This window comes from Vallitaleaceae bacterium 9-2 (genome assembly GCA_038396585.1).
Lineage (GTDB): Bacteria > Bacillota > Clostridia > Lachnospirales > Vallitaleaceae > UBA1351.
Window position 1 is genome coordinate 2,940,147 of record CP121691.1, and the last position, 115,343, is coordinate 3,055,489.

Consider the following 115,343-nt stretch of genomic DNA (forward strand, 5'->3'; position numbering starts at 1 on the left):
GACTTAATTGATAATAATCATCTGTCGCTGCTTGAATCGATTCTTCTCTTGCAATCTGTTCAAAGCGCGCATGAAGTTCTGACGGTCTTGGCATCAATAATCCCATGATTTTTGCATCCATTAAGTCACGCTCTGTCACTGTATTGCCAATCATGCCCTTCATAACGGCATCATCTAGTAATGGCTCTAGAACATCTAGCGGAGACTTAGCGACGAATTGTTCCCATATCTTTGTCTTTGTCTCCATATCTACTGGTTTTTTTAAATCATACAACGCTAATAATTGATTACGAACCAATGGTTCATCTAGTGTGGTCATCATCTTGCGTTTGACGCCATAGCAAAGCAACGCTTCAATATGTTGCCCAATCTGTTCTTCCATATTTATTTTTATCTTTGCATCACCTGCTACATCTTCTGCCACATAGCCATTTGGATGCGCCTGATGCCACTTCCAAGCACTGGAGATAATCACGCGGATATCTTCGTACTGTGGATTCCAACCCAGTTCTTTACGTGCCTTATCTGATGAAGCAATGAGTGTTGCCGGATCTCCCGGACGTCGTTCAGCTATTTTAGCCGGAATCGGATGCTTTGTCACTTCACGTGCCATTTCTACGATTTCCTTAACAGAAAATCCGTTGCCACTTCCTAAGTTATAAGTTCCGCTTTGACCGCCTTGTTGTAATTTCTGCATTGCCAAAATATGCGCTTGTGCCAAATCCATTACATGAATATAGTCTCTGACACAGGTTCCATCGGGTGTATCATAATCATCGCCAAACATCATAATCGATTCTCGCTGACCAAGGGCTACTTGCAAGACAATAGGAATCAGATGGCTTTCAGGCTGATGATCCTCGCCAATCTGACCGCTATCATGCGCCCCTGCTGCGTTAAAATAGCGTAAAACGGTATATTTCATCCCATAGGCCGCATCCGCCCATTTCAGCATTTTTTCAACGGATAATTTCGTCTCTCCATAAGGATTTGTTGGTTCTGTTTTATCTTCTTCAGAAATCGGAATAATTTCTGGTTCTCCATAGGTTGCTGCTGTCGATGAAAAAACGATATGCTTAACGTGAAACTCTTGCATTACTTCAAGAAGAGACAGAGTCCCATATACATTGTTGTTATAGTACTTTAGTGGTTCTGTGACACTTTCCCCTACCAAAGAATCTGCTGCAAAATCTATAACACCCTCAATTGTGTTTTCCAAAAAGACTTTGCGCAATGCTTCTTTATCTCGAAGATCTCCTTGATAAAAAGGAATCTCCACATCCACTGCTTGTCGATGTCCTTTATATAAATTATCATAAACTACTACTTCTATTTGCTGCTCTCTTAAGGCTCTGACTGTATGACTTCCTATATATCCAGCGCCACCACATACTAATATTGCCATGTTAAACTCCCTTCACTTCGTATGCACCTTGTCCTACATTAGCCACGTAAAACTCAGGTTCTAAATTTATTCGTTTTTTATAATTATCTCCAACTTCTTTTATAAAGGTTTCTACATATTCTTCTTGTACTAACGATACCGTACAGCCACCAAATCCTGCCCCGGTCATGCGTGATCCTAAGACGCCAGAGACTTTTGTCGCTTCTTCCACCATTGCATCTAACTCTACTCCTGTGACTTCATACAAATCACGTAATGAGTTGTGTGATGCATAGAGTAACTCCCCAGCTGTTTTCAAATCATTGTGTTTTAATGCTTCAACACATTTAAGTACCCGTTGATTTTCATATACTGCATGTTCAGCCCGTTGGCGCGCCGTTGGATTTTTTATTTGTCCTGCATGCTGATCAAATGTCTCTTCATCCATATCACATAAGTGGGAAATATCTAAAACTTCTTGTAAATCTTTAAGCGCTTCTTCACATTCACTGCGACGTTCATTGTATTTGGAATCTGCCAATCCGCGTCGCTTCTTCGTATTTCCAATAACAATTTTTACACCATCAAGTTTAAACGGTACATGCTGGTATTCTAAAGTGTTACAATCCAATAGCATGGCATGATCTTTTTTTCCCATACCTACAGCAAATTGGTCCATAATGCCACAATTAACTCCCACAAATTCATTTTCTGCCTTTTGACTTATTTTTACTAAATCAAGTGGCTCAACGTTTCCTTGTGCTAACGCATTAATAAATGTTGCTGTTAACACCTCAAGGGATGCCGATGAACTTAAGCCTGAGCCGTTGGGAATATCGCCATAATATAGGACATCAAATCCTGGAACTTTGGGTCCCAGTTCCTCATACATCTTAATCACCCCTTTGGGATAGTTTACCCAATCATGGGCCACATCATATTCGATTTGATCTAAATCTAGGGTAACTTCAAGGTCAAAATTCATTGTTGCAAATCTAGCTTGTCGATCCGTTCGTTCTCTTACGACAGCATATGTCCCAAAATCAAGGGCACATGGAAAGACAAATCCACCATTATAATCAATGTGTTCACCGATGATATTCACACGCCCTGGGGTAAAAAAGGTACGTATGTCTCCAGCGGATGAATACCGTTTTACAAATTCATTTTTTACGTTTTCCATAATGTGTTTTTGCATGTTTTCTTCTCCTTTACGTTTGTCGGATGACTAAATTCGTAGCAACCATTATTTTTGTATAAGGTAACGCTTCATCTTGTTTTTCATTTTCTATTAGCTGAATCATCTGCCTTGCCGCTGTCATTCCCAATTGACTCATATGATGGTCAACTGTTGTTAATGGGGGATCCGTAATCTGACTTACAATTGTGTTATCAAAACCAACAATCGCTAGCTGCTCGGGTATTACCACCTTATTGATGCGTGCAGCATTTAGAACACCTACTGCCATAAAATCATTACAACATAATATTGCATCCATTGTCATAGACAATTCCTGTTTTTCAAAAAAAGGCAGGGCACATTCTTTTGCTTGATTAACTGTCTCTAATCCATTGCCCTCTTCGATTAATAACACCTGCGGCTCACAATCCATCTCTTTTTTACAAAAGGATTTATATAAGGCTTCTTTTATATCGTATGAATGGCTTTTTTTCCCGCGCATAAAAGCTATACGCTTTGCCCCTTTATCTTTTAAGTACATCAAGGCTTCTTTTGTGCCTGCATAATCATCATTAAGAACAAAGTGGCATTGTATACCTTCATGATACCCATTAATAATCACAAGGGGAATGCGCTTGGATATCCCTTCGTAGTAACCGCTTTTTATATTTTCATTACGTGGATTGATAACAATTATTCCATCGACACTTCGATTCAACAGTGAATCGATCATCTCACGTTCATTATCCGGTTGTCCTTTGGTATTACATAAAAAACTTCGATATTCTTTACTTCCCATAAAATTGTCAATCCCTTTAATGACTTCTGAAAAGAAAAGGTTTTCTATGCTAGGCGTCAAAACACCAATGGTTTGCGTTTTGTCCTGTATTAAACTACGGGCTAATAAATTCGGTCGAAACCCCAATTCTTCAATAGCTTTATTCACCCGTTTTGCGGTTTTTTCACTTACTGGATAGTTTTTATTGATGACTCTTGATACGGTTGTTATCGATACATTAGCAAGTTTTGCAACATCTGTAATTGTCGACCTTTTATTCTCCATGTATTCACCACCATTCTAAATAGAAAAGGTTTTCTATTCTTATTATATATTCCTTTTTATATGAATACAAGATAGAAAATTATTTTCTTTCTTTAAAAACCTCTTGTTTTCTTATATAAGATGCTATACTATAATGTATATTATACATTTTTCTAGGAGGTTCTATGGCAAAAATCATTTTAACAGGCGGTGGGACAGCAGGACATGTCATTCCTCACTTTGCTCTATTACCCTATTTTCAAAAAGATAACATTGACCTTATATATATTGGCTCTAAAAACGGTATTGAAAACAAATTGGTTCGCGAAAAATCTATTCCATATATCTCAATATCCAGCGGCAAACTTCGGCGTTACTTTGACATCAAAAATTTTACTGACCCTTTTCGAATTGTTGCTGGTTTTTTTCAATCCCTTTTTCATTTAGCCAAACATCGACCGGACTTAGTATTTAGCAAAGGAGGATTTGTAAGCGTACCTGTCATTGCTGCTGCCTGGGTTTTACGTATTCCTGTGATTGCCCATGAGTCAGATATGACACCAGGACTTGCAAATAAACTCGCTACCCCTTTGTCCAAAAAAATTCTGACGACATTTGAAGAAACTTTAGCGTATCTGCCTAAAAATAAAAGCGTCTTTACCGGCTCACCTGTTCGACAATCCCTTAAAACTGGAGATAAGCATATCGGTTATGCTTTTACAAAGCTGAACTTGCATAAGCCTATTATAATGGTTATGGGCGGAAGCCTTGGTGCGCAAAAAATTAACCGCATCTTGCGTGAAGCCCTCCCATTACTCCTTGAAGATTTCCAAGTGATTCACTTATGCGGATCTGGCAACCTTGACTTAACTCTTGAGGATAAAGAAGGTTATGTTCAATATGAGTATATTGGTAAAGAACTTCCACATTTATTTGCTATTACGGATTTTATGGTTTCTCGCGCAGGCTCAAATGCTATTAACGAGTTTGCATTTTTACAGTTACCAAGCCTTCTTATTCCATTATCAAAAAGTGCTAGTCGTGGCGACCAAATTCTAAACGCCAATGCCTTCGCATCAAAAGGCTATGCTCAGGTACTTTTTGAAGAGCGTTTAACTGTATCTACATTCGTTCAAGAAGTCCGTGGTTTTTATGAAAATCTTGACCACTATCGTATACATTTATCAACGGCCAAAGAATCTAGTGGAACTGAAAATGTATACTCCGAAATAGTATCCGCGTTAAAAAAAGAGGTGTAAATCATGTTAAAACTGACCAAAATATCAAAATTTATGATTCTTCTGGGTATTGTTTCCATTATTATATCTATTTTCTTCAATTTTTATTTTTTTAATCATGAGCAGCAGCTTATGGCAAAATCAACCGAAATTGTTGAAAATATGAATAATGAAAGCATCCAGCTTGATCTCTCCCTACGCGTACTTAACAATATATTACAGCAACTTCCAACACCTGCTACACCTTCTGATTTACCTGAATCTCTAGCTGTAGCCTATCATAAGAACCTTGGATACTTAATGGGACAGCTAAACTATATCAGTGAAAATCTCACCACCTTTGAAGAACTAATTGACCAGTCACACCTTAATGTATTTTTAAGTTACAATGCATCCAATCAGCGCTTGCACGATTATGCCTCTGAAATCGAATTATCCCTTCATTGGCTAGACAAATATTCTCAAGAAACGATTGCATCCCAACAGTCAAAATCCGCTGATTCTGCACAAAAAGAGTACCATGCTTTACGTGAAAATATTGACACACTTTCAACGATTCATAAAGACCTGTACAATCAATCGATTAACCATGCCAAAATAATGATTAACGGTGCTTTTACTCTTTTAGTTATATTTATCCTATTACTAAGTACCATTATTTTAAAATTACTCAACACAAACATACGCTATCTTACCGAAAGTATTCAGCTTGTTGAACAAAATGATTTTGATCGAAAAAAACTTCCAAGCTATTCCCCGTTATTTGCTGAAGATGCTCATGTTATTCGCTTAGTCACCAAAATAATGGATGAAAATGCTGTCTCAAATCATATCAAAAACATTGTCATAAACACCTATGATATGGATGATATGCTGCACGAGCTCTTTCGGATTTTTAATGAATTTCTTCGTATTGATCGAATTGGTATTTGCTTTTATGACTCCATTAATAAAACCCTCATTGCCGAAAGTGGTTTTTCCAAATATTCAAATATACTTCTTGGCCCTGGATTTTCAATACAAGCCGAAAAAAGTAGTTTGCTCTCCATCATCAAAACAAAAAAAGGTCGTATTACTAACGATTTAGAAGCGGCTTATAAGCATAAACCACAGAGCAAACCCTTAGAATTGATTACCCGTGAAGGTCTAAAATCAAATATGAGTATTCCGTTATTAATTAACAATGAAGTCTTTGGAATCTTGTTTTTTAGCTCGACATATAAGAATCATTTTACAAAAGATCATCTTAGACAGGCGTCTAAAATTGTTAATGAAATTTCCGGATTTTTTAATCGTTCCTATCTCCTAAAAATGGTCTTTAGCCGATTTACATATAGCTTCTCAGCTCTTGTCAACGAACGGGATTATGAAACCGGCGGACACCTAGATCGAATGACCAACTACTCGACACTCATTGCAGACAAACTGCGGGAAAAAGAACTGCCTAGCCATGAAATTCGTCGCAATATGATTTTAGATATACAAAGATATGCGGCACTACACGATATCGGAAAAGTTGCAATTCCTGATCATATTTTGAAAAAACCCGGAAAGTTTGATGAAGATGAATGGGAGATTATGAAAACCCATGTCACTGTGGGTCAAAATATCTTTAAGGACTTACGAACAGAGCTTCAAATGTTTAATAAAGATTTTTTCAAAGTTGCAGAAAATATCATTGCCTATCATCACGAGCGATGGGATGGTACTGGGTACCCTCATGGATTAAAAGCCTTTGAAATTCCTCTAGAAGCAAGAATTGTCGCCCTTGGCGATGTGTTTGACGCACTTACGTCAAAAAGAGTATACAAAAAAGCCTTCACCATAGATGAGGCTCTTAAGATTATTCAAGAATCCAAGGGGACGCACTTTGACCCTGTACTCGTTGATATATTAATGGAAAATCTAGATTCTATTTTGCATATCTATCATACGCAAGATGAATCTGAAGGGTGAACAACTCCAACAAACTCAATATACTAAATCTGCTTTGATATTGCTTCACCAATAGTTTGTAAAGTGGTATCATCAACCTCTTGGGTAACCCATGAAATATTGACTTGATCGTCTTCAAATCTTGGAATCAAATGCAAGTGAAAGTGATTGACGGTTTGCCCGGCTACAGCGCCATTGTTTTGTAATATATTTAAACCATCAAATCCAAGAACTTCTCGCATTGCCTTAGCTACAATCGTTGCTAAGGCAAAAATTTTACCTGCAGTTTCAGCATCTAATTCATAAATATCTTCAACATGCTCCTTTGGAAGAATAAGCACATGCCCTTTTGCTGACGGAAATTTATCTAAAATCACTCGAAACTCTACATTTTCAAAGAGTGTCACCGAATCCATCATTCCATGTGCAATGTTGCAAAATATACATCCTTGTTTCATAATTAACTCCTTTCGTCTATCTCTTCTCTATATTTAGACTTCTTCATAAATTATACCATTAGTTTTGGTATCGTTACAATGAAAAAAGCTCTTCAAATTTGTAAAGTAGTGTAAAGTCGCCTTTGGCTTTTATCTCTCCTGTCATAAAAGCTCGTTGCATAGTCAACTTTCCATCAATAATACGCTTAAGGACACTTTTTCGTCCCATAACTACAACATCGCTCTCACCAATCTGTCCATAATACGAACGAATATGCTGATTGCTTAGTTCCAGAACCGTATTCTCACGCGGGTCATCCTCAACGATGATTTGTATTTTGGCCGTCAGCGCTTCTTGATTTATATAGCTTTCTTTAAATCGTTCCGGCCAAGATTTTTCACTTTTTATGGAGGCTGCAGATAGTTTCTTTTTGAACAAGCTTCCTAATTGGTGTATATCTTCTTGCTGCTTTTCAATATACGAATCATAATTTTCAATAATTCCTGTGTTCTTTTGCTTTGTTGTTTTATCACTTTCTATTTCCACATTGGGATGGATATTTTGAATATCTTCAACAGGTATTTCAACAAAAACTTTTTCTATCTTATCGCTTCTTGGAAGCTCACCTTTTTTTTGCTGTACGCGTCTAAAAAAAGCCTCTGCTTTTTTATCAATACCAAATAGCCACTCAAAGTTCGTTTCCAAAGATGCTGCTGATTCTATGGACGCTAATATATTGCCACCTTCAACTCCACCTAAATATTCCCATGATTTTAATAAATGGGTATAGGCTTCAAACTCATATGCCCTTCTGGATATAACGATTCCCAGCATCGGACATTTATCAAAAACGCTGTTTTCTCCACGATAAAAGCACTGATCTAAAAATGCCTGCATCCGATGTCCGATTCCATACCATTCGACATTAACCGCTAGAACAACACCTATGGCTTTGCTTATATAACCTAAAATCGTTTCCATAGAATCATTGGATTTATATAAATCAATGCGGTGAATCGTCACTCCCAGTTCTGTTAAAACATGACTCACTCGTTCTAGAGCAACTAGAACCGGATCATCCACATATCCTTCTCCCCCATATATCACGGTAATACATTTTTGTTTTTCTTGAAGATCGGCTTCACTGCTTTTTAAACGTATTTTTTGAAAAATCCTTTTTTTACTCTTTTCCTTCGTTTCTTCTTTTCCTTCGCTTACAAGATTATCTGTCACTTTCTCCTTAAAGTCAAAACGTTCTTGCGCTTTTTCTCCCATTAACAATTGTCTTATTCGTTCCATTTCTCGCTGCATAACTCTATCTAAATCAGGTACAAACTGTTTTTGTGATGGATGTGGCAAAGGCAGAACTTTGTAACTTTTTCCGTGGATTCCCACAACAAATAGCTGATCTTGTTCACTGTTGACCATCAATGTTTCATCTCCAATTAATTGTTGGAGCATTTTGTTGCCAAGCGTAATAATCAGCTTTGGATTGACTAATGCAATTTCTTTTTGTAAATAGGGCATGCTTAGAGCATATTCTTCTCGTGTTGCCGCTCGCGAAACCTTGACTCCATCTTTATTTAATTGATAGGGTCGATATTTGAGTAAATGGGTCAAATACACTTGTTCATAGGAATACTCGATTGCATCTAAAAACTTGGATAATTTCTCTCTTTCGCCTTCTAATAAGTTCTGACGATACAGTTGTTCCTTTTCACTTGTAAATTCAGCAATAATCATAATATCGCCATCTGTATCCCCTTCACCTAATAACAGTGAATTCCCTTCACCTATTTTTTCCTCCATCTCCAAAGCACATGCATCATACATCTCACGAATTTTATCTTGTTTCATCTTTGCTGCCTCCTATTTCTTTTCGTCTTCGTCGTACGATTGGAACACTAATACATATGCCACCAATAAATCCTCCAACATGTGCATATAAATCAACATTGGGACTAATGACACTATACACAATTCCATATATGAAAAACAACCAAATAATATAATGATTAATTCCATCCATGGAATTATTCATAGCACGCGATAAGACAAGCGCTGCACCAATAATCCCATAAATCGCTCCACTAGCTCCTGCTGCAATAATATATGGTCCAGTAAAATAATGATATGCAAAGCTAAAAATGCTTCCAACAATTCCAGCACCTAAGTATATCATGAGAAACTGCTTCGCTGATATATATTTTTCCAAACGTGATCCAAAGATATAGAGTCCAAACATATTAAAAAACAGGTGCATGATGCCAATATGTACAAACATTGCGCTAAGAAGCCTCCAATATTGCTGTGTTCTGACAATAAAATCAACTTGAATCGCACCAAAGCGCATCAAAACATTGGGATCTGTGGAGCCCCCATTGATTTCCATAAATATCCATACAATAACATTGATAATCCCTATCGCAAGGGTAGTATAATGGGCTTCTGTTTCTTTTTCTATCGCATAATAGTTTTGCTTTTTTTCTTTCAATAATATACGTAAGTCTTTTTCAATACCCATAATCGAATTAAGTTGATGCTCAGGAATCACAAGCTTTCGTTGGAGGGAGTCAATAAACCAGGCCACCTCAATCGTTGTTGCTTCAATATTTGGCATCTTATTATAATACGCATATATTTGGGGTTCCCACTCGCCCACAAACAAGTTCAATATAATCACACGGTCTGTATGAAATTGTTGGAATTGACTCGAAAGATTTTGCATATAGAATGCATATCGATTTATATCCAGCTTATTGGCTTTAGTCCCATGAAGTATACTTACAATATAATAACTGCTTTTTTGATATAGGCTATATAGTGCATGCTCCTTTGAATCTGTTGCTATCTGTTGATAATTCTTCGCCTCAAAATAATCTTTAAGTAACTGATAGTCTTTTAAACTCTCTTCAGACATAGGCGCCTCCTAAACTATAGTATTCAAATCTATAGTTATATTCTAAAGGAGTTCATTCATAAGTCAATAGCTAAATCCATCTTCATTATTCCTGAAGGGATAATTCTATATGTCTCAATCCCATCTAAATAGGCATAGGACTTCGGATCATAAAATATAATTATGCCTACATCGTCAAAGACATAGGTTGATGACTCCCCTTCAAATTCCGGCAAATTAAATCGCATCCTTTGTTTTTCTTGACTGTTTTGCTGATAAGTATTTAACTCTTGTTCAATCGTTTGCATGATTATTGAATTCTTATGGTTTATTTCTGCACTTTCTTGCGTCACTAAACCTGTCGAATAATTATATACCCACTTTTTATCAGAAAGCGTATAATACTCACAGTGTGTCGTCTCTTGCTGTGTATAAAATGTTTTTTCCCCTAACGTGTTTTCCTGTGGATTATATAAGACAATCCCATCATATTCAACAAATGCTATGAGTGGAAAATCTTGACGTGTATATCTAAAATTGCGCATTGTCAAGCTATCAAAAAAATTACGAATCACTTCTTGATATGCAATTTGGATATGATATGCGTTGTGACTATCATATGCATAAGTCGAATATGTTTTTAATGCAAATCCCGCATCATAACTTGCTTCATCAATACTTTGCTCTATCCATGTCCTTTGGCGTTCCATATATTTATGTTGCGTATTTTGAATAGAGCTTTGCATAAAAAAGGGCAACATGATTAATAACGCTAATACACTGTACTTAACCATTCCCATATCGGACAATTCCTCCACTTACAATATATATTTCATTACTCTTTACGCCACCAATATCCAAGATGTCACGAAAACTTTGACTTTTGGTTACCGATGTGTTGCGAACACGCACATAAAAAAAGTCTCCTGAGGATAGACGATAGGTTCCGTTCGCTTGAATCCATGCATATATATCCTGTGTATAGACCCCTTCATAATAGACCTCCATACGTCCATCCTCTTCAGAAAATCTCTTTTGTTGATGCTCTAATTCCACTTCATAAGTTAATCCCGACGTTCTTAATATATGGTTTAATTCATCCAACATTGGTTGATTGACTTTCCCGGATTCTCGAATCTTTTGACTTAGTTCATTTGTCTTTGCCATCACCAGATTATATACAATGTCATCTTGACGCTGATAACTATATATCGTTGGTGCAACAAAAATAAGAACAACGCCTAAAATCAAACCAAAAATCTTCCACAAACTTTCCTCAATCATTTCTCTACTCCTTAACCTCAATAATTTCAAGGACCATTTTTTCACGCAGATGTTCAGCCTCAGATGTCACATTCAAATAATACTTTTTGTCTGCTTCTAATGTGTGCATAAACTCTTGAAATCCTTCCAAAGATTGATTTTTTTCAAAGGTTTTATCCACTGCCTGTATAATAAGCTCCTCACTAAAGCAATAATATCCCCCCACTTCAATGCGTAGCTCCTCATATGTCAACAGCTTTGAATGTTCTATCTCTTCGACCCACACCGTGTCAATAAGCCAGTTATTTTTTTCTTCTTGACTTTTTTGAACCGATTGATAATACCGTGTATATTGACTATGTTGTTCAAAAAAACTAAACAGCCCCATGAGCATAATCATAAATCCCGCTATAATATATAATAGTTTAAATATATTGTGTGTCATTATTGCTGTTTGGCCACTATGCCTTTGACAACATCATTCTTATCATAGACAAGCTGTGTCATAAAGCTTCCTTGGGGATTAATATATTCGGATGCATCCACATCTTTGGATTGTTGTAAATCCTCGTCCATAGCTGCTTTTGTCTTTTCAGATAACGATCCGCTAAGGACATTCGACGAAATAGTTCCACTACTAATATATTGTGTTGAGGATGGATGATTGGTGTGTACCTCAATAATAAATGATCCACTTTTGGGTTTATGCTGTTTAATCGCATTAAGTACGTCGCCTCCGGTAACCACCATATTATCAAATTTTTCATACTGTATACTCGCTAATTGCTCTGACATGGAATCCAAGTGCTCCCCTGATGCATCTGCCAAATTTTTTCCTTTGTTAAATAAAAAGAGCCCCGTACTGACAATCGCTATAAACATCATGACACCAACACCTAACCACAACGCTTTTTGAATATTTTGATCCATAATTTTCTCTCCTTTTTTCCTTTATATTTTTTATTATCCCATTAATTGATAAAAAAACTTTTCAAGTTCAGAAATACTGGACATAATCATTGGTATAATCATATATAAAATAATTAGACTATACGCAGGTAAAAATCCAATATTTTGCCCAATTACAATTTTCCGATTAATGATTTGATCATTTAACCATTGCCGACGCTCAATATAATAGCTCTTATCCTGAACTAATTCGTCAAAAGCCTCCTGGATACTAATATCTTCACTCGCAATGGCTAGTTGGTACATTATCTTTTTCATCTCCGGATGTTCCACGCCTTCGCGCATGTTCATAAAAATTTTGTAGGCACCCATACTCATATCCAGCTGGCATCGACTTAGTGTTTCTTTATAGTAAGTGGAGTATGCTGCCATCCAATCACATATTTCTTCTGTATTCATCCTTGGATGATACATTAGCATTAAAATAATGCTATAATACCCTGCAATCTCATCCTCGACCTCCATTCGTTTAATATATTTCACCATCTTTTCATTGATTTGCGGCAAATGATATCCCACTACCCCCACCATCAGACATAAAATAATTTGCCACCAGGCAAAATAGATATTGTTATATGCAATAATTTTTTCTTGAATATGCTGGCGACGTTCTGCCAACTGCTCTACGCTCAGTTGCTCCTCTTCTTCTAGTGTTGAACTAATCCAATCATCCACCGTAGCATCCGAAGCCTTGCCATCACTTTTTTGTATAAATGCATAATCTCTTAATGATTCCTGACGTCGCTTATGTTGTATCTCCATTGGGAGTGTGGCACCTAAAAAATGATCCTGGTAATATATCTGTGTTGATAAATTCTGCCTTTCACTAATCAATATGGAGATTACAATCAGAAAACTAATCCCCGTCGCAATGATTCCATATAACCATTTTCTCTTTTGTTGTTCACTTAACGGAAGTTGTATTTTAGCAATCCAGCGCTTCATTTGATTCGCTTCAGGGAAAAAATCATCTAATCGTTGAATCCTATTTAGAATAATCATCGCCAAAAACATAATACCAATGGTTAAAATCTCAATATATTTTCCCGCCATACTATTGTAAAACAACCCTAATGGTGCAAAATTCCCTATCGCCCAATTTTTAAGCATTGTAATTAAAAACAGAGGGATAATCGCAATAATATTCATACTTTTTAATGCGTAGTTCAGTTTTTTTCTTTTAATAAGTTCCAGCTGAACGTTCTTTGTTAAAAAGCTCAAGTTGGTTAGATAGACACTTTTTCCATCTTCCTGCTGATCGCCATATTCATAGGTTAAATGTGAAAGGTTAACAAACATTTTTAAATACGGGTTAGGCGCAATCTCAAAATATCTGGTCATCGCATATAGTGGGTCCACATCTGAAAAGATCTCATAAATATGCTCTGCCTGTACGGTCATTTCGCGTTGATGGATCTCCATTTGTTCTAACGCAGAATATATTCCATCATCAATCGTTCGATATTCATAAAAACCTTGTCGTACATATCCCATAAAAACTATAAACTGCTCTAAGAGCCGATAGTGACTCCTTCCAATAAAATAATCAAAATAACTTTCTGAAATATACCACAAAAAAAACAAAAATATTGCTGTATACAGTGGATTTTGAGTCATACTCCAAAACGCAGCTAAAGCAACAACATATACACTTAGCAGTCCTAAAACAACAAAAACAGATTTTTTTGATAAATAGTATACATCTTTTTCTCCAATAAATTGATATCCTGTCTTTATTCGTGATAAAAACCCTCTTATAATAGGTATGCGCATTAAGAAGCGATCTATTCCCACATACATTTTATACGATTGTGCATTAGATATTTTGGAATGTTGCCTCCGTTTTTGTACTTCTTTCGCTATCGACTCCATCTTTCACCTCACCCCACTGCTGTTTTATAAACTTCACAAATTCTAAACGGTCTTTTTCTTCCATATTTTTATGCATAAGTTCCACTTGCCCTTGCGTTATCGGATTGATAAATATATAACTTCCTTTTTCATAGCGTACAATCACATTTTCATAGTAAATTTCATTTGCTTTTTCCCTAGTTTTTTCTCCATCTTCATATAACACAAGTTCAGAAATACGTTCAATGTAACGTTGTCCATTTGAATTTTTATCCATGTGGATTTCAAAGTCCAGCACACGAACCACTTGCTCTTCAGCAACTTTCTCATCTCTAAACACGTCACACTTTAGCAAACTGTTTCTCAAGGACAAAACAAGGTCTTTAAGCGTTTTGGCATGATGTGTAAAGAGCGTAAAAAGCGATGCCACTTGAGCCATCTGCAACATCAATACACTAATTTCGTCTGTTGCGATTTCACCTAATATATTCACCGTTCCATCGGTCTTTTTTTGCAAATCTAGCCCTGCCTGACCTGAGACGGTTTCTGTTTCTTTAAACGTCAAAATATTTCGATACGGATATAACTTTCTTAAGTGCAGTTCAAAGGCCATCTCTTGAACTCTTAATGTCAATGTTGGATAAATATGCTGAACCAAAGACATTAGTAGCGTTGTTTTACCTGATCCTTGCGAACCTGTGATTGCTGTTATTCGAGCACCACGCATTAAAAAAATCATTAGGCGAACAAGTTCTTTTGCCCCTTCCCCTTGAAAAAGCTGCTCCAAGGCAATATTTTTCAAATGGAATTTTCTTACGAAAAATGCCCAACTCTCACTAAAGGGGGGTCTTACAACAACAACTCGTGAGCCATCTTGCATTTCATTGACTTTGTATCCAATATTTTCTGAAAGCTGCCCTGCCTTATTGTAACGATATATATTTTGACAAATACGTTTCAACTCTTTTGGATTACCAAAGGACAAAAAAGATAAATGGATCGATTTCCCCTTATAAAAAATCCATACACTATCAAAATTTCTTGGCAGTGATTTTGTTGCTTTTAAACGGTTTGGCAGTACTTCCCAAGATGTATCAATCACACCTGACACACCGCCGGATATTCCATCAATAGCCATATCACGGATTTGATCGATAACTCCAAATCCCTTATAATTTTCATATATTCTTTGTGCGATAATCGTAATTTTATCTTCAAAGGAAAGGGCAACATGCCTTTTTCTATATGCTTCAACCACTTGCTCTCTAGTGACTCTATACACTGGAAGTTCCTCATGTTCGCTATATTGAAGTTCATCCCATTTTTCCTCTTCAATCAATTGACTTAAAGCTTGTGTTCGATATTGTCTCCAATAATCAAATATCAAAATATCAAACATGTCTTTTTCCGAAAGAAACTGCGGTTGATCAAAATAAATAACACGATTGACTTCATCTTTTTTAATCAAATACTTAATCAGCAAGTCACTAATCAAGTCCACAATATAGCTTTTATCATCGATACTTCCATTCGTACATCCTTTGAGTGCTTTTTTTAACTCTGTTCGTTTGTTGATTTCTCGTTCATAGGTTTCTTTTGAACCAAAAATATTCTCAAACTGCTGGGTTGTCAATTGATACATAAGCTGTCGAATCTCTTCTTGGAGATAGTCTAATTCAAGATGATCCCGATTTCTGGATTGAATCAGCTCTGTCTCTTTATCTAATTGCTTCTTCATGATTAATCCTATGCCAAGCAGCGATCCCATAAGAAGCAGTATGCTAAAGATGAAGTTCAGTTGTGGTCCCATATGTAATCTTCTCCTCCCCAAATGCCAATATACGTTCCACTACTTTTTCTATCGTCTTTAGAAAAAAATGTGCTTCATAGTTTTTTCGAGCATAGCTTAACCTTAAGACATAGTCCACTAAATTATTTTGATTGGATTGCTCAATAATCGCCGGATAATACGGAACATAAATCGGGTCTAGCGCAAGTAGCTTTTTCTTAAAGGGCTTCACAACGCTTTTCTCCCACTTATTAATCACAAGGACTTTTGGAATTTTACTTATTAATTCTTTTTTTTCTTCACAAATACTACTCAGTTTTTCAAATTGATATCGATTAGCTTCACCTACAATAACAATGACATCTGTTGTTTTTAAAAGCTGTTGTGCCAGTGGGTGTTCCAAGCTTAAATCACAATCAATTACAGAAATATTATAGTAAGAATTCACTAATGACAGTAAGTACTCAAATTGCCGATGGTAATCCGGGTGATCTGAGAGTACCTTTCCACTTTGGAGTAAATCTAAATTCGAATGGGCTAACAGTGAAAAACAATAATCCTTTATCATATCTTTTGTTAGCTTTCCATTTTTAATTCCCCGAATTAATCCTTCAATATTTGACTCCCCAATAAATTGATCCAGTTCCCGTTCAAACGGTTTTAGACTGTAATGTTCAAGGCTTTCATCCCTTAAAAGCGAGGAGGTCAGAAATGTTTTATACCCTTTTTTACATGCAATTAATGTTGCAATTAAAGTGGCTAATGTTGTTTGTCCTGTTGCATAATTTGGATCAGACCATATAACGACTTGCATAATACTCCTCCAATACTTCTTCTTCCATCAAACTTAACTTTGTCAGTGCTATGTGCTGTATTTTTTTTCTATAATAGCGTGATAAGCTTTTATAAGAAAATGATTGATTGTATTCATCTTCAAGTTGAACAATATAATCATGCTCTCTAAACTCTACGCTTATGATTTCGACACTTTTTTTAGTACTTTTCCCTCGTTCTAAGTAAGCTTTGATATATTCAGATGTAATGGAACTATCTTTAAAGTATTCTAAGACAATAATTGTAATTTTCTTTTCTTGTGGCATTGTCCCAATATGGTTTTTTAGCCATTCTAAAGAAGCTTTTCGCGTTGTAATCGCATAAAAAACTTGTTCTTCTAATTGCTTTTCTTTTTTTTCTCGTATTTTTCGAAGTTGTTTGATTAGACGTTGTTTTTTTGGCAATACATTTTCTTCAAAATACGCTAGCCCCTGAAGAAAGTATTGCACTGCTTGAACCTGTTCTCCAATAATCTGCCCCTGCATTGTATCCTCCCTAAAAACCAATTGACTGTGCTGGCGACGCTTCATTTGTCTGTGCTGGCGACGTTCCATTTGTTTGCACATTGATGACTTCTTGACCTATTGTATCTTCTGTATTTGTTCGTTCCATATCTATAGATTCCTCAGACACTTGAGAATCACTCCCCTCATCTACACCATCAAGTACTTCTTGATTTTCCTTTGCATCTTGAATGGTTTTTTCAATATGTGTAAATGAATATGCCTTTGATTCTTGATCAAAGAAAGTATTAAGTGTCTCATCAAGTAAAACTCTTTCTTTATATACCTCTTCGTCATTATAACTTGATGTTAAGAAACCTATTGTATTTGGATTTACCGGGTATTGATTACGAAGTTGCTCTCCGATGTATTCTCGCGTATACCTTTGTGTATCTTTTGTGTAATATAGACGTGTTCCCGGATAAATATTGACATCTTCTTTTGCACTTGACAAGCTAACGATTTCGTTATGGTTTAATTGTAGTGTCGCTCCTTGGCGCTCTTCATAGATCTTAGTCAGTAGCACATTTTCTAAGACTAAGAAATCCTGTCCCGTAGGATAATGAATCCTTAAATTGATTTGCTCTGCATCTTGAATAAATTCAGGAACTTGAATATCAAGCATTTCTATGGATTCTTTTACCTCTTCTCGCCGCTTTTCTTCATAAACCATTGTTTTTGTCGCAATCATATTAAGGGAACTATCACACTTTATTTTTTTTCCTATAAGCTCCTCCGGATTAAGAATACGTTGGTCAGGAAGCAATGTTTGGTCCATCATTGTTTCCGAAAAATCTTCTGCTACTACAATATCATTTTCCTTTAATGCTTTAGTGAACACATAAGCTTTTTCTAAAATAATTTGTGGCGCTTCTTCTTCTTGATTTTCTTCTGCACTATACTCCGTTTGTCCCTTCACTAACCATTGAATTGCTTTTGGGTTGTTTAAAAATCCAAAAATATACACCAACACAACACACACCAAAGCAAATAAAAAACCTATCACTCCCGCTATAATCATATTCTTGTGACGCTGCCGCAATACTGTCATACGCTCCTCCTATACCCCTAATATTATTTCTATTTCTTGTTTCATTTTCTCACCCCATGCAAACGGATCTTTATGAAATGACACCGTTTCTATACGTCCTTTAACTTTTTGCTGTAAGTGCCTTTTTTCTTCTTTTGTTCCACAGGTTAAAATGAGTATGAGATCTTTATATTTTTGTATATTAACATGGGCAATCTTTTGATAGTATTCTTCAATTTTATGGTATTTCCAGTCATTGCCTCTGCCAACGACTAGCTGCATATCCATTTGATTAAACATATCTTCCTTCTTTTTTTCATGCTCCCCAAAATCTACAATAACGACTTGATAACCACTTCTTCGAACGAAAGCAATCCGTTCATCGTTTCCTTGTTCATAATAATGGACTCGACGAAAGACATAAGGTTCATTGAAATCATGGCTGCTTTTTGATACTCCCTCCTGCCCTTCATATGTTCTGCGTATCATCGCTATTGCGTCTTGATCGCCCCATTCAACAACAGCCACTTTACCCCGCTGTTTTGAAAAATAGCGCGCCAAAAGTAGTGATGTATGTGTAACACCAGCACCTTTTTCCGTACCAATCAAACCAATCATTATGACTTTATGCTTTTCTGAAATTTTATTTTGAATTTTTCGATGTCGAAAAAAGTTTCTGCCGTGACGGATGCTAAGCATTGCTCTCCCCTCCCCCAATCATTAAAGACTTCATTATAAAACTGTTGATATCTTACATCCTCAAGTGCCTCCATTTTGTCGTATGGATAATCATATACATAGATATGCTCTAGAGAATGGTTAAGCTCATCAACTTGGTTTTTATTGCTATGATTAATGAAATAGACAGTCCGTTTAGTCGTGTTTTCCATGAAAAACTCTTCTAGTCTGCTCATCTCCCATGGTGCAATTCCAGCAACTATAATATTATATGCCCCAATAAAATCTTGTTTGCTTTGATTATCGTGCGTTCCAAAATCCACGACTATCCAGTCACACGCTTCGAAAATATCTTTGAATAATACACCAGTCCCTCGACGTTGCCCAGTACATGAAAGTATCGTCATTGCATTCCATTTTAATAGCCCCTCTTCTATTGTCGCGTCATGTGTATATTCCAAAGACATCAAGTCCTGGTTTTCACTCATATCGACAACAACACATTTTTTTTTGCATGCTAATAGATACTTTGTCAATGTTGTTGAAACATGGGTTGCTCCTATACCTGATTTAACTCCAGATACGCATATGACCTTATCTTTATAGGCAGATAAAAAAGTATCAATAGATTCTTGAGTCTGGATTTTTAATGTTTTTTCTAAAGCACTCTTTAATTGGGTAATGGATGCATACCGTTGTTCAATATTAAATTGACTCGCTTTTTGTATGATTTGCTCAACCTCTTCACCGACATCATCTCGAATAAATCGAATAGGTTCTAGGCGCGAAGAAACTTCCTCAAGATTTTTACGCGTCAACATAAAATAGAGCAAAATTCCAACTCCAAAAACGTCTGTACGCACATCTGTCTGACCCATACCGTATTGCTCCGGTGCTGCAAATCCTCGCGTACCCAAGTACTCTGTATCTGCATCTTTATTGCTTTGATAAAATCTGGCAATGCCAAAGTCAATAAGGTGTACTTTGTTTTGATTAGACAAGATAATATTATCTGGCTTAATATCTCGATAAATTAATGGATTGTCAAAATGTGTATGTAAATATTCAAGGACACAACAAATATCGATAGCAATTTTAACTGCCATGACTTCTGACATGACACCTTTTTCTCGAATGATTTCTCCAAGTGTCTTGCCTTCAATATATTCTCGAATAACATATGTTGTCTCCGCGTCAATAAAGACATCCGTAATTAAAGGGATATTTTCATGATTCAGTGATTTTAAAATTTGGATTTCATTTGTATAGATTGGATTCCTTGAACATATTTTTTTTATGATCCAAGATGAATGTAAATAGATATGTTTTGCTTCATAAACCGAAACCGCCTCCGATTCTTTGATTACTCGGATGATTTCGTATTTATCAAATACAACCTCTCCCACTCGCATAATTTCTCCTTAAAAATATTCTTCCCTCTTGTCGTGAAATAATTAACAGGTAATTATTTCCATAACATGTCACGCTTATGTTCTCATGGTGCCCTCATCTTTAAACATTATATGATGTCTTTATATAAACATCAAGCCTATTAATATGGTACTTATTAACTATATTTATTAGGACTATATTACTATTCACGCCGTCAATCTACCTATTTTTCTTAGGTCTTAAGCCCCTGTATTAAATCGATTGAACGTACTCTTATCAAAAAAAATTCCTAAAAAATCGCCTACGACGATATTTCATCATAGGCGATACTATTCTATATTAACAACATGGTTTAACTGTCAAGACTTTGTTTCTTAAGCCTTACATTAATTTGTCAAATAATTTGCTGACAGATTCATTATTGTGGATTGCTTTAATCACATTTGCAAAAATGTCGCAAACACTCAATTGTTTGATCTTATCAATTTTCTTATCACTTGATAATTGAATCGTATCTAATACAACTAACTCTTCAATGGCGGATTTTTGAATACGTTCAATAGCAGGTCCTGAAAGAACTGGATGTGTACAACATGCAAAAATACGTTTTGCACCTTTTTCATGCATTGCTTGAGCCGCATTGCAAATTGTACCTGCTGTATCAATCATATCATCAACCATGATGACATTTTTACCTTTTACATCACCAATAACGCTCATAACTTCGCTAACATTAGCTTCTGGACGGCGTTTATCGATAATTGCCAGTGGAATATCTATCTCTTCTGCAAATGATCGGCTACGTTTTACACTACCGATATCTGGTGCAACAACGACAAAGTCGCCTTCAATTTCTTTAATCTTGTTGGTATAGTAATCAACCAACATAGGATTACCTAACATATGGTCAACAGGCATTGAGAAAAATCCTTGAATCTGAGATGAATGTAAGTCCATTGTTAACACACGATCTGCTCCTGCTGCTTGGAATAAATCTGCAACCAATCTTGCACTAATTGGGTCTCTTGCTCGCGCTTTACGGTCTTGTCGTGCATACCCATAATATGGGATAACTGCTGTTATACGTCCCGCAGAAGCTCGGCGTAACGCATCAATCGTAATTAATAATTCCATCAAGTTGTCGTTAACCGGATTTGATGTTGATTGAATAACAAAGCAATCAATTCCACGAACGATTTCTCCGATTTTAACAAAACTTTCACCATCACTAAATTGTCCTGCTTCACATATTGCCAATTCTCCACCTAGTGAACGTGCAATTTTTTGAGCCAAAGGCTTGTTTGAATTCCCAGAAAAGATTTTGATACCATCCACTGTTTTTACCGTACTGGTCATTAAATTTCCTCCTAATAAATCTTTGTCAGACAGCTGACTAATGTCGTTTCTTTTTTACCCAATTGATTTTGTTCTCTTGCCTACTTCTTGCGATGCCTAATGCATCTTGAGGTACATCTTTTGTAATTGTTGATCCTGCTGCAGTATATGCGTTTTCTTCTACTGTCACTGGAGAGACTAAGTTTGTGTTACAACCGATAAATGCATGATCTTTAATTATTGTTCGGTGTTTTTTAACACCATCATAGTTAACGGTTACTGTACCACAACCAAAATTAACCTCACGTCCAACATCTGCGTCTCCCACATACGTTAGATGTGATATTTTTGTCCCATCACCAATTGTGGAATTTTTAATTTCCACAAAATCGCCTACTTTTACATTTCGACCAATACTACTGTTTGGTCGAATATATGCATAAGGACCTACTGTTGAACCTTCTTCAACTTTACTTTCCAATATTGTAGAGTTTTCAACCGTTACGTTTGACTCAATAATTGAATTAACAATTTTGCTATTGGCGCCTATATGTGCTCCGGTTTTTATAATACTTTTCCCTTCAATAGTTGTTCCTGGATATAAAATTGCATCGGCTTCAACAACAACATCTTTGCCTATGTATACTTGGTTAGCATCAATCATTGTTACGCCGGCTTCCATCAGTCTATGATTAATCCGGTTACGCATAATGGTTGTTGCTTCAAAAAGCTGAACTTTGTTGTTAACGCCTAAAATCTCTGTCACATTCTCTATCGCCATTGCGTCAACTAATTCACCTTCTTTTTGGATGATACTTAAGGTGTCCGGAAGATAATATTCTCCTTGAGCATTATGATTGGTAAGCTGGCCAAGAGCTTTTGATAAAGCCTCTGCTTTAAACATATACATACCACTATTAATCTCATTGACTTTAAGTTCATCTTGCGTTGCATCTTTATGCTCAACGCTTTTAAGGAATTGTCCTTGTTCATCACGAATAATTCGTCCATACCCCGTCGGATCTGTAACATGTGTTGTCAAAACGGTTACGCCATGATTATATTGCTCATGAACTGTTTTAAGCTTAGATAAGCTTTCTCCAGTAATTAAAGGCGTATCTCCAAATAAAACGAGTATATTGCCTTCACCTTGAATAAATTCTTTGGCTTGCATAACTGCATGACCAGTTCCAAGCTGTTCATGTTGTATTGCATAAGACACCGGATGTTTTATGGTTTCCATAACTTCATCACGTCCATGACCAACAATGACACAGACTTCTTGTGCTCCTGCTTCATACGCTGCTTCAATTGCATAATCCAACATGGTTCGATCCAATATTTTATGAATGACTTTCGGCTTATCGGATTTCATTCGAGTTCCTGCGCCTGCTGCCAAAATTACCGCTTTCATAACGGACATTGTATACACGCTCCTTTTCCACAACACATTGTACAACAGAAAGCAACCTACCGCAAGTACAAATTTGAAATTTGTATCTTTTCAAGCAAAGACTAGGAAATTGCTTTCTGTCAATATTTTTCTAGTTAAATTTATACGAAGAAATTTTTTAATAACAGAACAAATCGACTCTGTCGCGTTATCTCGAAGAGATATTGTTCGCGGCGGGAAAGGCCCTTGACCCTTTCTGCTAAGTTTTAAAGCAAAAAGCTAAAGTAGGACTTTCCTAGAGATTAAAAAAAGAAACACCTCTATCCTTTGGATAGAAGTGTTTGCATATTACTCATAAACTTCTGACATATCGTTCATATCTTCGTTTTGTTCAGCAAGAGAAATTGTTTCATATTTTTCTAGTATTGATTTTTGCAATTTTTCTCGCGTCTCTGAGTTAATTGGATGGGCAATATCCCGAAATTCACCATCAAGTGCCTTTCGGCTTGGCATTGCAATAAATAACCCTTTTTCACCTTCAATTACTTTAATATCATGAACAACAAATTCATTATCAAATGTAATTGACACTACAGCTTTCATTTTTCCCTCTTTTGCTACTTTTCTTACTCTTACATCAGTAATCTCCATAAAAATGTACCCCTTTCTGTAACATGCTGTAAGTGGTATACCCCCACTTCCTTTATTAAATACTAATTCTATTATATCTTATATAAAATATGTTTTCAACTAAAAAAATATTTGTTCCTTATTCACAACAATCTTAGGTTCATGGGCTTCTCCAACATAGTGACTTCCATCGGCAATGGTACTTTTGCTATCCACAATACAGTTTTCTATTCGACAATGGTCACCTATATATGTCCCATTAAGAATAATTGAATTTTTAATCACTGTATTTTTACCTACAAAGACCTTGCGAAACAATAGCGAATTTTCTAAAGTTCCGTTGACGATACATCCTGAAGAACATAAACTATTGGACACCTTTGTTCCTTGGTTGAATTTTGCCGGTGGTTCATCCTCAACTTTAGATAAAATACTTGGACGCTCCTTGAAAAAATATGCCCGTAAATCATGATTTAAAAAGTCCATATTCACTTGATAGTATGACTCCAATGCAGCGATAGACATCCAGTATCCGTCATGAACATACGCCATAATTTTCTTTTGCTTTCTATAACGTACAATAATGTCTGTCACAAAGTCATATCGTCCTTCTTTTGCTGCTGCTTCAATCAAATCAATAAGTAAACGGCGTCGGATAATATATACTCCTGCTGAGACAAGATTACCTTGTGGATCAATCGGCTTTTCTTCAAACTCTATGATTCGGTTTTCTTCATTCAATACGACATGACCGAATCTTGATAAGTCTTGTGCCCTTTGTATCTTTTTACAGACAATGGTAATATCTGCATGGGAGTTGATATGATATTGTAATACATCATTATAGTCAATCTTACTGATTCCATCTCCTTGGGCAATAATCGCGTAAGGTTCATGGCTATTTTTTAAATAAGAAAGATTTTGATATATTGCATCTGCGGTTCCGCGATACCAAAGACTATTATCATGGGTGATATATGGGGTCAATAAATACAGTCCACCATGCTTACGACCAAAATCCCACCATTTTGCTGAACTTAAGTGTTCAACTAAAGACCGTGCATTATATTGGGTTACTACCGCCACTTTTTTTATGTTTGAGTTGGTCATGTTGCTAAGTGCAAAGTCGATGGCGCGATAACTACCTGCAATGGGCATAGCCGCTAAGGCTCGCATATGCGTCAGCTCTTTTAGTCGTTCATTTTTCCCTCCGGCAAGAATAATTCCTAATGCCCTCATATGTCCACCTCCTCCAATAAAATACTGTTGCCGCTTTCTAGCCGTTGCTGTCTATAATCATTTATTGTGGTTTTGCCGCTAATTGTACAATTTTTTCCAATCCATACATTATCGGGAATAGTGGCATCCTCTCCAACAACCGTTATCCCTGAATAATATATTTGAGGATCTAATGCATTGACTGTATTTTCCCCTTCCCCTATCGTAACGTTTTTGCCGATGATTACATCTTCGGAAATGACGCCTCGCTCTATTCTAGTATTTTCTCGAATCGTCGTATTTGACATGATGATCGAGTCCTTAATCATACATCCCTTTTCAATGGTCACATTGGATCCGATGACACAGTTAAATATACTGCCGTATATTTCTGTACCTTCTCCTAAAATACACCGGTCTACATTTGCAGTGTCGGCAATATATTGGGGCGGTTGAATTTCATTATTGGTATATATTTTCCAATACGCTTCATACAAATTAAACTCTGGAACCAGACTAATCAGTTCCATATTCGTCTTCCAGTATGACTCTAGTGTTCCTACATCTCTCCAAAAACCTTCAAATTCATATGCAACCACTTGATACTCCTGCTTTAAACAAAAAGGAATAATATGCTTGCCAAAATCACTGTTGTTATGATTTTTTTCTGCGCGTTTTAGGGCATTACGCAATACTTTCCAATTAAAAATATAGATTCCCATGGAAGCTAAATTATTTTTTGGATTTTCCGGTTTTTCTTCAAACTCAATAATGCGATGCTGGTCATCTGTGTTCATAATCCCAAATTGATGCGCTTGCTCATATGGAACTGGCAATACGGCAATGGATATATCTGCGCCGGTCAGTTTATGATTATTTAACATCATCTCATAGTCCATCTTATAAATATGGTCTCCTGATAAGACTAAAACATATTCAGGGTCATAATAGTCAATAAAAGGAATATTTTGAAAAATAGCATTGGCTGTTCCTGAATACCATGCTTCATTTTCACGACTTAGATATGGTGATAAAACGGTTATACCGCCAATGCTTTTATCTAAGTCCCAAGGAATTCCGATTCCTATATGTCGATTTAATTGTAGTGGTTGGTATTGTGTTAAGACACCAACTGTATCAATCCCCGAGTTAATACAGTTGCTTAAAGTAAAATCAATAATTCGATACTTTCCTCCAAAAGAGACTGCCGGTTTTGCTGTCTTATCTGTCAGTATCCCTAATCGGCTCCCACGCCCTCCGGCAAGTACCATTGCAACAACTTCTTTTTTATGCATTCGTCCGCCTCCTTTACCTTGTTGTTACGCTGGGTTGATTTTAATCTCTCTCTTATCTTCATCAACGCCATCATATTCAACGAGTGTATAATAATTCTTAATCAGTTTTTCTTTAGGTTCCTTAGTTGCTAAAACCACGGCAACTCCAATAATGTTAGCTTCAAATTCAGACATTAAGTCTGCCATTCCTTTTGCTGTCCCTCCTGCTTTCATAAAATCATCGACTAAAAGGATATTCGATTTTCTCTGAATCGAGCGAATCGGCATCGCCATTGTTTTTATGTTTCGTGACGATCCTGTCACATAATTCATTTGCATCGTCGTACCTTCGGATAATCTCGCAGATTTTCGAACAACTGCCACCGGGATATTAAGTTCATTGGCAATTGCCATCGCTAGTGGTATCCCTTTTGTTTCAATTGTCACGACATAATCAATTTGATGCTCTCTATATTTTGTGATAATGCATCTTGCCATTTTCTTTAACATTTTTGAATCAAAAAAAAGATCATTCATATAAACAAATCCTCCAGGAATGACACGTTTATAATCATTTAATTTATGGCAAATTAATTGCTTGACCTTTTCAATTTTCTCCTGTTTCATATATGCAGCGTAATATATTCCACCAGCCGCCCCTGAAACCGAGATAATCTCGCCTTCATCGTTTTTTCTAAAAACTTCTTCAATGAGATTAATATCTTCACTGAGTGTCGATTTTGCACATTGAAACTTTTCAGAAAAGTATTGTAGCGTATACATATGAAACGGATGATCTACAAGAATCTTGGTTATTAAACTAATACGTTGCGCTTTTGATAATCTATTCATTCTTTCCTCACTTAGGTCGTTTTCTTCATTATACACTAAGTTTTCTCATATGATAACCTTTTTTTCTGATTCATGCAGTTGCCCTTCGCTTAAGAATCGTTTACAATAGGAGATATTCTTATTTCATTTGATTGGAGTTAATTATGAAAAAAAATAATCTTGCATCATATCGACATGTATTTTTTATCGGTATCGGTGGTATAAGTATGAGCGGTCTTGCCGAAGTATTATTTAATCGCGGATTGACTATCAGCGGTTCTGACCAAAGCGCCTCTGACATTACAAACCACCTTAAATCTCTTGGTGCCAACATATATATCGGCCACGATAGCGACCACATCCATAAAGATATTGATTTAGTCGTATATACAGCTGCTGTTAAGGCAGATAATCCTGAGCTGATAAAAGCTAAAGCTTTAAACATTGACATCATGGAACGGGCTACATTACTTGGTTATATTATGGCTGATTATGCCCAGTCTATTGCTGTTGCCGGAACTCATGGAAAGACAACAACAACATCCATGCTTGCCCATATCCTCATGGCCGGACATCTTGATCCAACGATTTCTGTTGGTGCTATCCTCAAAGGTATTCATGGTAATTTTAAAATTGGACATTCCGATTATTTTGTTACTGAAGCATGTGAATATAATAATAGCTTTCACAAATTTTTTCCGACCATCGGGCTTGTATTAAATATTGAAGAAGATCATTTGGATTTTTTCAAAGATATCCATGCCATTCGAGATTCTTTTTATCAATTTATGCAAAACATTGATTCCGACGGTTATCTAATTATTAATGACGCAATTGACGATATTCAACAATTGACAGCGAATCTGACATGTGAGGTTATATCTGTTGGTTCCTTATCCAGTTCTACATATTCTTATGATAATGTCTCCTATAATAAATTGGGGCATCCAACATTTGATTTATATGAACAGGGTAAGTTTGTCGATTCCATTCATCTACATGTTACCGGTTCACATAATATTGAAAACGCCCTTGCCGCTATTGCTACCGGAAGGTGTTTAAATATTGGACTTGAACAAATCAAACAAGGTCTATTGGATTTTTCCGGAGCCAATCGACGCTTTGAGTATATTGGCACCTATAATGGAATCACTATTATTGATGACTACGCCCATCATCCTACAGAAATACGAAAAACTATTGAAGCAGCTAGGCATATTGACATTAATCGTTTATATATTGTTTTTCAACCCCATACTTACTCTCGGACAAAGTCTCTCTACAACGACTTTGTTGAAGCTCTAAAACTTGCTGATGGAGTAATCATCACGGATATCTATGCCGCTAGGGAAAAAGACCCAGGAGATATCCACGCTTCTATGATTGTTGAATCTTTATCAAATTTTGATGTAGATATTGTGTATATTGACGATTTTGATGAAATTTGCACTTTTATCCAAAAAAATTGTGTGCCCAACGATATGTTAATAACTATGGGGGCCGGAAACGTGAATATAATAGGACATATGCTTCTTAATAAATAGATTTCCACACTATCCACAATTTTTATTAAAAACTTGACAAAGAGTTTGTACAGAGAAAAGGTCATTCAACTTTTCTCTGTTTTTCTTTTTTTTCAAATTTTCTAGTGCTATTTCTAGCGCAATAAAAAAAAATTAAAATTGTCAAGGAGAATTTTTCTCTCGCTTATCCACATTATCCACAATGTTATACACTTATTTGCGTTTTTCATGCATTTAGATAACATATGACACCCTTGTCCCTTCTTTATAACATTTGCGCGCCATATTCACCTATTAAAAAGGCGGCATAAATATGCTATAATGAGTTTATCTTAAAAGGCTGGGGCGGTTGTTATCGCCTTCTTAAATTGCAAAGAAATAAATATAAAGTAGGTAATGATCGTGAATACAAATTATGTAAAATTAAAACCACACAACTTCGTGCCTTATACATTTGTTCCTAATTTTTTTATAGATCAATGTATAGCGAAAGCAAATGGCGAATTCATAAAGGTATATCTCATTTTATTGCGATATATGACTTGCGGAAACTTAAATTTAAACTTAACACAGATTGCTGACATTCTTTTAATGACAGAATCTGATGTCCTTCGTGCCCTGAATTATTTTCAAAGTGAACGTATCATAACGTTAACCTTTGAAAATCATCAATTGACAGAAATACATTTTAATCATCTTGAGCCTACAGAGCCAAATGATCCACAAAATGATCCTGACCGCGGAACACCCAATGCACTCCATCGTGAATCCCCCATGCCCGATTATAATATGTCTATACAACACGATGAAGTTAAACCGCAACCTCAAACACGTCCATCCAATCACTTGCGTGTTATCCATACTAAACCGGACTATACGAATCAAGAGATTGCCAACTTTGCTTCACAAGATGAATTCACCCAATTATTCTATATCATTCAAAAATACTTGGGTAAAACCTTATCCAGCGAGGAAGTAAAAACGGTTATAGGCTTTCATGATTGGTTAGGGCTTCCAATTGACGTGATTGAACTTATGATTGAATATTGTGTCGATAACGACCATCGAAATATGCGTTACATTGAAAAAGTTGCTATTGATTGGGCAGACAACGCCATCAATACTATTGAAAAAGCAAAGGTTCGAACAGAAACCTATAAACGCTCGTATTTTACTATTTTAAAGGCGTATGGAATTACTGACCGTTCACCTACACCGCAACAAATTAAGCTTATGGACCGTTGGCTAAATTCTTATCAGATGGATATCAGCGTTATTGAAGAAGCGTGTATGCGAACCATTAATCAAATCAATAAAGCAGAAATGCGCTATACGGACAGTATTTTAGCAAGTTGGTCTAATCAAGGTGTCAAAACCCTTGCCGATCTTAAGAACATTGATGAAGACAACAAAAAGACCTATGCGTCACCAAAAGCAAACCCTTCATCTCATACTAAATCTTCTGCAAAACGTCCAAATGCTTTTAATGATTACGATCAACGCCAATATGATTATGAGGCATTGGAGAAAAAAGCAATGGAACTGCGCATGCAAGAGTTTAATGGAAAGAGGTTTTCTTCATGAGTATGACCAAAAGTGATTATAATAAAATTATGCGTGCTTATGACCAACGTAAGGCCACCAATAGTCAATTACAGAATAAGCGCATGGAAGAAGTCTTTTCAAACATCCCTCAGCTTGAGACGATCCATAAGAAGATTTCATCTCTGGGATTAACCGCCATTCAAAAAACCATAGCCAATCCTGAACATAAAGCAACTTATGCTCAAGAATTAACACTGAATTTGGATAAGCTTAAACAGCAAAAAGCTACCTTACTAAAAAACAACGGATACCCCGCTGATTATTTAGAACCGATTTATACGTGTAGTGATTGTAAAGATAGCGGTTATATTCAAAATCAAAAATGTCATTGTCTTAAGCAGGCTATTATAGATTATGCCTATGAGCAATCCAACTTAAAACAGATTTTGGAAAAAGAAAATTTTTCTACATTTTCATTTGATTATTATTCAAAAGAAAAGGATCCAAAGACTGGAATGTCTTCTTTTGAAAATATGCGTTCAGTGCATCAAGCATGCTTAAATTTTGTTGAAGATTTTAATACAACATTTAACAATCTAATATTATATGGACGCTCAGGATTGGGGAAAACGTTTTTGTGCAATAGCATTGCCAAAGAGTTGTTAGATCAAGGAAAAACAGTTATTTATCTCTCCTCATTCCAATTATTTAGATTATTTGAAAACTATCGTTTTCATAAAGAAGAAGAAATTGTCACCAATGATGATATCGAAACCATTTTTCAATGTGATCTTCTCATCATTGATGACCTTGGCACTGAATTTAACAATGCGCTAACCAGTGCAGAATTGTTCAATTGCTTAAATTCAAGATTAATGAACCGCCGAGCAACTGTTATCTCAACAAACCTAAATCCAAATGAGTGGGTAAATAAATATTCAGAGCGTATTGTTTCTCGAATATTTGGCTATTATACCCAGCTCAAATTATTTGGATCTGATATTCGCTTAATGCGATACCAATAAGTGTTTTGCCTTATCCGATGTTTCTTTCATAACATCGGATATTTCTTTGTTATTTTCAGTAATAATGGTATTGCTTGCGCTGATTTCTTCCATACTTGCTGTTGTATTTTCAATCATTGAAACTAAACGTGTGGCCGCTTGGTCCACATCATCCGTATTGTCTTTGATAGAATGCGATATATTTTCAAGTGTATCAAAAGCAAGTTTTATTTCATTGACAATTGTCTTTAACTCATTAAAGTTTTCATTAACTAAATGTGTAGAGTTCAAACTATCCTGAAGCTTTTTACTACTATCTTCCATACTCTCTTTTGCAAGGTTGTTGGTTGCAGTTACACTTGTCAGATTATCTGTAATTTTGACGGTCGCAGTCTTTGTCGTTTCAGCAAGTTTTCGTATTTCATCCGCTACCACCGCAAAACCTTTGCCTGCTTCTCCTGCACGTGCTGCTTCAATTGACGCATTCAGTGCAAGCAAGTTGGTCTGTTCTGTGATTTCTTGAATATTTGCTGTAAAGCTAGTTGTTTCTTCAATCTTATCTGATAGTGTTACAAAATTACCCGCTAACTCTTTTATCACTTCATTGAGTTCTCCCATATGCATCTCAAGTGTTTTCATATCATTAACACCCGATGTTGAAAGATTATAGACATTATTCGTACTGTCTGCTAAAGCACTGGCAAGCTCTGTTAATTCTGTAATCTTTACATTGTTTTCCGAAGCATTTTGAGCAATTTGATGAATCTGTTCTTGTTCATCTTGGCTGGCATTTGAGACTTCTTTCATAGTTCCTAACACATTTGTCTGCTCATTTACACTTTCAATGAGACGTTGATTTACTTTTTCAATATTATCTAAAATATTACTAATGGCATCTTGAGCTCTTGATGATACGTCTTCTTTTTCTCGACTTTGATCTTCTAGTTGTGAAAACATTTGCTGCAAGTGTACAAATTGTTTATTACATAGGAATACGACAACGCCTAAGAGAAATGCTGTTAACAAAAAAGTCAATATAATCCCACCTATATTTTCGGTAAGATAAGTCGCATCGTGTTGGGGATTTATTGTGTTAATAACCAAGGATACAAGGCTAATCACCGTTCCAAGACCAAATAGGCGTACATTGAGTTGTACAACGCCAAACACAAGGATAAAAAAGCATATAAGCAATGCCATCAGTGTTCCACCATGAACTAACCCAATACCAATGCTTGCGCCTCCAAGAATGATAACACTTGCATATCCAAATACATGTGCCTTCTGAAGGATTTTAGTTGTAATAAAATATGATGCGATGACGAATAATAACTCCACTCCATAATAATAGGCAATCCTATCTGTTCCCGGTCCAAATAGCGAATAACTCATCCCTATAACCATAGAGATACTCGTCGCAAGCAACATAAAATTATTCTTTTTTTGAACATCGGCCCTTACAATATTATTCATAAAAAATTCCTCCTATTTTTTACACTTTTATATCATTTTACCATCCTCTAGCCATAACGTCAAAACGAAAAAGACCAATTTTAACAAATTCTTTGTTAAAATTGGTCTTTTTATCTACGCAGGCAGTAGGACTTGAACCCACAACCCTCTGATCCGAAGTCAGATGCTCTATCCAGTTGAGCCATGCCTGCACTTGTTGGTGCTTATGCATTATACAATATTTATTCAGAGAATGCAAGGATAAAATAGAAGTTTTTATTATAAATGTATAATGTGCATTGATTTATTTTCAGCCAATATTTTTTCACGCTCTTGGCAGGTAAATAAAATTACCTGGGCATTAAACTCGGTTAATGCATCCATTGCATCGTTCAGTCTAGCATCATCAAAATACGCAAAAACTTCATCCAACACAAAAGGAATCTGCTGATCATGCTGACTCCATTTTGCAATAGCATATCTAAAGGCAATATAAAATAGATCCATCGTTCCTCGGCTTAATGTTGAAACCCCTTGCATTCGTTTTGAGATAGGGTCCTTAAACATAATCTCCATATCCGATGTAATCTTTACCTCTGTATATTTCCCAGAGGTTATTTTTGTGAGTAAGTGTGAAAGTGTTTGGTTCATCGAAGGGGCAAACTCATATTTAAGCTCCTTGGTTATTTTTTCCAACGTTGTATCTATAATCTTATAGACTTTTAATTCATGTTCATAACCTTGTTTTCTTTTTTGCGTTTCCTCTATTTCTTCATCTATAGATGTAAGTGTTTTATATGCTTTTCGACTTTCCTGCAACTGGGTCGATATCTTGATTTGCTCATATCTGATTTGCTGCTGTTTGTCCAGAAGCATTTCTTTGGAATCTTTCCATGCATTTAACTGTTCCTGATTCCATTTTTGCATTATACGTTCATTTTTTGCGAAATCATAGGCTTGCACTTGTTTTTCAAGGCTTGCATAATCATTGGCTCCCAGAAGATTTTTTTCCTGTTCTTCCAATCGAATACGTTCTAATTCATAGCCCTTGATTTTTTGATATTCAGCTATACGTTCTTCAAAGTCATGTATGTTTTGCATTGCCAACAAGTTCATGATCGGCATTAATTCTTCATTGATCTTTACTAATTGTTGATGTACTTGTCGAATACTCCCTTGAATAGTATCCCCTTGTTCTTTTACTTTTTCCAATTGTTCATAATATTGTTGCTTTTGCTGGGCTAACATGGCTTTATCTGCTCTTTGCTTGGCTATATGTCTCTGTCTGAATACGCCCAAGATACTTTGCACGCCCATCGCCACTCCCATAAGTACAGCTAGTCCCCATAGATGTTGGATGAGGCTAAATATACCTATAAGCCCCATGAAAAAAAGCAGTCCCCAAAAGCCATAGTTCTTCCATTGTTGGGGTTGTGGTTTAAACGTTTTTTCTTGCTCTTCACAACTTTTTAATTGGTCTAATAGATCGTCTTGTATTTTGTGATCTTCTTGATATTTTTGTTCTAAGGTTGACAACGTACTTTCCAGTCGAAACTTTTCTGCATATTTTTCCTTGGCATCATAAATTTCTTCAAGACTATAAGGTGTATTACGCTTAATGGTGGTAATCTTTTCTTGGATATTGTATTGTTCCTGATTGAGGGCTTTAATATGGTCTAAACGTTCACTTAATTGTTTTTTTTGTATATATTGTTCATAGACTTGAACATAGTATAATTGTTCCTGAACTGTTGCTAAGTCATGTTCAAGCGTCTTTTGATATTGGATATCTTCAAAAAGCTTCTGCTCATTATTAAGGACATGTTGGCGTTCTATTTGAAGGCTTTCAAGTTTTTCGATGGATTTTGCATATACCGATGTTTTTTTGTTTTTTGAGCCGATGCGTCCTATTTCATTATCAAGCTTTTGTTGTAATTTGTGCATCGACACATTTAAGGTTTTACTGGATAATGCATTAACAACGGCTTGTTTAAGCTCAATCAGCAAATTATCATCTGTTGCATGACCTAATTGAGATATGGCGCCCATATTCGTATAACCAAAATACGAAAGCTTTAGATGCATTTTTGCAATGTCTGGTAAACGAAAAACAGGATGCATCTCATATAAACCTGTAATATCTTCCCCCGTATCTACATCATGAACCGTAACCGCTTCTTCCCCTTGACGAAAGTTTCTATAGATTCGCAGTGTACGTTTTAGGCCTTCATCATAAATGGTCATACTTCCACAATATTGAGAGCTTTCCCATGGTTGGTACTTTCCATGGACCTCTAGGTAACGCCGGGTTTTAATATATGGTTTAAAAAAACCAAAAAACATACCTACAATAAAGTGCCATAGAGTGGTCTTACCTGATTCATTTAATCCATATATAAGATTGACCTGGTCATTCAATACTATTTTTTTGTCGTGAAACTTTCCAAAATGTAATAGTTCAAGTTCTTTTATGATCATGATGTCTCCTATTTCACCTCATCTAGCAGCATCTTTACGCCAAGTTCTAGGGCTTGTTGGTATGCTACATCTTTTTCTCCTTCTTGTCGCAACGCTTCTATGTAATATCCGATAATATCCTCTTTATGCTCTGAATAAATCTGTTCTAAATCCAATGTCCCTATTGTTTTGTCTACAACTTCCAAATAGCTGATTAAAGAACCTATCCATAGGTTCCAATCATCATTTACCGTTGCCTTTAAGAGAGAAAATGGTTCATCCATTTCTCCGATGAGCACCAAGCGTAGCATATCCTCTCGCTGATATCCTTCTACCGCTTTTTTGATTGCATCTAATATTTCCATCATGGACGTAAGTCCTGATATATCTAATTCATGAATTTTCATTGGATGAATCATTTGTGTTACCGCTTGCAAGTTAAGCCCTGTCGCCTCCAAGGTTCCATAGATAAAGCCATGATTACCTGTTTCTCCAAAGTCAAGAGGTTCTAAGCTTCCAGGATATGCCAACTTGTTTGCGATAATATCCATTTTATGAATATGCCCTAAAGCAATATAATCAAGCTCCGAGTTTAAAAGCCATTTTCGATCTAAGGGCATATATCCATCACCGTTGTAGATATCTCCATGAAATATACCGATATTGTTCGTTGTTGTGGTTGCATTCAACCTCTCTTTAAGGTATTCATAATCAAAGCTTGCTCCATTTTTTGCTTGCCATGAGGTGCAGAAAAAAGTAACATCTTCTTGTTCGAATCGAAGCTGCTCATAAGCTTTTTCTACTATTTTCACATTATCCGGCCACTGAATCGATTGAACAGCTTTTTGTGTCAGCGTCGTCGGATCATGATTACCTGCTATCATAATGACGCGCGTTTTATCCAGCTGTTCAAATAAATAGCGCATGTCAAGCCAATCCCCTATTTGAGCATAATCCGCCTCAATGCAGTCTCCGGCCATCAACAAAAAGTCAACGGTCTGCTGATTACAAAACTCAATAACTTTTCGTAGATTTTCTTTAATGGCCTGACGCTTTATTGTTCCAAATTGACCTCCAAAAGAGGCACTTTGAAACGTTTGTCCCACATGTAAGTCTGCTATATGTACAAATTTCATGTCAAATATTCATCTCCAAAATTAATGCCAATCAATTTTCCCGTCAAAATCAAATTATCATCTTTGGGAACGATTTTTAGCCTTCCTGCAACTTCTTCCAGAGGCGTAGCCCGAATAGTATTATTATCTATCGACACTGTCATACCGTAGTTTTCTTCATGAATAAGCTTTGCCGCATACGCTCCTAATTGTGAGGCCAACACTCGGTCATATGGCGATGGTGAACCCCCACGTTGTTGATGTCCCGGAACTGTCACACGCGTCTCGATATCCGTTTTGTTTTGAATGTATTCAGCTAAACGATAGGATACTGTTGGGTATTTCATGGATTTACGATGATTTTTCAAATCTTTTTTACTCATTTTGTCTTCTTCTTTCGTCATTGCCCCTTCGGCGATGGCAATAATTGAAAAATTCTTGCCATTACGTTGACGCTTTTTAAGCGCTTCAATGACAATATCGGGATCATATGGAATCTCCGGAATTAAGATAACATCGGCTCCACCAGCAACACCCGAATGCAGGGTCAACCATCCCGCTTTATTGCCCATAAGCTCCACTAGCATGACACGGTCATGGGAATCTGCTGTTGTATGAATCCGATCAATCACTTCTGTGGCAATATCTACCGCACTATGAAAGCCAAAAGTAACATCTGTGCCCCAGATATCATTGTCAATTGTTTTAGGAAGTCCAATGACATTAAGGCCTTCCTCACGTAACAAATTTGCATTTTTGTGTGTTCCTGCGCCACCCAAGCATACTAAGCAATCAAGATTAAGCGCATTGTATGTCTCCAGCATATTTTTAACTTTATCAACACCGTCTTCTTCTATTTTACGCATTTTTTTAAAAGGTGTCCGAGCCGTTCCTAAAATTGTCCCTCCCCGAGTTAAAATACCTGAAAAGTCCTTAGGCTCCATTATTACAGCATTATTTTCTATTAATCCTTTAAATCCATCTTTAATTCCAATAATTTCACAATCCATCATGCCATATGCCGCTTTTGCAACACCACGAATTGTTGCATTTAAGCCTGGACAGTCTCCACCACTTGTCAATAATCCAATTCTTTTTTTCACTATAAAACCTCCTTGGAATTTGAACCGAAATATTTTCTTTATACTTTTCTTCTCTAGTATACCATATTCTTTGTCATAGATATCTATGAAATACTTGTTTTTTTTGATAATATGTGTAAAATAATATGTAGTACACATAATACAAACGCTTCGTATGTAATTCTATCATTATATTAATGACACAATATAAGAAATGAGGAAAAAACATGACTACAAAGGAACTATTTAAAGAATATTCAATTGACAAGTCCATTCCGATTCCCCTTTACTACCAATTTAAAAATATTCTCATTGAAATGATGCGAAAAGGAATATTAAGCCCTGGCGATATCATTCCAACAGAATTTGAATTATGTGAAATGTTTGATATCAGCCGAACCACTGTGCGTCAGGCTTTGGCTGAACTGGTTAATGAGAATAAGTTTTATCGTGTTAAGGGGCGAGGAACATTTGTAGCTCAAGACAAAATTAATCAAGACTTTATTAAACGCATCGAAAGTTTTAAATCTGAAATGGAACGTAAGGGATATACACCTAGCTCAAAAATATTAGAATTTGAGGTAATTAAACCTTCTACAGAAATAGCCGTCGCACTGAACATCTCTGCATCCAGTGATGTTATTTCACTAAAAAGGTTACGCTATGCAGACCAAGAACCGATTGTCGTTGCCAACACTTATCTCCCTTATATTTCGTGTAAAAATGTGCTGGACTATGATATGGAGGTAAATTCCTTATATAAAATACTCTCCAAAAATATTAACACGAAAATCAACAAAGTTATTCGAAATGTTGAAGCTGTCATTCCTACAAAAGAGGACTGCGATCTCTTGCATATTACTAAAAACACTGCGGTTCAACTTTTTCATTATATCGGCTACAACCAATTTGATTCTCCCATCGAATATACTATCTCACGCTATCGTGGAGATAAAAGTGTATTCACCATTGAGCAGTATCTGCATTAATTTTATCTAAACACATAAAAATAGCGTAACAGTTTCGACTGTTACGCTATAAAATCTAATTTCTTAGGGTTACATCCTTTATTCTATCGGTCTTTTTTGTATAAATAGAATTGGATTAATATCATCAAAAATATCTAAGGCATCATCCAAACGATATACACGCTCTAAAAATGTGTCTTTATAGATCGTATATATAAATTGCTCACCGCTATCTGTCATCACTGCAATGTATTTGTTTCCATCATAGGATACATAGACAACGGCATCTTCTTCACTCATATATCCATACTCTACCAAACCTTCTTTAATTGCTTGGCGCGTTGTTGTATTAATAATTTCAACTTGCGTGGTTTCAATTTTTCGAGTAATTAAGTTCAAGTTAAACTCCGGATACAGTTGATTAATCTCTTCAATCGATCGCACGCGATTATCAAGTAATTCAAAACCGCGTCCTTCGTCTTTTAAAAGCGCTATCGCGTAGTCTTGAAAATTCAGTCGAGAAGAATAAACCACAAAGGCATCGGTGCCATCATCTTTCATATATCGAATATATATTTCTTCCCCAAGCGCATCTTCAATCGCTTTATATATGGCATCATAAGTTTTGGCATCTTTTGTATAATGTCCTTTTGCCGGACGTTCGTAGGAATACTTTTGTTGATATTCCTCTTCTGAAATCAGTGAATGTGTTTTTTCGCTGATTAAAAAATACCGTTCTTCTTGTGTATCATATAAGACATATGGCATGCCATCGAGCATAATTAAGCGCATCTTCTTAAAATCGTCATAAGGTATTTTTAGTCCATACAAATCAACAATCAATTCAATCGTTACCGGTTCCATATGATTAAGATCAAAAAAATAACCATAATGTGACACTATATTTTCTGATGCTTTTAACGCATCAAATTTTTTTAATATAGTACGTCCATATTTTATCGTTGCCTGATTTAACAACTCTGCACGTTGATCTAATATCGTCTCGCGATCAATATATTCATCTAGCATAGGGTATGTTTGCATAATCTCATTAAACAGCTGTGTATTGGCTAAGATTAATAGTTGCTCAATAATTGAAGCTCCATTATAAAAATCCTCATATATTAGTCCCATAATATTTTCCGGGAACGTATGATGCTCACGTAAAAATCTAAGCGCTTCCTGCTGTTCTTTTGTTCCTGTCTCATAGATATTGATTAATCCTGAATTAGCTGATTGACTAATTTCTGATAAAATCGTTGAAATATCTTCCACATAAAACACATAATTCAAATAAAGCCCTTCATCTGTGAGCGCACTGGACGTGTATTCAAAATAGTCGTCGGGTTTATATGTATCGTAATTTATTTTTACTTTTATGGGTTCTTCAATGAGAAAGCCAAAAATCCACTGTCTAATAAAACTCGGAAGTTTGATTTGCTTTTTTCCAAAGGCTTTGGGAACGAGTTCAACCAATAAACCTTCTTGCTTTTTAAAAACATTCAACTCATGATATACTGGAACCGTCATATGTTTTCGGTAATTGATTTTTGCCCATTTTTGCTCAACATCAACCAAGATGCCTTCCGTTAAAACCCCTTGTGATTGACTCACTTTTTCAACTTGACACCTTAGCTCATCGTTAATAACTGAAATCGGAATAAATCCAGTAAACCGATTATCCTGTGTACGTTTTACAAATCCTGATTCCAATGAACTCAAGTAATTTTCTATCGGCTTTTCATTGACATCGTAAGATTCAAATAGATTGATTTGCATATACCCCCAAAAAGTTAAGCATAAAGCCAATATAATAATTAAAATTCCTATAACGACAAAAAATAAACGTCTCTTTACAATGTCCGTCATACTGCCTCCTATATGTTACCCATCTTCCACCTCAAAACACTTCTTGTGCCAATCACTCAAAAAATTTAAGGACGGCTCGTGATCTTCAATACGAATAAATGGGGCATTCCCTCTTCTATACTTAGTTACTGTACTATTGGCATACTTACACTTATACTCTGAAAATTGTGTTGTTTTTCTATTGTCACAATTATTCCAATCATCCCATCCTTCAGGATGAATATGTTGTGCAATTGAGCACCCAATAAGCATAACCTGGGCAAATTTTCGCCAAGGTCTACCTAAAAACACGCTCCCAGGCCGGATACCTTCTTCTGCAAGAAAGTCACATCCATAAAACACAAATCCATATGGCTGCGACGCATCCGTTGATGGCGCAGATACATATCCATTGATAGTTTCATGACGGTTCTTTGATAAAAGTTGACATCCATGAAAAAAAGCTTGTCCTCCACCAAAAATGAAATCCACATCACCTTCAATATAACAATGGTCAAAATAAGACTCCAAGTGTCGATAAGCTTTGTGTTCACTTGGACCGACAAAAGACCCTTCAATACGAGGTCGTTTAGGTAACGGCGCTAAAAAAACTGTATCTTGGCAACCCAAAAGTCGACAGTTTTTAACTTGAGCAAAATGTGCATCTACATATAATGCTATCGCTTGTCCGACTTGACGCCCATCACCCGAACTATTTTCGATGCTTAGGTTCTCTAAAACTATATTATCACCTTCAACGAGACATGTATATGAGCGAAATGTCCCAAATCGCTTCCCATCTTTATGATCTTTTAGTGCAAAATCATTATATGTGATTTTAACTTCACCTGTCCCCATACCAATAATATGTAAATTATTCGTGGCAATATTCAGCTTTTCTTTGTAGGTCCCTGGCTCAATATATATTACATCTCCGTCGTTAGCTTGATTGATAACATCTTGTATTTTTTGATTTGTCTTAACAATATGCTTCATGGGGTTTCCTTTCTATTATGCACACAATATCTGTATTCTTGAAGAAGGGGTAAGTTAAATGCCTGTATGAGCTCTTGGTGGTTTTTCGAAAATAATGTCTCTTGAATTGAACACCATTTATCTGCCATGCTGACGATAATACTTTCTCTATACAAAGGCGGTGATAAGGTCAAAGGAAACATATGACTTAAAATAATATTTTCTTCAATGGCATTGGTTTTATATATTTTTCTTAGATTTTTAATAGCAAATCGGCTGTGCTTTATTCCATGAAATTGATGATATTTTTCCGGAACATGCCAGTCATATAAATAATAATCATGAAATAATGCGCCTATAATCATACTCTCGCTACGAATTTTAATACGAAGTATCGATGCAATGCACAAGCTATAATATGCCACTGCAATACAATGCAACATCGTTGTCACCTCTTGATGATGCTTATATTGCTCCATCTTATATAAATGTGCAGACAGCTTTTCGCGTCGAATAACCCGTTGAATTTTGTTAACTGCACATCGATTCATCTCTATCCATCCTTCTACACTGGTTTAATGTCTACGCAATTCTTTTAACAACTCACTAAATCGTTTTGACGTCATATCTGGAAAAGCTCTAAACAATCGAGAATAGCGTACTTTTCTTATCAGTTGTTCATATTTTTTTTGATTATTCAAAATGTTGAATTTTGTCCGTACATTTATAAGCTTGTCATGATCTATAAGATCATTAACGATATCTTTAATCTCTGCACTATAATAATTTTGTAATGCATCCAGTTTTTCTATTGGTTTTTTAAATACTTCAAAAGAATCCCGCATCTCATTAATAAGCTTTCTTTTTGACTGACGTAAATTATTGGCTTCATTTTCAAGCTCAAAAAGCAAACGTCGAAAATCGACCAGCGAACGCATAGTCAAGCTTCCATCAATAACAAAATAAATCAAAGAAATCAAGATAACTATTTCTTTGACTAGAACAGGCAAGCTTTGAATAATATGTGTACTCACAGGCAATATAAAGTAAATAACCAATGTTCCAACAATTCCCCAATATATGGAGAACCTAAGACAAATATAGCCTTTTAGATTAAACTTTTGTGCTGAATAATCCCACCAGCGCGTCTTAAAAAAATAAAATAATAAAGCTCCAACAATCCACTCAATCAACGTTGTTATTACTGCTGAGAAGAAGAAAACGACAAGAATATAATACGGGTTTTTCATAGCATCTTGATTTAGTATATTATGTACTGCGATGTAAAGCATCACAACACCGAATCCGTAAATCGGGCAAAATGGCCCTGCCAAAAAGCCACGATTTACAAATTTGTGGTGTTTATAGTAGGCATATATGACTTCCATGAGCCACCCTAAAAAGGAATAGCCTACAAATAATAAAAATATGTCATCCATTAAATATGACAATTATGCACCGTTCTAGGGAAGGATACTACATCGCGAATGTTTGTCATTCCAGTCATATACATAATCATACGCTCAAACCCTAAACCAAATCCCGCATGTCTTGTTCCTCCATATTTTCGAAGATCCAAGTACCACCAATATTCTTCTTCATTTAATCCCATCTCTGCCATACGTTTTCTAATAAGTTCCAAATCATCTTCACGCTGACTTCCACCAATGATCTCACCAACTCCTGGAACGAGTAAATCCATAGCGGCCACTGTTTTTCCATCATCATTCAACTTCATATAAAAAGCCTTGATATCTTTAGGATAATCCGTTACAAAAACCGGTTTTTTATAAATGACTTCTGTTAAATATCGTTCGTGTTCTGTCTGAAGGTCACAACCCCATTCAACCGGATAATCAAAGTTTTCATTGTTTTTCTTAAGTAATTCAATGGCATCTGTATATGTGATACGTTCAAAACGATTGTTCACAACATTGCTTAGACGTTCATTCAGTCCTTTATCAATAAACTGGCTAAAGAACTTCATCTCTTCCGGTGCATGTTCTTGAACATATGTAATGATGTATTTGATCATATCCTCAGCCACATCCATATCATCAATCAAATCAGCAAAAGCCATCTCAGGTTCAATCATCCAAAACTCTGCTGCATGGCGTGGTGTGTTTGAATTTTCCGCACGAAATGTCGGTCCAAATGTGTAGACATTTCTAAATGCCATCGCATACGTTTCTACGTTTAATTGACCACTTACTGTCAGATTGGCTTCTTTTCCAAAGAAGTCCTGGCTATAGTCAACAGCTCCCTCTACCATAGGTACGTTTGACGGATCCATTGTTGAGACTCTAAACATCTCTCCCGCACCTTCACAGTCACTTGCTGTGATAATGGGTGTATGTACATAGACAAAGCCTCGTTCGTTAAAAAACTGATGAATGGCAAAAGCAGTTAATGAACGCACACGAAAAACTGCTGCAAAGGTATTGGTTCGAGGGCGCAAATGCTCAATAGTTCGTAAGTATTCAAACGAATGACGTTTTTTTTGTAATGGATAGTCCGGCTGTGAATGTCCTTCTATTTGAACGTCTGCTGCTTGGAGCTCAAACGCTTGCTTCGCCTCAGGTGTTGCTACCAGCTTTCCTTTAACAATAATTGCTGAACCGACATTAAGTTTTGTATATTCCTTATATCCTTCAAGCGTATCATCCATAACAATCTGTAGTGTGTTAAAATGCGTTCCGTCATTAATCACGATAAATCCAAACTTACTCGATGCACGCACACTGCGAACCCAGCCCGATACCGTGATTTCTTTGTCCAAGAATTGGGTATGGTCATTGAACAAGTCTTTAATCAATGTTGCTTTCATAATCTACCTTCCTTTTCATATAGTATTTGAATCCTATGTGTTTTATGCTATAATACACTTAGTATATTAGATGACCATCAAATATAAAACTCATCTATATAGAATCAATAATATCATATATTAAAGATGAAGGAAAGGTGAAACTATGGATCAAAGAGTACAAAAATTAGCTCAAAATCTCGTACAATACTCGTTAAAAGTACAAAAAGGCGAAAAAGTATTAATTGAGCATATGGATGAAGATACAAAAGAGCTTGCAAGAGCCCTTGTCAAAGAAGTGTTTAATGTTGGAGCTATTCCATTTGTCCAATCAACAGACATGCGTTTACTTCGTGAACAAATCCTTGAAGCACCCGATGAATACTTTACATTACGGGCTCAATGGGAAATGGATCGTATGCGCAATATGGATTGCTATATTGGTGTGCGCGGCAGTGAAAATGTTAGCGAACTTTCTGATGTTTCTTCTACACAAATGTCAAAATATCAAAAGTTACTTCAACAAAAAGTACACAGTGAAATCCGTGTTCCTCATACACGTTGGGTCGTGTTACGTTATCCAACACCATCTATGGCACAATTAAGCAACACAAGCACATCTGCTTTTGAAGATTTTTATTTTAATGTGTGTAATCTGGATTACAGCAAAATGGATGAAGCGATGAATCCATTAAAAGCATTAATGGAAAAAACTGACAAAGTACATATTGTTGGACCAGGTACTGATTTAACTTTCTCAATTAAGGATATACCGGTTATCAAGTGTGCTGGAGAAATGAACATTCCTGATGGAGAAATCTATACAGCACCTGTCAAGGATTCTGTCAACGGAACCCTACAATACAATACACCTGCTGTTTATCAAGGATTTACTTATGAGAATATTCAATTAACATTCAAAGACGGTAAAATCGTTGAGGCAACAGCCAATGACAACGAACGTATTAACGATGTCTTTGATACAGATGACGGTGCACGATTCATCGGAGAATTTGCTATTGGGATTAATCCATACATTTTAACCCCAATGAAGGATACACTATTTGATGAAAAGATTATGGGAAGCTTCCACTTTACACCTGGTAATGCTTATGAAGATGCAGATAACACCAATCGTTCAGCCGTTCACTGGGACCTTGTTTGCATTCAAACTCCAGAGTTTGGTGGCGGTAAAATCTATTTTGACGATGTTCTTATCAGAGAAAACGGTCGATTCGTCTTACCAGAACTTGACTGCTTAAACCCAGAAAATTTGAAGTAGTAATATAGTCTCTACATCTTAATATCGAAATACACATATCAAAAAACAGGTATATATCGATTCATGGACATGACAGTCACTAGAGCGCTTGCACTTTTTGTGTCTGTCGCGTCCACTTCGATATATACCTGTTTTACACTAACCTTTTAATCCTGATGTAGAGATTCCTTCAACAAGATATTTTTGGAAGATTAAGAAAATGAGTACAATAGGTACAATGGATAATGTTGCCATGGAGAGCATCTCCCCCCAAGGTACTGTACTTCCCGGATCAGCAAACAATCTCAAAGCTAAGGTTGCCGTATATTTTTCCGGTTTGTTCAAGTAAAGTAGTGGCCCTAAGAAGTCATCCCACTTCCAGTAGAATTGGAAGATGGTCGCAGTCACTAGTGCCGGCTTCATTAGTGGCAAAATAATCTTATAGAAAATCGCATACTTGCTACATCCATCGATTTTAGCCGCTTCATCCAAATCTCTTGGAACCCCCTGAATAAACTGCATCATCAGAAAGATAAAGAATGGGACTCCGAAAAAGTGTGGAAGAACCACGGGTAAAATTGTTCCAACCATATTAAGCTTATGGAAAATAATAAACTGTGGAACCATGATGATTTGGATTGGCAGCATCATGGTAGAAATCATAACTGCAAACCAAAACTTTTGAAATTTAAACTTCACACGTGCAAATCCATAAGCTATAATCGCTGATGAAAAGACCGTTGCAGCCGTTGATATTACTGAAATAACTGCTGAGTTTTTAAAGAACGTTCCAAAGGTATATCCACTAAATCCTGCCCATCCTCGCGCATAATTTCCAAAGTCAAAGTGTTCAGGCCAAAGTTTACTTGCATCTGCAAATATTTCCATATTATCTTTAAATGAAGCAAAGAACATCCATAAAATCGGATAAATCATAACATATGCAAAGCCCATGATAACAACATGATATACAATGCGTCCTATTAGTTGTTTACGTTTCATATTAGTCCTCCTTCGCCTCATAGAATACCCATTGATTTGATGTCTTAAAGATGATACCTGTCATAATACTTACCACAATCAACATGAACCATGCCATAGCAGAACCATATCCCATTTGATAGAATTCAAATGTTTTTCTATACATATACATCGAGTATACTAATAGACTATTTAACGGTCCACCGGTTCCATTGGTTAAGACAAAGGCTTGTGTAAACATCATAAACCCATTAATTACTTGCATAATCAAGTTAAATAAAATGATTGGTGTTAACATTGGTATTGTTATTTTAAAGAATTGCTGTAGTTTATTTGCACCGTCAATTTTTGCCGATTCATATAAGCTAATTGGTATTTGCTTTAGGCCTGCTAAGAATATAAGCATCGCCGATCCAAACTGCCATACATATAAAAGGACTAAAACAACCATCGTTGTCTTTGGATTTCCTAACCAGTAAAGTGGTTCTTTTAAAATCCCTAGACTCATTAAAATCGTGTTCACCGCACCTTCTGCATCAAAAATTCGGCTCCACATAACTGCAATCGCAACACTTCCTCCAACAATTGAAGGTATATAGTAAACAGCCCTATAAAATCCTGTTAATTTCGTAGGTTTATTAAAGACCATTGCCAATAATAGCGCAAAGATCAGTCGTAACGGTACGGATATCGCTACAAAAGTAAAGGTGATTTTTACTGATTTGATAAAGAGTGCATCTCCAGTAAACATGGTAATATAGTTTTTGAGCCCAATAAATGTAGGCGGAGATAACAAATCGTATTTTGTAAATGAAAGTACGAGAGATGCTATCACGGGGATAAAGGTAAAGGCAAAAAAACCAATTAACCAAGGTAATATGAAGACATACCCAACGGTATTGTCTTTATCCATAAATGCTGATACACGTTCTCGAAAATTTGAAGTTTGAACTTTTTTATCCATAATACATCTCCTAATTTTTACCGGCTATCCTTATAAAAAGGATAACCGGTCAATTCACATGATTTAATGACTTACAAGTTAAATTAATTTACTGATAAAATAGAATTTGCTTCTTGAATAAATCGTTCAGCACCATCTTCTGGTGTTGTTACACCATAAGCTACTTCTTCATAAATTGACTTAAGCGCTTTGGTTACTTCAGCTGCTCCTGCTGGTTCTGGAGCTGAGATTGGTGTTGCATAGTTTTCAGCAAGTGCAATGTAATCAAATGTTGCTGCTACTTCAGCACTTACACTGTCTTTAATTCCATCACGAACTGTTGCTGCAATTGGAACACCACGTTCAGCAAGTAAGATTTCATTGGCTTCAATTGAGTTTGTAATAAAGTCAATAACTTTTGCTGCTTCTTCTTTATGTTCAGAGCTTTCTGTTACTGAGAAGAATTGTGAAGGTTTTAGATAAAGACCTGATGCACCATTCTCATCGTTTGGCATCACAGTTAATTCTAATTCTGAATCCATAAGATCTGCATAGGCTACGAAGAAGTTACTCCAGATAAATCCACCAAGGGTTTCATCATTAACAAACAAAGATTCTTCCATTGTTGTTTTTTGTGCAATCTCTTGAGGATCTGGGAATGCTCCAGCCTCTGTATTATCTGCTAACATTGTAAACATTGTCACAAGTTCATCTGTTGTATCAAATCCTAATGCGTTACCTGCTTCATTGTATACTGATTTTCCGTTTTGACGTAATAAGTTTTCAAGTAAGAATTTTGGATCATCCCATAAAGGTGCATCTGAACGAATACCGTGTTCTGTATAAGCATTAGTAACAAGTGTTTGGAAATCATTCCATGTCCAATCAGGATCCACTGCATCATAACCCATTTGGTCCATTAATGTTTTGTTATATACATATGCTAATGCATTCATTCCAAGTGGAACACCATATAATCCTTCACCTGAACGTCCACCTTCTAAGTTTGCCGGTGCTACATCATCAAGATTTAATGCTCCAGATTCAACATAAGGTGTAAGATCCGCTAATACACCTTTATCAATATATTGTCCAATAAACGCATAATCTTGTTGAATAATATCTGGTAATGATCCACCTGCTGTTTGTGTTGCAAGTTTGTCCCAATACCCTGCCCAACCAATTGGTTCTAATTCAAACGTTACATTTGGGTTCATTTCAGTGTAAAGTGCTAATGCTTTTTCTGTTCTTTCATCACGCACTTGATTTCCCCACCATGCAACACGTAATACGATGTCTCCATCTGAGCTTTCAGAATCTGTCTGTGTATCTGTGCTTCCTGAATCTGTTGCCGTATCTTCAGCCCCTGTGTTTGTTCCACTATCTGCTGTGTTATCTTCATCTTTACCACAACCTGCAAATAATGCTGTTACCATCATAAGAACGAGTAACATTGACAATACTTTTTTCATTATAACTACCTCCTGAAATAATTTAAGTAATCTGTTTCTTAATACTCTCTTAGTTTACATAGAAACACCCTTTACCACAATCGAATATCATGTTCAGTTTTGTTTAAAAAAAGTACTCTAACGGCTATTTTATTATTTTTCAGAAACATTTTGTTCACTTTTATGTCTTTTGTATAAAATCATGTCATTATTGCCCAATATTCTTCTTATCCCATTGTCTGATTTTTATATTCTGATGGGGTCATTCCGGTATAACGTTTGAATAATTGGCTAAAGTATTGTGGATTATTACCCATACCTACTTTTGAAGCAATCTCATACACCTTCGCTGATGCCGATTGTTCAATAACCACTTTTGCCTTTTCAATACGACGGCGCATGAGATATTGTGAAAAGTTCTCGTCCATTTCTTTTGAAAAAAGCTTAGATAAGTACCCACTGTTCATAAAAAGCACCTCACTAGCAATCCATTTTAGCGATAGCTCTTCTTGCTCAATATGTTCATCAATGATACGTAACATGTTTTCTACAATTTCATTATGTCGATGAATGATTCCAGAATAGTTCATGGCTACAATTTCATTGCCTATCTTTATAATCTCATCTTTTGTTTGTTCAAAATTATCATATAGTTGTATCTCAAGTAGTTTTTGGATGTATGCATTCGCCTGATCTGTTTGGCATTGGCGAAGAATCGCAGAAGCTAATTCAATACAGTAAAACTTAAAGGTACTGATATCAAAACGCATCTTAGACAAATGATCAAAATATTCCGTAATTTTTTGATTGAAAAGCTCTGAATTTCCTGACTTTACTGTTGTAACAATCTCTTGAAGATCAATACTATCGACTTCGCTGATTTGCATGCCTTGTTCGATGTCTTTATAAGAAATTATACAGCTATTACCTAAATAAAACGCATAGTTAAGATAATCTTGAGCTTTTTGAAATAAAATACTGACTTCATCAAAATCACCTTCCCGCGTATAGGTTGTTACTAAATCCCTATCTGCCAAATACTTGAAGTTTTCCATCACTTCCGTTAAAAATTCTTCAATTTGCTTTTCTTCCAGATTCTCCACGATCAGCAAGACACTTTTATTGACTGTTGTTTTAAAATAAATCGATTCTTGGAACGTTTGACGTTTGACAATATTTAATAGGGCAAACAAGGTATTAAAATTATACTCGCCCATGGGTTGCATGATAATCACACGAATACGCTTGTTTTTGACATTAAACAGGTTGATAAAATAGTCCAGTTCATCTTGATTTTGGTGGCGGCTCATAATAAAATCACGTATGAATTGTTCCTTGACCAAAGGAATAATCTTTTCCAATTTTTCGTTATTTTTCTTAATAAAATCTTCACGTTTTTCTTTGAGTACAAGTCGGCTTCGTACATCCTCTAAAATCTGAATCAAATCTTTTTCATCACAAGGTTTTAACAGATAATGCTTTACTCCATGCTTCATCGTCTCTTTAGCCAACTTGAACTCACTGTGACCAGACAAAATAGCAAACTCTATTTCCGGGTATTTCATTTTTACTTTTTCAATAAGTTGAATCCCGGACATTACCGGCATCTTCAAATCTGTAATGACTAAATCCGGGTGTTCACGAAGGATAATATCATAGGCTTCAATGCCATGTTTTGCCGCCCCTATCAGTTCAAACCCATAGGCTTGCCAATCGATTAAACTTGAGATACTTTCTCTAATAATACGTTCATCATCTACAAGCAAGATTTTATACATTTTCACTCTTCCTTTCTTCAGGTATACGAATCTCAATTCGGGTACCTTCGCCGATGTTACTGGTAATAAAGAGGCCATACTCTGACCCGAATGTCATTTTTAGGCGTTCATCAATGTTTTGGACGCCAATGCCCATTCCCTTACGACTTTCCAAGGGTTCATTTTTTTGGAGCTTCTTTAACGTCTTTTCTTCAATACCGAGTCCATTATCTTGTATATATAGCATGATCATACCCTCTTGTTTTTTGGCATGAACAGAGATCTCGCATGGCTCTAGCATATTTTCCAGTGAATGTACAATCGCATTTTCAACTAAAGGCTGCAATGTCAGTTTTGGAATCTGTATGCCCCAAAAGCTTCGGTTAACATGGCTTCTATATACCAAACGTTCTTCATATCGATATTTTTGAATGCTGATGTAGGCATCTAGCAGTTCAAGTTCTTCTCCAATCGTAATCATAAATTCATCAGTATTAACTGCATTACGCAAAAGTTTGCCTAATGCTTTAACCATGGTTGCAATTTCTTCTTGATGATTCGCCTTGGCGAGCCAATTAATGGATTCCAAGGTATTGTATAAAAAGTGGGGATTAATTTGGGCTTGCAACGCTTTAAAATTAGTGTCTTTTATGACAATTTGTTTTTTAAAGTTTTCATCAATTAAGGTGTTGATTCGAGAAATCATCAATTCAAAGTCTTTATGTAAGGTACCAATTTCATCTTCTCGTTCTTGAATGTGAGAGTCTATCTTCACTTCACTAAAATCCCCTGTCTCAACACGCTTCATGCGTAGTGTAAGATCCATAATCGGCTTGGTTATACTTTTAGCCAACAAGACACTGATTACACTTCCAAGAACAAACACACCGATAAATACAAGGACGATCAATATACGCATACGTTCAATCTGATTAAACGCTTCATTATATCCAATGACATTAACATAGGTCCAGTTGGTATAGTTTGACGTGGAATACGTGAGAAAGTATTTTTTCCCATCAATGGTTTTTATAGAAAACCCGTCATCTGCATTTAGGTCCTCTAAGCTCAACTGAATATTTTCTGATGTAGGATCTTTGTAAACAAGGTTATTTTCTGAAAAAATGAATAAATGCGAGTCCTTCATACTTGCATTAGAAACATATGCATCACCCAATTGGCTAAGTTCTAACCGAAACGCGACAACCCCAAGATTTTCAAGACTTAATTGTGCCGTTGACCTAAATTGCCTTGCTAAGATAATCATCCCTCGTTGTGCGTATTCATCAATAATTACACTATTACCACCGGCTTCTAGTGCCGAATGAATCGTTTGGTTTTTCACATCTTCTGCAAGAGAGACCGGATTTATTCCTTCTGGATGTTGTCCTGCTTGAGTGTCGATAAAGTAAATGGTGGAGATATTTCGCTCTGATGCAACATAGATAAGAAAGCGTTCTAATAATTCATCAACCAAATTATATTGTTGATATGCATTCGTCTCATATTTTATATCGATCATCTTTTGTTGAACATTTTTATCTGACAATAAGTTATACGAATAAGAATCCATCTTGCGCAATTCACTTTCAATCTGGTTTGTCGATAATTGTAAAACTTGTGCTGAAGATTGATATAACAGATTATTATATACGCCAAACGATAGCTGAAATGCAGTCCAACTAACAAAACTTACTAATAGCACAATCAAAAGATGTGCCATAGTAAGTTTTTCTTTTATTTTTAATTTATCATAATATTTTTTTATATTCATCGTCGACTCCTAATATTCATTATACAATTCCTAATACACTGACCCAGAATGTCAAAAATAGCATTAATGTAAATGAGCACACCAGTGTCGTCATAATGATAATATTACCTGCTAACACGGCATCCGCCCCCATCTCTTTACTCATCGCAAAGCTACTAACTGCCGTAGGTCCACCCACCAATATTGTAATGATAACAATATTCATAGGACTAAGCCCAAGCCAATAAGCAATCGGTGAAAAGATAAATGGCAATAAAACGTTCTTAATTCCTGTCGCTACAAGTGTTAACTTAAGTGTCTCTCTAAAATGATCAAATCGAAAGAAAATCCCTAACGATACTAGTGCCAAAGGCGTAGCTATCGATGCCGTCAAATCAATAAAAGCTTCAATTGATTTAGGATAGTCAAGCTTAAGCATTGCCGAAAAAAATCCCAATACAATCCCGATAATCAGGGGATTTGATATGATGTTTTTTAACAACTTCGCATATGTTTTCATATCGTGGCTTTTTTGAGGTGTTAGTGCAATAATGGAAACAATATTAAAAATCGGAATCGAAATCACCGTGACTAAAGCTAATTTTAAGACCACCGCATCCCCAAACATTCCTAATAAAATAGGATAACTGATGATTGCATAATTGGTCCGAAAGGCGCCTTGAATAAAGGCACCTTGTACAAATCCACGGTGATTACGATTAAGCTTCAATACACGTTTAGCTATGACGCTTCCAATACCTGCTGATAGTAGCAGCGCCACAATGCTATACCCCATAAGCCACATATCATCTAATGTTATCGTTGTTTCTATGTCTATATTTGCCACTTTTTGAAAAAGCAAAACCGGAAGAAATACTTTAAAAACAAGCTTCATCGATGTTGTCACAAAGTCTTCGGATACCAGCTTTACCCGTTTCATCCCATACCCTAGAATAATCATGAGAAATACAGGCGCAATGGCATTAAATGTCAGTATAAATGCATTCATATAATATACTCCCTATTCAAATGGATACTTTTTCGGAAGTTCTTGTCCAAGATACCCTAAATAATATGCATCATAACCTATAACAATCTCTTCATCCGTTGGAATCATCATCACTTTTAATCCATGTGTTTTAGATTCTCCGATTTGAACTTCTTCTTTTCGAATCTTATTTTTTTCATCATCTATTTCTATGCCGATATTTGCAAGAAATCCTGCTATTTTTTTACGAACATATCCTTCATTTTCTCCTAATCCCGCTGTAAAAACTAATGCGTCACATCCGTCAAGGGTTGCCCAATAAGCTCCAATATATTTTGCAATGCGATATGCATAAATAGATACAACCAACTCTGCTTGAACATCGCCTTGTTCCGCTTTTGCCCGTATCTCCTGCATCATATTTGTTTTGCCTAAAGCTTTTAAGCCGCTTTCTTTATTCAAGGCAGTCATCACCCGGTCAAAAGCCTCCTTATGGCTTATCGCCTCCCGTTCTATCAACTGATTAACGACATGGGCTATGATGGCTGGATCAATATCACCTGAACGTGTCCCCATAATCACCCCTTCAAGCGGTGTGAATCCCATCGATGTGTCCACAGATTGTCCATTATGCACTTTTGTAATACTACATCCATTACCTAAATGTGCAGTTATCCCATTAAAGGTGTCATATGCTTTTCCAAGTATACTTGCAGCACGCTTTGCCACATACATATGGGATGTTCCATGAAAACCATAAGTACGTACATCAAACTCTTTATACCATTGTTCGGGAATTCCATAGCGAAAAGCATATTCCGGTAATGTTGCATGAAACGCAGTATCAAAAACTGCCACTTGAGGTATATCCCCCATGACTTCTCTGGCAACGTTGATTCCCAATAGATTTGGCGGATTATGTAATGGTGCAATGGGAATAAGTTGTTCAATTGTATTTAAAACCTCTTGCTCAATTAAAATACTATGGTTATATTTAGTTCCGCCATGGACTACACGGTGTCCGATACTCTTGATATCCTCTTTATGAATGTTAAACTCTTCAAACACTCTAAACACAGCTTCCAACGCATCTCGATGGTTAGGCAGCGGCATATTACGAATTGATTTTTCTTCATTGACTTCAAGCTTTAACCGACTCTTTTCAATATTACCTATTTCTTCAACAACCCCACTCAGGTTATGCTCTAATTGATGCCCATCAGTAATCAAAAACAAAGTAAATTTTAATGACGAACTTCCACAGTTAAGTGCTAAGATATACTTATTCATTACGTCCTCCTTAAGTTTATGTACTAAATCATCTCATTTATTATAACAGAAATCCCTATATACAGAAAGTAAAAGTAGGACTTTCTCATCCCTCGAAAAAAATAGTAGGCGCGGTGCATATGCACCGTCCTACTATATACTGGATATTAACCGCAAAGAACACCATCTTTAATCGGCTGGTCAAATATAATTTCACCAGCATCTAAGCGTATAACCTGAGCCCGCGTGTGACGATTTGGATCACTTAACGGGTCGCCTTGAATCTGCTTATAACTTCTTGCATGATAGACAAGAATAATCTCATCGGTCGTCTTTTTTCGGACAAAACAGTTATGTCCCGGTCCGTACTGTTGATTTACTTCGCTGGTTGTAAACACAGGTTCTTTGTACTTTTTCCAATGCTTTGGATTGAGCAGGTTTTTGTCCGTATCTATCTCAAGTAGTCCCAAGCAATAATTATGGTCTGTTTTACTCGCAGAATAGCTTACATAAATTTTTGCATCTGTTTTTAGCACTGCTGGACCTTCATTAACATTAAACCCTATACGCTCCCATGGATATTCTGGTGTTGATATCATAACCTGTTGACCACTTAGAGTCCATGGATTAATCATTTTATCAATATATAGGTTTGAATTACCTGCAATATTTGGATCACTTTGTGCCCATATCATATATTGTTCACTCTGATGCTCAAAAGTTGTTGCATCTAAACTAAACGTGTCCCAACGTGACTTTATTTGACCTTTTTCCACCCAAGGCGCTTCTAAGGGATTTTTTCCTCCACACTCAAGGACATACATTCGAATTCTCCATGGGTCTTGTTCATGCCCAGCGGCAAAATATATGTACCACTTACTGTTGATATAGTGAATCTCAGGCGCCCAAATATGATATTTCATGTCGCCTTTATCATGTTCACGCCATATAATTTTAGGCTCAACTTTCGCAAGACCACTCACAGTTTTACTTCGTCGAAGTTCGATATAATCATAGGTGGGCACTGTTGCAACAAAATAATAATATCCGTCTGCATGCAACATTATCCAAGGGTCAGCTCTATGCTTAATTAATGGATTTCTCCATTGATCAACCTTTTTTTCTACCATTAGACTTATGTACTCCTTCGTTTTTATTGAACCTGAAAGCGAATCATGTGCCATGATAATTTGGGTAGTTCTATACAAAACTCTGTTCCTACACCTTGGTCTAAATTCGCCTTTTTAGGTATAATGTGGGTTGGATCCTCAAAAGAGTTAACTGCGAACAAATCCTCTCCCATAAGGGTCTCATGGTCTATCATACGCAGTTGTCCAAATTCCTTTAAGTCAAGATGTAACTGTATTGCTTCTTCTTGATTTGTGTTTAAAACAAAAAACGCCAATTCTTTTCGTTCTTGATCAAACGTTGACAAACTCTGTAGTTCTGGAATGTCACCATAACGCTCTGTCTTAACGGTGTCGCAAACCATAAGGTTTTTGTAAACTTCACCACGTCCATAATTACTCACCTGTTGGAAGGGATAATAGGTCGTATGTTTAAGCACCTCTCCATTAGGGGCCGTATGAATAGGAGCTAATGCATTGACAAGTTGTGCAAGACACGCCATTTTTACTCTGTCAGCATTATTAACAATGGTACATAGCAATCCACCTACAACCAAAGCATCTAACAGTGTATATACATCTTCTGCAATAGCCGGTGCATGCTGCCAACGTTTTGTATTCATATTTGAGTTATACCAAACATTCCACTCATCTAGACTAAGGTAAATATCTTTTTTTCCTCTGTGTTTTGCTTTTACATAGTCCGCTGCTGCCCGCACCGTTTGAATAAAATCATTCAAATCATAATGTGCTGCCAAAAAATTTTGGACATCACCACTATATTCATAATATCGATGCAATGAAATGTAGTCGATATAGTCATAGGTATGATCTAGAACTGTCAAATCCCATTCTGGAAATGTCGGCATATCTTTACTTGAACTTCCACACGCTACAACTTCAATCTCTGGGTCGACCCATTTTAAAATTTTGGCTGTTTCTTTTGCCTTCTTTGCATAGTCTGTTGCTGTCATCTGACAAGTTTGCCATGGACCATCCATTTCATTGCCTAAGCACCACACTTTGAAGTTATGCGGTTGTTCATGCCCATGTTTGCGCCGAAGATCACTCCAATAGGTTCCTTTGTCAATATTACAATATTCTATAAGCTGCCCTGCTTCTTGTGGCGTGCCTGTTCCAAGGTTTACTGCAATCATTCCCTGTGTATTTGCCTTACGTGTCCAATCTGCAAACTCGTCAATTCCAAAGGTATTGTCTTCAATCGAAAACCAAGCATAGTCAAGGCGAACCGGGCGTTCTTCCTTGGGTCCTACTCCATCCTTCCAATCATACCCTGATAAAAAGTTTCCACCAGGATATCGAACAATCGGAACATTAAGCTCATCAATGGCTTGGATGACATCTTTTCGAAACCCTTGTTCATCTGCTTTTTGATGTCCAGGTTCATATATTCCGGTATAAACCGCTCTTCCCATATGCTCAATAAATGAACCATATACTCTTTCATCAATATCTGCAATCCTATAATTTTTGTTAACGAGACAACTTGCACTTTTCATAGCGTTCTCCTTTATACATGTTAATCACACTTATTATAGTTTTTTATAAAGTACTTTAAATATATTTAAAGTATATCATTTTACTATTTTATCGTCAACAAAGAACTCGCCTCAATATTTTATCATTTTGTTGCATTAAATCCTGTGATATCCCTAGTAAAATGCCCCCCTATATTAAACCAAAAGACAGTACGTTATCTTGAGATTGTTCATCTCCATACGTACTGTCTTTGTACCGCTTCTATAATATTGCTTGATTCATCATATCCGCATCCATATTTTTGGATAACTCTACATACTTTCTCGGTGAGTATCCACTAATTTTTTTAAACTGTTTACTAAAATGATAGATGTTATCATATCCAACTTTTTCTGCAACTTCTTTGACGGTTCCCGTCGATGAAGCGAGCAAGTACTTCGCCCTTGTCATTCGTGCCTGAATCAGATCTTCCTTTGGGCTACAGTCAAAAAACTCCTTGTATAACACCGAAAATCTCGATCGACTCAAATAAACCAAGTCCGCCATTTCATCGATTGTCCAGTTCATTGACAAATTGGTAAATATTTGTTCACGTGCTGCTTTAAACTTTTCAATCATCGTCGTTTTATATGGGTCCAGCGAATAATCTTGTTTATACTTATGTAGCCTTGCAAGCCCAATAAAAAAATCTTCCATTTGGGAACTAATCCGTTCTGCCCAAAATATATCTTTACGGATATACTCTTTTTCAATTTTACGAACAAAAAAACGTATAAAGTTATAGTCCTTCATCTCATAGGGGGTATTCACCTCAAGTCCTAACCGTTGAAAATACGCCTCCAACTGCCGCCCATCAAAATGAAAGTAATCATTGATAAACCCACCTTTGGGATTATAATATAACTGAGGTTCTCCAGGTGCGTATAGCATAAAAGAATTGGGCTTAACATGGGTTAATTCCCCTTCTATCTGCATCTTTACCTGCGTTGAAAAAAATAAAAAGAGATAATCTTTGGAGCCACACGGACGTTCTATTCGAAACAATGCATTTACTTTGTAATCATATCCAACATCATGTATCTCAAACAACACTTTGCTATCCTCCACTACTGACCATAGTAAGCATTTTTGCCATGTTTACGTAAAAAATGTTTGTCTAATAATGTTTGCTGCATATGCGCCTTACCTGAAGTCTCTTTTAAAAGCGTCGAAGCAAAAGCCATCTTTGCCACTTCCTCAAGTACAACGGCATGATATACTGCAGCATCTGCATCTTTTCCCCAAGTAAAAGGCCCATGTTCTTTAACAAGAACCGCCGGGATTTCCATAGGATTTAATGCCCGCTCTTTAAATGTCTCAATGATGACCGTTCCCGTTTCCTTTTCATAATTTATTGCAATTTCTTCGGGGCGCATCCCTCGTGTACAGGGAACAGCACCATAGAAATAATCGGCATGGGTTGTGCCAAGAGGATTGATATCCCTGCCTGCCTGTGCAAAACTCGTTGCCCAAGAAGAATGCGTATGGACAATACCTCCAATATCAGAAAAAGCTTTATATAACTCCAAATGTGTTGGTGTATCTGATGACGGCTTATAGTTGCCTTCAACAACATTACCATCCAAGTCAACGACAACCATATCTTCTTGGGTCATCCTATCATAATCAACCCCACTGGGCTTAATAACAACCAGGTTACTTGCTCGGTCAATTCCACTTACATTTCCCCAGGTAAATACAACTAAACCGCGTTTGGGCAAAGCCATATTTGCTTCAAAAACTTGTTTTTTTAATCCTTCTAACATCTATGCCTCCTTATCTGTGCTTAACGACCTAGCGCTTTAGGTTCCATAGGACATCACTCAATTTTAAGTCTTGACGAAATGTCTTCATATTCGTATCGTTGTTGATAAGAACCGTTTCAATGTCTAAAAACTCTGCAAAATCAAGCAATTCTTGTGCTCCAACATCTAAAGAAAAGACGGTATGATGAGCTCCTCCAGCAAGAATCCAAGCCATAGCTCCTTCTTCTAACGATGGTTGGGGCTTCCACATTGCCTGTGCCACTGGAAGCTTAGGCATCTGTTGCGGTACTTTAACCGCATCCACTTCATTGATAATAAGTCGCATGCGACCACCCATATCTATAATAGATGCATTCAAGGCCGGACCGGTTTTACATGAAAATGTGAATCGAGCCGGATCTTCACGATCACCTATACCCAACGGATTAACTAATATATTGGGTTTTTCATTTGCAATAGACGGACACACTTCCAGCATATGCGCTCCCAAGACCATTGCATTTTGAGGATCCAAATGATATGTATAGTCTTCCATAAACGAAGTTCCTTTACCTTTAAATTGTCCCATAATTTTTACAAGTCGGACAAGACCTGCTGTTTTCCAATCGCCTTCTCCAGCAAATCCATAGCCTTTTTCCATAAGTCGTTGTACCGCTAAGCCCGGCAGTTGCTTAACTCCGTGCAAATCTTCAAACGTTGTTGTAAAAGCACCAAATCCACCATCAACTAAAAATCGTTCCATAGCAATTTCGAGTTTTGCCTGATATTTAATCGATGCCACACTTTCTTCTTTCGTGTCTAAGATGTTATAGCTTGCTTCATATTCTTTATAAAGCGCTTCTACTTCATCGTCAGTCACCTTTTCAATATAATCCACTAAATCACCAATACCATATCCATGAATTTGCCATCCAAGTTTTATCTCTGCTTCAACCTTATCGCCTTCTGTTACAGCAACAAAACGCATATTATCACCAAAGCGCGCAATTTTTAATTGTCTGCTTTCAGATAATGCCACTGCTACATTCATAAAGTCCCCTATTTGTTGTTGCACCTTAGGTGCTTCCCAATAACCTACAACAACTTTTCTCGGCATACGTAATCGCGTATTGATAAAACCAAACTCTCGACCACCATGAGCTGATTGGTTTAAGTTCATGAAGTCCATATCAATATCATCCCAAGGAATATCTCTGTTAAATTGGGTGTGTAAATGCAAAAACGGTTTATTCAAAATTGATAATCCTGCAATCCACATCTTTGCCGGAGAAAACGTATGCATCCACCCAATAATTCCTGCACACTTTTGCGTTACATTTGCTTCCTTAATAAGGGATGTAATCTCATCCGGTGTTTTTACAACCTCTTTAAAAACAATCCTATAGTTGAAATCACCTTGAGCATTTAACCCCTTGACCATGTTAAGCGTATCTTCTTCGACTTGCTGAAGCACCTTCGGTCCATAAAGGTGTTGACTTCCAGTAATAAACCAAAATTCATAAGTTTTTGCTAATTTCATTTTCCAACCTCCATATTGTTCGTATATTTGTTTTTAGTTGTACGTACGTATTTATATAAATAATTGAAACTTCCAATTATTTTTTAAATGGTAAGACCGAATTTTTTTGAATTAACTCCGGCTCAATAATATCATGAATCATCGTTTCTTCTTTTTGTATGAGTTTTAGCATATGTTTTGCAGCTGTCTCTCCTAATATCGCTTTTGGATGCGCAATGGTCGTCAGCTTTACGGCTCCTTTATTCGCCATATCCGAATTGTCAAAACTCACTAAAGACATATCCTCAGGCACGGTTTTACCCATTTGATTTAGCAGTTGAATCACTCCGATAGAAATCTGATCATTATAGCATACAAGAGCGCTACATCCATCAATCAAATGTTCAATCGCATTGATATTATGTACATCCATGAGTTGCTCTTTGTTTTCCGTTGTATACCAAAGCACGTCGCCTTCCACAGGGTCTAGAGAAGCTTCTCGTAATGCTTGAAGATATCCTGAGTATCTTCCATGCCCCTGCATATCATCTTGTTTAAAAATTCCTGCAATACGTTCATGACCATTTTCAATAAGACATTTTGTTGCCAAATACCCTGCCTTTTGGTCATCTTCAATGACATAGGAAGCATTTACATTTTGATATGTCGCGTGAATAAATAAAATAGGCACACCCTGACTTTGAAGTCTTAAAAACAAGTCTTGGTTATGATTTGGAAAAATACTTTTTGTAGGTTCAACAATCAATCCGGATAAATTATGTTTGAGCATATTCTTTAATATCGCCCGTTCTTTTTCAATATCATTATTTGTATTTCCAAGAAGGATACTATAGCCTTGTTCACTAAGAATATCTTCAATACCCGAGATAATCTCAGGAAAAATATAATCTTTGATGTAGGTTGTAATCACTCCGATTAACTTCCCTTTTCCCGGTGCCTTTGGCTTAGTGTTGGCAACAAAAGTTCCTCTGCCTTGATGCTTATAAAGCCATCCTTCATTGACGAGATCACCAATCGACTTACGGATTGTATGCCGACTGACATTAAATTCTTTCATCAGTTCGATTTCTGATTTAATCGGGTCATTGTATTTTAAGTTGTTTGATATAATATATTCAATAATATGTTCCTTAACACGTTGATACTTCGGTTCATTGGTTGCCATCTTTGCACCTCTATTAAAAAAACTTAACTTATACGCAATTGGTACGTACAAGTTAAGTTTATCATTGATTTTCTACTTTGTAAAGTCTTTATTCAGCACTTTATCTAATATGCTACACCTTGTGCATACATTGCTTCAGCAACTTTCATAAATCCAGCAATATTAGACCCAATCACAAGATTGTTGTCTTCGCCAAACTCTTTTGCCGCTTCACTTGCTGATTTATAAATATTCACCATAATATCTTGTAATTTTGCATCAACTTCTTCAAAGCTCCAAGAATATCGCATACTGTTTTGGCTCATTTCTAAACCTGATGTTGCTACTCCACCTGCATTTGCCGCTTTTCCAGGACCATAGACAAGTTTATTGTTAATAAAAATCTCAACTGCATCTGGTGTTGATGGCATATTCGCACCTTCACCCACTGCAAAACATCCATTATCGACAAGCATCTGCGCTGATGCACCATCAAGCTCATTTTGTGTTGCACATGGAAGTGCAATGTCACATGGAATACTCCAAATGCCTAAGCACCCTTCTGTATATGTTGCACTCGGATGATCCTTGACATATTCTTTGATACGTTTACGTTCAATCTCCTTGATACGCTTAACTGTATCTAGCTTGATGCCTTCTGGGTCATAAATATATCCACTTGAATCACTAAGTGCAACCACTTTTGCACCAAGTTCTTGCGCTTTTTCTGTCGCATAGATTGCTACATTTCCAGAGCCTGAGATGACAACCGTTGATCCCTCAAAGGATTTTCCTTTGATATCTTTCATTGCTTCATCCATAAAATAGCATACACCATAGCCTGTTGCTTGGGTTCTTGCAAGTGAACCACCATAAGTTAATCCTTTACCTGTTAAAACTCCGGTAAATTCATTACGCATTTTTTTATACATTCCATACATATAACCAATCTCACGAGCACCTACTCCAATATCTCCTGCTGGGATATCTGTATTTTCTCCGATATATCGGCTCAGTTCAAACATAAAGCTTTGGCAAAAACGCATGATTTCCCCATCAGATTTTCCTTTTGGATCAAAATCACTTCCACCTTTTCCACCACCCATTGGTAAACTTGTCAATGAATTTTTAAAGATTTGTTCGAATCCTAAAAATTTAATGATTCCTAAATTAACGGATGGGTGAAAACGCAGACCACCTTTATATGGACCAATTGCACTATTAAACTGCACTCTAAATCCACGATTAACGTTCACTTTTCCTTGATCATCAACCCAAGGTACTCTGAACATAATTTGTCGTTCAGGTTCAATCATTCGTTCAAAAATACCGGCTTCAACATATTCCGGATATTTTTCTGCAACCGGTTCTAACGATTCAAGAACCTCTTGAACAGCTTGTAAAAATTCCGGTTCGTTAGGATTACGCTTTTTTGCTTCATCCATAATGTACTGAAGATTTTTCATATAATTGCCTCCACTTACTTGTCCTATTGTTTATACCTTTAACGTGTTACCTTTTTATTGTATCAATATGAATGGATTTGTCAATCAAAATTGCAAATTTCGTTATTTTTTTTGCAGCAAATCAGCTGTTGTGTCTGAATATCAGAATATAACTCTAAGCTCTCAAATTCAACAACTTTAATCACTTCTGCCCATGCCTCATCCTCGATAAACCGAGAAAGACGCTGATTCTTTTCACTGTTGATTAATGCAAGATTAACCTTGACACCTTTCATTCCATCAAATAATGCGCAATAAAAAATGTCTGACTCAACAATATCTTGAAAAAAATGACTTCCATAGGATAACTCCGGCATAAGTCCTTCGATAGCCATCTCACACAAAACATCCATATAACATATGTCCTGAAACTTAACCGGAACTCCCAGAGATGGCGTTGTTGTTCCCCAGCGTCCAGGGCCCATCAACATGACAACCTCTTCTTTTAAAGCTGTATTGAGTTTACCAATCACTCTTGCGACCTGGTATTTGTCTTGCTGGGATAGAGCTAAATATTTATCCGGATCTATGTAAATTACCCATGCAATCGGAAGATAGACATTACCTCCCATAAAATTACCTATACTTTGAAATAAACAGGACTGATCTTGAACCATTTTAGGCATTGCCACAGGTTCTCCAATAACTTTTGTCTGTAGCGGTCGACATTGAACAATATTAATCTGATAGTCTGTCGCCTGATTAAAATTCGCAGTAAATTCAATATCCACCGGATAATTATAGACATCTTCTATGACCGTCATCATATGTTGCATCGTCATCGCAAAACGTGTTTGATGAAACAACTGCTTTAAATCCAAGATATAGGGCTCTGGAATATTTTTCAAACCGGATTCTCGAATCCGACGCCGCACCTGTTGATCGACTCGAAAAAACAATGCGCTCTTCGTTCTAAAGTCCATGGTTTGTAACGATTCCATAGGAACCGTCATCAATTTGTTTTCTGAGACAGATAACAAATCTACATAATGCTGAGAATATTTTTTTTCGTCTTCATAGTTCATCGGACTCATTTTATCCGGTTGATCTAGAGAGACAATCTTTGCATAATCTCCTTCAATACGGTCAACAGCTCGCGTTCCCAAACCAAAGACAATCCTTAGCATGCCCGCATGAATATCCATATCCTTGTTCCACACATAGAGATTCGTTGAATGTCCAACGCCGGCAACATGAGGGAAAAAATAATCCCCATAAAAATCCCCTGATACTCGCTGAATCAAAATCGCCATCTGCTCATCTTCACGATATAATCCCCGTGTTTTTCTATATACCAAAGCACTTTCATTCATTGCACTGGCATATACTCGACGTACCGCATCCATAAAGGCGTCAAAACGTTCTTCCCTTGTCCCTTGATTTGCGCAAAAAACACTTTCGTATTTTCCCGCAAATGCATTACCAAAGTTATCTTCTTGTAGGGAGCTGGAGCGAAGAATGATCGGTGATTGCCCAAAGTATTCAAGTAACTGGGTAAACTTCTCTTTGATATTATCCGGAAACTCTCCGTGCATTAACTTTTGCTTTAGCTCTTTTCCATAGCTATAGTAAAATTCATCTGTTTTTTGTTGGGTTCGAAGCTGCCACCATCCATTTTGTACAATATATGTATAAAATACATCTGATCCAAGGTAAAACGAATCATGAGACTCTAATTGTCTGATCACTTCCGGTGCACATTCTTTTTCGATAATTTTACGTGCCAAGAGCATCCCTACACTTTTCCCGCCAATATATCCTGTTCCGATAGTCCTTGATTGAATCTCCAATATATCTTCAAGGCGCATATAGCGCTGGCACAACTGAAGCATTCTAGAGTCTTGTCCAATAATTTTTGCCATGAGGTGGTTACGAAGTGCCTGCTTATCTTGAGGCGAATCTTTAAGATGCTGTCTTGCTTCGTTAAAGATTGTGTCCCAATAATCCAAGCGCTCTCCACCAAAAGGAATGGTTGAAAAAATCATGGATGCTTCAGCACTAGAGGTTATAGGCACCACCTTTTCCCCATCCACATGATGCGGGAAAAACATTGTCGGAGAATAGCGCTTCCATACTTTTAGCGGATGCACATAAAACTGCGCCTCAACTTGATAGGCATCTAAAAGCAGTTGAGTTGTCTCTCTAATGGTCGCAATGGTTGTAAACGTATGGACATTGCGAATAAGCCCAAAATAGGCAACTGTATCCAGTTCATAGAGAAAGGGGCACGTTACATGAAAAAAGTTCCCAATCATCAAATCTGAATACCAATTTTCCAACAGTTCCGTTAGTACATCAAAAACGTAAAACGTCTCCTTGCCTTCTTTTTCAATGATTCGATAGACATCCGTTGCAAAGCTTTCAAAGCCACGCTCAGGATCCACTGTATAGCGTTTAACTTTTGCTATGCCTTCTTTAATCAATGGAGGGTGCGAACCAAAACGAACATAAACAAGCCTACGCTTGTCCTCAATGGCTTGATCCACAAAGGCTTTAACGACACGTTGATAGCTAGAAAATGTATCGACTTGCCATACCACATTATCTCCGATGCGCAACCCATCAATTGCTGTATCTAAGCCAAGAATACCTGTTTTAACGCGTGCACCCATTCCATCGCCTCCTATACTTTTAATGTTCTACATACATCTAGTATACCACTTTAGTGCATCTTGTGGCGATCTATGTCCCGATAGGCCAACATATAATTAATCCCCGAGACAATGATACCGCCTCCAATAAAGTTACCTATGGCAACCAGCAACAAATTATAACTGATTTGCCCCATCGTAATATTCCCGCCAGCAAAATAGGCTACAAATAGATAATACATATTTGCAACCACGTGTTCTGTTCCACTAAGAACAAACACAGTAATCCCCAGCCAGACAACAACAACTTTTGCAATCTCTTCTCTACAGCTATAGGCTAGACACACACTGGTAGAAACAATTATATTACACAAAATACTGCTCATCAATAATTCGCCCGGAGTCATGTGTACCTTGTGCAAGGCTTTTTCAAAAAACAACTGTAATGTTTCTTCGTTAAAGATTTGTGCACCGATGGATAATTCTGCAATAAACACCGCCCCAATTAAATTAGCAAATAAAATAAGGCTAAGTATTCTAAGGGTTTTACTAAAATTTGTTCGTCGATCATAGACTGCAATCATTACCATGCTGTCACTGGTAAATAACTCTGCCTGCATCAACAAAATGGCGATGATTCCCAGCGGGAAAACCAAGGCTCCTAAAAAAGCACCTAAGCCGGGATCATTAACAGATGCTGCCACTTTAAAATACCCAATTGCACCTATAGCAATATACATTCCTGCTAAAATACCTTGAATCAATAAAATTATAAACCGTTTATTTGATTTTGCTTTACTTTGTGTCAATATATATTCCGTCAACGCTTTTGGACCTGAATAGATTTTTGCCATGACATACCTCTTCATTGTTTTTTGCATACATTATACCAAAAAATCAGCAATCCGTCATCTTTTGATGACAAATCACTGATTTGAGTAAAATCTCTATTTTTTTTTGCCGACTAGGCTTTTTTACTATGCATATTACGTGTCTTCACATCAAAGACAACTGCTGCTACAAGAACAAGTCCACGGATAATATATTGATAAGATACACCTACATTCATGAGGTCCATTCCTTTTGTTAAGGACATCATAACAAGAGCACCAATAATTGATCCTGTTACCTTCCCAATACCTCCGGTCGTTGCTGTTCCACCAACAAATGCTCCAGCGATAGCGTCAAGTTCAAATCCCATTCCTGCTGTTGGCGTTGCTGATTGAAGCCTTGCCGTAAACAAGATACCTGATAGCCCCGCCATCAGCCCCATCGAAGCAAAGACAATATAGGTTACAAACTTTACATTAATCCCTGATAACGCTGCTGCTTCGGGATTTCCTCCGACTGCATATATATGGCGTCCAAGGGTTGTGTTATTGGTAATGAAGCTATAGACAAGCACAACGATGGCCACAATAACAGCTGTCCATGATAAGCCTTTAAAGCTTGCCAACTTCCAAATAAAGAACATAACAACTGCTGCTACAATAAGTAGTTTTGCTATAAACGCCGGCAATGGAGCAACATGCAAATTATATGCCTGTTGTTTTCTTCGTGAGATAGTAGCCATTGTCGCAAAGACTAGTAAACCAACCACACCAATAATAATTGTTAAGACATGAAGTCCTTCTATGTTGGCAATATCTGGAATATATCCGTTTCCAATTGCATTAAAGCTATCGTTTGCCGTAAAAATCGTTGCACTGTTGGTCACACGAATAAGCATCCCACGAAACATAGTCATTGCTGCAAGTGTCGCTACAAATGCAGGTACTTTAAGATTGGCAACAAGTGTTCCTGTCCACCCGCCGATGATAATGGCTCCACCAAGCATTGTAATAATAATAACAAGCCAAATGGGTAAACCATATGTGGATGTAAGTATGGCTGCAACAGCCCCAAGAAATCCACACACATAGCCTATAGATAAATCTATGTGTTGAATAATGATAACCAAAGTCACACCAACTGACAATACTGCAATATAACCTGTCATATCAATAAGATCCGACAACACTCTTGGGGTTAAGAATAACCCGTCTGTCAAACGTGTAAAAATAAGCATAATAAATCCTAATGCAATATACATACCATAATCGCGTATATTCTCTTTAATTGCTTGTGTAATCGTATTTAACATATTCTAATCCTCCTAAACCGTTGCCATTTCCATGATTTTTTCTTGTGAAGCTTCCGTAATATCCAACTCACCTGTCAAACGGCCTTCAGCCATAACATATATTCGATCACTCATGCCAAGTACTTCCGGCAATTCAGAAGAAATCATTATAACGCTTAGACCTTGAGCAACAAGTTCATTCATAATGGTATATATCTCATATTTTGCTCCCACATCAATTCCTCGAGTTGGTTCATCAAGGATTAAAATGTTGGGCTCAACAAACAACCACTTAGCCAGTGCTACTTTTTGTTGGTTTCCTCCACTTAAATTACGAACTTTTTGTTCAATGGACGGGGTTTTTATGTTCATGGATTCACGATACTTTTCTGCAATTTGAATCTCACTACGCTTATTCACAACTGTTGCTTTAGAAATCGCTTTTAGATTTGCGACGGTAATGTTTTGCTTAATATCTTGCATCAAGATAAGGCCATTGCCTTTTCTATCTTCTGATACATAAGCCAAACCATGATTAATCGCTTGTTTAGGTTGAGTTAGCTTCACCTGCTGTCCTTTGATATACATATCACCGGTTATGAGATAGTTTTTTGAATTGCCAAATAAACTGTGGGCAAATTCTGTACGTCCAGCCCCCATCAGCCCAGCAATACCTACAATTTCACCTTTACGCACCTTAAAATCCGCTTTTTTAACTACATGACGTCCTAATTTACGGTCAAAGGCTGACCATTGTTTGACTTCCAGCTGAACATCTCCAATGTTTTTTTCATCGCGTTTAGGAAAAATATCATTAATCTCGCGTCCAACCATATATTTAATAATATCACGTTCATTAACTTCACCTTTATCTGCACTTAATGAACAGATTGTTTTTCCATCACGTAATACCGTGACTGTGTCTGCCACAGCAATAACTTCTTTTAATTTATGGGAAATCATTATAGAAGTTATCCCTTGTTGTTTTAGATCTTTGAGTAACTCCAATAAATTCTCACTATCGTCTTCATTAAGCGCTGCTGTCGGTTCATCAAGAATTAACAGTTTGACATCTTTGCTAAGCGCTTTTGCTATCTCAACAAGTTGTTGTACGCCAACACCTAGGTCAATAATTTTTGTCGCCGGATGCACATTTTTCACTTTGACTTTTTCCAACATTTTTGACGCCTCTGCCCGCGTCGCATTCCAACGAATAATTCCTTTTTTATGGATTTCATGACCCATAAAAATATTTTCATATACGGATAAGTCAGGAATCAAAGCCAACTCCTGATAAATAATGGCGATTCCTTTTTTTTCACTATCACTAATGTTTGCAAACTTTTGCACTTCATCTTCGTACAATATATCCCCTGAATAATCTCCGAAAGGATACACTCCACTAAGCACTTTCATTAATGTTGATTTTCCTGCTCCATTTTCCCCAACCAAACAATGGATTTCACCTTTTTCCACTGCAAAATTAACATTATCCAAAGCTTTTACCCCTGGAAATTCTTTGGTTATATTTCGCATTTCTAATATATTTGCCATACACAAGCTCCTATCAACTACAATCAAAATTTATAATAGTGATGGGCCAAAGCCCACCACTACTACTATCAAATTCTACGATTTCTTATAATCCACTAAATTCAGAAGAATCATAATATCCTGATCCGATAATTGTATCTGCAACATTATCTTGTGTTACTGTAATTACAGGAATATCCATTGCTGGTACAACGGTTGCGCCATTGTCATACTCACCGTTTGTTTTAATTGCATTGCCTTCTAAAACTTCTGTTGCTGTTAAAATTGCACCGTTTACAAGGTCTCTAACGTCTTTAAGTACCGTCATGCTTTGTTTTCCGTCAATAACATATTGTACTGAAGGAATCTCAGCATCTTGTCCTGTAATATAAATTTCAACACCATCTTCTTTTGCAAATTGGTCATAGATTGAACGTGCTGTTCCATCGTTTGGTGCTAAAATATATGTTTTTCCTGTTGGAGGTGCTGCAGTTATGTGTGATTGGGCTTTAGATAAAGCTACTTCTGGTTTCCAGTCTGTTGTAACTTGTTCAATTATTTCGCCCATTTCTTCACGTGTTAACATTGCTTTGTCTTTGTATTCAACTGCTTTGGTTGAGTTCATAACTTCAAATGTTCCATCAGCAATTTTTGGTTGCAATTTATTCCATGCACCTTCAAAGAATAAAAAGGCATTATTATCTGTTGCCGCACCTGCATATAAGTATAATGCATTGCCAGTTGTTCCATCTTCTAATTGATCTAATAAATATTGACCTTGTGCTTCCCCAACATTTACAGAGTTAAATGTAATGTAATAGTCAACCGCCTCTGTATTGGTTACTAAACGGTCATAAGAAATTACAGTAATCCCTTCTTCTTTTGCCGCTTGAACCGCTGCTGCTGCCGCATCTCCATCTTGTGGTGTAAGAATCAACACTTTAATTCCTTTAGCGATTAATGTTTCAACATTTTGTTTTTCTTTGGCTGAATCCCCTTGGCTAAAAAGTACTTCTACATTATAGTTTGTTTTTTCAATCGCTGCTAAAAATCTCGCTTCATCTTGTACCCATCTTGGTTCTTCTTTTGTTGGTAATACAATACCGATATCAACGCTACCGTCTGAGGAATCTTCTTGTTCCATCGTATCGTCTGCTGTATCATCTGTCATGTCTTGTGACTCATCCGTCATGTTGGAATCTGTGTCTGTGTCTTGTGGCTCATCACTTCCACAGCCTACAAATGCAAGTACACTAAGTACAAGTGTTAACGCAAGTAATACAGATACTAATTTTTTCATATTCTACCTCCACTTATCATATAGATTGTTATGTTCCCCCAGTGTTGAGCACAACGTCTAACACTGTTAAGTTCATTATAAAAAAAAAGAGACTATATAACCATGACTGTGTCTCTTAAATGCCATGACTATTTTAATCTCTTCAATAATTTTTGAATTGCTATCTGTATTTTTTTAATACTAAATTTGTGCTAACTAGACTTTACGCTTTTTCTAACAACGCGCATATTTTACAAACCCATCATCAACAATCTGCTTAATTCGACCGGTCTCATGAAGATATTCCACATAACAACGTAACATTCGAAATACGACGTTATATTTATAAACCGTGGATATATGTATATCATAAGCCTTTACAACTGCCTTTAATATATCTTCCATGGTCATATCCTTTGTAATTAGACCATATACATTTTCTGCCTTTGTCTTATAAAAATCAATGTTTTGTTCAATTAAACCACTGATGTCTTGATATACCTTTTTATGGGTCACAATATAATAAGAGCACTTTAGATTTTTCAAGGCTTGTTTGCTTTGAAGGTCTTGTTCAAGAACAAAAGAAAATGGCAACTTATACCCTTCCATGACTTCCTTAGATATCAATGCATCCGCTAGATAAGCGACATCATCTGGTGTAATCACACAGGTTAATGCCATACTATGACCAGGCGCTGGAAACAACTTAAACTTCACCCCATTTAAATACACACTTTGCTGTTCTTTAAACAAATGGATATCCGTCTCACAAACCATATACCCATAATGCGCTTTGATATCTGATAATGACTGAGTTTGGGTATTATAATACATCTTTAAGTTCATAAGGGAGCTACAGTTATTCGCCTCTTCTTTTGGCATAGCGATGACACATCCATACTTTTCTTTAAGTTTTGCATTATTACCTATGTGATCTGCATGAGCATGGGTTCCTATAATTGCCACCGGTTTTAAGTGATGGGTTTCAAATACTTGAATGATTCCCTCCAATTCATCGGGCCACCCTGTATCAATCATGATGATCTCTGTTTCATTGATTTTATAAAAAGCCAAATAGGACATGCCTGTATCAATGATATATGTATTACCTTTTATTTTTTTTACGTCCATTCAAAACTCCTTATTTTTAGTATCAGGGCTTTCCATCACTGATAAAACGCTGCCCCGGATTTTTATCAAAGTATTCTATGTAATTATACATACCCACATTATCGACATTCATTTCACTGGCCCGAATCCTAGGAATACTTAAAGCGCTAAATCGCTCATCATGAGGTGAATAGGCGGGATTCCACCCTACATTTAATACTGCAATATTTTCATACGTTTGATCTTCATGTGTTCCAGCTAACAATAATTTTTCCAGCACGTCATCCGATGGCCGTTCTCCATAAGGAAGCGCTAATGTATTGACCTTATAGTCTTTTATTCCAATCAACTTTTCAAGATCTGCCGCTTGCTGACCAATAGCTTCTTGAATCCCTAGAGAATCAAGCTTTCTTAAACTTGCATGGGCTAATGTATGGTTACTTATATCCATACCAGCTTCAATCACGGTATCTACTTTTTGTTTCTCTAGTTCCGGTTCATCAAATACCGTCGGACCATCTGCAAAAAAAGTTGCTTCTAATGGAAAATCCGGATGCGCTTTGTGAAAATCCATAAAAATGCCCACAAAGGAATCCGGAGCAATTTCACCATCTTCCGTATAGAAAAAATTGTTTTTATTGGTATCATCCACTGTTATAACGACCGGCGTATATCCTGCTTGTGTTGTAATATTACCCGACGCATAGTCTTTTAAACTAATAGGACGATACCCTTTTTCATAAAGTGTGTTAAGGTCTTTTTTAAAATTCTCCGGTGTTCGCGTCCATGTCGCTTCCTCTGAACCGATGTTATGGTACATCAGTACCATAACACGACCCATTTCATTTGGAACCAAACCTAACGGAAAATCTTCCGGATTCACCCACTCTAACTTTGGACGGACAATTTTAAACACACCATCTTCCATGATGATTTTATATTGGGCGCCCACCAGTTCAGCATTACCTGATGTAGAACTATAGGTCACATCTACTTTGGCTGTATAGTTTTCATCATCCACTTTCTCAACACTGAGAATGTCAAAAGATTCAACTTTTATTTTAGATGTATCTAAAGCTTCCGCAAAATCATCATAGTCTTCTTCACGCATTTGTTTTGGCGTCAAAAGATAAACCTGACTTTTTCGATCATAACGCTCTGCTGTTAGATAACGATCAAGGGCTTGTTCAGCTGTTCGTCCCACCATATCTTGTCCTTCTTTTGGAAAGGCTTCACCGACTTGGTCATGGTAGAAGAATATCATCGGATCATACGTATTACCCGCATCCCAAATAATATATTCATCAATACCAAGTTCTGTAGCTGCAATGATTTGTTTGGCAATTGTATTCGCATCATAGTTAATATTGCCTGGAATCCATCCTGCTGTAAAACCTTGAATCCATGGTCGAATAATTCCCGGTGTTTTTTGGGCACTATTACGTTCAATCGCTTCTTGGAGTGCAATCCGTACCACATCATAAGGATGCTGGTCCGGCACTGCAAAACCATAGACATTTTCTCCATAGTGACTTGGATAAATCATCGGACATATATAATCTGAAAGGTTTGCCATCTTACGCCAAGTTTGACCTATATCTTCTGGATGATCATCCCATGAACGACTTGCTTGAGCAAATACATCCACAGATATATGAACATTGTAAGGTTCTAGTGCATTGTTTGCATATTTTAGAAAATCTTCAATCCCTTCGTCTTTGTCTCTAAGATTGCGCTCTGGAAAATGTGTAATAGGATTGTATTTTGCTGCATTGTCCGGAAAACGCACATAGTCATACTGGATTTCCTTAAATCCACGAAGTGCAGCTTCTTTAGACACCGCAACGACATAATCCCATACCACCGGATCAAAAGGATTCACCCATGCTGTTCCATTTTTATCACGATATGTTCCTCCAGCATTTAACTGAATCGTATGCTCTGGAACAACCTCAGCATAGTATGGATCTTTAAAAGCAACAACACGTGCTATACTATAGATATCTTGTTCATCCATATATGTTAGTAAACGCTCATAGTCTTTCATTGGTGCATTCTTATGGCTGTCAATGTCTTGCACAAGTTGAATATCACTTTTCCACCCAACATGTCCATGATCATTTTTGACATCAATAACAAGGGCATTGATTTCTGTCGCCATACAAATGCCTAAAATCTCTTCAAGACGGTTCACATCGCTAAGACGTGCTTGATCTATTGCTTCTGTTGTCTCACCCGCCATATATCGAATATGATCGGCATAGAGTTTAATATCTTCTTCATCAAAATTAAATCCTGCAATATTGCTTGTTACATAAAGCGCTTTTGCTTTTACAGTTTTTAACTCTGGGTTAAGATCTTCAATGGATTGAATTTCTGGAAGCGGAACGTAGTATAAACCATCATTCGCTTTATTCTTAGCATCTTGCTCTTGCTGTTTTTCTACAGCTAATGCCAAGATTTCTTCTTCAGTTGGTTCCGGTTCAGGCTCCGGTTCTGGTTCAGGCTCTGAATTTTGACTGTCTTCTTGCGTACCCTCATCTTGGTTTGCGACTTGATCACTCTGCTCTGCTTGTGTCTGAGACGTCGCAGGATCATCGCTATCCGAAGTGTTACTGCATGCTACAAAAAAAATACTAATTAAAACTAATACCATCATCGAATAAATTTTTTTCATTATACATCCTCTTCGCCATTCTTTTGTCATTGTCTAAGTTGCTTGTCTTATTTAGTCTAACATATATACTATGAAAATCAATATGTTTTTTCTATTCCCGATAGACGTCTTCTCTTAGATGAAAGCCATCCTCTATCACGGTTTCATCTAGCGTTTCTTTTGTAACTGAAAGTACATCGAGTTGAATATAAGGGATATTGCCTTCTCCATTATATATAGTCCGCTCAAAAACAGGTTTTTCCCCTTTTGCAAACTCAATCGCCAGTTCAACTGCTGATTGTGCCAACGTTCGAATCGGTTTATAAACTGTCATATGCTGCGTGCCTTCAACAATGCGCTGGCATGCAGATATGTCTGCATCATGTCCTGCTACGTAAACCTTCCCAGCCAGCCCTTCCTCTGCAAGGGCTCGAATTGCAGCCTCTGCCAGGCGATCATTCGCGCCAATAATAGCATCAATCTCTTGATTTTCATCGAGCAAGCGATTAATCAAATCATAAGCCGGTTCTTCACGCCAATCTTCGGCATAGATCTCAGCAAGAATATTGATGTTACCTTTTTCAATTTCAGGTGTTAAGACATTCATATATCCTTCATTAAACATATATGAGTTGTTATCATCGGGCGATCCGTTAATAATGACATAATTGCCTTTAGGCACCTTATCCACGAGTTCTCTAGCCATAAGCTCTCCGACTTTTACATTGTCAAAGGAAATATACGCATCAATGTTTGTATTGCGTATCAATCGATCATAGGCGATAACTTTAATGCCAGCTTCTCTCGCTTTTTCAATAACATCTGACAAGCCATCACGATCATATGGCACAATCACTAATACATCTACTTTTTTTTCAATCATTAACTCAATCTGCTGAATTTGCGTCTCATTATTTTCATTGGCATTATAGACCAATACTTGAGCCCCTTGTTTGGTTGCGTTCGCACGAAATATTTCTTGGTCTCGTTGCCACCGTTCAATAACAAGATTGTCCGAAAGGTAACCTATGGTAATATTTTCTTTATCTGCTCGAACTTTATCTTGGTGATTTTTGTAAAACACTATCCCAAGTGTTCCCACAATAACCACACTTAAAATGATGATGAATATCTGTGTCTTTTTTTCTTTAATTTTCATCTTACCCCACCTTACTTGTAATCTGTTGGTGTTACTCCTACAAGCTTTTTAAATAATCGGCTAAAATAGTTCGGATCATTATAACCAATCTCATAACAAATTTCTTTGACAGAATATTTGTTGGTTTTTAGCATCTCCTTCGCTACATCAATTCGTTTTGAACGAACATATTCTACAAAAGTAACGCCTATTTCTTCTTTAAAAATTTTGCTAAAATACTGCGGGCTTACGGCCACCTCCTTTGAAATATCATTAAGTCCAATCTCTTCATTATAATGTTGGTCGATATAGTTTTTTGCTGACATGACAATATCTGAAATATGTTGTACATGGGTTTCTTGAAGTAAGCGTGTAATATACTGAATCTTTCCTACACACCAATGTACAAGCTCTGAAAAACTTTCCATTCTGCGAATCTCTGTTAGGTATGTTGAGTACCCAACTTTGGCTTCATTCAAATTGTTTTTGTAAGATGCGCTTAACACCATAACCATTAATTCCATTGCAATGCTTACAATATCCCCCAAATCATTTTGAAACTTCACGCGGATTTTCCCCAAAAAATCTTGAACTTCTTTTGCGACAAGTTCCTCGTTACCACTTTCCATCAATTGCACGATATAGTTTTCATCTTCTTTTATATCAACGTAGGTATATTCTTTTTCACTGCCTTCATGCGCAAAGATATCATTCACATGTAAAATCTCTTCGTTGGCATTTCTTGAAAGAGCTTGGTTGGCTTCTTCCAGTGAATTTCTAATCTTATCTAGTCGATAACACGAGCCAATCCCCACACAAATATGACTATCTACATCATCACGCACACTATCTATGATGGTTTGTGCCAAATGAATCGCTTTAATACGCTGTTGATATTCGTTATCGGTTTCATCTTCTAATACAATGACAACCATACGGTTAATCACTAAGGGACCAACAATCGATTTGCACTTGTATTTGATTTTGTTTTGAACTTTTGGGTAAAATGTTTGCCCTTTGACCCCTGCTCCAATTCTGTTGCCTATTTTATCATCGTCGTCTTTTTCACCAAACTCAAAAATCATGACATAACCATAATCTTGATTAATCGTAAACAGCTCCTCATAACGGACCAATTCTTCACGATAATCGGTGTTTAGCAACAAGGAATATACAAATCCATGCTCAAGGACAGGTATGATTTTTTCTAATTTTTCTCTATTTTCAATTTCAACCGCTTGTTGCTTTCGCTCCTCATCAATCTCTTGGGTCAGCTTCTCCAAAACATTGAGAAGTTTTTCTTGATTAATGGGTTTAAGGATATATTCGCTGACTCCAAGCTCTACGGCTTGCTTTGCATATTCAAACTGTTCATAAGCAGAGACAATCACAAAACGAATGCTTGGATAGCGTTTTTTAATGGTCTCTATCGCCTCAATTCCATTAATGCCGGGCATTTTTATATCCATCAAAATAATATCCGGGCTTACTCGATTGCTCGCTTCAATCGCTTCGCGTCCAGAGCTAGCAGTTGCTACAATCTCTATATCCGAAAAATTTTCTTCAATAATAAACTTAATTCCTTCTAATACAATCGGTTCATCATCTGCAATCAGTATTTTATACATCGACACCCTCCATATTCAGCGGGATTTTTAATGTTATCTTGACACCTTTTCCTAATGCGCTCTCAATAAAAAACAGTTCCTGTTGATGGTAAAATAATTCAAGTCGGTCACGCACATTTTTAATGCCGATTCCTGAGTTATTCGAAAAAATATCCTCAAGTTTTTCCTTAGACATTCCAACCCCTGTATCTTGAACAAGAATTTCAACATATTCTATTTTTTTATGGACTTCAACTCGAATTTGTCCTCCCTCTTCGAGACCGCTAAGTCCATGAATATAGGCATTTTCAACGAGAGGCTGTAAAATCAACTGCGGAACTTTGACATGCACAGCATCTAAATCAATGTCAAACTCAAATTGTATACGCTTGCCAAAACGGACCTTAAGAAGTTCATAGTAATCCTTAATATTATTAATCTCTTCTTCCAATGTACAATGGGTGTCCATTTTTTGTATATTATATCGAAAAAGTCGTGACATGGTCTCCAAAAAATCTCCGGTCTTAGGTGCACGTTCAAGGATAGACAACTGTACACCTGCATTAATCGTATTAAACATAAAATGTGGATTAATTTGTGATTGAAGCGCATATAGCCTAGCATTGTCTAATAGATGTTCCATTTTAACATTTTTTAGCTGCTCATCTTTAAGTTTTGCTTCTGTTTCTGCTTGTTTTTTCATTTCATCCACATATTCACTAATACTATTTTTCATCTTATTAAATGCAGCCGCCAGCAGTAGGAACTCGTCTTCAGAATCCACATGAACATCATCTGTCTGAAAATTTCCTTTTGCAATTTCTTCTGCCGCCTCTGACAAGTGGGTGATTGGACGAACCATACGTGCTGTAATGTAATAGACGACCGTAAACGCTAATAAAACAAGAATAATCACTATAATGTATGTAATGGATTGAAGCAATCGAATTTGATTCACCAAGTCAAGATAAGACTTTGAATTTCGATTAAGTTGCATGTTGTTAAGTTGATCTATATAGTCAAAAATATGTCCCTTGATGCGTACACTATATTCATAATGTTCGTAATATTTTTCTACATTTCGAAGCCGTTTGTATCCAATGGCTTCGTTGCTTTCATTAAGATACGCTTCAATAAGGCGAACAATATTTTTCATCATCAAGTCTTCTTCATTATATATTGGCTCATCAACTTGACCTATATCCTCTTGCAACTGATCGACACCTATCAAGTAATTATTTAATCGTGTTGAACTTTTTGATGTCAAAAAACCAAGCAAATCTGCATCAAGGCTATTCATTCTTGATTCTACCTGTGAAAGATAAATATGTTTTTCAAACATTCCTTGAATTTCTCCTTTGTATCGTTCCATAATACTTAGAGAATACATACTTAATAGAGCCATTAAAAGGATAATGCCTAATGAGTACATCATCATATTATTTTTGATTGAACCGAATTTACTGAGTTTTGGCATTTTCTTCACTCTTTTCTCGCAAAATCGTATCCACATTGCTTTGCTCAATCACCTGAATGGATGTGTTAAAGTAATTACTGACAAACGCACTGGTCTTATACTCATAAAAAGCATCAATAACTTTTTCTCCAATGTCGCGATAATCTGTTACAATAGATGCTTCGATTATATTTCCTTTTTTAATACTTTCAAGAATCTCTACCTCATCTCCATATCCAATAAGGCTCACTTGACTGACAAGATTATTATCCACAAGTACCTGTACGACACCTAATGTGTTGGATGTATTTGTACAAAAAATACCGTTGATGTCTGGATTTGTTTTCATTAAATTCGTTGCTATAATTTCAGCGCTTAGAACCCCTTCTTCTGTATATAGAACATGTTCTAGGGAAATATCTGGATACTTCTTTAGAATATCTTTAAATCCTAAAACCAAAAGGCTGTCATCAATATCCGGATATTCTTCATAACTTCTAGGTTCAATAACGGCTATTTTCCCAGAAGTACCTACAGATTTTATCATCGCTTGTGCCGCAATCTCACCAATTGTATAACGATTAACTCCGACGTATGTAATTCGCTGACTCGCTGGCAAATCTTCATTCATCGTAATTACCGCAATACCCTCCGATGACAACTTGTTAATCATGGCAATCACCTCTGCATCATAATATGCATGGATAATTAAACCATCGACCTGATTATATAAGGCTAATTGCATGTTTTCTAAAAGCTGGTCCCGATAGTTTGCCCCTTCGATAGAGATAATCTCCGTTGCCACACGGTACTTTTCACTCTTTGCATCAACACCACGTATGAACTCTTCACTATAGGCTTGATTCGCCCCATCCAAAAGAATCATTACATGATACGTTGCGCTTTCATTTTCTCCCCAATAATATTCATCTGTTGATGATTTGGTTAACTGATAAGATATATAAAATCCAGCAAATAAAGCCATACTAAGTGAAACCATCAATATGCCCATGACCCAAAAGAATATATGTTTATTTTTGATTTTAGTTAACATAGATCCGCTCCTTTATTCAAGCACTTCTTCTATTCTATCATGTTATCGTATAACAAAATTAATCGATATTAGCATTTTTTTATGGTATGATATAAAAGCTATATTTATATATTAGGAGATGCCTATGAATTTTACAATTATCCATCAGGAAAAAAAACTACCCTCTTTTTATTCTAATGCCATCAAAGAATATCACAAACGCCTGCAGCGCTACTGCAAAATCCAACTGATTTCGTGTTCTTCTGATGCCGCTATTGCCAAAAAAATGGCTGCATCTGCCTATATCATCGGTATATCCGTGGATACTTCCACCTATACCTCCGTTGATTTTGCTCACTACTTATCCCAACTTGGAATTAGCGGGCACTCTCGCCTCACCCTTATTATTAATCCCTCCGATGCTATCTTAAACCAGTGTAACGCCCATATCGCACTCTCGGCGTTAGTTAATGAACCTGGTGTTATCCTCACCCTTTTATTTGAACAAATCTATCGAGCATATAGAATCAACTTAAACCAAGCTTATCACAAGTAATCTCTTATTTCCGCTATTTTTTGAACAAGAATCAAGCGCATCAATTGATGCGGAAACGTCATCTTTGAAAAAGAAATCGCTGTATTGGAGCGTTTTAACACCGCTTCACTGAGTCCCAATGACCCGCCAATAACAAAGCAAATTCTGTCTTTATTGGTTTGACCGGCTTTTTTTATAACTTTTATAAAAGCATCTGTTGTCACTTCTTTTCCTAATATCTCTAAGGTAATAACATACATATCGTCTTTGATCACACGTAACAGCTTTTCACCCTCATGGTCTTTGACCTGTTCTTCCATTGCAACGGATAGATTTTCCGGTGCCTTTTCATCATCCATCTGAATAATGGATACGGGTATCGTCTTTTTAATCTCTCGTATATAATGTTCAATCCCAGTCACCAGGTATTTTTCCTTGATTTTGCCTACACATACAATTACTATTTCCACACAAACCTCTTTTCACTTGCTTGTTTAACTATTGGTTTAACTGCTGGTCTAACTTAAGCTGTCGAATAAATTGAGCTGCTACCCGGCCAGACATTTTTCCGTGTCGCATCGCAAAGATTCGTGCCTCCTTCAAGATCAACTCTTCATCCATCTGGACACCTTCTTTTTTTACCATGGATTGTACCATGAGAAAATACTCTTTTTGATCTAGATTTTCATAAATTAATGTCAGTCCAAATCGATCCGATAGGGAGGTCATTTCTTGAATGAAATCTTGAAGATGAATATCGTTTTCCCGTTCGGTACGAATTTCTTTTATCAGGTGACGTCGGTTTGATGTTACATAAAAGACAATATGGGAAAAATCATCTAAAATACTGCCTTCAATAAAAGATTTTAAAAACTTATACTCGTCTTCATTGGCTTCAAAAGATAAGTCATCAATAAAAATAATAAACTTGAACCCCTGATTTTTTAAAGTATTTAGAACTTTAGGCAAATACATCAATTGTCCTTTTTGCATTTGTATTAAGCGTAGACCTTGATGCGCAAAAAGCTTTGCCACTGTTTTAACCGAAGTCGATTTCCCCGTCCCACTTCCTCCGACAAGAAGCGCATGTTGACTTGCGTAGCCTTCAACAAAAGCTTTTGTATTATTATACAAGGCTTGTTTTTGCCTTTCATATAAATATATCTGCTCCCACCCTAAGGTAACAACACTTTCAACCCCTGAAAATTCAAGTGTATCCCCTTGAACTTTTACCAAAAATCCATGGTCAAAGCTAAACTGACCCACACCATATGTTTTTAGGAGCTTCACAAAAGCTTCTGCTTTTCCTTTTCGCTCTCCTTCTTCGAATGTTGCAAAAAAATTCAGATAAATCTGTAGGGCAGGCTTCAACTTATTGTTGGATTCTTTTTCCATCTTTGCCAATATATAGCGTTCATCTTTCGATTGTCTTGCCAAGGCTTTTAAGTCGAGGGATAAGATATCAAAAAGAATGGTCAAATCATTGTCTACACAACTGAGTTGATAAGCACTTAGGCTCTCTTGATGAATAAGTTGCATCACTTTTTCTTTTGCATCATGAATCATATGAAAGAGAATGTATTCCGAAAAATTTTGATTTTTATCTAAAAGCAAACGAATAAGTTCAAAGTATTTATCCTGTTTTTCTGTCGCTTCAATAAGCTGTTTGACACAAATAAGAACAGGGTCCTCTATTAGATAGTCAAAAATTGTTAACTGGTTTAATTTTAATTGCATCGCTCGTCTCCTTATGCCTTAATCATAGTACTTTTATTATATACGTCTCCTGCTAATCCTACAATATTACATTTATATTAAAATGCGCAAAACAACTAGTTAATAAAACAAGTTTTTGATATGATTAGATTAATATACTTGAAAGGGAATGTGAAATGAAAATTAACTGGAATCGAAAATATAATACTGTCGCTGTCTACGTTATTCTTGTTTTTTTAATTTGCTATGGCATTTATAAAGTCACCAATAGTTGGGATCAAACCAACACTGCTTTTAGTGTTATTCTTAAAACACTGTCACCGTTTATCTATGCATTAACCATCGCCTATTTTTTGGACCCTCTTGTTCAAAGAATTGAATTCACCTTTTTTAAAAAAATAAAAAGCGAGAAAATCCAACGTGGTCTTTCCATTTTTTCAGCTTATATTGTTGTTATCAGTTCCATTGTTATTCTCCTTTCTTTTATCGTACCGCAACTTATCTCAAGTGTCCAGGAAATCGCAAAGCTTCCCGGTATTTATCTACCAATGATTGATAAGTTTTTAAGTCAAGATACGCTACCCATCTTTGATACAGATTATTATATCGATATGACTTTTATCAACCGCTATTTCAACGATAACATAAAAGAAACTATTGCCTCGCTTTCAAATATGGTACAAAACTTTGCCCCAAAAATACTTACCTATCTCTCAAGTTTTGCGTCAGCGCTTATGAACATCCTTCTTGGGTTTATCATCGCTATCTATCTCTTGTTAACTAAGGAATCCGGACTACGTACAGCAAGAAAAGTTGTTCTGGCTATTTTCCCTGCAAAGCACGCCATTAACCTGATCAACCTTGGAAAAGAAAGTAATGAGATCTTTATCAACTTTATTATTGGAAAACTTTTAGATTCTTTGATTATCGGTATCATCGCTTTTGTGGTTTTAGTTATCTTTAACTTTCAATATGCGCTACTACTTAGTGTCATCATTGGCGTAACGAATATTATTCCATATTTTGGACCTTTTATCGGCGGTATAATCGGTTTTATCTTATTGTTATTCATCAATCCGGTTCAAGCAATTTGGTTCATGGTTTTTGTTCTGATTTTACAACAGTTTGACGGTAATATTCTAGGTCCAAAGATTTTAGGGAACTCTACAGGTTTATCTCCTTTTTGGGTTATTTTTGCAATTATCGTCTTTGGAAAATTCTTCGGATTCGTCGGAATGTTTATCGGTGTTCCCATTGTTGCCGTTCTAAAAAATATCATCACACGACAAGTTGATCGACTATATGATCAACGAATGAAAACATTATAATTCTAATTAAACTTTTTCACTTAAAAATGAAAAAACAGACTTATTCACATCAAATTTTCTGAAAAATCAAGAAAATTGTGGATAAGTCTGTTTACTGTGTGGATTACTTGTACGATTTTTGAACATTTTCGCCTATTTTAGGATTTTTAATCCACAATTATCATCGCTTGACTTCCCATTGATTCCCAGCCACGACGAAAATCTTCTTTAGGTTTTTTATCAATTCGAGCTTTTGAAGGGTCACTATAATACACATGCTTCTCATCAAATCCCATGACAACAACACTATGTTCTTGATATGTTACTTCCATATAACCCGATGGCGTCTTCCACACTTGTTTGCTGTGGTCTTGTACTTCTTGATAACGATTTGGCGTTATAATTAGCACGGGCATATCATTGGCTACTAGGCCTAGTAATTGTTCAAAACTTATACCACTGACTGCCTTTGCCCGATTTGAGACATATTTTTCTGCAAGTTCTTGGATCGGCTTAATATAGACACCTAATCCCGGTTTTGATGTGTCGGATGCACTACCCGAAAACTCCAAATGCATGTCCGCAAAATGAACAAACCCATTTTTAATTTCATAATTATCGGGTGAAGTCTTAACCTGAGCATTTAATGTGAGTTTTGAGGGTGCATCATCTACATACCGATTCAATAAAATACTTAATGCCGTCACTTCACATCCTCTTGGAAGCTCAGGGCGCTGAGGAATAATTATAATGTCATCTAAGTAAACCTGTTCTCTTAAATCTTTATTGTTAAATATTTCTGTCAATTCACCTGAATTGTTTTTCACATTATACTTCCAATGATAAATTGTATAGTCTTTTTTGTTTTGCCCATATATAAAAGCTTCATCTAGGTTTATCGTATAGTATTGTGTGCCTTTTATATGGTCTGAAACAACATAAACATCTAGAGGAGGCATCTTTCGAAATTGAAAATAATCATTGTCCTTATATGATGTCGATACGCTCACCGCGTGAACCATTGCAGCTTCTCTAACTTTTGAACTAACAATCACCGGACTTTCCAATCGCTCCTGTCCATTTTTCACCGGAAAATCTAGGTACACATATTCCTCAACATCCATAAAATGTACACGTGAGTTTCGATAGCTCTCAGCTTTGGCTACATGCATGGTCATGATATCCACTTTATATTTATTTTCTGTATCATCTAGATAGATATCGCTAAAGTAATACCCCTGTCCATAATCCGATGCATCGTATGTTTTTATCCGGTCCCCTTGTTGATTATATTGGCTGATTGTATGATATGGGAATACGACATTACCGTTTAGATACTCGTATGTATCTTCAATCGCATATTCCCCAACAAAAATCTGACCTTCAATAACATCCAGCAGATGCTTATAGCTTCCTAATTCGAACAGATTGGTATAATGCAGCTCGCGTCCTGACAGATCCACAATATGTATGGTATTGGTATATTTATCCCTGTTATCGTCCCAATAAATAAGTCCATTGTCTCCATCCAGCTTGCCTTTAATAAATGTCTCGACGTAGGAAAATTCTTGTACATCAAAATCCAGTCGATATAGCGACTGTTCATAAAGGATGTAAAGCATACGTTCCTGACTATTATAGTAAAACATTTCATTAAGCTTCGTTGCCATTTTCCGATAATCCTCAGGATTTTCAATCATCCCTAAGGAATATAGTATGGGTTCTTCTTGCAAGTCATATCTATAAAATGCAATACCACTACGCCCGTAATTTGGACTCGCATCTTGAATATATCCATAGACTAAAAAATGCACTTCACCTTTATTCGAGACTTCAAATATTTCTATACCATGCTCTATACTCTCATCATAGATATAGTCACTATTTAATCGATCTAAGCGATATACCTCATACATCATTTCTGCTTGTGTATCATACAAGTAGGCTTCATTAGAATTGTAAATCACTTCAAAACGATTATTCGGACTTTTTATTATTTGACGATTCTCTCGCTCACCAAATGCTCCCAAATACCATCCTCCATGCTCACTAGAATAGTAATAGCGCTGTTTTTCTTGAACGCTACTCTCTAATGCTTCTAACGTCATGGTCTCATAATCAACTGCAAATTTTTTTACGACATCCAGTGAATGAAAGCCCGTATCTTCTCGTTTAGCTCCCACATAGTTCACCTGAATATACATCTGCTGATCTTGATTAGACTCAATACGCAATTGTTCTATTCCCATAGGCATAATTCCAGCTGTGGTGTTGAACTTCTCAAGCTCTTCATGCACATAGGATATTCCCAAGCGGTTTTGACTTTTCTCAACATATAAAAAAGGAAGATAGTAGTGAACCTTTGTATCTTTGCCCATCGTTTCAATATTGATATAATAGGTATCGCCTAGCAACAAATTAATATTTTCACCTGTGGCGATATGATATAGCCCATTGTCCGGTATCACTTGACTGGTAAATATCATCTCATTTTTTTTATTATAAATAGATACATCAACCGGATCTTTACCAATCCATGTTGATGTATCTTCGGTTGTAAATGTAAAGCTTAACCCAGAAGGATCCATTTGAATCTTCTCTTTTGAAAAGTTCTCAAATCCTTTTTGCGTTAAGTTGCCGAAAGTTGGTTGATACAAGCTTTCTGATTCGTATACCCACAATACCGGAATCTTACCATCACCTGTGGCTGACGCATGTATAAGTTGATTGCTGCTAGCATCATCATTTTGACATCCGCCTAAAGCAAGCAATGATACCATCATTATGAGTAACAGTTTATTTATTCGCATAGCAAGTTCTCCTTATAGTTCTCCTAAATAAAACATACTACTTTATATATCGACCACTTTCGACAAAAACTTATTTCTTTTTAATAAAGTACTTTTTTTTCTTACGTTTTGACCGCTCGTTGACTTGACTCCAAAAATAATCTGAGTTCAAGTTTTCGTTACGGCAATATTGGTTAATTTGATGATACTCTCGAATTCTATCCATAATTTTCTCCCTTTTATGCAAAGGCACTAAACTGTGCCATGTACAAATCATAATAATGACCTTTTTCTTTTAATAGTTGCTCATGACTTCCCGATTCTTTGATTCCTTGTTCATTAATCACAAAAATCCGGTCAGCCTTTTGAATTGTTGATAGGCGATGGGCAATAATAAATGATGTTCTTCCTTTGAGTAACGATTCAATTCCTTTTTGCACCAAGCGCTCTGTTGTCGTGTCAATACTTGATGTCGCCTCGTCAAGTATAAGTATTTTGGGCTTTGCAATCATCGTACGTGCAAAGGCAATTAACTGGCGTTGTCCGACAGATAACTTCGACCCTTTTTCATTGATAACAGTGTCATAACCTTCCTCCAGCTTCATAATAAATGCATGTGCATGCACAGCCTTTGCTGCCTCAATAACTTCTTCATCCGTTGCATCTAATTTTCCGTAGCGAATATTTTCGCGAAGACTTCCTGAGAATAAGAAAGTATCTTGCGTCATAATCCCCATTTGGCTTCGAAGACTTTCAACTGTTACCTGCTTGATATCGTATCCATCAATAAAAATCTGTCCGGAATCGATATCATAAAACCGGCAAATCAAGTTAACAATCGTCGACTTCCCACCACCGGTAGGTCCGACAAGTGCAATGGTTTCCCCTTCTTTAACATGAAAGGACAAGTCCTTAAGCACCTCAACCTCTTGATCATATGCAAACGTTACATTGTCAAATCGTACATCCCCTTGAATAGTTGGTAACCATACAGCTTCTTTGGCATCTACAAGGTCAGGTTCAATGTCAAGGATTTCAAAAATACGTTCTGCACCTGCAATATTGGTAATCAATTGATTATAAAAGTTACTTAAGTTCATAATTGGATTCCAAAACATCGAAATATAAGAGATAAACGCAACCAACAACCCAACGGTGATCTCTCCCGTATCTAACAAGCTCACACCCAAGTAGAAGACCAACACGGTACCTACGCCCCAGCTCATCTCAACCATCGGCCAAAACATATCGTTTAACTTGACCGCATGCATGAACCCATGTTTAATATCTGCAAGCAATGTATGAAAGGTTTTACTTGTCTGCTCTTCTGCCGTAAAGCTTTGGACAACGCGAATACCTGAGAATGCTTCATGAGTAAATGCATTCATATTTGCATTTTTCTTTCGCATTGCCTGCCAGCGTTTATGCGCTCGCACCTCAACAAACCACATTCCTACGATTAAAAACGGAAGTAATGTAAGTGCTGTCAGTGCCAACTGTGCATGAAGAATCAGCATAATGATAAATACAACGATTACCGTTGCAAAATCAGGCAAAAGGGTAATAACACTGTTATTAAGAACATCTTTTAATGAATCCACATCTCCAATGACCCGTGCCAGTATTTTTCCTACTGGACGATGATCAAAAAAGTTAAAGGATAGCTTTTGAATATGTTCATACAACTCTTGGCGAATCTCCATAAGAACCTTATTGGATACTTGCCCCATAATTTGTGTTCTTTTTCGAATACATAACGCTGCAATGAGATTGATGACTACAGCAATACCTGCAACCATAATCAACCCTTTGAAATTTTTTGCAACAATGTAGTCATCGATTGACATTTTAATCAATAGTGGGTTGGCTGCCGTCACACTCAAAATGACAAGCATGAGTCCAAGTACTTTGATAATTTGTGCTTTATAATTTCGCATGTAAGAAAACAAGCGCTTAATTGTAACGATTTTTAATACATGTTTTGTCGTTTCATCTTCTCTAAAGTTATTAATTGGCATAAGCTACCTCTCCTTCATATTGTTCTATAAAGGTCTCGTAATATCGCCCTTTAAGTCCAAGCAAGTGTTGGTGGGTTCCTCGTTCGACAACCTTTCCTTCCTCAAGAACAATGATTTCATCCGCCTCTTTTACTGCTGAAATCCGATGCGCTACAATGATTTTAGTACGATTTTTCAACTGCTTGATTTCTTGCTGGATACGTAATTCCGTCTCCATATCAAGGGCAGATGTACTATCATCAAATACAAGAATTTCTGCATCTTTGGCTAGCGCTCTGGCAATGGATATTCTCTGTTTTTGTCCACCCGATAAGCCAATGCCTCGCTCTCCGATAACTGTACTATACGATCCATCCATACGTTCAATAAATTCATGGGCCTGGGCACTAATTGCTGATTTTGTCAGCACATCTTCTTGTGTTTTTTTCTGATCTCCAAATAGAATATTTTCTTCAATCGTATCACTAAACAAGAAGACTTCTTGCATAACTACTGAAATATGACTGCGCAGATTTCGCATCGCATAATCTTTGACATTCATTCCGTCAATTTTAACTTCGCCTGCACTTGTATCGTAAAAACGTGTCAAAAGGTTAATAATCGAACTTTTTCCGGAACCTGTTGCTCCCATAATTGCTAATGTTTCATTGGGTTTTACTGTGAAGCTTACATCATCAAGGACTGTTTTCTCTCCAAGTTTTAGTCCCACATGTTTAAATTCTACTTGCCCACTTATGCGCTCTAGCGTTTTAGCATTTGGGGCATTTTTGATTTCACTTTCACATTCAAATACATTGTTAATACGTTTGGATGATGCAATCGCTTCTGCAATAACATTGCTTAACCAGCCAATGTTGCGCATCGGCCACATAACCATCTGTGTGTAACCTGAAAACTTAACAAGTGTCCCTATGCTAAGTTCTTCTCCAATGACCAATGCACCTCCAAAGGTAATCACCAGCACCGGTAACAGATTACTGATAAATTCAATCTTTGGATAAAAAATACTCCAAATCTTTGCTTGTCTAAAATTTAAGTCATAATACCCTTGATTTTTTTCTAAGAACTTTTTTATTTCATATTTCTCTCTTGCAAAGGCTTTAACTAAACGAACGCCTGCGATATTCTCTTGTGCCGTTGAATTCATAAGTGCATTTTGCTCACTAATTTTCTCATATGTTTCACCAATGCTTCGCTCTAACTTCAGCGCCAGATATGCTAAAATCGGCAAGGTAATAAAAGCAATGATAGACAAACTTAAGCTAATACGCACCATCAATACGGTAGCTATGACTAGCGTAACAAACGATTCAATAACCAGCATCACACCAAAGCTTGTCGCATGCCATATTTTATCTGCATCTTCTTTAATTCGTGTCATCAACTCTCCTGTGTTTTTCGAATCAAAAAAGCTATAACTTAAGCTTTGAATATGATCAAAAATATCTTGTCTAAGTGCTGTGACAAAACGTACACTTCCATAGTCAAATAACATCTCTTTCGCATATCCCATGATCGCTCGCCCAATCGTTATGACAATTAATAGCATACTTAAATATTTAAATATCTCTTTGTCTCCTGCCACAATGACTTCATCAATGATTCGACCAGTAATGATTGGATTAAACATATCCATAAAGATACCAAAGCCCATGGCAAGGATGCCAAGCCCATATATCCATTTGTTTTGTTTTAAATACTTTAATAATCTCTTCATATTGCTACCTCCCTTTTATGTCTCTCTATGTAATGTGTCCTTCTTTAGCACATGCCTAAAGTAGGATGTTGCTCTAATATAAAAAACCATGAGCATCTGCCCATGGCTAAAAAAACGTCAAAAAAGCCATGGGTTTATACCCATGGCTCAATACATTCATATGCTTATCTATATATGGTTTACATCCATATACCGATTAATGTGTACCTAGTCTCTGACTTTATACACGACTACATAGACCAATGTTGAGGTAGGGTATATCTTGTTTCAAATTCACTGCAAGTTGCTTGTGTTCAATAATTAAGTTCTTCATTTTCCTACCTCCTTTTCTATAGTGTGTGTGTTATTTCCTTTTACAGAATATCATCATGTTTAATCCTTGTCAATCTTTTTTTGTAAAATATTTGCAAAAGGATTATTAAACGGTTCATTCTTTTGTTCACTTTTCTTTAAATAACGTTGAACTTCCTTCTTTGACATCGTTTTTTTACTCTTATCTTTTCTCGTGTTAAAGGCTGCTAATTTTTCTTTATATCCACAACGGCACACAAAGGTTTCTTGCCCTTTATCCCCCACCAGTTCCATCTTCTTATGGCACTGTGGGCATCTTGCATTCGTCGTCTTCGAAAGATTTTTTTTGTAACCGCATCCACGATCTTGACAGACTAGTTTTTTTCCATATTTATTCTTGATAACCAGAAGTTTCTGGCCACATTGTGGACAGCTTTCACTGGATAGGTTTTCATGCTTGAATTTTTTTTCGCTTTGCTTGATTTCACGTACGATTTGTTTTGTTAATTTTATGATATCATGAAGAAAATCTTGTGCGCTACGTTCACCTTTTGCAATGTGTTCTAAATCTTTTTCCCATTTTGCGGTAAGTTCTTTTGAACGGATGGCATCAGGCACCAAATCCAGGAGTTGTCGCCCTGTTTTGGTTGTACGTAAATATTTCCCTTGATGTTCCACATAGAAGTTACTTATTATCTTTTCGATAATATCACTACGGGTTGCTACTGTACCAAGTCCTGCCTGTTCCATCTCATGAAGCAAGTCTCCTTCCGTCAAGTAACTTGGCGGTTGAGTTTTGCCTTCACTTAATGTCACATAAACATTTGCTATTGTTTCTCCATCGGACCGCTTCAAAATATCTGGTGGATTTTGCATTATTGTTTTTTGTATTTTTTTCCACCCAAGATTAACGTCTACTTGAGTTTTACCTACAAAATGTGCATCACCGATAACTGCAACCAGTTCAATATCCATATATTCATAGGGTGCCATTAGCACTGCCAAGAATTTTTCTACAACAAGATTATATATTTTTGTTTCATAGTTATTAAATGCTGTATAATTTGGGCGTTCTTCCGTTGGGATAATCGCATGATGATCGCCAACTTTTTTATTATCTACATACGATGGATGCCCTTTTAACGGTCCACGTGCAATCTCTTTACATGCTTCTTTATACGGCGTTTGTCTGAGCGCACGCACGCGTTCATCCAATGTTCCCACAATGTCCGTTGTCAAGTACTTTGAATCTGTCCGAGGATACGTTAAGACCTTGTGTTTTTCATAAAGGCTCTGCATCGCATTTAATGTCTGCTTGGCAGACATATCATACAGTCGATTGGCATCCCGTTGAAGTAGGGTCAAATCGTACAAACCACTTGCATACGCTTTTTTATTTTTCTTGCGGATATGCTTAATCTTCACTTCTTTTGACTGACAGTTTTCTTTTAACTGTTTTGCTTTATCTTTACTAAAGATACGGCTTTGCTTTGTTTTTTCATCCATCCAACGACAAGTTATCCCGTCAATGGTGAACTCCAATTCATAAAAAGATTTGGGTACGAAGCTTTGTATCATTTGTTCACGTCCATACACCAAATCTAGTGCAGGCGTTTGCACCCGACCTAGAGATAGACTTGCATTATGCTTCATGGATAAGGCTTTTGTCCCATTTAAGCCTACAATCCAATCCGCTTTTGCACGTGCTTGTGCCGCTTCATATAGATTGTCATATTTGTGTCCATCCACCAATCGCTTAAAGCCTTCTTTGATCGCTTTGTCCGTTACTGATGAAATCCATAGACGTTGAATCGGTTTTTTTATGTGTGCATAATCAAGTACCCAACGTGCTACAAGTTCACCTTCTCGCCCTGCATCTGTTGCTATGACAATCGTCTTAACATCCGATCGCTCCATAAGTTTCTTCACTAGATAATATTGCTTTTTTGTCTGACTGATGACTTCTAGCTTAAACGGATTGGGAATTACCGGCAACCGTTCCATTGTCCATTGTTCAAAAGGCACACCATATTTTTCCGGTGATGCCAATGTGACTAAATGTCCCAACGCCCACGTAACGACATATCTATCATTTTCAAAAAATTTTCCACCTTTACTCTGGCAGCCAAGCGCTTCGGCAATACTTCTACCCACCGAAGGCTTTTCTGCAAATACAAGTGTTTTATTCATGTTATTCCATCCCAACTATGCATGTCTATGTGCATTTTTTTTAGCCAAGCGTTTTTCCTGTTTCGCCTGTCTTTTTGACAAATATTTCATGTGTCTATCATCAAATATTGTATACACAACTGGAATAAAAATCAAGGTTAATACCGAAGAAAGTATTAATCCCGAGATAACAACGGTTCCCATGGATGCTTGAAGTTCCGCTCCTTCTCCAATTCCTAAGGATAAAGGCACCAACCCAAGGATTGTTGTAAGGGATGTCATCATGATTGGACGTAATCGTATCGGTCCTGCATTAAGAATCGCTTCTTCGCGGCTTTCTCCTAAACTACGTCGGGTATTAATATAGTCAATTAGAACAATCGCGTTATTAACCACAATACCGGAAAGCATAATCAATCCAATAATCGAGGTTACATTAAGGGTTCGGTTAGTAATCAACAGTCCCAATAAGCCTCCTGCAAAAGCCAATGGTGTTGACATCATAATAATAAATGGCATCAACAGCGACTCAAATTGAGATGCGATAATCATATACACTAGAATGACCGCTAGAATTAATGCAAGGCCCAAATCACTAAATGCTTCAACCATCTCTTGGTTTTGTCCACCAAAGTCAACATTATAGTCACTTGGAAGATGTAGGGCTTCAATACGATCTCGAATGTCTTTTGATACTGAACCTAAATCCCTTTGATAGATATCTGCTGAAATGGTAATATAACGCGCTTGGTCACTTCGATTAATTGCAATCGCACTGACTTCTTCTGTAATGTCCGCAATCATTTCAAGAGGAACAGCTCCACCCATCGGTGAACTAATCTCTAGTTGTTTTAAATTTTCAATGCTCTCACCGTAGCGATTATCACCTTCAATAACCACATCAAGTTCTTCACCTTCAACTTTATATCGAGTCGCTACACGTCCGTCAAGCATTGCTTTTACTGCACTAGAGACTTGAGCCGTTGTAAGTCCAAATCTTGCTGCATCATCATCGCGCAAGCGAATAGCTACTTGAGTAATCGGATCATCCATACTACTGGATACATTTCGTGTTCCTTCAACTTTTTTGATTTCTTCAACAAGTTGATCGCCCACTTGCTTTAGTCCATCAAGGTCATCACCTTTAACCTGAATGGATATAGGACTTCCACCCGTCATCATCCCCATAGAGCTTAATGATTGAACGGTAAAAATAGCACCTGGAATGTCTGCAACGCGTCTTTCAACTTCATCAACAACATCAAACACGCTCTCATCACGATCTGCCAAAGGTACCAACACCCCATTAATCGTTCCTACATTTGCATCTGAACTTAGGAAACTATTTCCTGATGTTGTTGAAAAAAGATACTCTAAACTTTCAATATCCTTAATGCGTTCAACAACTTCCATCATCATGGCATCCGTTTCTTCGACTTTTGCCCCGGCTTCCAATTCAACACCTATGGTGAACATTCCTTCATCCGACTCTGGAATAAATTCCATTCCAATAAATGCTGTAGAAATAATACTGATTACAAAGGTAACAACAGCAATCATAACAACGCTTTTTTTATGTTTTAATGACCATGCTAATAATGATCGGTATTTTTGTTCGATTCCTTTATAAATCTTATCGGATCGGTCTAAAACTGCTCCAATAAATTTGAACCGTGTTACGTGATGCTCTCCTTCAAACTCATCAACAACTAAAAGTTTTGACGAAAGCATAGGAATCAATGTTATCGCAACAACAAGGGAAGATACTAAGGAAAATGTAACCGTCAATGCAAATTCTCTAAACATAATTGAGGTAACACCTTCAACAAAGACCATTGGCAAGAAAACTGCAATTGTTGTTAATGTAGATGCTGTTACTGCCATGGCAACTTCTGAAGCCCCTTTAATTGCTGCTTCTTTTTTCTCATAGCCTTCTTGAACAAATCGATATATATTTTCAAGAACAACAACGGAGTTATCGACCAGCATTCCGATTCCAAGGGCTAGTCCCCCAAGGGTCATAATATTCAACGTAATATCTGCAAAATAAAGCAAAATTGCTGTTGAAATAACCGATATCGGCATTGATAATCCAATAATCAATGTACTGCGGAAGCTTCGCAAAAAGATAAGAAGAATAATTACAGCCAAAATCCCACCAATAATTGCATTTTGCCCTACTTGGCTAATTGTATCTTTAATATACTCCGATTGGTCGAGAATAACTTTAAGATTATATGGGCTTGTCTCATCGAGTTGTTGAATTTCCTTTAGTACATCATTCGCAACGGCTACCGTGTTAACACCCGATTGTTTTTGGACGGCAACACTAACCGCTTCTTCTCCATTGACTTTGGTTATGGATTCCAAATCTTCTTGAGATAATTTTACATCCGCTACATCCGACAGACGTACAATCCCACCAGTTGGGGTTGTCAACGGAATGCGTTGAATTTCTTGAATGCTCTCAAACTCACCTACAGTTCGAAGTAAAAAGCTTTTATCTCCTTTACTCACTGTCCCTGCCGGTAGGTTAATGTTTTCTGCTGCCAGCATGCTTGCCAATGTATCAAGGCTGAGTCCATAAGCATCCATCTTTTGTGTATCTACTTTGACAGATACATATTCATTAAAGCCTCCAGAGACGCTAACGGATGCGACCCCTTGAACACGTTCAATTGCAGGTTTTACAACATCATCTGCATAAGTTTGTAGCGTAGCTACATCTGCTCCTGAAATCGACATCTGAATAATTGCTTCTGAGTTAACATCAATTTGCATAACCATCGGGTCACTAGCTCCATCAGGAAGCATCCCTTTAACCAAGTCGACTTTTTCACGTATATCTAGCGCTGCAAAATCCATGTCGGTCCCAAACTTAAATTGGATAACGACAATAGATGTTCCTTCCATGGTCATGGATTGAATTGTATCAATATTAGATACTGTTCCAACAGCCTCTTCAATGGGTCGTGTAACCAATGTCTCAATTTCTTCCGGTCCAACATTTGAGTAAGATGTACTTACAATGGCAACCGGTATCTCAATATTGGGAAAAAGGTCAATGGGAAGTCGTGTGGCTGAGACCATACCAAACAAAACAATCACAAGGATGAACATGACCGTAGTTACCGGTCGTTTTACAGCTATTGAGGAAACTTTCATTATTCATCCCCCCTTATCACGTTCAGCTCAGTCTCTTCATTAATAAGGCCTGCTCCTTTTGTGATGACTACATCTCCTTTTGATAAACCTTGAGTAATTTCAACTTCATATCCTGTATCAATACCGATTTGTACAGTTACAGGTTCTGCTTTATTTTCACTGACCAATCGGTAAACGACATATCCATCATCATGTTGCAATACAGCATCCGATGGTACTGTAAGCGCTTGTTCGCTTTTTTCATTAATGACTTTGATGGTTGCAAACATACCCGGTCGAATACGTCCATCATCGTTTTCTATGGTCACTTCAATCGGATAAAGACGCGTTGCACTGTTTGCTGATAAAGACACACCTGTAACCTCACCTGTAAAAGGCTCTTCATAGGATCCAACCATCACTTGAAGTTGATCGCCTTTATTTATTTTACTTACGGTTTCAGGTGTTACCGATGCAGTAACTTTAATCTGCATAAGGTCTTCAATCACAATCGCTGCTTGTTGATTGGTCGCCATTGCATTTTCTGTTAAATTAAGAGTAGTAATATATCCATCAATTGGTGCTGTCACTTCTAAATCATTTAAGGTATCAAGTGCTATCTGATAACCTTCTTGTGCCATATCAATTCCTACAGCTGCCTGACCATAAGATGCACTCGCTTGATTCTCTCCAAGTCTTGCCTGATTTAAGGCTTGTTCTGCTTGTTCTAATTGTTTTTTCAAAATTGTAAGTGACTCTGGAGATGCCTGCAACCGAATCTGTTCGTACTCGACTTCAGAGATAACCCCTTGTTCATAAAGCTCTTTGTTTTTTTCTAGATTATCTACAGCGAACTCATAGTTTTCTAAGTTCATTTCATAATTGCTTTTTGCAAGTTCATAGGCAAGCTCTGCAGTTTTTATACTTTCTCTAGCACTATTTATCCCCACATTGGCTTGCGCTGCTGCTGCACTTGCTTGGTCAACAGACAACTGAGCTTGTTTGACTTGATTTTCAACATCACTTGGGTCAAGGCTAAAAAGAACTTGTCCCTGTGTTACATAGTCGCCCACAGCAATGTGAATATTGTCAACATCTGCCGGAACAGGTGCCATGACAGGTACGGTTGCTTTTGCATAAGTACTTCCGATTAAGTCAATATAGGTTTCAACCTTTTGCGTCTTTGCCGCCTCTGCTTCAACGGTTACTGACTTAATGACGCTTTCTTCACTACCACCTTGATTGTTATCCATTACTCTTGGAATCACTATAATGCTAATGATTGCCAATACAACGAATATAGTTATTAATTTCTTCATCGCTTATCCTCCTAAATGTCTCGTTATTATCGCGCATGTCTCTTAACGTACGTATGATACTTTTAATGTTTAACTCTGTATGTTGAAACATGTTCTTCATGAAAGTGTAATCATCAACGGATTCTTCCAATATAACAAGAATACTCTCCACTATTGCAGCTGCCGTCGCCCTCAGGTAAATCTTTGTATCGACAAGGTCTTCTAATTCACTAAACTCCTTTTTCAAAAGAGCCTTGGCTTGCTGATGTACGTGTTCTACAAATACCTGCTTCACATTTTCATACTTAGTTCCTTCATTTCGTAAAAACAGTAAAAACAGTTCTTCCCGATAAATGACATGTGCATTGATAAGAATATCTAGAAGTTCTTGATTTAACAAAATATTCGCATCCAATAAAGGAAAATCAAAATCATCCATCGGTTTTTTTTCTTTTTCAAATAGCTCTACAACAGGTTGAACGAGTTCATCGAATAAACTTTCTTTGTTTGCGTAGTATCGATATAAATTCCCTGTTGACACATTCGCCACTCGACTGATTTCACGCATCGAAGTTTTAGCATACCCTGAGACCATAAAACATTGCTTTGCTGCCTGCTTAATATTGTCTCTAACTTCTTCTTTTAAGACTTGCATACAATAGTAAACCTCCGTTCATTATTCAACGTTATTTTAGTTTACCACCCCAAGGCATCGAATTCAATTAAAATTTTATTAAATGTAAATTAAAAAAAGTGGCTAAGCCACTTTTATTCTTCCTTACTCTTTTCCATTGTCCACTGATTTTCATTTGCATGAAGTTGCAATGTCAGCGCATTCACCGAATAATATATTTCTAACATCGCTACACCTAATGAGGCGGCAATAAAAATTAAACTCAACGCAAACATATACGTTGCAACATTATCGATATGAAGCAAGATTAAAAATATACTCACAACATTAATCAAAAAGCCTCCGATTGCAAGAATCTGCATATTCCGAATATATTTTAACCGTTTATGCATGACATGTATCTGTTGATATATGACTTGATTAGATTCACTCATATACTCCTGATGCAACGAACGAACCCGTTTTGATATTGCGATAAAGCGATTGGTATAGGCTAACATCAGAACAGATAGGGCTGGAAAAACAATGGCCGGCGTTGATATACTGATGGGTTCCATTCTATAACCTCCTTCACCTTTTCTATTTATTATAGGTTGATTCCACACAAAAAACAACCCTTGCTTGCTATTGACTAACCTAAAAATTCAACTTATAATTGGTAAATAAAGTTTTACTGCATTCTCGCACCACTCCATGATCGTATGAATAGAAAAGGTGAATAACATGATTGATATAAAAGCTATTGAAGAACACGTTCGAGGAATTCTCATCGCCCTTGGTGATAATCCTGACCGTGAAGGATTAATTGATACGCCAAAACGTGTTGCCAATATGTATGCCGAAGTCTTTGACGGTATGAACTACACGAATGATGAAATTGTAACTATGTTAAACAAAACATTTGACGAAGACTTAGACAGTGAAGCGATGAGTAAAGACATGGTTGTCATGAAGGATATTGAACTGTTTTCCTTTTGCGAACATCATCTGGCTCTGATGTATAATATGAAAGCCACTGTTGCTTACATGCCTAAAGATAATGTTATTGGACTAAGTAAGATTGCGCGTATCGTTGATATGGTTAGTCGACGACTTCAGCTGCAAGAACGCATCGGTGCCGATATCGCTGAAATCCTGCAAAAAATTACGGATTCTCCTGACGTTGCCGTCATCATAAAAGGTGAACATAGCTGCATGACCGCAAGGGGTATAAAAAAAGCCAATGCCAAGACAATAACAACCACTTTCAAAGGGCGTTTTAATACAGACGAATCACTTTATCTAAAGCTAATGTCAATTTATCAAAGCTAGTATAGGAGTATGTTATGTTTTTAATGATTGACAACTATGATTCATTTGTTTATAACTTGGTTCGTTACATAAAAGAACTTAACGAACCTATTGAAGTCTATCGTAATGACCAAATTACGATAGACTTTATTTATCAACTCCAGCCTATTGGCATCATCTTATCTCCCGGTCCCAAAGATCCAATGGAGACAGGCATTTCCCATGAGATTATCCAAGAATTTGCCACTAAAATTCCAATCCTAGGTGTATGTCTAGGTCATCAAACAATTGCACACACTTATGGAGCCTCGATTATCAAAGGGCTTCGTCCAATGCATGGGCAAGTGAGCTCCATACACCATAACGGTCTTGGTGTCTTTAAGGCGCTTCCTTCGCCTTATCAGGTGACACGCTATCATTCGCTTGTCGTCGATCCAGATACATTACCCGCTGATTTTATTATCACTGCACGGTCTGAGGATGGTGCTATTATGGGTATTAAGCATAAAACTGCTCTCCTTGAAGGGGTTCAATTTCACCCTGAAGCCGTTTTAACCGAACATGGACATCAGCTACTATCAAATTATATCCATTGGTGTAAGGAGGTGAATGCATAAATGCATACCGTAAGCATCTATTCATTCAAAACGGATCTTGACCCCTATATTTTATATACCCATCTAGCCCCTAAAAAGGATTCGATTTTTTTAGACAGTTCAAAAGCGGACTCGACGTACAGTCGATATTCCATTATAGGATTGAATCCTTTTTTAACTGTTAAAGTGCATGATGGTCAGCTCTACGAAAAAAAATATCCGCAAAAAGATTTTTCCCTTATAGCGGATAAAGATATCTTTGCCTATATGAAGCAAATCATCTACGCCAATCAGATAAAAAACACAACCAGCTTTCCTTTTATTGGTGGGGGTATGGGATATTTTAGTTATGAGTTAGGAAAAGAACTTTTCAATATAGCGTCCAAAGCACCAAGGTTATTTACCATTCCTGAATGCTATTTTGTTTTTTACGATAATATCATTATTATTGATACGCAGACTAAAGAAGGACTCATCACGGGACTAGGCAAGCTTGCTCCCGGCGATTTGTCAATCGAACAAATCAAAAAGCGTATAACGCCTTTCATGAACCAAAACATACAGGAACCACCATCATCGCATGTATCCCGCAATATCATAAAAGGCACCTTAACTTCATCTAGCTTAAAATCAACGTTTACACGTCAAGGATATATGGATGCCATTGAACGAATGCGTCGTTACATGGAGGATGGCCATATATATGTCGCTAACATGACCCATACTTTTTATGGGCCTTGCCATCAATCAAGTAACACCGTGTATCATAAACTTCGAACCATCAATCCTGCTCCTTTTTCTGCCTATCTATCCTTAGATGATTTTCAGCTATGCTGTTCATCACCAGAACGGTTTATCCAAATAAAAAATCAACATGTTCAAACCCGTCCCATCAAAGGAACGGTTCCACGTGGGCAAACACCTGAATTAGATCAGTCCAATCGTCTTTTACTTGAAAACAGTAAAAAAGATAAAGCTGAACTTCTTATGATTGTTGATCTTGAAAGAAATGACTTAAGTCAAGTCTGTATGCCCCATAGCGTCCATGTACCTGAACTTTTTAAAATCGAACGCTTCTCCAGTGTTTATCACCTTGTAAGCACCGTTACCGGAAAGCTTTACCCACACAAGACAGCTGTTGATTGTTTTGAAGCCACTTTTCCCGGAGGCTCAATTACCGGTGCCCCAAAAATACGCGCTATGGAAATTATTGAAGAATTAGAAAACTCCTCGCGTGAAATGTACACAGGCTCCATCGGGTATTTTGGTTTTGATGGTGACGCCGATTTTAATATTGTGATTCGAAGCATCTTAATCAAAGATTCTATGGCCTATCTTGGTGTTGGTGGGGGAATAACGTATGAGTCAGACCCTGCCAGTGAATTCCAAGAAACTCTTGATAAAGCAAAAAACCTTTTTTTGGCACTCGATGCAACTGTTTGCATCGACGAATGATAAAAAGAATGCTATCATACTATTAATGGAGCTAATTTATGGAGGTAATATATGCATATACCCACACTTGATGATGTGATTTTTATAGATATCCACAATATCAATTCCCTTATCTACTATGATGAAGGTTACAGTTTTGGATTGAATTTCTTTGAAACGATTTTAATTACAGACCATGGTATATTTTTAGACGAACATGTTGCACGTCTTAATCATAGCCTAGAAGAATTTGGTATTGCAAAGCGGATTACTGTACAATTAATTGAAGCGTTGATTTCCCACTACAAGTTATCAAACCTCGCATTAAAGGTTAGTGTTTCTGATAAGAATGTCATCGCTTCTGTTCGTTCGCTTACTTATTCACCACAATATTACGAAAAAGGGGCGCATGTCACACTTTCTTCTGTTATCCGACCAAGCACTAGTCCTCTTGTCAAACATAAGTCTGCAAACTATGGTGATCTGATTCTTGCATTGCGCCATGCCAAGCACAATGGTTTTGACGATTGCCTATTACAAAATGAGCATGGTCGCCTAACTGAAAGTTGCATTGCAAATCTATTTATAATAAAAAATGGAACTCTATTGACCCCTTCTATTGATGAAGGTGTATTACCGGGAATTGTAAGAAGTTATCTCATCAAGAACTTTCCTATTATTGAATCCCGCATCACAACAGATGACCTTCTCGAGTGTGATGGCGCTTTTTTAACGAATAGTTTAATGGGACTTGTACATATTTCACAAGTTGATGCAACCCCTCTTAGATATCATCCTATGGTGAGCACCATTGCCAGCCAATACTTCGCTGCGATTAACAAGGAGATATAAATTATGAATACTCAAATTGATGCTATTATTAATCATCCAAAGTATAAAGCATACTATCTTAAAATACAAAACCATGAAGTGGCGCGTTCCACCTGTAAGCATGACATGTCACACTTTTTAGATGTTGCTCGAATTGCCTATATCCTTAATTTTGAAAAGCAATTGGGAATTTCTAAAAAATTGATTTATGCTACGGCATTGCTACACGATATCGGTCGTTTTGAACAATATGAACGCGGAATTGAACACGAAATATCCAGCGCTTCTTTATGTCTGGAAATACTAATTGACACAGGCTTTTTGGAAGAGGAAATCCTTCAAATTCAAAAGGCAATTCTTAATCATCGCAATCTAGATATTAAGGATGAACCTACACTTAGTGGAATTATCTACCGAGCGGATAAAGCATCACGCCCCTGTCATTCATGTTTAGTTCAAGACATATGCAATTGGCCCATAGAAAAGAAAAATTTAACGATTACTTATTAATATCAACACGTCTTATGAACCAAGTAAAGGAGTAGAATCTATGAATATTGGAAACACACATTTTGATTTTGAACATCACGGTTATATCATGGGTATACTTAATGCCACACCTGATTCATTTTCAGACGGCGGTCTACACAATACAATTCAAGCCGCTGTTAATCGAACACTTGAAATGATTAAACAAGGAGCCTCAATCATTGATATTGGTGGGGAATCCACACGTCCAGGACATGATCCTGTCGATTATCACGAAGAAATTGCACGAATTGTTCCGATAATTGAAGCTATTCGACAAGAATCGACTATTCCTATCTCCGTTGATACAAGCAAAAGTCAAGTTGCTCAAGCCGCATTAAAGGCTGGCGCCTCCATGATTAATGATGTATGGGGATTAAAAAAAGATCCTGAGCTTGCTAAGGTTATCGCTGAATATCAAGTACCTTGCTGTATTATGCATAATCGTGATAAAACCCAATATGATGCGCTCATTAAAGATGTCATTAATGACTTGCAAGAAAGCATTGATATCGCCTTAGATGCAGGTATTAAAAAGTCACAGCTGATTGTCGATCCAGGTATAGGCTTTGCAAAAACACTCAATGATAATCTCTATATGATGAACCATCTAGATGAACTTCAAGTCTTTGACTTACCTATTCTATTAGGTACATCTCGAAAATCAATGATTGGATTAGCTCTATCTCAACCTGTTGACCAACGTGTGGAAGGCACCATTGCCACAACAACATTTGGATATGTTCAGGGCTGTCGTATCTTTCGAGTGCATGATGTTCACGAAAACTACCTTGCCCTTAAAATGATTGAAGCAATTAAAAACGGAGGTTAATATGGACCAATTAATTATAAAAGACTTAGAACTCTTCGCCTACCATGGGGTTAATCAAGAAGAAAAAAACATGGGTCAAAAATTTATACTTGACGCTACAATCGATCTTGACCTATCGGTTGCAGGAGACAATGATGCTATAGGCTCTGCATTGCACTATGCAAAACTATGCCATGAACTTCAAGATGTTTTTACCCAGACAAAGCATGATCTCATTGAACGTGCGGCAACTGTACTTTGCCATTATATTCTAAACCATTATTCTCAGGTAGCAACTGTTGATTTGACTTTAAAGAAACCTTGGGCACCTATACACCTTCCTATCGATTATCCCGCTGTTCGTCTTGTACGTCGCTGGCACAAAGTCTATATCGCCCTAGGTTCCAACTTAGGGGATAAGCAAGAACATATCAATCAAGCCCTTGAGCACATAAATGCGCTACAACACACACAGCTCGTCAAGTCTTCTTCACTTATTATCACCTCTCCAGTCGGATACACTGACCAAGACGATTTTTTAAATGGTGTCTGCGAGGTTAAGACCCTGTTATCCGCCTCAAGACTTATGGATGCATTGTTAGATATTGAAAAGAAGTTGGGACGTATTCGCACAACCCATTGGGGCCCTCGTACGATTGACCTTGATATGCTCTATTATGATGATCTAGTTACTGATGATCCTCATATTATCTTACCTCATCCAAGGATGAACGAACGACGCTTTGTATTAGAACCACTAAATGAAATCGCCCCTTATGCCTTACATCCTTTATTAAAAAAACGCACCTTTGAATTGCTCAACGCACAAGGCTTAGCGTAATACAAAATTTATCCTATCAACAACACAATAGATGCAGCGCGGTTATCAACGCGTACTGCATCTATTTTTTATCGAGTATTTTGTTTTATTCACCCTCATATACCGGTCGACGCTTCACAATTTTCTTGCGTCGCCCCGCAATAAGCCCTGATGCATGTCCCATGGGACAAACTACGCACCAACTTCTTGGTTTAAAAAAGACGCCCATTATAATTCCAACTGCAAATGACATGCCCATAAAACGCAAAAATGCAAATGCCATTTTTTCAAATACAAACCCTGTATGGTACATAGCAATACTTAGCATGGTCAACATGATGATAAGCAGTACATGTTTTGCCTTTTTAGTACGCATATATCCAGGTAATTGCTTATGCATTGATATTTTGTCTAAGAATTTTCCTAAAAAAGACCCTCGTGGACAATATTTGGAACAATGTATTTTCCCATCGCCTTTTAGAGCATGTATTATAGGTACGCCCATACAGACAATTCCTAATATTCCAAAGCGGGTATCTAAAATACCGAGTACAAAAAAAGTAATAATAATAATCCATGTCCAATGTTGTTGTGATTTTTTACGCGTCGTCGTTTGCTTCCTTGCTTGCTTCATCGTCAGCCTCCTGTTGTTATATGTTTATTGTATACACTTTATATTCGTATAACATAATATAACAATAATCAGATTTTGTCAACCTAAAAATAGCAACCGAGGCTAACATGCATTTTACTTAAATACATGTATTCTCATGTTGCTATTTTATATTTTAGACAGCTAAAAGATCGGACTACTTTTTATTTTAATGTAACCTTTTCCCATGCTTCTTCGTTAACTACAGGCTCATAATCTACCATTACTTCTTCATACATCGTTGAAAAAGCTTCAGATTTTTGTTGATACTCGTAGTTCTCACGGATAGAGTCTAATGTCGCTTCAATTTGCTCTATTTGCTCAGGTGTTGAAGGAATTTTCTCTTCTAACTTAATGATATGGTATCCATAAGAAGTGGCAACAAGATCGCTGATCTCTCCTTCTTCTAAGTTAAATGCCGCTTCTTCAAACTCCGGCACCATTTGTCCACGACCAAATGTATACTCGCCGCCAGTTTCTTTTGAACCTGGGTCTTCTGTATTTTCTGTCGCTAATGTTGCAAAATCTTCTCCATCTTTTGCACGCTCAAGTAGAGCTTCTGCTTTTTCTTTCGCTGCTGCAATGGCATCTGCTTCAAGTGGTTGATTTGTTGCTTGGTCAACTGTTGAAATCAAGATATGACGTGCACGTACTTGATCACTGTAGTTTTCAACACCAACACTCATTATATTTGTATATGTTGGGTCTGCCTCCACTGCTACTTGAACTGCATCTTGGTCGATTTCAACATCTTTGGTCATTTCTTCAAATACAAGTTCACTTAATCCTGTTTGATACATAATGTTTTCAATTGTTTCTAGTGTGAAACCATATTGTTGCATTACTGTTGGGTCAAATGATTCATAAATACTTGATGCTTGACTCATGTACTCTTCTTTTTTCTCTTCTGACAACTCTAGTCCATATTCATTGGCTAGGTCTTGCATAACTACGCCTTGGATGGATACCCCTTTAATGGTATCTTTGATACCGTCTTCTAACGTTATACCTTCACCCATTTCCATGTCCCAATCTGATATTCCATATGAACCTTCGTACATACTTTTATAATAATAAGTCCAAAAGTTAATCTCACTTAGCATGATCTCTTGATCATTAACTGTAAACACGACCTCATCATTAAAATCAGTTACTGTAACATCTTCTCCACCTTCGTTACTTGTTGTTTCATCTTGTGTCTCATCTTGTGTAGCATCGTTTCCAGCATCTTGTTCATTACACCCTGCTAATAGGCCAATAGTTAAAACAAGTGCTAAAAGCATTACTAGTGTCTTCTTCATAAATTCACTCCTTCAATAAAATTGGTTTCATCACGTTAGTTTTCGTGATGAAACCTACAACTATTACAGTGTAATCTATTTTCGTGACAAAATCAATGAAAATTTGTGAACAAATCATGAACACATTTTCTTTACTTTACGACTTCATGGTATTGTAAAAGAATTCGTCCAAGAAGTATCGCACAATCTTGTCGTGTTGCAATGCGTTCGGGTTGATAGGGATAGTAATATGTGTCACTGCTTTTTATGATTCCCTTACTAGTCAGTTCTTCAAAGTGGGAAAAACTCCAATGCCCATTATTTTCGTAAGGATAATTCACTTTTGTTCCATACAAAGTAAATGTTCGATTTAATATGGTCGCTAATTCTGCGATGGTAATCGTTCCATTTGGATCAAAGGTATTGTTTCCTTTACCTTGCACAATACCTTTTGAAGCAAGTGTTCCAATATATGTTTTTGCCCAATGTTCCAAAGGCACATCACTAAATCCAGGTGCAGTTCCAGTTGGAGCCATCGACATATGCGTTGCCATAAAAAGCATTTTGCTAAATTCTGCTCGTGAAACTGAATTATCCGGTTTGATTGTACCATCTGAATATCCATTAAGAACCCCTAAATCGTATAGCATCTGAATGGCCTGCGCCCCCTCATTACTGGATGGCATATCTGTAAATATATTGGTATCTGCTGCTGTTGCATCCACTAATACAATTCTAAAGGGCGCTTTTAAGTTGTCTACTTCAATTCGTCGTTCATCAAACCCTGTTGGAAGTTCTTGACCTGTCGCATAACGAATAATAACTTCACCCGTTGCCGCTTGGGTCCACCCTTGAATCATAATGGGTCTGGTCATCGTCGCGTCATTCCATTGCAGTTGAACTATTCCTGCATTTTCAGCGACCCACTCCACTTGATATATAACATGGGCACTACTTGCTGATACACTGGTCAACATTATTATCAACAGACCAAAGCTCGTGAGTCCTATCTGTATTTTTTTTATCATGTTTTTCACTCCTTAAAGCTCTTCTGCTTTTGCCCATAATGCAAAGAGTTCACCATAGGTAATATTATCTTTTGGGCGCAGATTGGACACGTCAGACACAAGGTTTTCTGTTGCCGCTTTTGCAATAGCCAGCTGGTACTCTTTTGCAATTGCTGTGTTTTGATTGATACGTCTTAGAATCTGTTCATTCGCTATAAATCCATATCCCTCGCGTACATCTATTGCTTCTAAGATCATGGCAATCGCCTCTTCTCGCCTCACATAGCTGCTATTTTTATTCATATTCTTTTTTACTCCAGAATAATACAAACTTTCCAGTTGACTTCGTGTAATATATGCATTGATGTCAATGGTATCTGATTTTTTGATCATTCCATGAACAATATTAATCAATGCATTTTCACTCACAACAGCATCCGGATTATAGCTTTGTAAACCTAATACCGTATACTTATTGTCAATTCTCTGCTTATAAGGGTTTGACCAATGTTTCGATTGATTTGGAGCAATTTCTGTACTTTTATCTTGAATAAAGACACCATAAGCGCCTAGATTCTTCGTTGACATTGTATAGAACCCGTTGGAACGTTCATAATTTCCCGGCATAAGCGTCCAGCGTTTGGATTGATCTAATGCATACGCAATCGGATTTTGAATATAACTACCATAGAGCGATGTTGTTCTAAAAGCATATGTAATAGGCGTCTGTACATATTCTATTTCTGTATTTATGCGTCCATTACCTACACGTATGGATATTTCTTGTGGTGCTGATACAACCCGTAATGCGGCTGGCACCATTGTCTTATCATAAATCACCTGGGTTGGCTCTATACTAATCTCAACTGTTGGGGCTTCATTATATTGACCCACTTGACGTTCAACTTCATTTATCCATGCATCATAAGGAATCGATACAATGACATCCCCTGCATCCACTTGTAACGTAATTTGATATGTATCAAATGCTTGCAAAACGGTATAAGGGATGATTATTTTGCGGCTTTGAATCGCTCGTGATTCAAAGCGTGATACATCCGCAACATAAGTATAGGTATTATTTTCAATCAGACGGCTAATCAGGCGTTGGTCGACTCGATTATCCATATTTCCATCTTGATCTTCTTCATCACTTCTAAATCGATAGGTCAGCTCTCTTGTATCGCGATTATAGATGAGTTCAAAGTCCTCACTAGGCAATATTTCCAGTGCCGGGTCATAACTTCCGTCATACTCATTGTCCGACTGTAAAACCAATATCTTTAAAGTAGGCGAATAATCCTCAGATTCTTTAACGATCAATTGTCCTTCTTCTTGTCCAATGACCGTAACCACTGTTTTTAGGCGGAAATAGTAATAACGATTACTGATAAGTTCATTGACTTTAATCAGGGTCGTCTCTAATGCTTCAACATTCTCCGGGATATCTGGCTCCGGTGCTCCCGTTGTGATGTACTGTGCATCGTTAAAACTCGGATTTTGAGCCACTTCGATTTTATAAGCGTAGTACCTTTGTACATTGTTATCTTCCGGTGTATCCTCATATTGCAATTCACCCAAGTCTTTTAACCACTCTATGGCTACATAATCACTGCCTACCCCTGCATCATAAGCATATTCTTTCATTGTCTCATCGGAAGGGATACCGACACCTCTTGGATATCCAGGTGCTTCAACATCAAGGGTTTTCCCATACACAGGATTACTCCAGTCACTGGATAAACCCGTCTGTGGATTTGTTGCCCGAATATAGAAGTAATAACCTGTATCCGGAAACAAGTCATCCACTTCAAATGCATGCTTGCCATTGGTTAAGCCATCAGGAATGATCAACTCGACTTCTTGTGTTTCTTCAAATACATCATCACGTCCATAGCGTAATTCATATGTATATGCACGATTGTAAAACCAATACGCATCAATCGATTGTTCCTGAGGGTTTGTGGTTTCTAAAAATGGTATCTTTGGTGTAGGAAGGACATCATCTTCTTCCGGGTCCGTTACGACCACGATGGAAGATGGGTAGTGTGCTTTTAGTTTCTCTTGAACACCATTGATTTCACGATATGGTTGTATCAAGAAGAGATATCTTGAGTTAGGGTCTAGTCCCTCTTGTGTATATTCAATTCGTCCATCTTCAATACTGACTCTATTGGTAATATCTTCCCATCCAGCTTCACTTGCTCCTAGTTGTCGCACATATTCAGCAAACGCGTTTTCATCGACAGCTTCTTCATTTAATGCATCAAGTGCTTCAAGCACTTCACTGTAGAGCACATATTGAAAGTTAAAGCCAAGGCTTGCAATCTCCGAATTTTCACCTAAGTCGACACGGCGATGTGTTAGTTGCGCCGATACAAAGACTTCTGGTTCTTGACTTGTCATGACTTGAATGGATGTGATCCCATTATCCATGCTAATCGATTGACTAGGATCATCTTCTTTGACAAAAATTATTGTATCATTTTGGGAGTCATATGTTGTCAAATAACTTGCAGCATCTTCAAATCCTTGGTCGCTAAGGGTAATGGCTCCTGAGCCCTCTTGGCGTAAATAAAGCTTGTGCGTCCATCGGTTAAAGAGATTTTGTCCTGCATTGTCACTTGCCACAGGCATCACTTCATCCCATTGCATTTGAGATTCCACCGTGACACTTGTCGTCGTGGTGTCAATAACTTTTAATGGTGGTGTTGACATCACTGGCGGCACATAAACAGCACCATTGTTATCATAATATAATGAAACAATGGTTGGTTCACTTCGTAGCGTTTCATCCCCATACTCTTTTTTCGCCTGAACTTTGATGTAGTAAAGTGTATTGGGCTCCAGGGGTTTATATGTATTGGACTTCACATCATAGTATGTGTTCAGTTGCGTGTGAAATCCACGAATACTGTTTCGCATATCTTCTTCGGTTTCGTTACGAATCAAGGAATCGCCATCAATTTCTGTATAGTTCGCATCTGCAATCAAAGGCGCACTACTTTCTAGTGCCTCCAGTGTGTTTGTCACCCATATATCATAAGATACATTCAAGTCTGTCATTAATTGGTTTGCTTGTTCGCCAATTCCATAGCGTCTAAAAGCACTCCATACAAAGTTGATGTAATCTGGACCTTCTGTTTCCAAGAAAAATCCTTTTTGGCTTTCTTTAAACTTTTCCCAATCCATTATATTTAAATATGGCGTGTCAATAAGCAAATGCTCTTTTAATTCGCTTTGATCTGCATATTCGTTAAAGATTCCCTGGGTTATAATTTCAGGAACATATGGCTTGGCTGGTACAATTTTAGATTCTGAAGGAATATAAATAACTTCATTGGAATCTGCATAGAGAAAGTGTAAGTTACCTTCTTGATCTTCACGCTGATACGTTATGGCTAAGCGATATCGCGTATTTTGCATCGGTTTATTAACAATATAATACCCTTTTTCTCCTGCTTCTTTTCCAAAAATGGCAATAACCGCTTCTTCTTCGTCGACAATCTCCATAAGTCGAATCTCTGAAAGGGTATAATCTGCCAAAGCACCTTCACCAATACCTGAGCCTGTACTTTCAACATACCACTCCAAGCGAAGCGTCGTATCAAGCTCAATATATGATAGGTCACTAATCGCTAGATAATACCATACATTGGGATTGTTTTTATTGTAGTATACATTTTTTCCTTTATACGTGTTAAGCTCTGGTTCAACCAAAAAAGAATATACGGTTCCTGATTTTGTAGCTTCACTCAACGTGTATCTTAACCACCGTCTGCCCTCTCGGTCAGTAAAACGTTCAACGTCTTCATGACTTCTTGACAATAAAGGTAATTCAATGACACTTGCATCTTCGTCAAATTGTGTTTTGTTTTCTTTTGCAACACCACTTGTATAGCGAATTCGATAATTAATTTCATCGCCTACGTCATCGCTAGGAGCATTCATATCTTCCCAGACAACACTGATTGCACCATCATTTTGCTCAAATTCAACTTTAGGCTCTGTCATCAAATACAGGCTACGCTCTTCTAGATAGGGCGCCGTGATTTTTCTTTTTTCAATCAGATCTCCTTCATCATTATAAATTTCATGATAGTGATATGGCGATATTCGTACTTCATATAAAGACCCGGTTGATAAGTCTTTATTTCCTGTCCAGGACATGGTTTCTCCATCTGAGGTTACATTCGATGCTAACACATCCAAAGGATATCCATCACTTTCTCCCAAAGCCAAGTTGTCAAAATAAAAGTTATAGGCAAATGGCGCATGCTGGTCCAATCCATTTGATGTCTGCGCCCATTGTGTTGGATTGGTCCAATCTAGGGTCATGTTAATTTCATAGCGGTTTTCTTCTAGGTTCAGTAGTGTTGAGTTCAATTTTATTTCATCAAAAGACTCTATCGTTTCTTGAACATTCCCATAAACCGGAGCTATGGTATTAAAGATCAATATCAAGGCAAGTATATAGCAAAGTTTCTGTCTACGCATCATTCATATCCCTTCTTTCTATCCGTCAATATTATTAAGTAGTGTCATAAGTCGTTCAATCGTCATTTTTTGTCGTGGAAGCATTAGACCATAGTCTATCGTGATAAACCCACCGTTCACGCCTCGAAGAAGTGTGTCTCTATACGTACTGTTAGCCTCTTGTATATCTTCAATCAGTTGGTAGTTGCGTATTTTTACAGTACTCAGGTCAATGCGATGTTTTTTCGCATACACTTGAACATATAAATAATAGGCTTCCTCATTAACAATCTCATTATATGCACTTAGCCTTGGAACATCAATGCCTTGAGTTTTAAGATACTGTGTATTGTCATCCCCTTTTTGAGCACCTAAAATTCGTGCCATAATTTGAATAAACTGTTGATTATTCAAGCTTGCCTGAGGATTTTTCAATGTGTTTTCTCCTAAAATCTCCATCAAATTATAACGGCTTAAGATATTTAATGCATCGTTTTCATAATTGCCACTAATGGTTTCGTCAATATAATAGTCACCTAAAACAAGCGGTAGCAAAGACGTTGTTTGTAATTGATACCTGCCGCCGGTGTATGCGGCTACTTGTTCAACCCATCGTCCCTTTTGCTCTTGGAACATTCTATGATTTGCAAGGCTTGTCGAACGCGTCGGTGTCAATTCAAAAATCATAGGTTTTGCAAGTGTTTGTATACTATAGGACGTTCCTGTAATTGCGTCTTCAAAGATGTCTTGTGTCTCTTCTAGGAACTCTTCTTCTACTTCGCTAACAAGGTTCTTAACAAGCTCAACTAGACGTGCATCATTAATTCCTTCTTCAAGTTCATCCGTCAATTCTTCAATAAGATCCGGTTCTTTTGAACGAATGATATGGTCTAGCTCATATATAAACATCATATCTACTTCTTCTTCTATGTCTTCACTTCCTACAACATTAATAGTCACTTCAACCTGAGGGCTGGTCGCATCATAGGACAAGACTTTTTTAATGTTGTCATCAATCTCCACAATAAACTCTATGTAATAATCTCTGTTTTTCGCATTATAACGGTTAATCTCTTCTTGGATTTTACCAATAGCCGATGTAATGTATAGACCAAGGCTTTTTGGGCGCAAGGTAATCTTTTGGCCATCTTGTTTATAAACCAACATGACTTGACCATCGTTTAACGCTTTGGTAAAGTTAGACGGCAAATAATATGTTGTCTTACCTTTTTCATTTACAACAAGCTCAAGACTACGGTTTCGGTTCGTCTCAATCAGTCCGATACCATAGGCATCTCGATATTTATACGCCGCTTGATTTCGAGACGTTTCTAGTTGAAAATAGGGTTTTTGCTTTAATTTTTCTGCTTGATCTCTATAATATTCCAAATATTCTTGGTATTTTAAATCTTCTTCATAGTCATCTTGATTGAACTCTGTCCTTGTTGTAATCGTATCGGAAAATGCAGATTCCGGATATGCCGGATTACCATCTAAATCCACTTCATCTGTTTGCGTATCATCAATAAGACGGACTTTGATATTATATGTTTTACCAGATTCCAATCCTGTTATTCGATAATATAAGCGCCTTGCATTTGATAGTTCTTCTTCTTGGATGAGGCGATAGCGATAATCACCACTATTGTCCGCACCACTTCCTGACCTTGCAATAACATATTCTGCATCTTGCTCACCTCGAATATGAATTTCATTGGCATACTCTGCTTCGAGAGGGATATCAAAACGGATCACCGTCTCATAATATGGATCATCAATCGCATCATAGACAACGGTTAGGTTGGTTGCCGTCTGAATGCGTCCCGTTGTAATTGTATCAACACGCCAATTTGATTTTAGCAAACTGTTATAGGCATTAATACTTCGTATATAGTAATAATACACTTGGTTTGGACGGTTCGTATTATCTTCAAGTATAATCAATTCATCACTATCCGGGTCAATTCGGCACAATCCCGTTTCCCCTGCATAAATCGGATCACCATTGGCCATATATCCTGATAGCATTGTATATCTGTAATTTTCACCTTCTTTAACTACATACCATCCTTGAACGATATCTCGCTCAATTAAATCTTCTAAGATGCTAATATTTTCGGAAAGCTCTTCTGATGCACTTAACATCTGGGTATATACATCCATCAACGGCACTTCTGTTGCAGCTTCTATATTCGGAAATCCTTCTTCCTCAAAAGCTACAATCTCAAACTCAAAGGAATCCCCTTCGATATCAATACCATCCGGTAAGTTCCATGTGACCTCAGTCTCCAACTTAACTTCGTCGTCTTCTTTGAATCGAACATCAAAATTATTGGGGGATAACGGATCTAGGTCCCCTTCATCCGGCTCTTGGGGTAGCGTTGGTGTTGTAATACTTATCACTTCTGATGGTTCACTATAGTATTCTGCGGTTTGAGTAGGTGACTCTGTAACTTCAAGTGTTGTAATAACTCGGCTAAAGTACACCTTATTCTCCTCTAAGCCTAGCAAACCTATACTGTTGGTCGGCACATCAAATAATAAAACTCCATCTGGTTGTGTTTGCTTTAATATCTGTAGCTGCTCGTTTGTAATATCTGCCGTCGCTGTTCCCAAGCGAATCTCCGGCGAATAGTTACTTGGATCAAATGTCCCCTCATATAGCAATGCTTCTCTTGATTGAGATATTAATACTTTATATCGAATCTGAGTATCTTGGGTAATATTAATTTCTCCTTGACTTTCTTCACGCTGAGGATCAAGGAAAAGGCGAATGAAGTCATGTATTTGAGGGTTTTGCTTTGTAATCTCTTGCCATTCAAGATATACGCCAACTTTTTCCTCTTCAACAAGGGGTTCATTTCGTGTAAGTTCAATCTCAGGAAGTTCGCGTACAGTTTCACTTAGTGTAATGCTTTTAGGTATGGAGTAGTCTGTAGAAATATATGTGTCCGGCGCTAGACCATCTTCTATTTCAGCAATTGCCCGCATTCGTAAGTAATAAACTTCTTGTTCATCTAAGTCTAGGTCAAGTGTCTGACCTGTATTAAAATCAAAATCGTAGACATAGTGTTCAAATGTTTCATCATATTTATACTCTGTCTTAATGGTTTGCGTCCATACTTCTGCATCTTTAAGCATGACACCATTTTCACCGGTAATTTCATCAAAATTAGCATAGCGACCAACAAGTTCTAAGTCACTCGCATCATGTGAAGCCATGGTTCCACTTGTTATTCTCCATAATTCATACTCTTGCTCAATATTTTGCGTGATTTTGTACATCGCAAAAACATCGTAGCCTATATCATCCGGCGTCTCCAAATCAAGTTTAGACTGTTTACCAAGAAGCACTTCATAGTAGATTGCCTTATAAATCCATCGATCTCGATTCATGCCAACCCATTGCAAGTCAAATTTAATCAAATCATTGGCAGGTTCATTATCACTTAAGCCAATCACTGAAATATCATCCCCACGTGGCGCAATAAGCTCCGGTAACTTAGGTGCAATCAATCCCGATTCTTCATGATCACTTGCCTGGTAATTCAACACTTGACTATCGAGTTTGGATCCTTTCCATACCGGTTCTACTTGATAAAAATTATAATTACTATTCCAACGTGCATCAACAACAATCCGAATTTTTTCTTCAGTGGTCTGTGTCGGATAATAGCTACTCCAAAGTGTCAAGCTTTCAATCTGACCTTGTATGTTCTCATCTGCATACAATATGTTATAGTAAATATTTTGCGCATTTTCTACATAGTAAGGCTTTATGTCCAAATAGGCTTCATCATCAACACGCACAACTTTATACTCTAAATATGTATAGGCATTCATCTCAAAAAAATCGGTCCTATAGCGTTCTTGTCCGCTAATTAAAGCATTCAGTCCCACCGAAAATGTTGCTTCATACAACTTACTGCTATCAAGGTCTTGCCATTCAATGACATGGCCTTCAATGTTATCATCAACCTTATCTAAATCACTAATGTCTTGTGCCATATATACTGTGTAGCGTTTTTCGGTATCATCATAGAGATAGTCTGCTGTCGCTCCAGAGGCAATAGCTCTGACTTGTGTATCTCCCGCTTGATTTAATCCCATCTCAAACTCTAAGAGTTTGTCAGAATTGGTCAGCTCTTCCATTGAAAAACTGGCGTTTACTTCTTGGGAAAATGTATCATATTGATAACTCCAATCCGAAGTATTCCATGTCTTTGGATGCTTAAAGGTTATCTCCATCCCCGGATATCTTCCTGCTTGTTCTTCTGGGTTTGTTCCGTCATACTCAACAATAACCGCTTCAACATCACGAGGATCTACCGGGCGAATATCAAATTCTTCTAAATTCTTAAGTACATATAATTCATCAACTTTCGCAACGCCATCTTCTCCCGGAGCACTTAATTGAATCGGCATAATATTTCCATCCACATATCCATCAAACCATATATACATGGTATTATTAGGGCGATCCCAATCTGCAATAACACGTCGGTTAGGGATATTAGCATTGCCTAATTCAAACGCAAAGCCTGTAACGCTTGCACTTTGTGTATATTCTATATCAAATTCAAGTGCACTT

General features: G+C 37.0%; 89 protein-coding genes, 1 tRNA gene and 1 pseudogene (2 of these 91 cut by a window edge). 16 read left to right on the forward strand and 75 right to left on the reverse strand.

The features are described 5' to 3' along the window. From QBE53_13590 to QBE53_13605, 4 genes and pseudogenes are all read right to left on the reverse strand, one after another. A protein-coding gene (locus QBE53_13590) for a UDP-glucose--hexose-1-phosphate uridylyltransferase (protein WZL83315.1) crosses the window boundary here: on the reverse strand, window positions 1–382 show its beginning. It extends 1,163 nt beyond the left edge of the window; 382 of the gene's 1,545 nt are visible here — the first part of the coding sequence; it begins with the start codon at window positions 380–382; the stop codon falls past the left edge of the window. A 57-nt stretch (window positions 383–439) separates the two neighbouring features. Next, window positions 440–1,405 (reverse strand): annotated as a pseudogene (galE, locus tag QBE53_13595) (UDP-glucose 4-epimerase GalE). A 1-nt stretch (window position 1,406) separates the two neighbouring features. Then, window positions 1,407–2,567, reverse strand: a complete 1,161-nt coding sequence (locus QBE53_13600) for a galactokinase (protein WZL83316.1) — start codon at window positions 2,565–2,567, stop codon at window positions 1,407–1,409. Between the two features lie 28 nt (window positions 2,568–2,595). Beyond that, complete coding sequence (locus QBE53_13605) at window positions 2,596–3,627, reverse strand: LacI family DNA-binding transcriptional regulator (protein WZL80824.1); 1,032 nt, start codon at window positions 3,625–3,627, stop codon at window positions 2,596–2,598. Between the two features lie 164 nt (window positions 3,628–3,791). Here QBE53_13605 and QBE53_13610 point away from each other — a divergent pair, with 164 nt between their 5' ends. Next, entirely contained in the window at window positions 3,792–4,865 is a 1,074-nt protein-coding gene (locus tag QBE53_13610) for an undecaprenyldiphospho-muramoylpentapeptide beta-N-acetylglucosaminyltransferase (GenBank protein WZL80825.1), read from the forward strand. 3 nt (window positions 4,866–4,868) lie between these two features. After that, window positions 4,869–6,800, forward strand: coding sequence for an HD domain-containing phosphohydrolase (locus tag QBE53_13615; GenBank protein ID WZL80826.1), 1,932 nt, complete (start codon window positions 4,869–4,871; stop codon window positions 6,798–6,800). Window positions 6,801–6,823: 23 nt separating this feature from the next. On the opposite strand, the gene QBE53_13620 is transcribed toward QBE53_13615, so the two are convergent. The 20 genes from QBE53_13620 to purR form a co-directional block, all read right to left on the reverse strand. Continuing rightward, a complete protein-coding gene (locus QBE53_13620) occupies window positions 6,824–7,240 on the reverse strand; it encodes an HIT family protein (GenBank protein WZL83317.1) in 417 nt (138 codons plus the stop codon). A 70-nt stretch (window positions 7,241–7,310) separates the two neighbouring features. Further along, window positions 7,311–9,074 (reverse strand): uracil-DNA glycosylase family protein, encoded by a 1,764-nt coding sequence (locus QBE53_13625; GenBank protein WZL80827.1) that lies wholly within the window; start codon window positions 9,072–9,074, stop codon window positions 7,311–7,313. Then, entirely contained in the window at window positions 9,061–10,137 is a 1,077-nt protein-coding gene (locus QBE53_13630; protein ID WZL80828.1) for a rhomboid family intramembrane serine protease, read from the reverse strand. The genes QBE53_13625 and QBE53_13630 overlap by 14 nt, the downstream gene beginning before the upstream one ends. 56 nt (window positions 10,138–10,193) lie before the next feature. Next, window positions 10,194–10,916: a hypothetical protein gene (locus QBE53_13635; protein WZL80829.1), complete on the reverse strand. Its 723-nt coding sequence runs from the start codon at window positions 10,914–10,916 to the stop codon at window positions 10,194–10,196. Next, window positions 10,903–11,400, reverse strand: a complete 498-nt coding sequence (locus tag QBE53_13640) for a hypothetical protein (GenBank protein ID WZL80830.1) — start codon at window positions 11,398–11,400, stop codon at window positions 10,903–10,905. Before QBE53_13640 ends, QBE53_13635 begins: the two co-directional genes overlap by 14 nt. Before the next feature lie 4 nt (window positions 11,401–11,404). Continuing rightward, entirely contained in the window at window positions 11,405–11,779 is a 375-nt protein-coding gene (locus tag QBE53_13645; GenBank protein ID WZL80831.1) for a hypothetical protein, read from the reverse strand. Window positions 11,780–11,823: 44 nt separating this feature from the next. Next, window positions 11,824–12,309 (reverse strand): hypothetical protein, encoded by a 486-nt coding sequence (locus QBE53_13650; GenBank protein WZL80832.1) that lies wholly within the window; start codon window positions 12,307–12,309, stop codon window positions 11,824–11,826. A 33-nt stretch (window positions 12,310–12,342) separates the two neighbouring features. After that, window positions 12,343–14,220, reverse strand: coding sequence for a hypothetical protein (locus tag QBE53_13655; protein WZL80833.1), 1,878 nt, complete (start codon window positions 14,218–14,220; stop codon window positions 12,343–12,345). Beyond that, window positions 14,165–16,009 (reverse strand): ATPase, T2SS/T4P/T4SS family, encoded by a 1,845-nt coding sequence (locus tag QBE53_13660; GenBank protein ID WZL80834.1) that lies wholly within the window; start codon window positions 16,007–16,009, stop codon window positions 14,165–14,167. The genes QBE53_13655 and QBE53_13660 overlap by 56 nt, the downstream gene beginning before the upstream one ends. Continuing rightward, window positions 15,981–16,802 (reverse strand): hypothetical protein, encoded by an 822-nt coding sequence (locus tag QBE53_13665; protein ID WZL80835.1) that lies wholly within the window; start codon window positions 16,800–16,802, stop codon window positions 15,981–15,983. Before QBE53_13665 ends, QBE53_13660 begins: the two co-directional genes overlap by 29 nt. Then, entirely contained in the window at window positions 16,780–17,388 is a 609-nt protein-coding gene (locus tag QBE53_13670) for a hypothetical protein (GenBank protein WZL80836.1), read from the reverse strand. The genes QBE53_13665 and QBE53_13670 overlap by 23 nt, the downstream gene beginning before the upstream one ends. Continuing rightward, on the reverse strand, window positions 17,318–18,376 hold the full coding sequence (locus QBE53_13675) for a hypothetical protein (protein ID WZL80837.1): 1,059 nt from the start codon (window positions 18,374–18,376) through the stop codon (window positions 17,318–17,320). The genes QBE53_13670 and QBE53_13675 overlap by 71 nt, the downstream gene beginning before the upstream one ends. 9 nt (window positions 18,377–18,385) lie before the next feature. Next, window positions 18,386–18,973, reverse strand: a complete 588-nt coding sequence (locus tag QBE53_13680) for a hypothetical protein (protein WZL80838.1) — start codon at window positions 18,971–18,973, stop codon at window positions 18,386–18,388. Further along, window positions 18,973–20,445, reverse strand: coding sequence for a serine/threonine-protein kinase (locus QBE53_13685; protein ID WZL80839.1), 1,473 nt, complete (start codon window positions 20,443–20,445; stop codon window positions 18,973–18,975). The genes QBE53_13680 and QBE53_13685 overlap by 1 nt, the downstream gene beginning before the upstream one ends. A gap of 361 nt (window positions 20,446–20,806) precedes the next feature. Next, entirely contained in the window at window positions 20,807–21,781 is a 975-nt protein-coding gene (locus QBE53_13690) for a ribose-phosphate pyrophosphokinase (GenBank protein WZL80840.1), read from the reverse strand. 37 nt (window positions 21,782–21,818) lie between these two features. Then, a complete protein-coding gene (gene glmU / locus QBE53_13695; protein WZL80841.1) occupies window positions 21,819–23,183 on the reverse strand; it encodes a bifunctional UDP-N-acetylglucosamine diphosphorylase/glucosamine-1-phosphate N-acetyltransferase GlmU in 1,365 nt (454 codons plus the stop codon). 318 nt (window positions 23,184–23,501) lie between these two features. After that, on the reverse strand, window positions 23,502–23,804 hold the full coding sequence (gene spoVG, locus QBE53_13700; GenBank protein ID WZL80842.1) for a septation regulator SpoVG: 303 nt from the start codon (window positions 23,802–23,804) through the stop codon (window positions 23,502–23,504). A 99-nt stretch (window positions 23,805–23,903) separates the two neighbouring features. Further along, a complete protein-coding gene (glgD, locus tag QBE53_13705) occupies window positions 23,904–25,022 on the reverse strand; it encodes a glucose-1-phosphate adenylyltransferase subunit GlgD (GenBank protein WZL80843.1) in 1,119 nt (372 codons plus the stop codon). After that, window positions 25,019–26,296, reverse strand: a complete 1,278-nt coding sequence (locus QBE53_13710; GenBank protein ID WZL80844.1) for a glucose-1-phosphate adenylyltransferase — start codon at window positions 26,294–26,296, stop codon at window positions 25,019–25,021. Before QBE53_13710 ends, glgD begins: the two co-directional genes overlap by 4 nt. A 24-nt stretch (window positions 26,297–26,320) precedes the next feature. Then, the gene (purR, locus tag QBE53_13715; protein WZL80845.1) at window positions 26,321–27,127 is read right to left on the reverse strand and encodes a pur operon repressor; all 807 of its coding nucleotides are present in this window, start codon (window positions 27,125–27,127) and stop codon (window positions 26,321–26,323) included. A gap of 143 nt (window positions 27,128–27,270) precedes the next feature. On the opposite strand from purR, the gene murC reads away from it, so the two are divergent. The 3 genes from murC (at window position 27,271) to QBE53_13730 (ending at window position 31,199) form a co-directional block, all read left to right on the forward strand. After that, entirely contained in the window at window positions 27,271–28,650 is a 1,380-nt protein-coding gene (murC, locus tag QBE53_13720; GenBank protein ID WZL80846.1) for a UDP-N-acetylmuramate--L-alanine ligase, read from the forward strand. Window positions 28,651–29,031: 381 nt separating this feature from the next. Beyond that, window positions 29,032–30,213: a DnaD domain protein gene (locus QBE53_13725; GenBank protein ID WZL80847.1), complete on the forward strand. Its 1,182-nt coding sequence runs from the start codon at window positions 29,032–29,034 to the stop codon at window positions 30,211–30,213. Next, complete coding sequence (locus QBE53_13730) at window positions 30,210–31,199, forward strand: ATP-binding protein (GenBank protein WZL80848.1); 990 nt, start codon at window positions 30,210–30,212, stop codon at window positions 31,197–31,199. The genes QBE53_13725 and QBE53_13730 overlap by 4 nt, the downstream gene beginning before the upstream one ends. On the opposite strand, the gene QBE53_13735 is transcribed toward QBE53_13730, so the two are convergent. The 5 genes from QBE53_13735 to QBE53_13755 form a co-directional block, all read right to left on the reverse strand. Beyond that, complete coding sequence (locus QBE53_13735) at window positions 31,182–32,651, reverse strand: methyl-accepting chemotaxis protein (GenBank protein WZL80849.1); 1,470 nt, start codon at window positions 32,649–32,651, stop codon at window positions 31,182–31,184. The two genes, QBE53_13730 and QBE53_13735, sit on opposite strands and share 18 nt — an antisense overlap. 117 nt (window positions 32,652–32,768) lie before the next feature. Beyond that, window positions 32,769–32,842 (reverse strand) — tRNA-Arg (locus tag QBE53_13740). A 67-nt stretch (window positions 32,843–32,909) separates the two neighbouring features. Further along, window positions 32,910–35,108 (reverse strand): AAA family ATPase, encoded by a 2,199-nt coding sequence (locus QBE53_13745; GenBank protein WZL80850.1) that lies wholly within the window; start codon window positions 35,106–35,108, stop codon window positions 32,910–32,912. Between the two features lie 8 nt (window positions 35,109–35,116). After that, window positions 35,117–36,223, reverse strand: coding sequence for a metallophosphoesterase (locus QBE53_13750; GenBank protein ID WZL80851.1), 1,107 nt, complete (start codon window positions 36,221–36,223; stop codon window positions 35,117–35,119). After that, window positions 36,220–37,308 (reverse strand): ATP-dependent 6-phosphofructokinase, encoded by a 1,089-nt coding sequence (locus QBE53_13755; protein ID WZL83318.1) that lies wholly within the window; start codon window positions 37,306–37,308, stop codon window positions 36,220–36,222. Before QBE53_13755 ends, QBE53_13750 begins: the two co-directional genes overlap by 4 nt. Before the next feature lie 203 nt (window positions 37,309–37,511). Here QBE53_13755 and QBE53_13760 point away from each other — a divergent pair, with 203 nt between their 5' ends. Continuing rightward, entirely contained in the window at window positions 37,512–38,273 is a 762-nt protein-coding gene (locus QBE53_13760) for a GntR family transcriptional regulator (GenBank protein WZL80852.1), read from the forward strand. Between the two features lie 78 nt (window positions 38,274–38,351). Here the strand turns inward: QBE53_13760 and QBE53_13765 are convergent, their stop codons facing one another. The 5 genes from QBE53_13765 to asnS are packed head-to-tail and all read right to left on the reverse strand — an operon-like array spanning window position 38,352 to window position 43,902. Beyond that, window positions 38,352–40,121: a hypothetical protein gene (locus QBE53_13765; GenBank protein ID WZL80853.1), complete on the reverse strand. Its 1,770-nt coding sequence runs from the start codon at window positions 40,119–40,121 to the stop codon at window positions 38,352–38,354. Window positions 40,122–40,136: 15 nt separating this feature from the next. Beyond that, complete coding sequence (locus QBE53_13770; GenBank protein WZL80854.1) at window positions 40,137–41,096, reverse strand: pectinesterase family protein; 960 nt, start codon at window positions 41,094–41,096, stop codon at window positions 40,137–40,139. Then, on the reverse strand, window positions 41,093–41,626 hold the full coding sequence (locus tag QBE53_13775) for an HD domain-containing protein (protein WZL80855.1): 534 nt from the start codon (window positions 41,624–41,626) through the stop codon (window positions 41,093–41,095). Before QBE53_13775 ends, QBE53_13770 begins: the two co-directional genes overlap by 4 nt. 24 nt (window positions 41,627–41,650) lie before the next feature. Continuing rightward, entirely contained in the window at window positions 41,651–42,514 is an 864-nt protein-coding gene (locus QBE53_13780) for a hypothetical protein (protein WZL83319.1), read from the reverse strand. Continuing rightward, on the reverse strand, window positions 42,514–43,902 hold the full coding sequence (asnS, locus tag QBE53_13785) for an asparagine--tRNA ligase (GenBank protein WZL80856.1): 1,389 nt from the start codon (window positions 43,900–43,902) through the stop codon (window positions 42,514–42,516). The genes QBE53_13780 and asnS overlap by 1 nt, the downstream gene beginning before the upstream one ends. 145 nt (window positions 43,903–44,047) lie before the next feature. Here asnS and QBE53_13790 point away from each other — a divergent pair, with 145 nt between their 5' ends. Further along, on the forward strand, window positions 44,048–45,163 hold the full coding sequence (locus QBE53_13790; GenBank protein ID WZL80857.1) for an aminopeptidase: 1,116 nt from the start codon (window positions 44,048–44,050) through the stop codon (window positions 45,161–45,163). A gap of 138 nt (window positions 45,164–45,301) precedes the next feature. On the opposite strand, the gene QBE53_13795 is transcribed toward QBE53_13790, so the two are convergent. The 25 genes from QBE53_13795 to QBE53_13915 all read right to left on the reverse strand — a co-directional run bounded on the left by QBE53_13795 (window position 45,302) and on the right by QBE53_13915 (window position 79,430). Further along, the gene (locus QBE53_13795; protein ID WZL80858.1) at window positions 45,302–46,144 is read right to left on the reverse strand and encodes a carbohydrate ABC transporter permease; all 843 of its coding nucleotides are present in this window, start codon (window positions 46,142–46,144) and stop codon (window positions 45,302–45,304) included. A gap of 1 nt (window position 46,145) precedes the next feature. After that, window positions 46,146–47,087, reverse strand: coding sequence for a sugar ABC transporter permease (locus QBE53_13800; GenBank protein WZL80859.1), 942 nt, complete (start codon window positions 47,085–47,087; stop codon window positions 46,146–46,148). Between the two features lie 83 nt (window positions 47,088–47,170). After that, window positions 47,171–48,538, reverse strand: coding sequence for an extracellular solute-binding protein (locus QBE53_13805; GenBank protein WZL80860.1), 1,368 nt, complete (start codon window positions 48,536–48,538; stop codon window positions 47,171–47,173). Between the two features lie 206 nt (window positions 48,539–48,744). Next, window positions 48,745–50,295, reverse strand: a complete 1,551-nt coding sequence (locus QBE53_13810) for a response regulator (GenBank protein WZL80861.1) — start codon at window positions 50,293–50,295, stop codon at window positions 48,745–48,747. Next, window positions 50,288–52,048, reverse strand: coding sequence for a sensor histidine kinase (locus QBE53_13815; GenBank protein ID WZL80862.1), 1,761 nt, complete (start codon window positions 52,046–52,048; stop codon window positions 50,288–50,290). Before QBE53_13815 ends, QBE53_13810 begins: the two co-directional genes overlap by 8 nt. Window positions 52,049–52,067: 19 nt before the next feature. Beyond that, the gene (locus QBE53_13820) at window positions 52,068–53,036 is read right to left on the reverse strand and encodes an AEC family transporter (GenBank protein ID WZL80863.1); all 969 of its coding nucleotides are present in this window, start codon (window positions 53,034–53,036) and stop codon (window positions 52,068–52,070) included. Window positions 53,037–53,048: 12 nt separating this feature from the next. After that, a complete protein-coding gene (locus QBE53_13825) occupies window positions 53,049–54,305 on the reverse strand; it encodes an acetate kinase (protein ID WZL80864.1) in 1,257 nt (418 codons plus the stop codon). 146 nt (window positions 54,306–54,451) lie between these two features. Next, a complete protein-coding gene (locus QBE53_13830; GenBank protein WZL80865.1) occupies window positions 54,452–55,414 on the reverse strand; it encodes a glycoside hydrolase family 43 protein in 963 nt (320 codons plus the stop codon). 23 nt (window positions 55,415–55,437) lie between these two features. Further along, a complete protein-coding gene (locus QBE53_13835; protein WZL80866.1) occupies window positions 55,438–56,931 on the reverse strand; it encodes an alpha-N-arabinofuranosidase in 1,494 nt (497 codons plus the stop codon). Window positions 56,932–57,172: 241 nt separating this feature from the next. Continuing rightward, window positions 57,173–58,003: an AraC family transcriptional regulator gene (locus QBE53_13840; protein WZL80867.1), complete on the reverse strand. Its 831-nt coding sequence runs from the start codon at window positions 58,001–58,003 to the stop codon at window positions 57,173–57,175. Between the two features lie 14 nt (window positions 58,004–58,017). Then, window positions 58,018–58,716 carry an L-ribulose-5-phosphate 4-epimerase gene (gene araD / locus QBE53_13845; GenBank protein ID WZL80868.1) on the reverse strand — a complete coding sequence of 233 codons (699 nt, stop codon included), beginning with the start codon at window positions 58,714–58,716 and terminating at the stop codon, window positions 58,018–58,020. A gap of 28 nt (window positions 58,717–58,744) precedes the next feature. Continuing rightward, entirely contained in the window at window positions 58,745–60,235 is a 1,491-nt protein-coding gene (gene araA / locus QBE53_13850) for an L-arabinose isomerase (protein ID WZL80869.1), read from the reverse strand. A 76-nt stretch (window positions 60,236–60,311) separates the two neighbouring features. After that, complete coding sequence (locus tag QBE53_13855; protein ID WZL80870.1) at window positions 60,312–61,400, reverse strand: GntR family transcriptional regulator; 1,089 nt, start codon at window positions 61,398–61,400, stop codon at window positions 60,312–60,314. A 104-nt stretch (window positions 61,401–61,504) separates the two neighbouring features. Continuing rightward, a complete protein-coding gene (gene gdhA, locus QBE53_13860; GenBank protein WZL80871.1) occupies window positions 61,505–62,845 on the reverse strand; it encodes an NADP-specific glutamate dehydrogenase in 1,341 nt (446 codons plus the stop codon). Between the two features lie 80 nt (window positions 62,846–62,925). Next, the gene (locus QBE53_13865; protein WZL80872.1) at window positions 62,926–65,496 is read right to left on the reverse strand and encodes a PEP/pyruvate-binding domain-containing protein; all 2,571 of its coding nucleotides are present in this window, start codon (window positions 65,494–65,496) and stop codon (window positions 62,926–62,928) included. Between the two features lie 50 nt (window positions 65,497–65,546). Then, window positions 65,547–66,329, reverse strand: coding sequence for a formate/nitrite transporter family protein (locus QBE53_13870; protein ID WZL80873.1), 783 nt, complete (start codon window positions 66,327–66,329; stop codon window positions 65,547–65,549). A gap of 110 nt (window positions 66,330–66,439) precedes the next feature. Beyond that, window positions 66,440–67,618 (reverse strand): sugar ABC transporter permease, encoded by a 1,179-nt coding sequence (gguB, locus tag QBE53_13875; GenBank protein ID WZL80874.1) that lies wholly within the window; start codon window positions 67,616–67,618, stop codon window positions 66,440–66,442. A gap of 12 nt (window positions 67,619–67,630) precedes the next feature. Beyond that, window positions 67,631–69,151, reverse strand: a complete 1,521-nt coding sequence (gene gguA / locus QBE53_13880; GenBank protein WZL80875.1) for a sugar ABC transporter ATP-binding protein — start codon at window positions 69,149–69,151, stop codon at window positions 67,631–67,633. Window positions 69,152–69,236: 85 nt separating this feature from the next. Next, the gene (gene chvE / locus QBE53_13885) at window positions 69,237–70,430 is read right to left on the reverse strand and encodes a sugar ABC transporter substrate-binding protein (GenBank protein ID WZL80876.1); all 1,194 of its coding nucleotides are present in this window, start codon (window positions 70,428–70,430) and stop codon (window positions 69,237–69,239) included. Between the two features lie 213 nt (window positions 70,431–70,643). Beyond that, window positions 70,644–71,540: an MBL fold metallo-hydrolase gene (locus QBE53_13890; GenBank protein WZL80877.1), complete on the reverse strand. Its 897-nt coding sequence runs from the start codon at window positions 71,538–71,540 to the stop codon at window positions 70,644–70,646. A 22-nt stretch (window positions 71,541–71,562) separates the two neighbouring features. Then, entirely contained in the window at window positions 71,563–74,196 is a 2,634-nt protein-coding gene (locus tag QBE53_13895) for a putative glycoside hydrolase (GenBank protein WZL80878.1), read from the reverse strand. Window positions 74,197–74,287: 91 nt separating this feature from the next. Further along, window positions 74,288–75,334 (reverse strand): substrate-binding domain-containing protein, encoded by a 1,047-nt coding sequence (locus QBE53_13900; protein WZL80879.1) that lies wholly within the window; start codon window positions 75,332–75,334, stop codon window positions 74,288–74,290. An 11-nt stretch (window positions 75,335–75,345) separates the two neighbouring features. After that, window positions 75,346–76,941: a response regulator gene (locus tag QBE53_13905; GenBank protein ID WZL80880.1), complete on the reverse strand. Its 1,596-nt coding sequence runs from the start codon at window positions 76,939–76,941 to the stop codon at window positions 75,346–75,348. Further along, a complete protein-coding gene (locus QBE53_13910) occupies window positions 76,934–78,397 on the reverse strand; it encodes a histidine kinase (GenBank protein WZL80881.1) in 1,464 nt (487 codons plus the stop codon). Before QBE53_13910 ends, QBE53_13905 begins: the two co-directional genes overlap by 8 nt. Further along, window positions 78,381–79,430, reverse strand: a complete 1,050-nt coding sequence (locus tag QBE53_13915) for a substrate-binding domain-containing protein (GenBank protein ID WZL80882.1) — start codon at window positions 79,428–79,430, stop codon at window positions 78,381–78,383. Before QBE53_13915 ends, QBE53_13910 begins: the two co-directional genes overlap by 17 nt. A gap of 124 nt (window positions 79,431–79,554) precedes the next feature. Between QBE53_13915 and QBE53_13920 the strand changes: the two genes are divergently transcribed. Then, window positions 79,555–79,965 (forward strand): 23S rRNA (pseudouridine(1915)-N(3))-methyltransferase RlmH, encoded by a 411-nt coding sequence (locus QBE53_13920; GenBank protein WZL80883.1) that lies wholly within the window; start codon window positions 79,555–79,557, stop codon window positions 79,963–79,965. Here QBE53_13920 and rlmH read toward each other — a convergent pair. Then, window positions 79,956–80,414 (reverse strand): 23S rRNA (pseudouridine(1915)-N(3))-methyltransferase RlmH, encoded by a 459-nt coding sequence (gene rlmH, locus QBE53_13925; protein WZL80884.1) that lies wholly within the window; start codon window positions 80,412–80,414, stop codon window positions 79,956–79,958. The genes QBE53_13920 and rlmH overlap by 10 nt on opposite strands. 28 nt (window positions 80,415–80,442) lie before the next feature. After that, the gene (locus tag QBE53_13930) at window positions 80,443–81,681 is read right to left on the reverse strand and encodes a DUF815 domain-containing protein (protein WZL80885.1); all 1,239 of its coding nucleotides are present in this window, start codon (window positions 81,679–81,681) and stop codon (window positions 80,443–80,445) included. Between the two features lie 155 nt (window positions 81,682–81,836). Between QBE53_13930 and QBE53_13935 the strand changes: the two genes are divergently transcribed. Further along, window positions 81,837–82,988: an AI-2E family transporter gene (locus tag QBE53_13935; protein ID WZL80886.1), complete on the forward strand. Its 1,152-nt coding sequence runs from the start codon at window positions 81,837–81,839 to the stop codon at window positions 82,986–82,988. Between the two features lie 146 nt (window positions 82,989–83,134). On the opposite strand, the gene QBE53_13940 is transcribed toward QBE53_13935, so the two are convergent. From QBE53_13940 to QBE53_13980, 9 genes are all read right to left on the reverse strand, one after another. Next, entirely contained in the window at window positions 83,135–85,777 is a 2,643-nt protein-coding gene (locus tag QBE53_13940; GenBank protein WZL80887.1) for a C39 family peptidase, read from the reverse strand. Window positions 85,778–85,847: 70 nt separating this feature from the next. After that, window positions 85,848–85,982: a hypothetical protein gene (locus QBE53_13945; protein ID WZL80888.1), complete on the reverse strand. Its 135-nt coding sequence runs from the start codon at window positions 85,980–85,982 to the stop codon at window positions 85,848–85,850. A gap of 13 nt (window positions 85,983–85,995) precedes the next feature. Next, window positions 85,996–87,774: an ABC transporter ATP-binding protein gene (locus QBE53_13950; GenBank protein WZL80889.1), complete on the reverse strand. Its 1,779-nt coding sequence runs from the start codon at window positions 87,772–87,774 to the stop codon at window positions 85,996–85,998. Beyond that, on the reverse strand, window positions 87,764–89,491 hold the full coding sequence (locus QBE53_13955) for an ABC transporter ATP-binding protein (protein ID WZL80890.1): 1,728 nt from the start codon (window positions 89,489–89,491) through the stop codon (window positions 87,764–87,766). The genes QBE53_13950 and QBE53_13955 overlap by 11 nt, the downstream gene beginning before the upstream one ends. 372 nt (window positions 89,492–89,863) lie before the next feature. Next, complete coding sequence (locus QBE53_13960; protein WZL80891.1) at window positions 89,864–91,972, reverse strand: DNA topoisomerase 3; 2,109 nt, start codon at window positions 91,970–91,972, stop codon at window positions 89,864–89,866. A gap of 15 nt (window positions 91,973–91,987) precedes the next feature. Beyond that, complete coding sequence (locus tag QBE53_13965) at window positions 91,988–95,116, reverse strand: efflux RND transporter permease subunit (protein WZL80892.1); 3,129 nt, start codon at window positions 95,114–95,116, stop codon at window positions 91,988–91,990. After that, window positions 95,116–96,414: an efflux RND transporter periplasmic adaptor subunit gene (locus QBE53_13970; protein WZL80893.1), complete on the reverse strand. Its 1,299-nt coding sequence runs from the start codon at window positions 96,412–96,414 to the stop codon at window positions 95,116–95,118. The genes QBE53_13965 and QBE53_13970 overlap by 1 nt, the downstream gene beginning before the upstream one ends. After that, window positions 96,371–97,048, reverse strand: coding sequence for a TetR/AcrR family transcriptional regulator (locus QBE53_13975; protein WZL80894.1), 678 nt, complete (start codon window positions 97,046–97,048; stop codon window positions 96,371–96,373). Before QBE53_13975 ends, QBE53_13970 begins: the two co-directional genes overlap by 44 nt. Window positions 97,049–97,161: 113 nt before the next feature. Further along, window positions 97,162–97,584: a DUF2721 domain-containing protein gene (locus tag QBE53_13980; protein ID WZL80895.1), complete on the reverse strand. Its 423-nt coding sequence runs from the start codon at window positions 97,582–97,584 to the stop codon at window positions 97,162–97,164. Window positions 97,585–97,750: 166 nt separating this feature from the next. Between QBE53_13980 and folE the strand changes: the two genes are divergently transcribed. Genes folE through folK form a run of 7 tightly spaced genes read left to right on the forward strand, consistent with a single transcriptional unit; the run spans window position 97,751 to window position 103,358 of the window. After that, window positions 97,751–98,338, forward strand: coding sequence for a GTP cyclohydrolase I FolE (folE, locus tag QBE53_13985; GenBank protein ID WZL80896.1), 588 nt, complete (start codon window positions 97,751–97,753; stop codon window positions 98,336–98,338). A 14-nt stretch (window positions 98,339–98,352) separates the two neighbouring features. Further along, window positions 98,353–98,934 (forward strand): aminodeoxychorismate/anthranilate synthase component II, encoded by a 582-nt coding sequence (locus QBE53_13990; GenBank protein ID WZL80897.1) that lies wholly within the window; start codon window positions 98,353–98,355, stop codon window positions 98,932–98,934. Next, window positions 98,935–100,368, forward strand: coding sequence for an aminodeoxychorismate synthase component I (gene pabB / locus QBE53_13995; protein WZL80898.1), 1,434 nt, complete (start codon window positions 98,935–98,937; stop codon window positions 100,366–100,368). A gap of 51 nt (window positions 100,369–100,419) precedes the next feature. Next, entirely contained in the window at window positions 100,420–101,199 is a 780-nt protein-coding gene (locus QBE53_14000) for an aminotransferase class IV (GenBank protein ID WZL80899.1), read from the forward strand. A 3-nt stretch (window positions 101,200–101,202) separates the two neighbouring features. Beyond that, on the forward strand, window positions 101,203–101,688 hold the full coding sequence (locus tag QBE53_14005) for an HD domain-containing protein (protein ID WZL80900.1): 486 nt from the start codon (window positions 101,203–101,205) through the stop codon (window positions 101,686–101,688). Between the two features lie 40 nt (window positions 101,689–101,728). Continuing rightward, window positions 101,729–102,538, forward strand: coding sequence for a dihydropteroate synthase (folP, locus tag QBE53_14010; protein ID WZL80901.1), 810 nt, complete (start codon window positions 101,729–101,731; stop codon window positions 102,536–102,538). A 1-nt stretch (window position 102,539) separates the two neighbouring features. After that, window positions 102,540–103,358 carry a 2-amino-4-hydroxy-6-hydroxymethyldihydropteridine diphosphokinase gene (gene folK / locus QBE53_14015; protein ID WZL80902.1) on the forward strand — a complete coding sequence of 273 codons (819 nt, stop codon included), beginning with the start codon at window positions 102,540–102,542 and terminating at the stop codon, window positions 103,356–103,358. An 85-nt stretch (window positions 103,359–103,443) separates the two neighbouring features. Here the strand turns inward: folK and QBE53_14020 are convergent, their stop codons facing one another. The 5 genes from QBE53_14020 to QBE53_14040 form a co-directional block, all read right to left on the reverse strand. After that, window positions 103,444–103,971 (reverse strand): 4Fe-4S binding protein, encoded by a 528-nt coding sequence (locus QBE53_14020; protein ID WZL80903.1) that lies wholly within the window; start codon window positions 103,969–103,971, stop codon window positions 103,444–103,446. Between the two features lie 182 nt (window positions 103,972–104,153). Further along, window positions 104,154–105,290, reverse strand: coding sequence for a peptidylprolyl isomerase (locus tag QBE53_14025; protein WZL80904.1), 1,137 nt, complete (start codon window positions 105,288–105,290; stop codon window positions 104,154–104,156). Between the two features lie 131 nt (window positions 105,291–105,421). Next, window positions 105,422–106,297 (reverse strand): S-layer homology domain-containing protein, encoded by an 876-nt coding sequence (locus QBE53_14030; protein WZL80905.1) that lies wholly within the window; start codon window positions 106,295–106,297, stop codon window positions 105,422–105,424. Between the two features lie 12 nt (window positions 106,298–106,309). Next, a complete protein-coding gene (locus QBE53_14035; protein ID WZL80906.1) occupies window positions 106,310–110,776 on the reverse strand; it encodes a hypothetical protein in 4,467 nt (1,488 codons plus the stop codon). Between the two features lie 15 nt (window positions 110,777–110,791). Continuing rightward, window positions 110,792–115,343, reverse strand: partial view of a hypothetical protein gene (locus tag QBE53_14040; protein ID WZL80907.1) — the 3' portion only. The gene runs 476 nt beyond the window's last position; only the last 4,552 of its 5,028 coding nucleotides appear in the window; its start codon lies off the right edge, out of view; its stop codon occupies window positions 110,792–110,794.

Bases quoted from the DNA above. Each gene is read 5' to 3' on its own strand.
- QBE53_13655 (WZL80833.1), bottom strand. From the start codon at position 14,220: ATGGAGTCGATAGCGAAAGAAGTACAAAAACGGAGGCAACATTCCAAA.
- QBE53_13730 (WZL80848.1), top strand. From the start codon at position 30,210: ATGAGTATGACCAAAAGTGATTATAATAAAATTATGCGTGCTTATGAC.
- QBE53_13665 (WZL80835.1), bottom strand. From the start codon at position 16,802: ATGCAAGTCGTTATATGGTCTGATCCAAATTATGCAACAGGACAAACA.
- QBE53_13950 (WZL80889.1), bottom strand. From the start codon at position 87,774: ATGCCAATTAATAACTTTAGAGAAGATGAAACGACAAAACATGTATTA.
- QBE53_13835 (WZL80866.1), bottom strand. From the start codon at position 56,931: ATGAAAAGTGCAAGTTGTCTCGTTAACAAAAATTATAGGATTGCAGAT.
- chvE (WZL80876.1), bottom strand. From the start codon at position 70,430: ATGAAAAAATTAGTATCTGTATTACTTGCGTTAACACTTGTACTTAGT.
- gguB (WZL80874.1), bottom strand. From the start codon at position 67,618: ATGTTAAATACGATTACACAAGCAATTAAAGAGAATATACGCGATTAT.
- QBE53_13905 (WZL80880.1), bottom strand. From the start codon at position 76,941: ATGTATAAAATACTGATTGCAGATGATGAACCGATTGTATTAGAAGGA.
- asnS (WZL80856.1), bottom strand. From the start codon at position 43,902: ATGAAAGCAACATTGATTAAAGACTTGTTCAATGACCATACCCAATTC.
- QBE53_13810 (WZL80861.1), bottom strand. From the start codon at position 50,295: ATGTATAAAATCTTGCTTGTAGATGATGAACGTATTATTAGAGAAAGT.
- QBE53_13930 (WZL80885.1), bottom strand. From the start codon at position 81,681: ATGCAATTAAAATTAAACCAGTTAACAATTTTTGACTATCTAATAGAG.
- QBE53_13745 (WZL80850.1), bottom strand. From the start codon at position 35,108: ATGATCATAAAAGAACTTGAACTATTACATTTTGGAAAGTTTCACGAC.
- QBE53_13915 (WZL80882.1), bottom strand. From the start codon at position 79,430: ATGTTAACTAAAATCAAAAATAAACATATATTCTTTTGGGTCATGGGC.
- QBE53_13980 (WZL80895.1), bottom strand. From the start codon at position 97,584: ATGGAACCCATCAGTATATCAACGCCGGCCATTGTTTTTCCAGCCCTA.
- QBE53_13605 (WZL80824.1), bottom strand. From the start codon at position 3,627: ATGGAGAATAAAAGGTCGACAATTACAGATGTTGCAAAACTTGCTAAT.
- folE (WZL80896.1), top strand. From the start codon at position 97,751: ATGATTGATATAAAAGCTATTGAAGAACACGTTCGAGGAATTCTCATC.
- pabB (WZL80898.1), top strand. From the start codon at position 98,935: ATGCATACCGTAAGCATCTATTCATTCAAAACGGATCTTGACCCCTAT.
- QBE53_14005 (WZL80900.1), top strand. From the start codon at position 101,203: ATGAATACTCAAATTGATGCTATTATTAATCATCCAAAGTATAAAGCA.
- QBE53_13680 (WZL80838.1), bottom strand. From the start codon at position 18,973: ATGATTGGTTTGATTGGTACGGAAAAAGGTGCTGGTGTTACACATACA.
- QBE53_13975 (WZL80894.1), bottom strand. From the start codon at position 97,048: ATGCAAGTCTTAAAAGAAGAAGTTAGAGACAATATTAAGCAGGCAGCA.
- QBE53_13670 (WZL80836.1), bottom strand. From the start codon at position 17,388: ATGTGCAAACAAATGGAACGTCGCCAGCACAGACAAATGAAGCGTCGC.
- QBE53_14025 (WZL80904.1), bottom strand. From the start codon at position 105,290: ATGAAGAAGACACTAGTAATGCTTTTAGCACTTGTTTTAACTATTGGC.
- QBE53_13955 (WZL80890.1), bottom strand. From the start codon at position 89,491: ATGAAGAGATTATTAAAGTATTTAAAACAAAACAAATGGATATATGGG.
- QBE53_13735 (WZL80849.1), bottom strand. From the start codon at position 32,651: ATGAATAATATTGTAAGGGCCGATGTTCAAAAAAAGAATAATTTTATG.
- QBE53_13690 (WZL80840.1), bottom strand. From the start codon at position 21,781: ATGACCAGTACGGTAAAAACAGTGGATGGTATCAAAATCTTTTCTGGG.
- QBE53_13895 (WZL80878.1), bottom strand. From the start codon at position 74,196: ATGAAAAAAATTTATTCGATGATGGTATTAGTTTTAATTAGTATTTTT.
- QBE53_13865 (WZL80872.1), bottom strand. From the start codon at position 65,496: ATGGGTGCACGCGTTAAAACAGGTATTCTTGGCTTAGATACAGCAATT.
- araA (WZL80869.1), bottom strand. From the start codon at position 60,235: ATGAAATTAGCAAAAACTTATGAATTTTGGTTTATTACTGGAAGTCAA.
- QBE53_13635 (WZL80829.1), bottom strand. From the start codon at position 10,916: ATGGGAATGGTTAAGTACAGTGTATTAGCGTTATTAATCATGTTGCCC.
- QBE53_13830 (WZL80865.1), bottom strand. From the start codon at position 55,414: ATGGTAGAAAAAAAGGTTGATCAATGGAGAAATCCATTAATTAAGCAT.
- QBE53_13630 (WZL80828.1), bottom strand. From the start codon at position 10,137: ATGTCTGAAGAGAGTTTAAAAGACTATCAGTTACTTAAAGATTATTTT.
- QBE53_13795 (WZL80858.1), bottom strand. From the start codon at position 46,144: ATGAAACGTAAACAACTAATAGGACGCATTGTATATCATGTTGTTATC.
- gguA (WZL80875.1), bottom strand. From the start codon at position 69,151: ATGGCAAATATATTAGAAATGCGAAATATAACCAAAGAATTTCCAGGG.
- QBE53_13650 (WZL80832.1), bottom strand. From the start codon at position 12,309: ATGGATCAAAATATTCAAAAAGCGTTGTGGTTAGGTGTTGGTGTCATG.
- QBE53_13685 (WZL80839.1), bottom strand. From the start codon at position 20,445: ATGCGAGTGGGAGAGGTTGTATTTGATAAATACGAAATCATCCGAGTA.
- QBE53_13615 (WZL80826.1), top strand. From the start codon at position 4,869: ATGTTAAAACTGACCAAAATATCAAAATTTATGATTCTTCTGGGTATT.
- QBE53_13660 (WZL80834.1), bottom strand. From the start codon at position 16,009: ATGGGACCACAACTGAACTTCATCTTTAGCATACTGCTTCTTATGGGA.
- QBE53_13815 (WZL80862.1), bottom strand. From the start codon at position 52,048: ATGAATATAAAAAAATATTATGATAAATTAAAAATAAAAGAAAAACTT.
- QBE53_14035 (WZL80906.1), bottom strand. From the start codon at position 110,776: ATGATGCGTAGACAGAAACTTTGCTATATACTTGCCTTGATATTGATC.
- QBE53_14030 (WZL80905.1), bottom strand. From the start codon at position 106,297: ATGATAAAAAAAATACAGATAGGACTCACGAGCTTTGGTCTGTTGATA.
- QBE53_13990 (WZL80897.1), top strand. From the start codon at position 98,353: ATGTTTTTAATGATTGACAACTATGATTCATTTGTTTATAACTTGGTT.
- glgD (WZL80843.1), bottom strand. From the start codon at position 25,022: ATGAGGGCATTAGGAATTATTCTTGCCGGAGGGAAAAATGAACGACTA.
- QBE53_13890 (WZL80877.1), bottom strand. From the start codon at position 71,540: ATGGACGTAAAAAAAATAAAAGGTAATACATATATCATTGATACAGGC.
- QBE53_13855 (WZL80870.1), bottom strand. From the start codon at position 61,400: ATGGCAACCAATGAACCGAAGTATCAACGTGTTAAGGAACATATTATT.
- purR (WZL80845.1), bottom strand. From the start codon at position 27,127: ATGAATAGATTATCAAAAGCGCAACGTATTAGTTTAATAACCAAGATT.
- QBE53_13870 (WZL80873.1), bottom strand. From the start codon at position 66,329: ATGGCAAAAATCTATTCAGGTCCAAAAGCGTTGACGGAATATATATTG.
- QBE53_13940 (WZL80887.1), bottom strand. From the start codon at position 85,777: ATGCGAATAAATAAACTGTTACTCATAATGATGGTATCATTGCTTGCT.
- QBE53_13960 (WZL80891.1), bottom strand. From the start codon at position 91,972: ATGAATAAAACACTTGTATTTGCAGAAAAGCCTTCGGTGGGTAGAAGT.
- QBE53_14020 (WZL80903.1), bottom strand. From the start codon at position 103,971: ATGAAGCAAGCAAGGAAGCAAACGACGACGCGTAAAAAATCACAACAA.
- QBE53_13825 (WZL80864.1), bottom strand. From the start codon at position 54,305: ATGAATAAGTATATCTTAGCACTTAACTGTGGAAGTTCGTCATTAAAA.
- QBE53_13820 (WZL80863.1), bottom strand. From the start codon at position 53,036: ATGAATGCATTTATACTGACATTTAATGCCATTGCGCCTGTATTTCTC.
- QBE53_13765 (WZL80853.1), bottom strand. From the start codon at position 40,121: ATGACGGACATTGTAAAGAGACGTTTATTTTTTGTCGTTATAGGAATT.
- QBE53_13900 (WZL80879.1), bottom strand. From the start codon at position 75,334: ATGAAAATTAAAGAAAAAAAGACACAGATATTCATCATCATTTTAAGT.
- QBE53_13675 (WZL80837.1), bottom strand. From the start codon at position 18,376: ATGACAGTATTGCGGCAGCGTCACAAGAATATGATTATAGCGGGAGTG.
- QBE53_13610 (WZL80825.1), top strand. From the start codon at position 3,792: ATGGCAAAAATCATTTTAACAGGCGGTGGGACAGCAGGACATGTCATT.
- QBE53_13920 (WZL80883.1), top strand. From the start codon at position 79,555: ATGAATTTTACAATTATCCATCAGGAAAAAAAACTACCCTCTTTTTAT.
- murC (WZL80846.1), top strand. From the start codon at position 27,271: ATGAAAAAAAATAATCTTGCATCATATCGACATGTATTTTTTATCGGT.
- QBE53_13945 (WZL80888.1), bottom strand. From the start codon at position 85,982: ATGGATAGAATTCGAGAGTATCATCAAATTAACCAATATTGCCGTAAC.
- QBE53_13710 (WZL80844.1), bottom strand. From the start codon at position 26,296: ATGCATAAAAAAGAAGTTGTTGCAATGGTACTTGCCGGAGGGCGTGGG.
- QBE53_13790 (WZL80857.1), top strand. From the start codon at position 44,048: ATGGATCAAAGAGTACAAAAATTAGCTCAAAATCTCGTACAATACTCG.
- QBE53_13625 (WZL80827.1), bottom strand. From the start codon at position 9,074: ATGAAACAAGATAAAATTCGTGAGATGTATGATGCATGTGCTTTGGAG.
- QBE53_14000 (WZL80899.1), top strand. From the start codon at position 100,420: ATGCATATACCCACACTTGATGATGTGATTTTTATAGATATCCACAAT.
- QBE53_13750 (WZL80851.1), bottom strand. From the start codon at position 36,223: ATGAAATTTGTACATATAGCAGACTTACATGTGGGACAAACGTTTCAA.
- QBE53_13775 (WZL80855.1), bottom strand. From the start codon at position 41,626: ATGAATCGATGTGCAGTTAACAAAATTCAACGGGTTATTCGACGCGAA.
- QBE53_13965 (WZL80892.1), bottom strand. From the start codon at position 95,116: ATGAAAGTTTCCTCAATAGCTGTAAAACGACCGGTAACTACGGTCATG.
- QBE53_13970 (WZL80893.1), bottom strand. From the start codon at position 96,414: ATGAAGAAATTAATAACTATATTCGTTGTATTGGCAATCATTAGCATT.
- QBE53_13600 (WZL83316.1), bottom strand. From the start codon at position 2,567: ATGGAAAACGTAAAAAATGAATTTGTAAAACGGTATTCATCCGCTGGA.
- QBE53_13640 (WZL80830.1), bottom strand. From the start codon at position 11,400: ATGATTGAGGAAAGTTTGTGGAAGATTTTTGGTTTGATTTTAGGCGTT.
- araD (WZL80868.1), bottom strand. From the start codon at position 58,716: ATGTTAGAAGGATTAAAAAAACAAGTTTTTGAAGCAAATATGGCTTTG.
- folP (WZL80901.1), top strand. From the start codon at position 101,729: ATGAATATTGGAAACACACATTTTGATTTTGAACATCACGGTTATATC.
- QBE53_13935 (WZL80886.1), top strand. From the start codon at position 81,837: ATGAAAATTAACTGGAATCGAAAATATAATACTGTCGCTGTCTACGTT.
- QBE53_13910 (WZL80881.1), bottom strand. From the start codon at position 78,397: ATGCCAAAACTCAGTAAATTCGGTTCAATCAAAAATAATATGATGATG.
- QBE53_13800 (WZL80859.1), bottom strand. From the start codon at position 47,087: ATGGATAAAAAAGTTCAAACTTCAAATTTTCGAGAACGTGTATCAGCA.
- spoVG (WZL80842.1), bottom strand. From the start codon at position 23,804: ATGGAGATTACTGATGTAAGAGTAAGAAAAGTAGCAAAAGAGGGAAAA.
- QBE53_13645 (WZL80831.1), bottom strand. From the start codon at position 11,779: ATGATTATGCTCATGGGGCTGTTTAGTTTTTTTGAACAACATAGTCAA.
- QBE53_13760 (WZL80852.1), top strand. From the start codon at position 37,512: ATGACTACAAAGGAACTATTTAAAGAATATTCAATTGACAAGTCCATT.
- QBE53_13805 (WZL80860.1), bottom strand. From the start codon at position 48,538: ATGAAAAAAGTATTGTCAATGTTACTCGTTCTTATGATGGTAACAGCA.
- QBE53_13780 (WZL83319.1), bottom strand. From the start codon at position 42,514: ATGGATGACATATTTTTATTATTTGTAGGCTATTCCTTTTTAGGGTGG.
- gdhA (WZL80871.1), bottom strand. From the start codon at position 62,845: ATGAAAAATCTTCAGTACATTATGGATGAAGCAAAAAAGCGTAATCCT.
- folK (WZL80902.1), top strand. From the start codon at position 102,540: ATGGACCAATTAATTATAAAAGACTTAGAACTCTTCGCCTACCATGGG.
- QBE53_13770 (WZL80854.1), bottom strand. From the start codon at position 41,096: ATGAAGCATATTGTTAAGACAAATCAAAAAATACAAGATGTTATCAAT.
- glmU (WZL80841.1), bottom strand. From the start codon at position 23,183: ATGTCCGTTATGAAAGCGGTAATTTTGGCAGCAGGCGCAGGAACTCGA.